This window comes from Allobosea sp. 117 (assembly GCF_000702305.1).
Lineage (GTDB): Bacteria > Pseudomonadota > Alphaproteobacteria > Rhizobiales > Xanthobacteraceae > Ancylobacter.
Map to the genome: position 1 here is coordinate 228,167 of NZ_JNLC01000016.1, position 114,094 is coordinate 342,260.

Consider the following 114,094-nt stretch of genomic DNA (forward strand, 5'->3'; position numbering starts at 1 on the left):
GCCGGAGCCTTGGCGGGCGCCGGAGCGCCATCCGGCGCGCCGGCCGGCGGCGCGGAGGCTGTCGCCCCCTGCCCCGCGCCCTGAGGACGATGTGCCGAAGGAGGAACCGGCGCCGTCGCATGGAGCGGCTTGGCGCCATGGCCGGTAGCGATGGTGAGCTCGCCCTGCGCGTTGATGCGGACGGTGAGTTCGGCACCCACCAGCTCGATACGCCGCGGGCTGATGCTCCACGGCATGGCCCCGCTCTGCAGCGCCACCTCGGCCTGCGGCGCGCTCGCGATCACCTCGCCGTCCGGATCGCGGACGACGATGTCGCTGACGCGCAGGACGGTCTCCCCCGAATCATTGTCGCCAGCATTGGTGATGGCGCCGATCTCGACCGTCTTGCCGCCGCCGATCCTCTCCTCGAGGGCCTGCACGACATAGGGCCGCGCCATGTCGACGGTGAGCATGCCGGTGGTGAAAAGCGTGTAGAGCCCGCCGCCGGCGGCCAGCAGCAGGATCGCGAAGCCGAGCGCCGACCAGCCGCACATGCGCAGCCAGCGAGGCGAGCGCGGCGACGGCGCGCATGGCCGCGCCACGCGACGCAGCCGGGTGCGCCGCACCGGCCGGGCCGGCGCGTTCGCGTCCTTTCGCGTCGGAGCGGCTTTCATGAGCGGCTCGATTCTCCCCGATGTCCGGCATAGTGTGCCTGCGCCGGCGCTGCTGCGACACTCAAAAGCGATCCTTCCGGCGCGCCCAGCCGCATCGCGCAACGGCATTCACATCCATTCGACGCAAATCCTCGAAAAAGCTGACGAAAGGAAGGCAGATGGCGACAATCGCGGTCGGCGCCGAGGCTCCCGACTTCTCGCTTCCCGGAGCCGACGGCCAAACCGTCACCTTGCGTGATTTTCGCGGCCGCAAGCTGGTCCTCTACTTCTATCCTAAAGCCGGTACCGAGGGGTGCACGCTGGAGGCCCACGACTTCAACCGCCTGCGTGATTCGTTCAAGACCGCCGGCGCAGAGGTGATCGGCGTGTCGGCCGAGCCGGTGAAGGCGATCGCCCGCTTCAGGGCCAAGCAGGACCTCGCCATCCCCCTCCTCTCCGACGAGACGCATGCCCTGCTCGATGCCTATGGCGTGTGGGTGGAGAAGAGCATGTATGGCCGACGCTTCATGGGCATCGAACGCACCACCGTGCTGATCGACGCCAAGGGCCGCATCGCCCGCATCTGGCCGAAGGTGAAGGTCGCCGGCCATGCCGAGGAGGTCCTCGCCGCGACCCGCGAGCTGTGAGCGCGCCGCAACGGGACACCTCCGGACGGACCGTCGAAACCAGCCATTAACCTTAACGGAGTGATGATCCCTGTCGTTGTCCGGCAAGGATTCACGACGCGGAAGATGGTTGGGCGGGAAGTGGTCGGTATGGGGCGTCTTGTCATCTCCTCGCGTCTTGCCCGCCACAAATCCGCGCTGATGATCGGTGGAGCGGTGCTGTGCGGTGCCGTGCTGTTCGCCTGGTCGGCTGCCACCACCAGCTACATCCTGTTCCACGACGACGCCTTGCGCCTCATCAATGATCGCGCGAGCGGCCAGGCCGCCGAGGCGGAGCAGCGCATCACGGAGCTCGAGGCCGAGCTCACCGAGGAACGCACGCGGAAGGCGGTCGAGCAGAAGCGTATGGAGGCGCTGGTCGAGCAGATCCGCCAGCGGCAGATCGCCATCGAGGCGCGCCACGGACTGCTGTCGGACCTGCTCGGCACCGGAGGCTCGGGCCGCGGCGCAGCGAGCGGCACTATGCCGCCCCCCTCCCCCATCTCGGACACGGTGATCCTGGCGCCCGCCGACATGCGCGAGGCTCGTCTGGACCGGAGGGCGGCGCAGCCGACGGTGGCGAAGGCCCCCTCTCCCGAGAAGGACGCGGCGGCGGCCAAGCTGGCCGGTGTGATCGGCGAGCTCGATCGGGTCGAGCGCGAGCAGATGGACCTGCTGAACGGCGCCGAGGAGCGCATTGAGCGCCGCAGCCGGCGGGTGCGGTCGGTTCTGGCCGACCTCGGCCTCAAGGTGCCGCTTCGCCCGCGCGGAGCACCGGCGCTGGCGGCGACGGGCGGCCCCTTCGTGCCGGTGAGCGCGATGGACGACGCCTTCGCCGGGCAGGGCTCGCGGGCGCGGCAGATGGCGGCCGATCTGAAATGGATGGAAGAGCGCATCGACGTGGTGCCGCTGCGCCGTCCGGTGAGCGGCGCGGTCGACACCACCAGCGGCTTCGGCGTGCGGCTCGATCCGTTCCTCGGGCGCGCCGCCTTCCACACCGGCATCGATTTCCGCGGCAATACCGGCGATCCGGCCCGCGCCACCGCGGCCGGCAAGGTGACCAGCGCGGGACGCGAAGGCGGCTACGGGCTGATGGTGGAAGTCGACCACGGCAACGGGCTCTCCACGCGCTACGCGCATCTCTCCTCGATCGCCGTCTCGGTCGGCGATCCAATCGCGCGCGGCCAGATGGTCGGCCGGATCGGCTCGACCGGCCGCTCGACCGGGCCGCATCTCCATTACGAGACGCGCATCAACGGCGAGGCGGTCGATCCACAGCGCTTCCTGCGGGCAGGCGTGAGGCTGGCCGAGGGTAGCTGAGCCCTTCCCGTGACACCCCTGTGCACGGGGCGTATGCTCGCACTGCGGTTTCAAAGCGCGCGACGCTGCCTCTGGCAGCGCTGAAAGCGCCCGCATGATCGTGGCAGCCGGTTCTCCGGCGTTGCAGCCGGCGCCGGCTCCCGGAGGGGAGGACGTCATGGCTGAAGTCAATCAGGAACGTCTCGACCGGTTTCTCGGCGCGATGGTGGCCGACATGGGCGCCGCCATGTCGGCGGCCCTCGTCGTGGTCGGGGATCGCCTCGGCCTCTACAAGGCGCTGGCGAAAGGCCCGGCGACCTCCGCCGAGCTGGCCGAGCGGACCGGCACGGCGGAGCGCTACATCCGCGAATGGCTGTCGGCGCAGGCCGCCGCCGGCTATGTCGCCTATCGCCCGGAGGACAAGCGCTTCGCGCTGGAACCGGAGCAGGCCCTCGTCTTCGCCGACGAGGACAGCCCGGCCTTCCTCGCCGGCTTCGGCGACATCGTGGAGGCGGTATTCCACGACGAGCCCAAGGTCACCGCGGCGTTCAAGAGCGGGCACGGCGTCGGCTGGCACGAGCGCGACCGCTGCCTGTTCTGCGGCACCGAGCGCTTCTTCCGCACCAGCTACAAGCACCATCTGGTGCAGGAATGGCTGCCGGCGCTCGATGGCGTCGTCGAGAAGCTCGAACGCGGCGCCAAGGTCGCCGATGTCGGCTGCGGCCACGGCATCTCGACGCTGCTGATGGCGCAGGCCTTCCCGGCCTCGACCTTCCACGGCTTCGACTATCACGAAGGCTCGATCCTGGAGGCACGCAAGCGGGCGGAGGCGGCGGGCGTCGCCGGCAATACCCGCTTCGAGACGGCGAGCGCCAAGGCGTTTCCCGGCGAAGGCTATGACCTGATCTGCTGCTTCGACTGCCTGCACGACATGGGCGACCCGGCGGGCGCCGCGCGCCACATCTACGAGGCACTGGCGCCGGACGGCACATGGATGATCGTCGAGCCGTTCGCCGGCGACCGGCTGGAGGACAACCTCAACCCGATCGGCCGCGTCTATTACGGCGCCTCGACGATGATCTGCACGCCCGCCTCGCTGTCGCAGGAGGTCGGCCTCGCGCTCGGCGCGCAGGCCGGTCCCGCGCGGCTGAGCGAGACCATAAAGGCCGGCGGCTTCACGAGGGTGCGGATCGCGGCCGAGACGCCGTTCAACCTGATATTGGAGGCGCGGCGCTAGTCAGGGGCGAGACCCTAGTCCACGTCGTCGACGCTCGCCGGGCCGCCGCCATAGGCGCGCTGGGCGAGCGCGGCTTCCATGAACGGATCGAGGTCGCCGTCCAGCACCTCCTGCGGCGTGCCGGTCGAGACGCCGGTGCGCAGGTCCTTCACCAGCTGGTAGGGCTGCAGCACATAGGAGCGGATCTGGTGGCCCCAGCCGATATCGGTCTTGGCGGCCTGATCGGCGGCGGCCTGCGCCTCGCGCTTCTTCAGTTCCATCTCGTAGAGCTTGGCGCGCAGCATGTCCCACGCGGTGGCGCGGTTCTTGTGCTGCGAGCGGTCGCCCTGCGAGACCACCGCGATGCCGGTCGGGATGTGGGTGAGGCGCACCGCCGATTCGGTCTTGTTGACGTGCTGGCCGCCGGCGCCGCCGGAACGCATGGTGTCGACGCGCACATCGGCTTCCTTGATGTCGACGACGATGCGGTCGTCGATCACCGGATAGACGTCGATCGAGGCGAAGGAGGTCTGGCGGCGCGCATTCGAATCGAAGGGCGAGATGCGCACGAGCCGGTGCACGCCCGCCTCGGTCTTCAGCCAGCCATAGGCGTTGTGGCCCTTGACCAGGATGGTCGCCGACTTGAGACCCGCGGTTTCACCGGCGGACTCTTCGATCAGCTCGACCTTGAAGCCACGCCGTTCCGCCCAGCGGGTGTACATGCGCAACAGCATGAGCGCCCAGTCCTGGCTGTCGGTGCCGCCGGCGCCGGCATGGACCTCGAGATAGCTGTCATTGGCGTCGGCCTCGCCGGAGAGCAGCGCCTCGAGCTGCCGGCGTGCGACCTCGGCCTTGAGCTTGCCGAGGGAGGCGGCCGCCTCATCGACGATGGACTGGTCGTCCTCGGCCTCGCCCAGCTCGATCAGCTCGACATTGTCGGCGAGCTCGCGCTCGATGCGCTCCAGCGCGCCGAGGCCGTCCTCCAGCGTACCGCGCTCCTGCATCAGCTTCTGGGCGCGCTCGGGGTCGTTCCAGAGATTCGGGTCCTCGGCGAGGGCGTTCAGCTCGGCGAGCCGCGCCTTCGACCGATCGAAATCGATGTGCTGGCGCAGCAGGCCGGCGGCTTCCCGTATCTCGTCGACGCTCGCGGCGAGCTCGGCGCGCATAATGTTTCACTCTCAACTGGTCGGAGGGCGGCGGAAAATAGAAGGCGCAGGCGGGGCTGTAAACCGCCCCACCGCCAAGCACACCCGGAACAAATGCACCAGGTTCAGTAAAGGCCGCCCGTGCCGCTGCCGCCGACCGCGCGGTCGGCTTCCGGGGTCACCGTCGCCGGCGCCGCGTTGTTGCTGGCGCCGATGATCGAGTAGCTGTCCGGCGGCGCGGTGCCCGGCTTGAAGGCCTCGAGGATCGAGCCCTCGCCCGGGCCGGCACGCATGCCGGTCTTGGGATTGATGCGGATCAGCTTGATGCCGGGCGGCACGCGGAAGGGGATCGCCGGGCGGTCGGCCAGCGCCACCTTCATGAAGTCGCGCACCACCGGCGCGGCGATGATGCCGCCGGTGGAGCCCTTGCCCATCGGCTTCGGGGTGTCGTAGCCGAGATAGACGCCGACCACCATCTCCGGCGTGAAGCCGATGAACCAGGCGTCCTTTTCCTCGTTGGTGGTGCCGGTCTTGCCGGCGATCGGCTTGCCCAGCTCCTTCAGCGCCGTGCCGGTACCGCGCTGCACCACGCCTTCCATCATCGAGGTGATCTGGTAGGCGGTCAGCGGATCGAGCACCTGCTCCCGGCGGTCGACAAGGATCGGCTCGTCCTGGTTCGACCATTTGGCGGCGTCGCAGCCGCGGCATTCGCGCTCGTCGTGCTTGTAGATGGTCTTGCCGTAGCGGTCCTGGATGCGGTCGATCAGCGTCGGTTTGATGCGCTTGCCGCCATTGGCGAACATCGAATAGCCGCCGGCCATCCGGAGCACCGTGGTCTCGCCGGAACCGAGCGCCATGGCGAGCACCGGCAGCAGGTTGTCGTAGATGCCGAAGCGCTTGGCGTATTCCACGACGGTTGGCATGCCGATGTCATTGGCGAGCCGCACGGTCATCACGTTGCGCGACTGCTCTATGCCGAAGCGCAGGGTCTGCGGGCCATAGAACTTGCCGGAATAGTTCTCCGGCCGCCACGTCGCCTGCCCGGCCTGCGCCAGCTCGAAGGGCGCGTCGAGCACGACACTGGACGGCGTGTAGCCATTGTCGAGCGCGGCGGCATAGACGAACGGCTTGAAGGAGGAGCCGGGCTGGCGCAGCGCCTGCGTCGCGCGGTTGAACTGGCTCTCGTCGAAGGAGAAGCCGCCGGCGAGCGCCAGTACGCGGCCCGTATAGGGGTCCATCGCCACCAGCGCGCCCTCGACGCGCGGCTGCTGGCGCAAACGCCACTGGCCGTCCTTGCCGTCGATCGGCTCGACATAGACGACGTCGCCCGGCTTCAGCACGCCGGCGACGCTCTTCTTGCCGCGCAGCGCCCATTTCACGCCGTCGGGAGTGACGAGGCCGATCTCGCGCTGGCTCTGCAGCTCGCCCGAGCGCTCGCGCTTCGGCTGGAGGCCGATGCGCGCCGAGTCGTCGCCCGATTCGAGCACGACGGCGAGGCGCCAGGGGATGTCGGTGAAGGTGCGCACGCCGGCGAGGCGTCCGCCCCAGTCGCCGGAGGTCTCGATGCGGGTGACCGGGCCGCGCCAGCCGCGCTGCTCGTCATAGCGCGTCAGTCCGTCGAGCAGCGCCTTCTTGGCGATGATCTGGAGCTTGGGGTTGAGCGTGGTGCGGACGGAGAGGCCGCCGCCATAGAGCTTGTCCTCGCCATAGCGCTCGAAGATCTCGCGGCGCACCTCCTCGGCGAAATATTCGGCCGAGAAGATGTGGGCGCCGGTCGGGCGCACGGTGACGGCGAGGTCGGTCGCCTTGGCCTGTTCGGCCTGCTCGGCGGTGATGTAGCCGTTCTCGGCCATGCGGTCGATCACCCAGTTGCGGCGGGCGATCGCCGCCTCACGCTCGCGGAACGGGTGATAGTTGTTCGGGCCCTTCGGCAGCGCCGCGAGATAGGCGGCCTCGGCGATCGACAGCTCGTTCACCGACTTGTCGAAATAGAGCAGCGAGGCGGCGGCGACGCCATAGGAGCCGATGCCGAGATAGATCTCGTTCAGGTAGAGCTCGAGGATGCGGTCCTTCGAGAAGGCGCGCTCGATGCGCAGGGCAAGCAGCGCTTCCTTGATCTTGCGGTCGATCGACAGCTCGTTGGTGAGCAGGAAGTTCTTCGCCACCTGCTGGGTGATGGTCGAGGCGCCCTGCGGCCGGCGGCCGGAGCCGTAGTTCTGCAGATAGGCGAAGCCGGCGCGACCGATGCCCATGAGGTCGATGCCGCTGTGCGAATAGAAGTTCTTGTCCTCGGCCGCCAGGAAGGCGTCGATCACCAGCTTGGGGATGTTCTGGATCGGCAGATAGAGCCGGCGCTCCTTGGCGTATTCGGCGAGCAGCGAGCCGTCGGTCGCGTGGATGCGCGTCATCACCGGCGGTTCGTAGTTTTGCAACTGGGAATAATCCGGCAGGTCCTTGGAGAACTTCCAGAGGTAATAGCCCGCGCCCGCGCCGACGAGCACGAACACGATCGTGCCGAAGGCAAACAGAAATCCCAAGAAACGCAGAAGCAGCCGCATGCCGCCCCGACCCCGTTCGCTGCGACGCCGGCGCACGGATGAGCGCCGCTCTTCCGCATGACCGATGTCCGTCCTCGCCCTTGCCGCACCGTGTGCGGGGCAACTATGGCCGTATCGCGGCCGGTTCGGCCCTAACGCCCGCACCCGCCACCGACCGGCCGGCCTGAGCCGGCCCCTGCGGCAGGGCCGCCGGCGACCCGTCCGGAGCGCGGGACGCGAAATAGGCGTCGATCGCCGCCACCATGGCGTCGGTCACCTTAGACCGCCAGTCATCCGATGTCATGAGTTCGAGGTCGCGCGTGCTCGACAAATAGCCGAGCTCGAACAGCACGGACGGCACGTCGGGCGCCTTCAACACCTTGAATCCGGCCGATTTCAGCGGCGATTTGTGCATCCGCGCGGCATTGGCGACGCCGCCGGCCAGGGTGCGGGCGAACTGGGCGGAGAAGTTGCGCGTCTCGCGCTGGGCGAGGTCGAGCAGGATGCCGGCGACGTCGTCCGGCTCCTCGGAGAGATCGAGGCCGGCGATCATGTCGGCCTTGTTCTCGTCGTCGGCAAGGCGCTGGGCTTCGGCGTCGGAGGCCCTGTCGGACAGCGTGTAGATGGTGGCGCCGCGCGCGTCACCAGCCCGCGCCGAGAGCGAATCGGCGTGCAGTGAGATGAACAGCCGCGCCCGGTTGTCGCGTGCGATCCGCACCCGCTCGCCGAGCGGCACGAAGGTGTCGGTCTCGCGGGTCATCACCGGCCGGTAGCGCCCGGTGGCGGCGAGCTTGTCGCGCAGCACCATGGCGATATCGAGCACCACCTTCTTCTCGTTGATGCCCGCCACGGCGTTGATGGCGCCCGAATCGATGCCGCCGTGACCCGGATCGAGCACGATGACCGGGCGCGGATCGCCGGAATCGGCAGCGGTCTCGGAGGGCGGGGGCGCCCGCAGCGCGCGCTGGACCGGAGCCGCGACCTCCTTAAGGAAGCTCGCGCGGTCGGTCTTCACGAGATCGACGACGAGACGCGCCGGCTGGCCATCCACCGGATCGAGCACGAAGGCCTTGTCGATCTTCACCGGCCCGGCGGTGTCGATAACCAGGCGCGCCTTGCCGGGTGCGAACAGGCCGAAACGGTAGGCGGAGATGAGGCCCCTGCCCTCGCTGCCGACCGAGGGCGACAGGGTGAAGATCACGTCGGGCATGTCGACGACGACGCGATAGGGGTCGGCAAGGGTGAAGGCGCCGAGCGGCACGCGGCGCGACAGATCGAGGACCAGGCGGGTACGTTCGTCGTCGCCGGCGACGCGCGCATCCGTCGCGACAGCGGGATCGCCGCCGGCCGGGACCGCCTCGGTGGCCGGTCCGGCCGCCGCCGACGGCGCGACGCCATTGGCAAGGAACGCCGCGAGCAGCACAGCCGCGAGCATCCACGCACGCCCGTTCATCTGTCCCATGCCTCCCTGCCTGAGGTCATATCTATCGAAATAGATGGCGCGGGTTAACCGGCTGTTGAGAGGTCGCTCACGCTTGTGTCACGGCGTGTCCCGACGGCAACGCCGGCCACCGCACGACGTTCCGGGCAGTGCACCGGCAGGCTGGATGCGCCGCGGGACATCGAGGCGCGACACGGCCGGCACGGCATCCTTGCCAAATCGACGCGCATGCCGCTATTAAGGGCATGCATTTGGTTCGCATTCCGGATCGCCCCTCGGTGTCCGGCTCTCGCGGTCCGGCGGCGCGGACCCAACCCAGCGATGGTTCAGGTCCGCTTCCCGTCACGACAGGTCCCGGCTTGGGAGCGTGACGGCGTGCAGCGCGGCCCATCTCAGGCGCCGTCTCCGGCCAGACCGTTCCGCCGACAGGACCGCCGAGGTCAGAGCGCGTATTGCCGCCACATGCCGAAGGCCGGATCCCACGCGATCGCGGCCACCATGTTCGGTCGAAGGACAGACGGCAGCAGGCAATGAGGCATTCGCCGGCACGTGCAGATCGAGGAAGGTACCGGGTTTCCCGGCCCGTCCGCGATGGCCGTGTGGCAGCAGCCTCGGATTTGAGCCTGCGCCCCGCTCGCGAGGCGCCCCGTTTCCCTCACCCGTTTTCAGCCACCGCTTATGGGCACCGCCCTTGCGACAGGGCGCCCCGCGCGCCGGCGCGGCCGTGCCCGCATATGAGAGTTCCATGGCCAACAAGATGCTTATCGACGCCACCCACCCGGAGGAGACCCGGGTCGTGGTGGTGCGCGGCAGCCGGGTCGAAGAGTTCGACTTCGAGGCCGCCAACCGCAAGCCGCTGCGCGGCAACATCTATCTCGCGAAGGTAACGCGCGTCGAGCCGTCGCTGCAGGCCGCCTTCGTCGAATATGGTGGCAATCGCCACGGCTTCCTCGCCTTCAGCGAAATCCATCCCGACTACTACCAGATCCCGGTCGCCGACCGGCAGGCGCTGCTTGCCGAGGAGGAGCGCCAGCAGCGCCGGGAAGCCGAGGAGGAGAACGAGGACAAGCCGAAGGGACGCAGCCGGCGCGGCCGCAACGCCAGCGCCAAGCGCACCGAGGGTGACGCTACGGTCTCCGAAGCCCCCGCTGAGGCATCGGCCGATCAGGCCGGCGAGGAGAGTGGCCAGGCCGATGCCGCCGAGGATACCGTCGCCGAGGCGCCGCGTCCCCGCCCCTCCCGCAAGCCGTCCTCCGACGATGAAGGCGGCGGGGTCGAGGAGGTCGCCGAGGAAGAGGTGGTCGAGCAGGTCGGCTCCGACGACGCGATGGAAGAGGTGCCGGAGCGCGCCGCGCCGCGCGGCCGCGCCCGCACCTACAAGATTCAGGAAGTGATCAAGCGCCGGCAGATCATGCTGGTGCAGGTCGTCAAGGAAGAGCGCGGCAACAAGGGCGCGGCGCTCACCACCTATCTCTCGCTCGCCGGCCGCTATTCGGTGCTGATGCCGAACACCGCCCGCGGCGGCGGCATCTCGCGCAAGATCACCTCGGCCGAGGACCGCAAGCGCCTGAAGGAGGTCGCCTCCGACCTCGAGGTGCCGGAGGGGATGGGCGTCATCCTGCGCACTGCCGGTGCCAACCGCACCAAGGCGGAGATCAAGCGCGACTTCGAATATCTGCTGCGGCTGTGGGAGAACGTGCGCGAGCTCACCCTCGCCTCGACCGCGCCCTCGCTGGTCTATGAGGAAGGCTCGCTGGTCAAGCGCTCGATCCGCGACCTCTACAATAAGGACATCGACGAGGTGCTTGTCGCCGGCGACGAGGGCTATCGCGAGGCCAAGGACTTCATGCGCATGCTCATGCCGAGCCATGCGAAGAACGTGAAACCCTACAAGGACCCGCAGCCGGTCTTCGCCCGCTTCGGCGTGGAGAGCCAGCTCGACGCGATGTTCTCGCCGGTGGTGCAGCTCAGGTCCGGCGGCTACATCGTCATCAACCCGACCGAGGCGCTGGTCTCGATCGACGTGAACTCGGGCCGCTCGACCCGCGAGCACAATATCGAGGACACCGCGCTCAAGACCAATCTGGAGGCCGCCGAGGAGGTGGCCCGCCAGCTTCGCCTGCGCGACCTCGCCGGGCTGATCGTCATCGATTTCATCGACATGGACGAGAAGCGCAACAACCGGGCGGTGGAGCGCAAGCTCAAGGACTGCCTGAAGAACGATCGCGCGCGCATCCAGCTCGGCCGCATCTCGCATTTCGGCCTGATGGAGATGAGCCGCCAGCGCATCCGCACCGGCGTGCTGGAGTCCTCCACCGAGGTCTGCCCGCATTGCGGCGGCACCGGCCATGTGCGCTCGTCCTCCTCCGTCGCGCTGCAACTGCTGCGCGCGGTCGAGGACATGCTGCTCAAGTCCAACACCCACGACCTTATCGTGCGCACTCGCGCCGAGAACGCGCTCTATGTGCTGAACCACAAGCGCGCGCATCTGCACGAGTTGGAGGAGCGCTTCGGCGTCGCCATCACCATCAGCGCCGACGCGACGCTCACCGGCCTCATCCCCTTCGCCATCGACAAGGGTGAGCCGGTCGCCAATCCGATCGCGGTGCCGCGTCAGCCGGTCGCCGTAGTCGAGGCGATCGAGGACGAGGTGGTCGAAGAAGAGACCGCCGAGGAGGAGGAAGACGAGGCCAAGCCCGAAGCCGTCTCCGAAGCCCGCACATCCACCCCGCGCGAGGGCGGCCAGCCGCGCAGCGAGGAAGGCGAAGGTGGTCGCCGCCGCCGTCGGCGTCGTCGGCGCCGTCGCGGTGGCGGCAATGGCGAGAACGGACATCGCGATCATCAGCAGGACGGGGTCGAGGCTGGCGCCGCCGAGGATGACGGCGAGGACGACATCTCCGAGACGGAGGCCGATGCCGAGACGACCGATATCGTCGTCGAGCAGGCCGAGGTGACCGCCGAGCCGGCCGCCCCGAGCGAGCCGGCTCCGGCCGAGGCGTCGGAAGCAGCCGAGGAACCCGCGGCCGAGGCGGCGCCCGAAACGCCGGCAAAGCGGACACGCGGGCGCCGCGGCGGTCGCCGCACCCGCGGCGAGACGGCGGAGGGCGAGACCGTCGCCGCCGAGGCTGCCCCGGCCGCCGAACCGGAAGCTCCCGCAACGCCGTCGGCCGCCGAGCCTGAACCCGTTGCCGAGACGCCGGCGCCGCGCCGGCGCCGCTCGACGGTGCGCGAGCGGGCTCCGGTTTCCGCCGCGAGCGAGGACGGCACGGTGGCGAGCGCGCCCGTGCCCGAGGCGCCCCAGCCGGAAGCGCTCCAGCCCGAGGTATCAGTCGAGAGCATGCCGGTTACGGAAACCTCGGCGCCGGCCGAACCGGCGGCGGCTCCCGCTGAGGCGGAGGCCGACAACCGGCCGCGCCGCACCGGCTGGTGGAACCGCAAGCTGTTCGGCGGCTAGGCTGACGCGCTGAAAGGGCGAGTCTATGCAGCGCCTTAGCGGGCAGCGCTGAGAAAGACAATCAATGATGAGCGGCGGGCTTCGGTCCGCCGTTCCTGTTTTGCAGGCCCGCCGCGGCGCCATGCCGGCAACGGCCGGGTCCGCCCCCCGGATCACGTCCGGAGACGGCCATGGCGTCTCCGATAGCCACCTGCAATGAGGCCATCGGCGCGCGGCGACTCGGGGGGCGAATGGCCATCCTTCGAGGCTCGGGCCCTGCCCGAGCGCCTCAGGATGACGTTCATTTGGCCAGAGAGGTTGGCTTGCCGCTCGGGCTCCCGGAGCCTTCACCACTGTTCGGCCGGACCATGAGCGCCGTCATCCTGAGGCGCCCGGCACAGCCGGGCCTCGAAGGATGAGCAACCGGGAACGCACATGGAGATATGCGCCGGTCCTGTCTCCTACCCGCGCCGCAGGAAATCGCCGATCCGCTCCACAGCCTCGTGCATCTCGGCGGCGGAGCCGGCGTAAGACAGGCGCAGGAAGCGGTGGCCGCGCACGGGATCGAAATCGACGCCGGGCGTCGTCGCCACCCCGGCCTCGTCGAGCAGCCGGCGGGCGAAAGCGGCGGAATCGTCGGTGAAGCGGCCGACATCCGCGTAGAGATAGAACGCCCCGTCGACCGGGAGGAATTCCGGCAGCCCGGCCTTGGGCAGCTCGCTGGTGAGGATGCGGCGGTTCTCCTCATAGCCGTGCTTGACCGCCTCCATCTCATCGGCGCCGTCGAATGCCGCCTCGGCGGCGATCTGCGAGAGCGTCGGCACCGAGATGACGAGGTTCTGCTGCAGGCGCTCGACGGCGCGCACGAGGCTCGGCGGCACCACCATCCAGCCGATGCGCCAGCCGGTCATGCAGAAATATTTCGAGAAGGAGTTGATGATCATCGCCTGCTCCGACAGCGCCGCCGCGGTCGCCGCCGGGAAGGCGTAGTCGAGGCCGTGATAGATCTCGTCGGAGATGAAGCGGATGCCGAGGTCCTGCGCGGCGGCGAACAGGCGGGCGAGCGCCTCGGGCGCCATCATGGTGCCGGTCGGATTGGCCGGGCTCGCCACCAGCACGCCCTTGAGCGGGGTGACGGCATGCGCTTCGGCGAGCGCCTCAGGGCTGATGGTCCAGCGCGAGGAAGCATCGGTATCGATCAGCACCGGCTCGCAGCCGAGCGCGGTGAGGACGTGCCGGTACGGCGGATAGCCGGGATTGGCAATGGCGACGCGGTCACCCGGCTCGAACATCGACAGGAAGGCCAGCACGAAGCCGCCCGAGGAACCCGTCGTCACCATTATGCGGGCGGGATCGACCTCGACGCCGTGGGCGTCGCGGTAGTGGCGGGCGATGCGGGCGCGCAGCGACGGCAGGCCCAGCGCCGTGGTGTAGCCGATGCGCCCCTCGTCCAGCGCGCGGCGGGCGGCCTCGCGGGCGCTGCGCGGCGCCGGCGCGGCTGGCTGGCCGACCTCCATGTGCACCACGCGCCCGCCGGCGGCCTCGATCTGTGCGGCGCGCTGCATCACGTCCATGACGATGAACGGGGCGACCTCGCTGCGGCGGGAGGGCGCCGGCACCAGGACGCCCTGCGCCGCCGCCATCCGCGTACGGCACAGCGCCGCCACCTCGGCCATGGGATTGGTCATGCGCCTTGCTCCGTGCTTCGCCCCAACGGTGCCGCATTCTGCGGCTCGTTTGCGGCTTGTGCTTCACCCTCGGATGCGCGATTGGTCGCCGCGCGCCCTCGATCCCGCGATGGATGATGCCTCTGCCACGACTTGACAACCCCCGCCCCCTCGCCGCGCGCGGCATCGGGCGGAGCATGTCCAGATATGCCGCGAGGTGTGCCGCGTGGTGCATGGCCTCGATCGGCGCGCTGGCGCTCGCCGTCCAGCCGGTCGCCGCGCAGCAGGCCAAGCGCACGCCGAACATCATCCGCGACGCCGAGATCGAGAACCTGCTGCGCGACTATATGCGCCCGATCTACCGGGTGGCGGGGCTGACGCAGCAGAACATCGAGGTGGTGCTGATCGGCGACAAGTCGTTCAACGCCTTCGTCGCGGACGGCAAGCGCATCTTCGTCAACATCGGCGCGCTGATGCAGTCGGAGACGCCGAACGAGATCATCGGCGTGCTGGCGCACGAGACCGGCCACATCGCCGGCGGGCACCTGGCGCGCATGCGCCAGCAGCTCGAATCCGCGCAAACCGCCGCGATCGTCGCCATGATCCTCGCCGCCGGCGGCGTGGCGGCGGGTGCGGCCGGCGGCGCCAATATGGGCGGCGCGGCGGCGGGTGCGGTGCTGGGGCCGCAGGAGGCCATCCGCCGCACGCTGCTCGCCTATCAGCGCGGCGAGGAGCAGGCCGCCGACCGGGCCGCCGTCACCTATCTGGCGGCGACCAAGCAGTCGCCGATGGGCATGATGAGGACCTTCGAGCGCTTCCAGAACGACCAGATCTTCATCAGCCAGCGCATCTCGCCCTATGTGCTGAGCCACCCGATGGCGCGCGAGCGCGTCGCCGCGCTCGAGGATCTGGTGGCGAAGAGCCCGTATAAGGACGCCAAGGATTCGCCGCAGCTTCAGGCCCGCCACGACATGATGCGGGCGAAGCTCTACGGCTTCTCCGAGCCGCCGGATTCGGTGGCGCGGCGCTATCCGCTCTCCAACATGTCGCTGCCGGCGCGCTATGCCCGCGCCATCTCGGCCTATCGCTACGGCTCGATCCCGGACGCCATACGCCAGATCGACGGGCTGATCGCCGAGCAGCCGGACAATCCCTATTTCTACGAGATCAAGGGCCAGGCTCTGCTGGAAGCCGGCCGTGCCCGCGAGGCGGTGCCGCCTCTGCGCCGCGCCGCGCAGCTCTCCAATGGCCATCCGCTGATCCGCATGCTGCTCGGCCAGGCGCTGGTCGCCGCTGGCGACAAGGCCTCGCTCGACGAGGCAATCCGCGAGCTGAACTTCAGCCTGCAGCGGGAGAACACCGCCCCAGCCGGCTGGCGCTACCTCGCCATGGCCTATGGCCAGAAGGGTGACATACCGAATGCCGACCTCGCCTCGGCGCAGGCGGCGTTCATGTCCGGCGACTTCCAGCTCGCGCGCGAGCTCGCCGGCCGCGCCCGGCTCAAATTCCCGCTTGGCTCGCCGGGCTGGCTGAAAGCTGACGACATCGTCAATTTCAAGCCACCCGCGCAGGCGATAAGAAAAAAGCCGCAGTAACCGAATCGGGGCGCGACCCCGCAGCCCCTGACCGGAGACGACGATGCCTTTCCTCCGCCTTTCCCGCCTCATCGGCGCGGGCCTGATCGCCTTCGGGCTCGGGACCGCCGTGCCGGCCATGGCGCTCGACGCCAGCCAGAAGAGCGAGTTCGAAGCGCTCATCCGCGACTATCTGATCCGCAACCCGGAGGTCATCCAGGAAGCCATCCTCGAGCTGCAGAAGCGCCAGGACGCCGCCGAGGCCGCCCAGCGCAAGCAGGCGATGGCCGGGCTCAAGCCGGCGATCTTCGATTCGCCGCGCGGCGTGGTGGTCGGCAACCCGAAGGGCGACGTCACGCTGGTCGAGTTCTTCGACTACAATTGCGGCTACTGCAAGCGCGCGCTCGGCGACCTCGTCGAGCTGGTGAAGGGCGACCCCAAGCTCAAGGTCATTCTCAAGGAATTCCCGGTACTTGGCCCGGGCTCGGTGGAGGCGGCGCAGGTCGCGGTGGCGGTGAAGCTGGTCGCGCCGGACAAGTATTTCGCCTTCCACCAGAAGCTGCTCGGCGACCGCGGCCAGGCCAACCGCGCCAAGGCGCTGGAGGCGGCGGGCGCAGTCGGCATCGACACCGCCAAGCTGGAAAAGGCGATGACCGACCCCGAAGTGCGCGCGACGCTCGAGGAGAACCTCAAGATCGCCGACACGCTCGGCATCAACGGCACGCCGAGCTACGTCATCGGCGACGACGTGCTGGTCGGAGCGGTCGGCCACGACAAGCTCGAAGGCGCCATCAAGTCGGTGCGGAGCTGCGGCAAGGCCGAGTGCTGAGCGCCGTCTGTGGGCGGCGGCCCGCGACAGCAATGACGGGGCTTGGCGCGGCGAGCGCCATTGCCTATAACCCCGCGGCCGCACCAGCAGCATGCCGGGCGGCCGCCGGTGTTTGAGGCACGATGGCCGATACCATTCACGTACTGAACGGACCGAATCTCAACCTGCTCGGAACCCGCGAGCCGGAGATCTACGGCCGTACCACGCTTGCCGACATCGAGCGCATGTGCCGCGAGACCGCCGCGGCGCACGGCATCGACATCGTCTTCCGGCAAACCAATTTCGAGGGCGAACTGGTCACGCAGCTTCAGGAGGCACGCGGCTCGCTCGGCGTCGTGCTGAATGCCGGCGCCTACACCCACACCTCGATCGCTCTTGCCGACGCCATCAAGGCGGCCGGCCTCAATGTCGTCGAAGTGCACCTGTCCAACGTCTTCGCGCGCGAAGCCTTCCGCCACCACTCCTTCCTTTCGCCGGTCGCCCGCGGGGTGATCTGCGGCTTCGGAGCCGAGGGCTACAGGCTCGCCATCGCGGCGCTCGCCGCAAGCCGCGCCAAATGAGAGGGGACGGGTCCAGCGACCGTCACGGGATCATGATGAAAACCACCAAGCCCGCCATCGACCCCGCGCTGGTGCGCGAGATCGCCGCTCTCCTATCCGAAAGCGACCTGACCGAGATCGAGGTACAGCACGAGGATCTGCGCATCCGCGTCGTGCGGGCCGCGCCGGTCTATGCCGCGCCGGCGACCATCGCGGTCCCGGCCGCTGCGCCTGCCGCGCTGCCGACCGCCGTACCGGCGGCGGCCACGGCCGCGGCCGAGAGCTCGGCCGACCTCGCCAAGCATCCCGGCGTCGTGCCCTCCCCGATGGTCGGCACCGCCTATCTCGCCCCCGAGCCGGGCGCCAAGAGCTTCATCGATGTCGGCGCGGTGGTGAAGGAAGGCCAGACGCTGCTCATCGTCGAAGCCATGAAGACGATGAACGCCATTCCCTCCCCGCGCGCCGGCAAGGTGACGCGCATCCTCGTCGAGAACGCGCAGCCGGTCGAATATGGCGAGCCGCTCGTGATCATCGAGTGAGGCCGGCGATGTTCGGCAAGATCCTGATCGCCAACCGCGGCGAGATCGCGCTGCGGATCCTGCGGGCCTGCAAGGAGCTCGGCATCGCCACCGTCGCGGTGCACTCCACCGCCGACGCCGAGGCCATGCATGTCAAGCTTGCCGACGAGAGCGTCTGCATCGGCCCGCCCCCCGGCCGCGACAGCTACCTGAACATCCCGGCGCTACTCGCCGCCTGCGAGATCACCGGCGCCGAGGCGGTGCATCCGGGCTACGGCTTCCTCGCCGAGAACGCCCGCTTTGCCGAGATCCTGATCGACCATGGCGTGACGTTCATCGGGCCGAAGCCCGAGCATATCCGCATCATGGGCGACAAGATCGAGGCGAAGAAGACCGCCAAGAAGCTTGGCATTCCCTGCGTCCCCGGCTCGGACGGCGGCATCACCTCCGACGAGGAGGCGATGAAGGTGGCCGACGAGATCGGCTTCCCGGTGCTGGTCAAGGCGGCGGCCGGCGGCGGCGGACGCGGCATGAAGGTCGCGCGCTCGGCCGAGGAGCTGTCGTCGGCGCTGTCGACCGCGCGCTCCGAAGCACGCTCGGCCTTCGGTGACGACGCGGTCTATCTCGAGAAATATCTCGGCACCCCCCGCCACATCGAGGTGCAGGTGCTCGGCGACGGGCACGGCAAGGCGATCCATCTCGGCGAGCGCGACTGCTCGCTGCAGCGCCGGCACCAGAAGGTGTGGGAGGAGGCCCCCTCCCCGGTCATCACGCCCGAGCAGCGCGCGACCATCGGCGAGACGGTGGCGGGCGCCATGCGTGACCTGAAGTATCGCGGCGCCGGCACGGTGGAGTTCCTTTACGAGCAGGGTCATTTCTACTTCATCGAGATGAACACCCGCATCCAGGTGGAGCATCCCGTCACCGAGGCGATCACCGGCGTCGATCTCATCGCCGAGCAGATCCGCATCGCCGCCGGCGAGCCGATGACGCTGACCCAGGACGATATCGTTCTGAAGGGCCACGCCATCGAGTGCCGCGTCAATGCCGAGCACCCTCTCACCTTCCGCCCCTCGCCCGGCAAGGTCACCAACTGGCACGTGCCCGGCGGCCTTGGCGTTCGGGTCGATTCGGCGGTCTATCAGGGCTATGCGATCCCGCCCTATTACGACAGCCTGGTCGGCAAGCTGATCGTGCGCGGCGAGACGCGGGAGGCGTGCCTGATGCGCCTGCGGCGCGCGCTCGACGAGTTCGTGGTCGAGGGCATCGAGACGACGCTGCCGCTGTTCCGCGAGCTCGCCCGCAATGACGATATCGTGCGCGGCGCCTACGACATCCACTGGCTCGAGCACTTCCTTGCCAATGGCGAGCCCGGGAGCTGAGCGCTCCCGCGCTTCGATCACGATCCAGCGCGCGACTTCACAGCGGGAATAGTCTCGGTCATGCTGAGGCCATGTCACGCCCCCGCGAGCATCAGGTCGAGATCACGCCCGAAGTGCTGCTGAAGGCGTATGCCTGCGGCATCTTCCCGATGGCCGAGAGCGCCGACGATCCCGGCCTCTACTGGATCGAGCCGGAGCGGCGCGGCGTCATCCCGCTCGCCGATTTCATGGTGTCGCGCCGGCTGGCGCGCACGGTGCGCTCCGACCGCTTCGAGATTCGCATCGACCATGATTTCGAGGCGGTGATCGACGGTTGCTCGGCGCCGGCGGAAGGCCGCGCCAAGACCTGGATCAACCCGCGCATCCGCAAGCTCTATTGCGACCTCTACGCGCGCGGCTTCTGCCATTCGGTCGAGGCCTGGGCGGACGGCGCGCTCGCCGGAGGGCTCTATGGCGTACGGCTCGGGCGCGCTTTCTTCGGGGAGAGCATGTTCCACCGGGAGCGCGACGCCTCGAAGGTGGCGCTGGTGCATCTGGTAGCGCGGCTGAGACGCGGCGGGTTCACCCTGCTCGACACGCAGTTCGTGACCGACCATCTGCGCAGCTTCGGGGCGATGGAGGTCTCGCGCCGCCAGTATCACCAGATGCTGACGCAGGCGCTGACCGGCGACGCGAATTTCTACTGCTGGCCGCCGGGCGAGGCGATCACCGGCGCGGACTGCTTGCAGTCGATCAGCCAGACGTCATAGATCGGATGCTCGACGCCGTGCAGGCCGGGGCTGGCAGCGAACATCCAGCCGCCGAACAGCGGCTTCACCTCGCCGTCGAGTTCCAGCTCCTGCACCTCAATGAAGCCGGTCGTGTTCTGCGTCTCGGTCGCCGGGCGCGTGTAGCAGGCGCGCGGGGTGATGCGCAGCGCGCCGAACTGCACCGTCTCGTTGATGGCGACGTCGAAGGTGATGATGCGTCCGGTGATCTTGTCGAGGCCGGAGAACACCGCCGTCTTGTTGGTCACCTTCTGCGAGGGAGGCTGCACCACCTCGATGTCGCCGCCCGGACCGACGCTCGCCTGACCCGGCACCTCGGGCGGCGCCGCCGTGGCGGAACCGGGCGCCGGCTGGCCCTGCTGCCCGGCCGGCGCGTTCTGGCGGGCCGGAGGCTGGCCGACGGGAGGCTGGCCGACGGGAGGCTCCATGATCGGCGGAACGCCGGGGCCGCCGGGCGTCGAATCGGGGTCCTGCACCATGCCGTCGGGCACCGCGGCCGGCGGCAGCGGCGCCGCTTCGACGCCGCCCTGCCAGCCCTGCTGCGCCATGGCGGGCGACAGACCGAGGCACAACGCCAGCGCGGCGAGCGCGGTCGGAATGGTCAGGAAACGATAGGCAGCAGGCATCAGGGCGCCTCGGAAAGCCGGCCTCGCGGAACGCGCCGCCGCTACGCTTAACACCGCGCCAATGCGGCGATGTCGGGGCGGCGCGCGCTCTTTACCACCGGGGAGCGCACGTCCGGGGAACCGGCACTCCAGGAAGCGGGGGTCACTCAGGCGTCCAGGCCTTGTAGTCGCCGGTGACGGCCGGACGATGGCCGAGGCCGAGGGTGGAGCCCGGCGGCCGATAGGCCGCGGGCGTGCCAGTCGGGTTCGGACGGTGCGGCTTCTGCCACGGGCGCGGCGTGTAGCTTTCCTCGCTCGGCGGCACGTCGGAGCGCTGATGCATCCAGGCATGCCAGCCGGGCGGGATGGCGCTCGCCTCGGCATAGCCGTTGAAGATCACCCAGCGGCGCTCGAAGCCGAGGGCCGGGTCGATCTTGCCGCCCTTGGTCCGGTAGTAGCGGTTGCCGAACTCGTCCTCGCCAACGAACTCCCCCTTCCGCCAGGTGTGGAAGCGGGTGCCCATGGTCTGGCCGTTCCACCAGGTGAAGCACTCGGTAAGGAAGGAGGAGAAATTCACGCGCGCGTCCTCGGCGGGTCGACAGGTCGAGCCGGAACATGCCACCCCACCCCCGCCCTGTCCAGCGTGCGGAAAGCCGCGCTCAGGCGGTTTTCGCGCGCAGTTCGGTGGCGAAATAGGCGAGCGCCGCGAGCAGCGTGCCGACCGCCGCCGCGCTCACCAGCGACCAGCCGCCATAGGCGTAGAGCGGGCTCGCCACCGCCGAGCCAACCGCGCCGCCGAAGAAGAAGGTGGCGATGTAGAGCGCGTTCAGCCGCGCGCGGATGTCGGAGGCCAGCATGAACAGCGCCCGCTGGCCGAACACCAGATTGGCGGTGACGGCGAGATCGAGCGCGATCGCCCCGGCGATGAGCGTGGCGAGCGAATCCGTCGCCGCCCCGATCGCGGTGACGAGAAAACCGAGAATGGCGAGCAGGAAGGCGCCGGCGGTGGCGCCGCGCGACCAGCCACGATCGGCGATCCAGCCGGCCACCGGCGAGATCACCACGCTTGCCGCTCCTGCCAGGGCGAAGAAGGCGATGCCCTGCTGGTCGAGGCCGAAGCGCGGGCCTTCGAGCAGCAGCGGCACGGCGGTCCAGAACAGGGTGAACACGCCGAACATCGCCGCCTGATAGGCGGCACGCCGGCGCAGCAGCGGGGTGCCGCGCAGCAGCGGCAGCAGCGAGCCGACCACCGAGCGGTAGCTGGCGGCGGTCGAGGGCCGGCGCGCCGGCAAGGCGAGCCGCAGCCCGACGGCCAGCGCCAGCATGAGCAGCGCCGCGAGGCCGAACACGGCGCGCCAGCCGAACCAGTGCGCGACCATGCTGGAGACGGGCCGGGCGAGCAGGATGCCGGTCATCAGGCCGCTGACCACGGTGCCGACCTTCTGCCCGCGATTCTCGGGCGGGGCGAGATGGGCGGCGAAGGGCACGGCTATCTGCGCCACCACCGAGCCGACACCGAAGATGAGCGCCGCGGCGAGGAAATAAGGCGCCGCCGTCGCGGTCGCGGCGAGCGTGAGCCCCGCCGTCGCGCAGATGAGGATGACGGCGATCAGCCCGCGATTCTCGACGATGTCGCCGAGCGGCACCAGCAGCAGCAGGCCCGCTATGTAGCCGAGCTGGCCGAGCGTCACGACGAAGCTTGCCAGCGAGGGCGCGAGATCGATGTCGGCCGCGATCAGCGAGATCAGCGGCTGCGCGTAATAAAGATTCGCCGCCCCCGCGCCGGCGGCGAAGGCGAGCAGGAAGAATGTGAGGCCGCTGGCGCGGCTCGCGGTGTCGGCACAGGCGCTCATGGGAAAATCGCGGGGATCGAGGATCGTTGCCGCTTTAGAACCTGCCGGTCCGGCCCCTGTCCACCCATACATGGGTATGGCTGATGCGCGTGTCGCATCCGGCCGCCGGCGCCCGATCCGGCTCAATCCCCATTGTCCACCGTTGTCCACTGCCAAGCAGCTCCCCTTGCGTCTGGACTCGGGGGGCGAATCCGCGCTCGATAGATGGCTGAAGGACTGGCGTTCCGGCCGATGCCACCCCATCTAGATTTAGCGATCTGTTCATCAGCTCCCACTAGAATTTGTGTCAGCTAGTTGACGGATGCCAGGGAGTCGGCCAGTTTGGAAAACGTCGGACGCGGTGTTCATTCGCGGGCGGCGATCTCCAGCACTGGATGAGTTTCCAACGGCGGTGGCGACACCGACGAACGGGCTTGGCTGTGCCGGAGGCTGGGAAAAGCGGAACCGGACGGCGTGTCATGCCGTTCAAATCCGCGGGATTGGCGGGGTGGCCTCGGACGGAGAATCCGGGCCTGACATGGGCGGCGACACCGGGGGCCGGGGTTCGCCTGCGATACGGGGACGAAGATCATGCGCATCGAGCGCCGTTACACGAAGGCCGGTCGTTCTCCCTATGCGGACATCGCGTTCCGCACGGCGACGAGCGAAATCCGCAACCCGGACGGCTCCATCGTCTTCCGGCTCGAAGGGATCGAGGTGCCGGAGCACTTCTCCCAGGTCGCCACCGACATTCTCGCCCAGAAGTATTTCCGCAAGGCGGGCGTGCCCGCGCGGCTTAAGAAAGTCGAAGAAGAGACCGTTCCCTCCTTCCTGTGGCGCGGCACGGCGGACGACAAGGCGCTCGCCGCCCTTGCCGAGAAGGAGCGCCTCATCGGCGAGATCGATGCCCGTCAGGTGTTCGACCGGCTCGCCGGCACCTGGACCTACTGGGGCTGGAAGGGTGGCTATTTCGACGCCGAGGAGGACGCACAGGCCTTCTATGACGAGCACCGCTACATGCTCGCCATGCAGATGGCTGCGCCGAACTCGCCGCAATGGTTCAACACCGGCCTGCACTGGGCCTATGGCATCGACGGCCCCGGCCAGGGCCATTTCTACGTCGACTACGTCACCGGCAAGCTGACCCGCTCGAAGTCGTCTTACGAGCATCCCCAGCCGCATGCCTGCTTCATCCAGTCGGTCGCCGACGACCTCGTGAACGAGGGCGGCATCATGGACCTGTGGGTGCGCGAGGCGCGCCTGTTCAAATACGGCTCGGGCACCGGCTCCAACTTCTCGGCGCTGCGCGGTGAGGGCGAGAAGCTTTCCGGCGGCGGGCGCTCCTCGGGCCTCATGTCCTTCCTGAAGATCGGCGACCGCGCCGCCGGCGCCATCAAGTCGGGCGGTACCACGCGCCGCGCCGCCAAGATGGTGGTGGTCGACGCCGACCACCCGGACATCGAGACCTATGTCGACTGGAAGGTGAAGGAGGAGCAGAAGGTCGCCGCCCTCGTCACCGGCTCGAAGATCATCGCCAAGCACATGAAGGCGGTGATGAAGGCCTGCGTGAACTGCGAGGGCGAAGGCGACGACTGCTTCGAGCCGGAGAAGAACCCGGCGCTGAAGCGCGAGATCCGCGCCGCCAAAAAGGCGCAGGTGCCGGAGAACTACATCCGCCGCGTCATCCAGTTCGCCAAGCAGGGCTATAAGGACATCGAGTTCCCGATCTACGACACCGACTGGGATTCGGAGGCCTATCTCACGGTCGCCGGCCAGAACTCGAACAATTCGGTGCGCGTCGACGACGCCTTCCTCAATGCCGTGCAGGCGGATGCCGACTGGCAGCTCACCGCCCGCATCACCGGCAAGGTGACGAAGACGCTCAAGGCTGCCGAGCTGTGGGAGAAGATCGGCCACGCCGCCTGGGCCTGCGCCGATCCCGGCATCCAGTTCCACACCACCATCAATGACTGGCACACCAGCCCGGCGGCAGGCCCGATCCGCGCCTCGAACCCGTGCTCGGAATACATGTTCCTCGACGACACGGCGTGCAATCTCGCGTCGCTGAACCTGCTGCAGTTCCGCGAGGCGGACGGCCGGTTCAATGTCGAGAGCTACGAGCATGCCTGCCGGCTGTGGACCGTGGTGCTCGAAATCTCGATCCTGATGGCGCAGTTCCCTTCCAAGGAGATCGCGCGCCTCTCCTACGAGTACCGCACGCTCGGCCTCGGCTACGCCAATATTGGCGGCCTCTTGATGACCTCGGGCATTCCCTACGACTCGCCGGAAGGCCGCGCCTATTGCGGCGCGCTGACCGCGATCATGACCGGCGTCTCCTATGCCACCTCGGCGGAGATGGCGAAGGAGCTCGGCCCCTTCCCCGGCTATGAGCCGAACGCGACGCACATGCTGCGGGTCATCCGCAACCACCGCCGCGCGGCCTATGGCGAGGCGACCGGCTACGAGGCGCTGAACACCAACCCGGTGCCGCTCGACCATGCCGCCTGCCCGCAGGCCGCGCTGGTCGACCATGCCAAGGCGGCGTGGGACAAAGCGCTGGCGCTGGGCGAGGCGCATGGCTACCGCAACGCGCAGACCACGCTGCTCGCGCCGACCGGCACGATCGGCCTCGTCATGGACTGCGATACCACCGGCATCGAGCCCGACTTCGCGCTGGTGAAGTTCAAGAAGCTGGCCGGCGGCGGCTACTTCAAGATCATCAACCGCGCCGTACCGGAGGCGCTGCGCACGCTCGGCTATTCGGAGAGCCAGATCGCCGAGATCGAGGCCTATGCGGTCGGCCACGGCTCGATCGCGCAGGCGCCGAGCATCAACCATTCGACGCTGCGCGCCCGCGGCTTCGACGACGCCGCGCTCGCCAAGATCGATGCCGGTGTGAAGAGCGCCTTCGACATCAAGTTCGTGTTCAACCGCTGGACTCTCGGCGACGAGACGCTGGCCAGGCTGGGCGTCCCCGCCGACAAGCTGGCCGATCCGGCCTTCGAGCTGCTGCCCTTCCTCGGCTTCTCAAAGAAGGACGTCGAGGCCGCGAACATCCATGTCTGCGGCGCCATGACGCTTGAGGGCGCGCCGTTCCTGAAGCTCGAGCACTATCCGGTGTTCGACTGCGCCAATCCCTGCGGGCGCATCGGCAAGCGCTTCCTCTCGGTGGAGAGCCACATCCGCATGATGGCGGCGGCGCAGCCCTTCCTCTCGGGCGCGATCTCCAAGACCATCAACATGCCGAACGAGGCGACCGTCGAGGACTGCAAGGCGGCCTATATCCTCTCCTGGCGGCTCGCACTGAAGGCCAACGCGCTCTACCGCGACGGCTCCAAGCTCTCGCAGCCGCTGAATTCCCAGCTCGTCTCGGACGACGAGGACGAGGAGGACGCGGTGGAGGCGCTGATCGCGCAGCCGGCGGCGGCGCGGGCGGCACAGATCTCGGAGAAGATCGTCGAGAAGATCGTGGAGCGTGTCGTCGCCATCCGCGAGCGCGAGAAGATGCCGGACCGCCGCAAGGGCTACACCCAGAAGGCGGTGGTCGGCGGCCACAAGGTCTATCTGCGCACCGGCGAATATGACGACGGGCGACTGGGCGAGATCTTCATCGACATGCACAAGGAGGGCGCGGCGCTACGCTCCCTCATCAACAACTTCGCCATCTCCATCTCGCTCGGCCTGCAATATGGCGTGCCGCTGGAGGAATATGTCGACGCCTTCACCTTCACCCGCTTCGAGCCGGCGGGCCCGGTGCAGGGCAACGACACCATCAAATACGCGACCTCGATCCTCGACTACATCTTCCGTGAGCTCGCGGTCTCCTATCTCGGCCGCAACGATCTCGGCCATGTCGAGCCGGCGGAGTCGCATTTCGACGCGCTCGGCAAGGGCGTGGACGAGGGCAAGCCCTCCCCGGCGGCGCAGGCCGCGGCGGCGCGCATGGTTTCGAAGGGGCTGACGCGCGGCAAGCCGGTAAACCTCGTAGTGCTGCCGGCGGCCGCCGGCGGCGAGCCGCGCTCGGCTTCAGCGTCCAACGTCACCGCGCTGCGCGGCGGCCTGACCCAGGGCGCGACCGCGCTGAAGCCCTCGGTCGAGGAGGACGAGGACGAGGATGTGGCGAGCACGGAGGCCCTGCCCTGGGGCGCGTCGGCCGCCCCGCCGCAGCCGACCAAGGCGGAGGCGAGAGCCATCGCCAAGGCCAAGGGTTATGAGGGCGAGGCCTGCCCCGAGTGCCAGAACTTCACGCTGGTACGCAACGGCACGTGCCTGAAGTGCGAGACCTGCGGAAGCACGACGGGGTGCTCGTGAGCGCCTCCCCGCGATGAGCTGAAAGGCTCGCCTTCGCAAAGCTCCTTGAAAGGCCGGATCGCGCGATCCGGCCTTTTTTCATTGGCTGCGACAGTCGGCGGTGGTCTGCTCGACATCCCAGGTCGCCTCGTCCACCCTGCCGGCCTTCCGCAGCCGCGCCGACTGGAGAACCGCATGTCCGAAGCTTCCGAAACCGCTCCTCGCCGCCTTTCCGGCGCTTGTCATTGCGGCGCGGTGCAGTTCGAGGCGAGCCTCGACCTGTCGAAGACGATCGCCTGCAACTGCTCCATCTGCTCGGCCAAGGGGCTGATCCTCGCCTTCACGCTCGAGACGGAATTCGAGCTGCGCTCCGGCGCGGACCAACTGCGCGAATACCTCTTCAACCGCCATGTCATCCGTCACAGCTTCTGCACCGTGTGCGGGGCCGAGACCTTCGCGCGGGCGACGGCGCCCGACGGCACGCCGATGGTGGCGGTGAATGTCCGCTCGCTGAAGAATGTCGAGGTCGCCGGCCTCTCCCCTGCCCCGTTCGACGGCCGCTCGATCTGACGGCGGGACTCGACTACCATCGGCCGGCGGACCGACCCGCCGCCGGAACGCACGACCACCCCTGCCCGCCCCGTGTGACTATGCCGATCATCCCCACGCTTGAGACGCCGCGCCTGCGCCTTCGACCCTACCGGCTCGACGAGTTCGACGCCTATGCGGCGATGTGGGCGGAGCCCTCGGTGGTCCGCTTCATCGGCGGCATGCCGCTCTCCCGCGAGGCGGCGTGGGTCCGGTTCCTGCGGCAGGTCGGGCTGTGGCACCATCTCGGCTTCGGGCTCTTCGCCATCGAGGACCGGGCTTCGGGCGCCTTTCTCGGCGAGGCCGGCTTCCACGACCTCAAGCGCACGCTGGCCCCCTCGATCGAGGGCACGATGGAGGCCGGATGGGCGCTCACCGGCTCCGCGCAAGGAAAGGGACTGGCCGAGGAAGCGATGCGCGCGGCCCTCGACTGGGCGGCACTCCACGGATCGGGATCGCGCATCACCTGCATGATCCAGCCCAACCATGCCGCCTCGCTGCACGTCGCGCGCAAGCTCGGTTTCGCGGTGTTCGCCGAGGGCCTCTATAACGGCAAGCCCATGGTGCTGCTGGAGCGTCCGCGCGTGATCTGACCGGAGCGAGCGCCGATTGGCCCTCCGTCCGGCCTCAGCCCGCCAGCGCCGACCAGATGAAGGAGATGCCGCTGAACGCCACCAGCGCCTCTATGATCGCCGTGTGCACATGCACGTGCAGGCGCCGGATGAGCCAGCGCGCGCCATAGGCGCCGGGGATCATGCACAGGCCGATCATCACGCCGGCGAGGAAAAGCTGCATGTCGAGCACGCCGAGGATGACGAACATGCCGACCTTGGCGAGGCTAGCGACGACGCCGATGAAGGCATCGGTGCCGACCAGCCCACCGCCGGTCAGCCCGAGCCCGAGCAGCAGAGGCAGCACGATGACCCCACCCGCCGGCAGCAGGCCGGTGACGGTCCCGAACAGGAAGGCGGTGCCGATGATCGCCGGCAAGCTCGGCGCGATCTTGCGGCGCGTCAGCACCCGGCGCAGCGGGATGGTGAGAATCAGGAACAGGCCCAGCACCAGCGCCAGCGGATCGCGCGGCATCAGGTCGTTCAGCCAGGTACCGAGCGCCACGCCCGGCAGCGCCGCCGCTAGCACCGTCAGCACGATACGGAAATTGATATCCTGCCGGTAGACGGCGACGCGCGAGAGATTGCCGAAGGTCATCGCCACCGCGATCACCGGCACCACCGCCTTGATGCCGACGATCGGCGCCAGGAAGGGCGACAGCAGCAGGCCGGAACCGAAGCTCGACACGCCTCCGATCACCGCCGCCACGAAGGCCACCCCGCCGACGAAGATGAACTGCCAGATGTCGAGGAGCGGCGGCGTCATGGTGGCGGGGATCATGTCGGCCGGCTCCTTTCATGCGTATCGGACGGAGCGGCCGGCATCGCGCCGGCAGGCGATTCTGGCCCCTGCTCCGCTGGTCGATCAGGCCGGCATAGGGTCGACAGCGCCGTGCCCGCGTGGCGCACATACACTAGAGTATTCGTGCGAGGTCAACACATTTCTGGCCGAGGTCAGTCGCGGAGGCGGCATGGCGGATAAAGCGATATTCCATCGCTATATCGCCCGTTTCTGCCATCGGATCTGGAAGCATGCGTGCCACCGCACTGCGCAGGACGACTTGAATACACCATAGTTATCGCTATGTTACGGCACGCATCGCGCCGAGTGCGCGGATGCCTCATCACGGATGCACACAGCATGGGCATGATCGCCGAGGACGGAGCGGATGGCCGTCCGCTCTATCAGCGGATGAAGGACGACCTCGTCCGCCGCATCCTCAGCGGCGAATGGCGCCCCGGCGAACTGGTGCCGAGCGAGGTGGCGCTCGCCGCCGCCTATGAGGTGAGCGTCGGCACGGCGCGCAAGGCGATCGACCAGTTGGCGCAGAGCGGCCTTGTCGACCGGCGGCGCGGGCGCGGCACCACCATCGCCACCAACCGCACGCCGGCCCGCCCCTTCCGCTTCCTGCGCTTCCGCACCGACGACGGCCGCCGCACCGACCAGAGCCTCTATCTCGAATGCACCTCCTCCCGCGCGACAGTGACGGAGGCGCGCCGGCTCGGCGTCAACCGCGGCACCGCGGTGGCGCGGGTGCTGCGCCGGCGCACCGCGCCGGGCGGAGGACCGGCGCTGCTGGAGCGCATCGTGCTGCGCGAGGACCTCTGTCCCGGCGCCGGGCGGCTGATCGCGCAGACCAGCCCGGTCAGCCTGTCGAGCTTCCTCGACCAGAATTTCCACATCCTCATTGTGCGGGTCGACGAGGAGATTCGCGCCGCCGTGGCCGATGCGGCGGATGCCGAGCATCTCGACGTCGCACTCGGCACGCCGGTGCTGGAGGTCGACCGTACGGCGCTCGACCTCGGCGGCAGGGTGATCGAGTTCCGCCGGGTTCACGCCGCGCCCGGTCTGCATTACGCCAACAGCCGAAGCTGAATCGCCCTCCGGCGCCATTGCGGCCACATTGCTGGTCCAAAGGCGCCGGCCCACCCGACCGGAGACGCCTTTCCCATGCTCGCCTGCGGCCTCGATTTCGGCACCTCCAACACGACGCTCGGCCTCGCCATGGCGAACGGGCCGCGCCTTGCCGCGCTCGAGGGCGACAAGGTCACGGTGCCGAGCGCGGTGTTCTATGGGCGCGACGGCGCCGCCGCGATCGGGCGTGCCGCCATGGGCCGCTATGCGGAAGGCGACGACGGGCGGCTCATGCGCTCGCTGAAAGCCGTGCTCGGTAGCCCGCTGATCGACGAGAAGACGCAGATCGGGCGCGCCGCCATCGGGTTCCGCGACGTGATCGGCGATTTCCTGGCTAAGGTGAAGGCGCGCTCGGAGATCGATGCCGGCCGTCCCATCGAGGCGGTGGTGCTCGGCCGGCCGGTGTTCTTCGTCGACAATGACGCGCGCGCCAACGACAAGGCGGAGGCAGTGCTGCGCGAGGTGGCGCACGGCATCGGCTTCGCCGAGGTGTCCTGCCAGTACGAGCCGATCGCCGCCGCCTTCGACTATGAGCAGCAGGTGAGCGGCGAGGAGATCGCGCTGATCGCCGACATCGGCGGCGGCACCTCGGATTTCTCGATCGTCCGGCTCTCCGCCGAGCGCCATCGGCACGCCGACCGCGCCGCCGACATCCTTGCCAATGACGGCGTGCGCATAGGCGGCACCGATTTCGACCGCCTGCTCAGCCTCGGCGAGCTGATGCCGCTGCTCGGCTATCGCAGTCCTATGAAGAAGCCCGGCCGCGACGTGCCGAGCGGCTATTTCCACGAGCTCGCCACCTGGTCGAGCATCAACCGGCTCTACAACAGCCGCACGCTGCGCGAGCTCCAGGAAGTGCGGCGCGAGGCGGCGCGGCCGAAGCTCGTCGATCGGCTGATCCGGGTGATCGCGGAGCAGCGCGGCCACACCCTCGCCATGCAGACGGAAGAGGCGAAGATCGCCCTCTCCTCCGCCGACAGCGTAAGAGTCGATCTCGGCTGGCTGGAGGCCGCGCTCACGACGGAGATCACCGTCGCGGGACTCGTCAGCCATACAGCGGAGCTGGCGCGGCGGATCGCGGCGCGCATCGACATCTGCCTGGAGCAGGCCGGGCTTGACATCGACGACATCGACGCCGTGTTCATGACCGGCGGCTCGACCCGCCTGCCCCATGTCTATCGGGCGATCGTCGCGGCGGCGCCGGGCGCGCGGGTGGTCGACGGCGACACTTTCGGGTCGGTCGGCACCGGCCTCGCCATCGAGGCCGGCCGGCGCTACGGCCACGGCTGATCCGCCCGGCAGGGATTCGAATGAAAAGGCCGCCGCCCCGGAAGGGACGACGGCCTGAAGATGGATGGGGCGGGTGCCCGCCCGATCTTATGCAACGCATGCGGGCCGAAACCCGCGCCGCCTCAGGCGGTGCGCAGGTTGACCGCGGAGGTCTTGCCCGAACGCTGGTCGGTCTGCAGCTCGAAGGAGATCTTCTCGCCATCGCGCAGGCCCTGCAGGCCCGAGCGCTGAACCGCGCTGATGTGAACGAACACGTCCTTGCCGCCGGAGTCCGGCTGGATGAAGCCGTAGCCCTTCTGGTCGTTGAACCACTTAACGGTGCCGGTCAGGGTAGACATAGTCTCAAGTCTCTCAGATTCAGGTTGCGCATTCCGGCCGGCCGCCGCCAAAGCCACCAGCCATCGGTCGATATTGGAAGAGAAGCTGAACGTGCGCCCGCATCATGCTGGCGAAACGCCCCAGTCGTCCGGCCAAAATCTGCGCAGAGACTAGACGGAATGGCGGGCGATGCAAGAGCACCCGCGTCCAATTCGTACGATTGCCAAAAGCGGGAAACCGCCATCACCGAAAGGCAATGGCGGCTCGCGGCTCATGGCAGAACCGGGAACGGTTCAAATGTCACGGGAGAGTATGCCGTAACGGCAGCTCCCGCCGGTCTCAGCCGACGCGCAGATTGACCGCAGACGTCTTGCCCGAGCGCTGGTCGGTCTGCAGCTCGAACGAGACCTTCTCGCCATCGCGCAGGCCGCGCAGGCCGGAACGCTCGACGGCGCTGATGTGGACGAACACGTCCTTACCGCCGCTGTCCGGCTGGATGAAGCCGTAGCCCTTCTGCTCGTTGAACCACTTGACGGTGCCGGTATCAGCCATAGGGAAACCTTCAGAGAGTGTTGCGCGACGAACGAGCTAACGCACAGCCGCCCGTTCTGTTCAGATCGAGTTTTGGAGAAGAATCAGATCGCACGTCCTGAAGGGTTCAGACGGAACGCCCAGTTGTTCGGCCAAAGTCGACGGCGCCACAGCTTGGACGAAATTGTGGCTTTTGCACGACGAGGACGAAAACGCCGTGCGGGGCGGTCAGGCCCGGCACGGCGGACGGGATCGATCAATAGCAGTAGTTGCGATCGACGCGGGCGACGGCGCCGTTCGGGTAGTGATAGAAGCACCGCCCGCCCGACCAGTAGTAATAGCCGGCGCGCCGGCGGTCGCTGGCGGCACCTACCGCGGCGCCGGTCGCGCCGCCGATCACCGCGCCGGCGACCGCGCCGCCCGCGCGGCCGGTCACCGCACCGCCAATGATGGCGCCCGTGACGGCACCGACCGCCGCGCCGGCGGCGGTGTTGTTCTGGGCCGAGGCCGGCGTGGCGGACGCGAAGGCGCCGGCGACAAGAAGGGCGGCGAGAGAGGCACGAGTGAGCATGTTTCGTCTCCGGTGGCGGCATCCGCGCGCGGCGGATACGTCTTTCATGTCACGTATCTAGCCGATCCATTCCGAACGGCGGATGAACGCAACGGAAGGAACCGCAGCTTCAGCAGGCCTGCGCCTCCACCACCGCGAGCGCCGTCATGTTGACGATGCCACGCGCCGTCACCGAGGGGGTGAGGATGTGCGCCGGGCGCGCCGTGCCGAGCAGGATCGGCCCGACGGGCAGCGCGTCGCCGAACACCTTGACCATCTGGTAAGAAATGTTGGCCGCGTCGAGATTCGGCATGACGAGGATGTTCGCCACGCCCTGCAGCCGGCTGCCCGGCAGCACGCGCTCGCGCATCTCCGGCACGAGGGCACTGTCGCCCTCCATCTCGCCGTCCACCATCAGTTCTGGCGCGCGCTGGTGCATCAGCCCGGTGGCGGCGCGCATCTTCTTCGCGCTCTCATCGTCGCGGCTGCCGAAATCGGAATGCGACAGCATGGCGATGCGCGGCTCGATGCCGAAGCGCTTCACGTGGCTGGCGGCGAGGATCGCCATCTCGACCAGGTCCTCGGCGCTCGGGTCCGTCGAAACCTGCGTGTCGCAGAGGAAGAAGGCGCCCTTCTGGGTCAGCAGCATGGACAGCGCGGAGACGTCGCGCACGCCGGGCGCGAGGCCGATGATGGTGCGGATGTGCCGCAGATGGCGGATGAAGCGCCCCTCGACGCCACACAGCATGGTGTCGGCGTCGCCGCGCATGACGGCGAGCGCGGCGATCACCGTCGGCGTGGTGCGCACCAGCGTGCGGGCGAGCTCCGGGGTCACGCCCCGCCGGCCGGCGCGCTCGACATAGGTCTGCACGTAGTCGCGATAGCGCGGATCGTCCTCGGGATTGATCAGCTCGAAGTCCTGCCCCGGCCGGATGGAGAGGCCGAAGCGCTCAAGGCGGGTGTCGATCACCGCCGGGCGGCCGATCAGGATCGGGCGGGCGATACCCTCTTCAACCACCACCTGCGCGGCGCGCAGGATGCGCTCGTCCTCGCCCTCGGCGTAAATGACGCGCTTCGGCGCCTGCCGGGCGGCGGCGAAGACCGGCTTCATCACCAGGCCGGAGCGGAACACGAACCGGTCGAGTTGTTCGAGATAGGCATCGAAATCGGCGATCGGGCGCTTCGCGACGCCGCTGTCCATTGCCGCCTTCGCCACTGCCGGGGCGACGCGCAGGATGAGACGCGGGTCGAAGGGCGAGGGAATGAGCGAGGTGGCGCCGAACACCGGAGTCTCGCCGCCATAGGCGCGGGCGACGACGTCGGAGGGCGTCTCGCGGGCGAGCTCGGCGATGGCGTTCACCGCCGCGATCTTCATCTCCTCGTTGATGGTGGTGGCGCCGGCATCGAGCGCACCGCGGAAGATGAAGGGGAAGCACAGAACGTTGTTGACCTGGTTCGGGAAGTCCGAGCGCCCGGTGCAGATCATTGCGTCGGGCCGCGCGTCGCGCGCGATGTCGGGCATGATCTCCGGCGTCGGGTTGGCGAGCGCCATGATCAGCGGCCGCTCGCCCATCGTCTTCAGCATCTCCGGCTTCAACACGCCACCGGCGGACAGGCCTATGAAGATGTCGGCACCGACGATCACCTCGGCCAGCGTCCGGGCGTCGGTCTTCTGCGCGAAGACGCCCTTATAGGGGTCCATCAGCGCCTGCCGGCCCTCATAGACCACGCCCTCGATGTCGGTGACCCAGATGTTCTCGCGCTTTGCGCCCATCGAGACGAGCAGGTTCAGCGTCGCGATGGCCGCCGCGCCAGCGCCCGAGGTGACGATCTTCACGTCCTCGATCTTCTTGGCGCCGATGTGCAGCGCATTGACGATCGCGGCGGCGACGATGATCGCGGTACCGTGCTGGTCGTCGTGGAAGACCGGGATGTTCATCTTGGCGCGCAGTTGTGCCTCGATCTCGAAGCACTCCGGCGCCTTGATGTCCTCGAGATTGATGCCGCCGAAGGTCGGCTCCAGCGCGGCGACGACGGTCACCACATGGTCGACCTCGAGCGCCTTGATCTCAATGTCGAACACATCGATGCCGGCGAATTTCTTGAACAGGACCGCCTTGCCCTCCATCACCGGCTTGGAGGCCTCGGGGCCGATATTGCCGAGGCCGAGCACGGCGGTGCCGTTGGAGACGACGGCGACGAGGTTCTGCTTGGTGGTCAGCTCGGCGGCAAGCGCGGTGTCGGCGGCGATGGCCTCGCAGACGGCGGCGACGCCGGGGGTGTAGGCGAGCGCGAGATCGCGCTGGTTCGCGAGCGGCTTGGTCGGCTGGATTTCGAGCTTTCCGGGACGCGGCAGCCGGTGATACACCATCGCGCCCGAGCGAAGATCGTCAGAAATATAAGAGGCCATCGCGAAATTTCCTTCCCCGCCGGAACGGCGGCCGGAGAATACGAACTTTGAAATGCCGCACAATGGCTTTTTGGTCGATTGAATTGGCCGCAGTTCGGCGTTCCATTGCGGCACGGGGTTGCGACGCGATCAGGCGCCGCTCCGGGCCGGGTACGTCCAAGTCGGCCAGGTCCACGTCAGCCTCGTTCAGATTCAGCCACGTTCAGGTCAGGCACGCATGCGCAAGATCCTCATCGCCCTCCTCGTGCTGATCGCCGTCGGCGTCGGCGGCTATTTCGGGGTCGACGCCTATGCGAGGGCCGAAGCGACCCGGCAAATCGACGCGGCCTTGGCCAATCTGAAGGGCAGCGGCATCGAGGCGACCCGCGGCGCGGTCGACTTCCGCCTGCTGAGCCGCACGCTCGAAGTGACCGACATCACCCTCACCTATCCGAACCAGGGCGGCGTAACCAGGATCGGCCGCGTCACCGCCGCCGGCCTCGGTGAGCCGGCGCCGGGACGGGTCAAGGCCGACCGCATCGAGATCGTCGACCTCGCCTTCGACGGCCCGATGTTCGCCGGCTCAGACATCGAGGCGAGCTACCGCCTGCCGCTGGCGACGGTCGAACGCTATGAGGGCCCGCAGCAGATTCGCGTGGCCGGTGGCGAGGCGTGGCGGGTGCTGCTCGCCTTCCTAAAGGAAAGCGCGGCGGCGAAGATCACCCTGCCGCGCGTGACCGCCGCGACCCGCAGCGGCTCCGGCGACGCCGCCACCGCGCTCGACGTCGCCTATGGTGCGGTGACCTTCGACGAGATTTCCGGCGGCCGGGTGGCACGCGCGACCTTCGAGCCTGCCACCTTCACGCTCAAGGGCCCGAAGGACCGGCCGAAGGAATCGGGCAGCGGCGAGATCGGGCGGATCACCGCCGAGGCGGTCGACGTCGGCACCGGCCTCAGCCTGCTCGATCCGCAGAACGGCGACCAGGAGTACCGCACCGTCTATGGGCGCATCGCCGTCGAGGGCTACCGCGTCAGCCTCGACAACGGCACCCGGCAGCAGGTCGGCTCGCTGCGCCTCGACGACCTCGCGGTGAAGCCGGCCGGCTTTCCGCTGGCGCAGGTTATCGAGGCCGGGCAGCGCGTCCAGCAATCCGAAGCCGATGGCGGCGACGCCGATCCGGCCGAGCTCGGGCGCATGCTGACGGCGCTGGGTAAGCTCTATGATTCGATGCGCCTTGGCGGTGTCGCCTTCACCGACGTGACCATGATCGATCCCGACGGCCAGCAGGGCACGATGAAGGCCATGCGCATGGGCCCGCTCGCCGACGGCCGGCTGGCGGCTTTCGCGCTCGAAGGCTTCGCCGGCACCGACGACGGCAAGCCGGTGAAGCTCGACCTGTTCGCCATCAACGGGCTGAGGCCGGGCGGGCTGATGGACTATCTCGGCAGGGCAAGCGCGAATCCCGCCGCACTGCATTCCCTGCCCGAGCAGCTCAGGGCGCTGCATCTCGTCGAGGGCGTGGAGATCGCCGGGCTCGAAGCACCGGCGGAGAATGCCGACGACGGCCCGATCCAGGTCGCGAAGCTGAAGCTGGACTGGGGCGATTTCGTCGGCGTGCTGCCGGGCCGCCTCTCCGGCACGCTGCGCGTCGCCGGGCCGATCTCCGCCATGAGCGACGAGGAGCCGTTCTCGCTGATGGCGGCGGCCGGCGCCAGGCGCGCGGATGTGGCGCTCGACATCGGCGCCAGTTGGAACGAAGCGGAGAAGAGCATCTCCGTCGCGCCGCTCGCTGCGCAGGTGAAGGACGCCTTCGCCGTCTCTGGCAAGCTGAATCTCGGCGGCGTGAGCCGCGACGCCTTCGCCGCCGCGCCTGAGAAGCTGGTGGTGGCGGCCGAGACGGCGACGCTGACCTCGGCCGAGCTGACGCTCGCCGATTCCGGCCTCTATCAGCTCAAGCTGAAGCAGATGGCCGAGGAACAGGGCGCCAGTCCCGATGCGGTGCGCGACCTGTTCGCCGGCCTCGCCGAGCTGATGATCGGCCAGCTCGCCGCCGACCGGCCGGACCTCGCCCCGGCCGGCGAGGCGATCGTCGCCTTCCTGCGCCAGCCGGGCAGCACGCTGTCGCTGAAGATCACGCCGAAGCGCAGCCTGCCGCTGGTCGATGCGGTGGCGGCGCTCCAGTCGGACCCGATGGCGCTCATCGACGAGGTGTCGATCGAGGCGACGACGACGCGCTGATCCGATGCCCGGCTTCGAGGAGGTCTTCGGCCGGCCGCCGCCGGATGTGACGCTCACCGGCAGCGCGCCGACGGTGGTCGCCGTCGTGCATGACGAGGCGCTGCGGCTGCCGCATTTCCTCGACCACCACCGCGCCGTCGGCGTCACGCGCTTCCTCGTCATCGACGACCGCTCGACCGACGGTACGGCGGCGCTGCTCGACGCGGCGCCGGACGTGACGCGCATCCCGGCGCGCGGCGCCTTCCGCGATCTCAAGGAGACGTGGATCCAGACGGTCGTCGACAGCTTTCTCGACGGGCGCTGGGCACTGGTGCTCGATGCCGACGAGCTCCTCGTCTATCCCGGCTGGCCGGAGCGGAGCCTTCCCGCGCTGGTCGCCGAGATGGAGCGCCACGGCGAGGAGGCGCTGTTCGCGAGCCTCGTCGACATGTATGGCGACGGCTCCTTGAGCGAACTCGGCTACCGGCCGGGCGAGCCCTTCCTCGCCTCCTGCCCCTATTTCGACGACGAGGGCTACATGCTGCTCTCGCGCGCGCTGATGCACCGGGGCGACCTGACGCCGGAGTTCTACATCGTCGGCGGCACTCGCCAGCGCCTGTTCTTCGAGAAGCGTCCGGCGACCGCGCGCGACAAGGCGCTGATCGCCCGCTTCTTCCCGCTGGAGCGCCGCCCCGAGCCGGGCCTCGCCGGACGCGCCGGCCAGTTCCTCGCCTGGCGGTGGCTGCGCCGCGTCTGGATCTCCTCGCGTCCGGCGATGAGCAAGATCCCGCTGTGGCGGGCGAAGGCCGGCGACCGGCTCTCCTCGGGCCAGCATTCCATCGCCCGCCGCCTCAGGCTCGCGGATGAATGGGGCGCGCTGCTGCACTTCAAATATCTGCAGGACTTCGAGGCGCGCGTCGCCGAGGGCGACGTCGGCGGACAGCACACCTCGCATTACCGGCTCTATCACCGCAAGATCGCCAGCGGCGAGCTGCCGCCGCTGTTCCATGACGGCTCGCGGCGCTTCGAGGGTGTTTCCTCGCTGATCGAGGCCGGGCTGGTGCGAGAGCGAGGCTGAGGGGCGTTGACGCCCCTCACTTCTCCGGCGCGTTGACCCGGATGTGCAGCTCGCGCAGTTGCTTCGGCGTCGCCGGTGCGGGCGCGCCCATCAATATGTCCTGAGCCTGCTGGTTCATCGGGAAGATCGATATCTCACGCAGGTTCGAGGTGCCGCAGAGCAGCATGACGATGCGGTCGACGCCCGCCGCCATGCCGCCATGGGGCGGCGCGCCATACTGGAAGGCGCGGTACATGCCGCCGAAGCGCTCGACCACCGTCGCCTCGTCATAGCCGGCGATCTCGAACGCCTTCACCATCGCCTCGGGGCGGTGGTTGCGGATGCCGCCGGAGGCGATCTCGTAGCCGTTGCAGGCGATGTCGTACTGGAACGCCTTGATCGAGAGCGGATCTTCGTTCTTCAGCGCGTCGAGCCCGCCCTGCGGCATGGAGAAGGGGTTGTGCGAGAAGTCGACCTTCTTCTCGTCCTCCGACCATTCGTAGAACGGGAAGTCGACGATCCAGGCGAGCGCGAACTGGTCGAAGTCGACCAGCTTGAGCTCCTCACCCACCTTGGTGCGAGCGGCGCCGGCGAACTTGACGAACTTTTCCGGGTCGCCGGCGACGAAGAAGGCGGCATCGCCCTCCTTCAGGCCGAGCTGCTCGCGGATAGCGGCGGTGCGTTCAGGGCCGATGTTGTTGGCAATCGGGCCAGCCCCCTCGCCGCCTTCGCGCCACATGATGTAGCCGAGCCCCGGTTGGCCCTCGCCCTGCGCCCATGAATTCATGCGGTCGCAGAAGGCGCGCGATCCGCCGCCCGGACCGGGGATCGCCCAGACCTGGTTCTTCTCGGATTCGAGCATCCGCGCGAACACCTTGAAGCCGGAACCGCGGAAATGCTCGGAGACGTCCTGCATCACCAGCGGGTTGCGCAGGTCCGGCTTATCGGTGCCGTATTTGCGCATCGACTCGGCGTAGGGGATGCGCGGGAAGGACTGCGTCACCGGCTTGCCGTCGGCGAACTCCTCGAACACGCCGCGGATCACCGGCTCGACGGCGGCGAAGACGTCCTCCTGCTCGACGAAGCTCATCTCGAGGTCGAGCTGGTAGAACTCGCCCGGCAGGCGGTCGGCGCGCGGGTCCTCGTCGCGGAAGCAGGGGGCGATCTGGAAGTAGCGGTCGAAGCCGCTCATCATGATGAGCTGCTTGTATTGCTGCGGCGCCTGCGGCAGCGCGTAGAAGGTGCCGGGATGGATGCGGCTCGGCACGAGGAAGTCGCGCGCGCCCTCCGGCGAGGAGGCGGTGAGGATCGGCGTCTGGAACTCGAAGAAGCCCTGATCCTTCATGCGCCGACGCATGGCGTCGATGATGGCGCCGCGCTTCATGATGTTGCGGTGGAGCTTCTCGCGGCGCAGGTCGAGGAAGCGGTAGCGCAGCCGCGTCTCCTCCGGGTACTCGATGTCGCCGAAGACGGGCAGCGGCAGCTCCGCCGCCGGGCCGAGCACTTCGAGCTCGGTCGCATAGACTTCGACCGCGCCGGTCGGCAGGTCGGGGTTCTCGGTGCCGGCCGGGCGGTTGCGCACGCGCCCGTCGACGCGGATCACCCATTCCGAGCGCACGGTCTCGGCGAGCTTGAAGGCCGGGCTGTCGGGATCAACCACGACCTGCGTCAGGCCGTAGTGGTCGCGCAGGTCGATGAACAGCACGCCGCCATGGTCACGGATGCGGTGGCACCAGCCGGAAAGGCGCGCCGTCTGCCCGACATGGTCGAGGCGAAGGGCGCCGCAGGTGTGGGTGCGATAGCGGTGCATGGCGAAATCCCGAAAGGCCGACATCAGAAGAGAAGCTTGTCCTTGCGGGGCGGCACGAAAACACCCCTCCGCGAGGCGGGCGGAGGGGTGCATGCAGTGTCGGTTTTGTCAAGGAATGTCGGCCGACAAGACCGACAAACCGACGGCGTCCGCCGCCTACGGCGCGTAGGTGAGCGTCAGGCCGGCGACACCGAGGGCGAGCGAGGCGCCGACATTGCCTTCCACCGAGACCGGGTTCAGCGCGAAGGAATTGCTGGAGCCGACCAGCACGTTGGCGCCGAGGCCGACGCCGAGCGCGACATTGCCGGAGACGCCGCCATAGGGGCCGGCGAGCGCGCCGGGCGCCACCTCGTTCGTCACCGCCAGCACGCCCCAGGTCATCACCCCGCCGCCGGTCACGCCGAGATCGAGGCCGATGTTCTGGATGCTGCCGAGATAATGCTGCGGGGGCGCGTTGTTGGCGGGGGTGTAGGTGCAGTTCAACTGCTGCTTCGACTCGATGATCATGCCGATGGCGGCACCGGCATTGCAGACCAGAACCCCGACCTTGATCCGTTCGGCCGCCGTCGCCGGAACGGCGGCAAGCGTCGCAAGCACAGCGGAGACGGCAAGCAGCTTCTTCATGGTGATCCCCTCGATGCCGGCGGCGCCGGCAAGAACATTGCGGCTATCTCTCTACCGGGAGTCGGCGCCGCGCGCATGAGGATGCAGGGCGTTTTGCCGTCGATTTTGTTCGTCTCGCGCGGGCGACTCCGCTAAGAACCGTGACGATATGGATATGATTGCGACCACCGAACTTCTTTCCGCCGCCTGCGAGCGGCTCTCGCGCCATCCCTTCGTCACCGTCGACACGGAGTTCCTGCGCGAGACCACCTTCTGGCCGAAGCTCTGCGTGGTCCAGCTCGCGAGCCCGGACGAGGCCGTCGTGGTCGACGCGCTGGCCGAGGGTCTCGACCTCAAGCCCTTCTTCGACCTCATGGCCGACGAGAAGGTGCTGAAGGTGTTCCATGCCGGGCGGCAGGACATCGAAATCGTCTGGCACCTCGCCGGCATCATCCCGCATCCGGTGTTCGACACGCAGGTCGCCGCCATGGTGCTCGGCCACGGCGACTCCATCTCCTACGACCAGCTCGTGCAGCGCCTGACCGGCCACGTGCTCGACAAGTCGCTGCGCTTCACCGACTGGTCGCGCCGGCCGCTCTCGACCGCGCAGATCACCTATGCCGAGGCGGACGTGACGCATCTGCGCGACGTCTACCACAAGCTCGACACCGACCTCGCCAAGCGCGGGCGCCGCGAATGGGTGAGCGAGGAGATGGCCGTGCTCACCTCGCCGGACACCTACCGGCAGGAGCCGCAGCACGCCTGGGAACGGCTGCGCTCGCGCGCCCGCAAGCCTAAGGAACTAGCGGTTCTCATCGAGATCGCCGCCTGGCGCGAGCGCGAGGCGCAGAGCCGCGACATCCCGCGCTCGCGCATCCTCAAGGACGAGGTGATCGGCGAGATCGCCACCCAGCAGCCGACCACGCCGGAACGGCTCGGCCAGTTGCGCTCGATCCCCAAGGGCTTCGAACGGTCGCGGGCCGGCGAGCAGATCATCGAGGTGGTCAAGGCCGGGCTCGCGCGCGACCCCAAGACGCTGCCCCGTATCGAGCGCGACCGCGGCCTGTCGAACGGCGCCTCGGCGACGGTCGAGCTGCTCAAGGTGCTGCTGCGCATGACCTCCGAGCAGTATGGCGTCGCCGCCAAGGTGCTCGGCACGGTGGACGACCTCGAGCGCATCGCCAGCGAGGACGAGGCGGACGTTCCGGCGCTGAAGGGCTGGCGGCGCGAGCTGTTCGGCGAGCGGGCGCTGGCGCTGAAGGCGGGTCGCCTCGCCCTCGCCATGCAGAAGGGCCGCGTGATCGCGGTCGAGCGCCCGGGCGAATAGCCGCCACCGGACCGGCCTCGGGCGCGGCTCGGCCGGCTGCCTCCTGCCTATTCGACGACCACCGCGTCCCGGCCGATCAGCCGGCCGAGCGTCTTCAGGCGTGAGGCGATCCGGTCGCCCGAAAGCTGCGCGAACTCGCCGGGCAAATGCAGGGTCAGCTTGCCGCGCTCGACCGCGAGCGGGGTCAGCGGCAGGGCGCCCGGCATGGCGGCGGAGAGCAGGTAGCCGACGCGCATCGCCGCGCCGAGGATGCGGGCGCGGTCGAGCAGGCGCGTAGTGACCAGTTCGCGGATGCGCGGCGAGAGCTCGTCGTCCACCAGCCCGACATGGCGGTAGAAGATCGACAGCGCGATGAAGGCGCGGCCGGGATGGTCGACGCCGATGAAGGCGGCATGGGCGATGATGTTGAGGCTCTGCTCGCCGCGATAGTCAGGATGCGCCCGCCAGCCGATGTCGGCGAGCAGGCAGGCAGCATGGCGCAGGCGCTTCTCCTCGGCGCTCTCGTCGATGCCGGTCGAATCCATGAAACGGTCGGTCCAGTCGATCAGCTCCTCGCCGTGGCGCGGCGAGCGCGAGCGCAGCCAGTTCAGCTCGGCGGCGGCGGCGATCAGCGGGTCGACGCGTTGCTCCTCCTCGGGGAGCGCCTCGTAGAGCAGGCCCTCGCGCACGCCGAGCGCGGAGACGAAGATGTTGGCCGGCTTGCCCATACGGATGATGTGCTCCAGCACCAGCGCGCCATAGGCGAGCAGCGGGCGGCGCACATCGGGCACCATCTCGATCTTGGACAGCGTGTCGACCGGCACGCGGCGCACCAGCCGGGCGAATTCCAGCGCCTCCTTGGCCGGCAGCACATAGCCGTGCATCACATGCAGCGGATAGCCGCGCTGCCACATGTGTAGGCGGGTCAGCGCGCGCCAGGTGCCGCCGACGGCGTAGAAGGTGCGGCCCTTCAGGTGGTCGAGGTGCGAATCCTTGGCCAGCACGTCGCGGACGATCTTGTCGGCCTTCTTCAGCGAGCGGCCGGAGGTGTCCTGCAGGGCGAGGCCGCCGAGCGGAAAGGTGACGCCGGTGCCGATTCTGTGGCCATGGACGTCGGCGAGCTCCAGCGAGCCGCCGCCGAGGTCGCCGACCATGCCGTTCGGACGGTGCACGCCGGACAGGATGCCGAGCGCGGAGAGCTGGGCCTCGCGCTTGCCGGAGAGCAGCTCGACATCGGCGCGGCAGATGGCGCTGCATTCGGCGACGAAGGCCGGCCCGTTCGAGGCGTCGCGCGCCGCAGCGGTGGCGAGCACGCGCAGCGTGCCGACCCCCATGCGGTCGCACAGGGCGCGGAAACGCCGCAGCGCCGCGAGCGCCTTTTCCACAGCCTCGGGATTCAGCCGCCCGGTGGTCATCACCTCGCGGCCGAGGCCGCAGAGCGCCTTCTCGTTGAAGATCGGCGTCGGCGAGCGCGACAGGCGCTCATAGACGACCAGACGGACGGAGTTCGAGCCGATGTCTATGACGGCGATCGGCTCGCCCTGGACGATGCGCCCCGGGGCATCGCGGGAGACTTCCATCGTCCAGTCACGCGCGGTCGCGGCGACGGACGAGGTTTCGCGGCGACGATTCTTTGAGCGACTTCCCACGTCCAGACAGGCTCGGATTCGTCATGAAGTACTGCTGGGCGTTGAAGGGTTCTTCGCCAGCGGCCGGCACTATGCGTTCGGATGTGCCATCCGGCAACAGGCGCCAGCTCTGCTGGTTATCCTCGAAATTGGCGACCATGATCTGGTCGAGGATCTGCTGGTGAACGGTCGGGTTGGTGATCGGGCACAGTGCCTCGACGCGGCGGTCGAGATTGCGCGGCATCAGGTCGGCCGAGGAGATGTAGAGCGCCGCCTTCGGGTCCGGCAGGCCGTGGCCGTTGCCGAAGCAGTAGATGCGGCCATGTTCGAGGAAGCGGCCGACGATCGACTTCGCGCGGATGTTGTCGGAGAGCCCCGGCACGCCGGGACGCAGGCAGCAGATGCCGCGCACCACGATGTCGGTCTTCACGCCCGCCGCACTGGCGCGGTAGAGCGCGTCGATGATGGTCGGGTCGACCAGCGAGTTCATCTTGAGCCAGATCACCGCCGGCTTGCCGGCCTTGGCGAAACCGATCTCGGCGTCGATGTGGTCGAGGATGCGCTGCTTCAGCGTCAGCGGCGAGACCGCCATCGCCTCCAGCTCGGCCGGCTCGGCATAGCCGGTGATGAAGTTGAAGATGCGCGCCACGTCGCGCCCGATCACCGGATCGGCGGTGAAGAAGGACAGGTCGGTGTAGATGCGCGCGGTGATCGGGTGGTAGTTGCCGGTGCCGACATGGCAGTAGCTGGCGAGCGCCCCGCCCTCGCGGCGCACGACGAGCGAGAGCTTGGCGTGGGTCTTCAGCTCCAGGAAGCCGAACACCACCTGCACGCCGGCGCGCTCCAGGTCGCGCGCCCAGCGGATGTTGGCCTCCTCGTCGAAGCGGGCCTTCAGCTCGACCAGCGCGGTGACCGACTTGCCGGCCTCGGCGGCCTCGGCGAGCGCCTTGACGATCGGGCTGTCGGAAGAGGTGCGGTAGAGCGTCTGCTTGATGGCGACGACGTTGGGGTCGCGCGCCGCCTGGCGCAGGAACTGCACCACCACGTCGAAGGATTCATAAGGGTGGTGGACCACGAGGTCCTTCTCGCGGATCGCCGCGAAGCAGTCGCCCGCATGGTCGCGGATGCGCTCGGGGAAGCGCGGGTTATAGGGCTTGAACTTGAGGTCCGGCCGCTCCAGCGAGACCAACTGGCTGAACTCGTTGAGGGCGAGGACACCGTCGACGCGGAAGATCTCATCATCCGCCACGCCGAGCTCGCGGGCGACGAAGTTGCGCAGCTCCTCCGGCGCGGCGGAGTCGAATTCGAGGCGGATCACCGAGCCGCGGCGCCGGCGCTTCAGCGCCGTCTCGAACTGGCGCACGAGGTCCTCGGCCTCTTCCTCAACTTCGAGGTCGCTGTCGCGGATGATGCGGAAGCCGCCTTGCCCCTTCACCTGATAGCCGGGGAACAGGCGGCCGACGAACAGGCCCATCATCTGTTCGAGGGTGATGAAGCGGGCGATGCCGTTCTCGCCGTCCGGCAGGCGGATGAAGCGGTCGATCTTGGCCGGCACGCGGATCAGCGCGTTCATCGCCCGCCCATCGCTGATGCGCGAGAGTTGGAGTGCCAGCGAGAAACCGAGATTGGGGATGAAGGGGAACGGGTGTGCCGGGTCGATGGCGAGCGGCGTCAGCACCGGGAAGACGTGCTGCAGGAAATGCTCGTCGAGCAGCGCGCGGTCGGCCTTGCGCAGGTCGGCGTTCTCGACGAGCACGATGCCGGCATCGGCGAGCACCACGCGCAGCTCGCGCCAGCGCGTCTGCTGGTCACTCGCCAGCGCAGCGACCTCGGCGGCGATCAGCGGCAGCTGCTCGGCGGGCGACAGGCCGTCCGGGCTCTTGGCGTTGAAGCCCTCGCGCACCTGCTCCTTCAGGCCGGCGACGCGGACCATGTAGAACTCGTCGAGATTGTTCGCCGAGATCGACAGGAAGCGGAGTTGCTCAAGCAGCGGATGCGCCTTGTTGGCGGCCTCCTCCAGCACGCGGCGGTTGAACTGCAGCCAGGAAAGCTCGCGGTTGATGAAGCGTTCCGGCGTGCGCAGAAGGTCGGATTCGGCGACCGAAGCCGCGTCGTCCGGCCTCAGCTCCACCACCGCATGCTGTTCGGTCTGGGTCACTGGCCCGTCTCCCTCGCTGCGCTTCTCGCCGCCCGCTTTCGCACGGCGCCGACCGCTTCCGTTGCGTCGATGGGCGGGAACTTCACCGCGCTTCATGACGGCTCAATGACATTTGGGGTGTGACGATAGGTCAAGTTTCGTCCTCCGTCTCGCCGCCCTCGCCTACCGCCCGGCTGCGCAGCACTTCGGAGGCCAGCGCTCGCGTGACCGGGCGCTTGCGCGCCAGCGCCTCGCGGTCGAGTTCCGCCACCACCTCGCGCAGCGCCGCCACCGAGCGCTCGATGCGCAGCAGGATGAAGCCGACCAGCCCCTCGTCCGGCACGATCTGCCGGTCGGCGAACAGCTTCAGGGCGATGGCGCCGAGCAGCACGTCGTCCGGCGCCGCGATCTCCACCACCGGCACGGCACGCAGCCGCGAGGCGAGATCGCGCGTCGCCAGCCGCGCGGCAAGGGAGGCCGGCGTCTCGCGCGCGGTCAGCAGCACGCTCGCGCCCTGCTCGCGGGCGAGGTTCAGGAGGTGGAACAGCGCCGCCTCGTCGAGCGGCGCGCGGTCGATATCCTCGATGACGGCCAGTCCTCCGGCCAGCGCGCCGGGCACCTGCTCGGCGGTCAGCCCGACGGCCGATACCGGGTTCGCCCCGGCGCGAGCGGCGAGGAGGGCCGCCAGATGGCTCTTGCCGGCGCCGGGCGGCCCGACGAGCGCCATGGCGGGCGCCGGCCAGGCCGGCCAGGCGTCGATCAATGCCAGTGCCTGCCGGTTGGTCTCCCCTTCGAGGAAGTCGGACCGCGCGCGGCTCTCGGTGTGGGGGAGGTCGAGCGGCAATTGACGCGCCGCCATGGTGCTCAACTCACATTGTGCTCGGAAGCTCCCGGCTCCTCGCCGGTGTAGAGCGGACTGTGGAGATATTGCTGGATAGCGAAGCGCACCAGCACGCCCCCCGCCGCCGCCAGCGGCACCGCCAGCAGCAGGCCGAGGAAGCCCATCAGATAGCCGAAGGCGAGCAGGGCGAACATCAGCCAGACCGGATGCAGCCCGACGCTGTCGCCGACCAGCTTGGGCGAGAGGATGTAGCCCTCGACGAACTGGCCGAAGAAGAAGATGGCGACGATGATCGCGATCATCGTCCAGTCCGGGAAGAACTGGACGATGGCGACGCCGGTCGCCAGCACCAGGCCGGTCAGCGAGCCGACATAGGGGATGAAGGTGACGAGGCCGGAGACGAAGCCGATCACCAGTCCGAAATTCAGTCCCGCCAGCGTCAGGCTCACCGCATAGAAGGAGCCGAGCAGCAGGCAGACGACGGACTGGCCGCGCACGAAGCCGGCGATCACGGCGTCCATCTCGCGGGCGAGCTGGCGAATGGTGTCGCGGTTGTTCAGCGGCAGCCATGAATCGACCTTCGCCACCATGCGGTTCCAGTCGTTGAGCATGTAGAAGGCGACGACCGGGGTGATGACGAGCAGCGAGAACAGCGAGATCAGCGCCTGCCCGCCAGTCCAGATCGACTGCAGCAGGCTCAGGAGATAGGCTGCGCCCTGGGTCGCGAGCTGCGACAGGCTGCCCTGGATGTTCGGCAGCCGGTCGCCGATGACGCCGCGCAGCCAGGTGGCGCCCTCGCTGGTGGCAAGGGTCTGCAGCTTGACGATGTATTCCGGCAGGCGCTCCACGAAGGCGGCGAGCTGCGCCCCGAGGATCGGGATGACCAGCAGCAGCAGCAGGATGATCAGCAGCAGCGTGCAGCCGATCATGATCAGCGAGGCGGCCAGCCGGTCGACGCCCCAATGCTCCAGCCTCGTGGTGAGCGGATTGAGGAAATAGGCGAGCGCGAGACCGGCGACGAAGGGCAGCAGCACGCTCGACAGCAGCCAGCAGGCGAAGATGAACACCGCCAGCACGATCAGCCAGAACATCACCTGTCGATGCAGAACCATCTCGGCAGAACCATCCCGGCAGGAACTCTTCGCCGTCCGAATCCGGCCGGCCTTCGGCGTCTCGCCGCACATGGAATCACACTTATCGGACAAATGCATGCGCGGCGACGCCGCCTGCCGGCTTTCGATGCAGCCGCGCCTCACGCCGCCATGTGGCGCGCCCATTCGGCGAGATAGGCGAGCCCGGACAGCACGGTGAAGCCGCCCACCGCGACGAGGCCGAGCTGAAACAGCGGCCCGGGCGCGAAGCCGAAGCCGAGCGAGGCGAGCATGAAGGCGGCGAAGGCGATCTGCGCGGTGGTGTTCAGCTTGGAGACCACGAGCGGCTGGATCAGCACCGGCTTGCCCAGCACCCAGGAGAGCATGACGGCCGAGACGATCATGATGTCGCGGGAGACCACGGCGATGGCGACCCATTGCGGTACGGCGCCGGCGATGGCGAGCGTCACATAGATCGACACCAGCAGCGCCTTGTCGGCCAGCGGGTCGAGATAGGCGCCGAGCTCGCTCTGCAGGCCGAAGCGCTTGGCGATGAAGCCGTCGACCGCATCCGACACGCCGGCGGCGAGGAACAGCCAGAAGGCGATGGCCGGCTCGCCGGCGGTGATCGCCCACACCACCACAGGCACCATGAAAATGCGCGCGATCGTGATCGTGTTGGGCAGGTTCACCGGCGTGACCGCTTTTCGTTGATGCGGGCATTGTTCAGCGGAGCTGGCCCGGCGTTTCCTCCGTCGAGATAATAGCCGCTGTCACAATTGCCAAGCACGGGCGACTACGCAGCCCCGCACCTCGACCATGGGCTTGCGTGACGCGGCCGGCCCGGCGTGGCACAAGGCGTGATCCGCCCGCCCCCGCCGCCCCGCAGTTCCAGCGAATCCGCCGATGCGTTCTTCCGTCGTCATCTCCGCCGTCGTCGCCGCACTGGTCGGCTTCGGCGGCACGCTCGCGCTCATCGTCGCCGCCTCGCAGGCGTTGGGCGCGAGCCCGGCGCAGACCTCCTCCGCCGTGCTCGGGCTGTGCCTGTCCATGGCGGCGACCACGGCGTATCTGAGCATGCGCTACCGCCAGCCGATCATCACCGCCTGGTCGACCCCCGGCGCGGCCCTGATCGCGGCCTCGCACGGCGTGTCAATCGAGCCGGCGGTCGGCGCTTTCCTGATGGTCGGGGCGCTGATCATGATCACCGCGCTCGTACGCCCGCTCGGCATGCTGGTGCAGCGCCTGCCGGTTGCGATCGCGGCGGCGATGCTGGCCGGCGTGCTGTTCCGCTTCGCCACCGCGGTATTCACCTCGGCCGGTGCCGATCCGACGCTGGTGCTGCCGCTGGTCGTGCTGTTCCTGCTGGCGCGGCGCGCCAGCCCGTTCGGCGCGGTGCTGGTCGTGCTGGGCGTCGGCATCGCCTATGCCTTCGCGCTCGGCCGGGTCGGCCCCCTGCCCTCCGGCATCCCGCTGCCGGAGGTGACGCTGATCGCGCCCGTCTTCGATCCGCAGGTGCTGATCGGGGTCGGCCTGCCGCTCTATCTCGTCACAATGGCCTCGCAGAACCTGCCCGGCCTCGCCGTGCTGCAGGCGGCCGGCTACACGCCGCCGACCAACCCGATCCTCGGCGTCACCGGCCTCGCCTCCATCCTCACCGCGCCGCTCGGCTCGCTCACCAGCAACCTCGCGGCGATCACCGCCTCGCTGTGCACCGGGCCGGATACGCATCCCGACCCGTCGAAGCGCTGGATGGCCGGGCCGTTCTACGCCGCGAGCTATGTGGTGCTGGCGATCGGCGGCGCCTCGCTGGTCTCGCTCATCGGCGCGCTGCCCACCTCGCTGGTCGCGACTTTCGCCGGGCTCGCTCTGCTCGGGCCGCTGGTCAATGCGCTCGGCACGGCGCTCCACGACACGGCGCGGCGCTTCCCGGCGGTGCTGACGCTGGCGGTGACCGCCTCGGGCGTCTCGCTGTTCGGCATCGGCTCGGCCTTCTGGGGCCTGGCGGCAGGGCTCGCGGCGCTGGCGGTGGAGCGGATCGGGCGGCGCTGAGCGCCGCCGACCTTGCCCGGCGCCCGAGAAGCGGCTAAGCCGCGTCCATTCTCAAGGGGCACGACATGGCCGGCACGGACAAGGGTCTCAGCTATCGCGATGCAGGTGTCGACATCGATGCCGGCAACCGGCTGGTGGACCTCATCAAGCCGCTGGTGAAGGCGACGCGCCGGCCGGGCGCGGATGCCGAGATCGGCGGCTTCGGCGGCGTGTTCGACCCGAAGGCGGCCGGCTTCAAGGATCCGCTGATCGTCGCCACCACCGACGGCGTCGGCACCAAGCTGAAGATCGCCATCGAGACCGGCCGGCACGACACCATCGGCGTCGACCTCGTCGCCATGTGCGTCAACGATCTCGTGGTGCAGGGCGCCGAGCCGCTGTTCTTCCTCGACTATTTCGCCACCGGCAAGCTCGCCCCGGAGGTCGGCGCCGCGATCGTCGCCGGCATCGCCTATGGCTGCAAGGAATCCGGCTGCGCGCTGATCGGCGGCGAGACGGCCGAGATGCCCGGCATGTATGCCGATGGCGACTACGACCTCGCCGGCTTCTCGGTCGGCGCGGTGGAACGCGGCGAGCTGCTGCCGCGCCCCGACATCGCTCCGGGTGACGTGCTGCTCGGCCTCGCCTCCTCCGGCGTGCATTCCAACGGCTATTCGCTGGTGCGCCGCATCGTCGAGGGCTCCGGCCTCTCGTGGGACGAGCCTGCGCCCTTCGAGCCCTCGCGCACGCTGGGCGAGGCGTTGCTGACCCCGACGCGCCTCTATGTGAAATCCGCCCTCGGTGCGATCCGTTCGACCGGCAAGGTCAAGGCGCTCGCCCACATCACCGGAGGCGGGCTCACCGAGAACCTGCCGCGCGTGCTGCCGAAGGGCACCGTCGGGCGCATCGACCTGTCCGGCCTGCCGGTGCCGCCGGTGTTCCGCTGGCTGGCGCAGACCGGCAATGTGGCCGCCGAGGAGATGCTGCGCGCCTTCAACTGCGGCATCGGCATGGTGGTGGTCTGCGCGCCGCAGGATGCCGAGACGGTGGCCGACGCCTTCGCCGACGGCGGCGAGGAGGTGGTCCATCTCGGCGCCATCGAGCCCGGCGAGGGCGCGGCCCGCACCGTCTATGACGGGGCGCTCGACATCGGCCTGCCCCTGTGAGCAGCCCCGCCTCGCGCAGGACCCGCGTCGCGATCCTGATCTCCGGGCGCGGCTCGAACATGATGTCGTTGATCGAGGCGGCCGCACATCCCGACTATCCGGCCGAGATCGTCACCGTCATCTCGAACCGCCCGGAGGCGCACGGCCTCGCCCGCGCGCAGGCGGCGAACATCCCGGCGCGGGCGATCGACCACAAGGCCTATGCCGACCGGGCGAGCTTCGACGCCGCGCTCGACGCCGCGCTCGGCGCGGAGAAGGTGGACATCGTCTGCCTCGCCGGCTTCATGCGGCTGCTGACCCCCGAATTCACGCAGAAATGGTTCGGGCGGATGATCAACATCCACCCTGCCCTGCTGCCGAGCTTCAAGGGGCTGCACACGCATGAGCGGGCGCTCGAGGCGGGGGTGAAGATCCACGGCTGCACCGTGCACTTCGTCACGCCCGAGATGGATGTCGGGCCGATCATCATGCAGGCCGCCGTGCCGGTCGCCGACGACGACACGCCGGACAGCCTCGGTGCCCGCGTGCTCGCCCAGGAGCACGTCATCTATCCCGCCGCGCTGCGCCTCGTCTGCGAGGGCCGCGCCCGCATCGAGGGCGGGCGTGTGGCGATCGACGAGTTCGGCCTCGTGAACCGCGCATTGGTGGCGCCGCACGCCTGAACCGGAATGCCGGAGCCCCGCAGTCACCACGTCGGGCCTCATCGACATATGGTTGACTAGGAAACTTTATCCCTTTAGTTTCCTAGTCAACTATCGAGGATCGCATGCCCCGCCTGCCCGCCATCTCCGATCTCGACGCGCATGTCGGCTTCTGGCTGCGCTACGTGTCGAACCATGTATCGCACGCCTTCGCCGCGCGCGTGGCCGCCGAGGGCGTGACGGTCGCGGAATGGGTGATGATGCGCGCCCTCTACGACCGGGCCCCGACCGCGCCGAGCCGCGTCGCCGACGACATGGGCATGACGCGCGGCGCCATCACCAAGCTCGCCGACCGCCTTATCGGCAAGGGCCTCGTCCTCCGCAAAAGCGATGCGCGGGACAAGCGGGCCCAGACCTTGGAACTGACGGCGGCAGGAGAGGAAATGGTGCCGCGGCTCGCCGCGCTCGCCGACCGCAACGACGCGGAGTTCTTCGATCACCTCCCGGCATCCGAGCGCGAGATGCTGGTGAAGCTGCTCAGACAGACCGTCGAGCTTCGCAAGCTGACAGCCGTGCCCACCGAATAGCATCACCCGATCCGGAGTCATCTAGATGAACGAGCACCAGCTGACCGTCGCCCGGACCTGCCTCAGCGCAGCCGAAGACAACTCCATGACCTTCCCACAGATCGTCGGTACGCTCATGGCGGAGGGTTTCGAGAGTTATCTGGTCGATTTCCGCCGCGCCACCGCCACCTATTATCTGTCGGGCGGCGACAGCATCGAGCTGCCGATGCACCGGCTCGACGTGCCGGTCGCGCCGGAGTTCGACGCGGCGTCGATCCGCGAGGCCATCGGCGAAGCGCAGCGGCTGGCCCCTGGCTACAGCTACAAGGGCTTCTGCGCCAAGGTCGCCACGGCCGGCTGCGCGGGCTATGTCGTGTCCTTCCCGGGGCGACGGGCGGTTTATCTCGGCCGCACCGCCGAGACCCATGTGGAGCACTTCCCCAACTGAGGTCCGGCAAAGGCGCGGCACGCGGGCGGCGGCGTCAGGCCTTTTCGATTCGCACCCGGTTGTCGTGCAGCGCCGCACCGCCGAAGGGGGCGACCGGATCGGCGCCGGTCAGCGTGTTGATGCCGCGCCCGCCCTCATGCGCGCCGTTCGGCCAGATGGATTCGGCCACCACCACGCCGCGCCGCAGCCCCTCGAACAGGCGGGCATGCAGCAGCACAGAGCCGCGTGCGCTGGACACCGTGACGAGGTCGCCCTCCCCGACGCCGAGCGCGGCCGCGTCGGCGGGGTGGATCATCAGCTCGGGACGCTTCTCGCGGGTGAGCGATCCGGGCGTCTCGGTGAAGCTCGAATTGAGGAAGGAGCGCGCCGGCGAGGTCACGAGGCGGAACGGATAGTCCTGCGTCGCCTCCTCGATCACCGCCCAATGGTCCGGCCATGCCGGCATGTCGTCCGCCGGACCGAAGCGGCCGGGCGCGCTGAAGCGCACGCTCGACCAGTCCGGCTTCAGGCGGAAGCGGCCATCCGGCCAGGCGAAGCCCTTGAGGTAATGCGCCGTCTCGAAATCCGGCTGCACGTCGAGGAAACGTTTCTCCTCCAGCTCGGCCAGCGTGCCGCGATGCGTCGCCTGCAGCGTCCAGTCGATCAGCTCGCGCGGGCTCATGGAAAAGCCGGGGTGGGCGGCGCCGAGCCGCTCGGCGAGATCGCAGATCACCTCGTGGTTGTTGCGGCACTCACCCGGCGGCTCGACCAGCTTCGGGCCAAGGATGACATACTGGTTGCCGCCGCCCTGATAGATGTCGTCATGCTCGGTGAACATGGTCGCCGGCAGCACGATGTCGGCCATGCGGGCGGTCTCGGTCATGAACTGCTCATGCACGGCGAGGAACAGGTCCTCGCGCGCGAATCCGGCCCGCACCCGCTCCTGATCGGGAGCGATGGTCACCGGATTGGTGTTCTGGATCAGCATGGCGGCGACTGGCGGGCCGCCGGCAAGCGCCTCGGCATCGCCGGTCAGGATGGCGCCGATGCGGGACTGGTCGAGCTCGCGTGCCGGGCTGTTCGCGCGGGCCAGCAGGTCGGTGCCCTCGATCATCCGCTTGTTCCAGCGATAGATGGCGCTGTTGGAGTGGAAGACGCCGCCGCCCTCGTGCTTCCAGGCGCCGGTGACGGTCGGGATGCAGGTCACCGCGTGCATCGCCACCGTGCCGTTGCGCGAACGGGTGAAGCCGTAACCGGCGCGGATGAAGGTGCGCGGCGTCTGCCCGATCAGGCGGGCGAAGCCCTCGATCTCCGCCGCCGGCATGCCGGTGATGGCCGCCGCCCATTCGGGTGTGCGGTCGCCGAGATGCGCTTCGAGGCCGGCCGCATCGTCGGCAAACTCCGCGAGATAGGCGCGATCGGCGAGGCCGTCGCGGAACAGCACGTGCATGATCGCGCAGGCGAGCGCGGCATCGGTGCCGGGTCGGATGAGGACCGGGATGTCCGCCTGCTCCATGGTCGGAGAGCGGTACACATCCACGACCGCGATCTTCGCGCCGCGCTCCTTGCGGGCGCGCACGGCGTGGGTCATCACGTTGATCTGGGTGGAGACCGGGTTGGTGCCCCAGATGACGACGAGGTCGGACTTGGCCATCTCGCGCGGATCGGGCCCGGCGAGCCGTCCGGCGCCGGCGAGGAAGCCGCTCCACGCGGGATTGACGCAAATCGTCGAGAAGAAGCGCGAATAGCCCTTCGCATGGGTCAGCCGGTTGATGCCGTCGCGCATCACCAGACCCATGGTGCCGGCATAGTAATACGGCCAGACGGCCTCGGGCCCGTAGCGCCGCTCGGCGTCGAGGAAGCGCTCCGCGATGGTGTCGAGCGCCTCGTCCCACGAGATCGGCGCGAAGTCGCCGGAACCCTTGGGGCCGACGCGGCGCAGCGGTTGCGTCAGCCGGTCCGGGTGATGGGCGCGCTCGGCATATCTTGCCACCTTCGCGCAGATGACACCGGCGGTGAAGCTGTTGGCGCTCGACCCGCGCACCCGGCCGATTCGGCCGCCGGAAATGTCGATCTCCAGCGCGCAGGTCGAGGGGCAGTCATGCGGGCAGGCGGAATAGCCGGTACGTACCGGCTGGACATGCTGGTTCATGAAAAAACGCTCCGCCACCACTGTAGCGGAGCGTTCCTTCCTGTCACCCCAGCCGGATGGCCGGGCATGTGAGGCGCGATCAGTGCGAGCCGCTCTCGACGGTCCGCGCCTGGCGGTTCTTCCAGATCCAGCCGAAGCTGAGCACGAAGGCCGCGCCGATCGCCGCCGCCAGATAATGTGGCAGCGCCGCCGGCTTCAGGCCGACCGGATCCTCGGGATCGGCCACCTTCTCGACCAGCTCCGGCGCCACGCCCTGCATGTATTCCAGCACCACCTTGTCGCTGACCAGCATCTCGCCGGCGATCCAGCCGAGCAGCGCAGCGCCGGCCCAGACCAGGATCGGGAAGCGCGCGATCAGCTTCAGGATGAGCTGCGAGCCGAAGATGATCAGCGGGATGGTGAGCAGCAGGCCGAAGATGAACAGCTCGGCATGGCCGCGCGCGGCTGCGGCGATGGCGACGACGTTGTCGAGACTCATCACCGCGTCGGCGATGGCGATGGTGCGCACCGCCTTCCACAGGCTGTCGGCACTTTCCACGTGATGCTCGCCGCCCTCCTCGTCCAGGATCAGCTTGATGGCGATCCAGAACAGCAGGACGCCGCCGAGCACCTTCAGGAACGGCACGCCGAGGAGATAGGACACGGCTAGGGCGAACACGATGCGCAGGCCGACCGCCGCGGCGGCACCAAGCAGGATACCCCACTTGCGCTGCTTCTCAGGCAGCGAGCGGCAGGCGAGCGCGATGACGACCGCGTTGTCGCCCGAGAGCAGCAGGTCGATCCAGATGATCTGGAGCAGCGCCACCCAGAAAACGGGACTGGTGAAATCCATCATTTCCTCTCTGGTCTTCGAAAAGTATCACTTTGGCTAGGCGACGTCCCGCCGGATCATCCCGAAGTTCTGGCATTCATTATTATTTGTGCCAGCTTCAACCTCCGGAACCGATAGCGCCCGCGACGGTAATCATCGCGGGCGCCACGGCAGGAAAACGCCTGAGGCCGATCAGCGTTCGGCCTCGCCGACATGGGCGCCCTGGCGCGAGCGGGCGATGAACCAACCGATCGCCAGCACCAGCGCCGCGCCGATGGCGGCCGTCGGATACTCGAGCTGGTGCACCAGCACGTCGCCGAGCCACTCGTGGATCTTCGAGTCGGAGATGAACATCTCGCCCGCGACCCAGCCGAGCAGGCCGGCGCCGGCCCAGACCAGCACAGGGAAACGGCTCAGCAGCGACATGATGAGGGCCGCGCCCGCGATGATCATCGGGATCGAGATGATGAGGCCGATAATGATCAGCGTCCAGTTACCATCCGCGACCGCCGCGATCGCCACGACGTTGTCGAGGCTCATCACGAGATCGGCGACGGCGATGGTGCCGACCGCGCGCCACAGATTGTCATGGGCGTGAACGCCACCCTCCCCGCCCTCGTCCTCCGGCAGGACGAGATCAACGGCGATGTACATCAGCGCCAGCGAGCCGACGATCTTCAGCCAGGGCAGGCCGAGCAGCGTCGCCACCACCGCGGTGAACACGACGCGCATGCCGACCGCCACGCCGGCGCCGAGGATCATGCCCCAGCGGCGCAGATTGTCCGGCAGCGAACGGCACGCCATGGCGATGACGACGGCGTTGTCGCCGGAAAGCAGGATGTTGATCCAGATGATCTTGAGAAGGGCGAGCCAGAAAAGCGGCTGCATAAAGTCCATGAGCGTTTCCCTCAGCACCTCACCCCGACAGGATGAGACCGCGATTATAGGTTCATACGGCGTTGGCGCGCCTATGCTGAGTGGAGACGAGAGGAGGTGGCTCCGGCGGGCCCACTCCCGGGCGCTCTCGTGGCGCGCCATCACGGCTTCCCCGCTGCGGGCCACTTATCCGTGGCCGGACCCCCGCAGCGCAATTTCAGGAACATACATAATAATGAATGGCGAGGCCAACCCCCATTTCACATTTCCTTGCGGAAATTCGAACCGTTCGATGCGGATCGGGCCGGCCATTGTCGCAGACACGGAAAGCAAACGCCCCGCCGGTTGCCCGGCGAGGCGCTCATCGTAAGGTCAGGCCGGCCGAATGTCAGCCGACGATCTCGTTGCCCGCGAAGAACTGGGCGATCTCGATCTGCGCATTTTCGAGGCTGTCCGAGCCGTGCGCCGAGTTCTCGCCGACCGACAGGGCGAAGTCCTTGCGGATGGTGCCCTCGGCGGCGTTGGCCGGGTTGGTGGCGCCCATCACTTCGCGGTACTTGGCGACGGCGTTCTCGCCCTCGAGCACCTGCACGACGATCGGGCCGGAGATCATGAACTCGACGAGCTCGCCGAAGAACGGGCGCTCCTTGTGCACGGCATAGAAGGTCTCGGCCTGGGCGCGGGTGAGAAGGATGCGCTTCTGCGCGACGATCCGCAGACCGGCCTTCTCGATATAGGCATTGATGGCGCCGGTCAGGTTCCGCTGGGTGGCGTCCGGCTTGATGATCGAAAAGGTGCGCTCGAGCGCCATGACGTTCGTCCTTTTGAGGCGGGATCGGTGAGGGAGAGGTTCGGCGCGGCTTATAGCGACGCCCTCCAGTCACGGCAAGATGATCGCCCTACCCCGCGACCGTCCTTGGACGGCAAACGTTCGCACCTAGATGAACGGCAGAAAACAGGCGGTTCAGGCGGCGTTCCGGGGCGCCGCGTAAAACGCCGCCACGCTGAGATCGAGGTGACCATGTCCAAACCGTTCCTGATCGGCGCCGCAGGCGTCGTCGCCCTCGCCGCGGTGGCGGCGCTGCCGCAGATGTCCACGGCCGCTGCGACCGGCAGCGCGTCGGCTCCGCCCGCTGTCTTCCAGGCTGATGCCGACGGGTATCGCACCTGTTTCGTGAAGCATCGCGTGGTGTTCAAGACGGACGGCCCCGCCCGCCAGGCCGTGACGACCTGCGTTACCGACCGATAGGGCGCCGATCACGACGAGATGATCGCGCAAATAGTTGCCGACATCTTGGAACCAATTCGAAGCTCCCCACGTTATCGGGGTGAAATGAATGAATGAAAGATGAACGGCGGCGTTCTCGATTGTTCATCGGACTGAACGCCCGACAACGGACGGTTCAGACTTGGTTCGGGCCGAATAGTAGAGATTGCGAGTATGGCGCTTAAATAATCGCCGACGGACCAACCCGTCGGCAGAAAGCCGACAGGGGACGTGACGATGATCAAGACGGTGGTTGTGAGCGCGATTGTTACGGCTGTGTGCGTGACGGCTCTGTTTGCCGGCGCCGCTTCCGCGACCGGGTTCCTCCGTCGCCAGGCGCAAGTGGCCGATGTCGCTGCGCCGCTCGCGGCCGAATTCGCCGGCGATTGCGTGGTGCAGTCGCGCTGGGTGAACAGCGGCGGCCGCATGATCCAGATCGAGCGTCCGGTCTGCTACTGAGTTTCGTGGCGAAGGCCACACAGGAATAGGCTCGCGGCATCCCCACTCCCCCAAGCCCCACGCGAGCCCATAGGCCCCGGCTCCTCCCCCCAAAGGAGCCGGGGCATTTTCTTTGTCGCCCCTCATTTCTACTCGGACGAACATGCGAATACACATGAACGCGGCGCAACGGCGCGTTCAGTTCCGGTTCTGCCGGGCGGAGATAGAAAGAAAGCACGCTTCCCAAAGAAGCCTATCGAAACGCATCTTCGGGTTCGCCGACCCCCGACGCTGCGATGCCCCGGCCGCCGGATGAGGTTCTTCCGGCGCCGGGGTTTTTCGTTTCCGGCGCTCGGAAAGACCTCAGGCGGCCGCAGGCGCTCGGCAGGCGCGCACAACGCTTGCCAGCGCCTCGACATCGGCCCGGCGCGGCGCGGAACGACGCCAGACGAGACCGACCTCCCGCTTCGGGGCGGGGTCCGGAAAGCGCAGCAGCCGCACCCGCGGATCGGCCGCGCCGTCGGCCTCGACGAACAGCTCCGGCAGCAGCGTGACCCCCTGCCCGTTGGCGACCAACTGCACGATGGTGGTGAGGCTGGTCGCGCCATAGCTGCGCAGGCGGCGCGGATCGAGACTGGCGCACACCTTCAGCGCCTGGTCGCGCAGGCAGTGCCCGTCCTCCAGCAGCAGGAGATCGTCGCGGTTCAGCAGTTCTTGGCGGTCCGTCTCAGGAAGGTCGCGCGCGTCGGCGGGCACGGCGAGCAGGAAAGCGTCGTCGAACAGCGGCAGGCTCGCGCAGTCGGCATGCTCTACGGGCAGGCTGAGCATGGCGACATCGAGTTCGCCGGCCATCAGCTCGGCGATCAGCAGATCGGTCTGGGATTCGCGCAGACTGAGCTCGAGTTTGGGATGGCTCCGCCGCAGCGCCGGCAGCAGCCGCGGCAGCAGGAACGGGGCGACCGAGGGGATGATGCCGAGCCGCAGGCGCCCCTCCAGCACGCGGCCATGCGCAGCGGCAGCCGCCTCGATATCCCCGACCGCCAGCAGAATCGCCTTGCCGCGCGCCGCCACCTCCTCGCCGGCAGCAGTGAGCCTGACGCCGTCACGCCGCCGCTCCACAAGGGCCACGCCGAGATGCTCCTCCAGTTCACGAATCTGCATGGAGAGGGCGGGCTGGGTGATGGCGCAAGTTTCCGCCGCCCGGCCGAAATGCCGCGTCCTTTCAAGCGCTTCGAGATAGCGGAGCTGGCGCAGGGAGATCATGCGATAAGAATACCTTATCGATACATGGAAGCAATCTGATTTGCGCTTATGGAAGATGGACCCTCAAATGCCCCTAGCGTGGCCAGGCTGGGGACAGCGGTCGCGCCACGAGGGAGATTCCGCATGACCCGTCCGACGCTGACGACAACCGCCGGCGCGCCGATCGCCGACAACCAGAACTCGATCACCGCCGGGGCGCGCGGCCCGGTGCTGCTGCAGGATTACCAGCTCATCGAGAAGTTGGCGCACCAGAACCGCGAGCGAATCCCGGAGCGCGTGGTGCACGCCAAGGGGTGGGGTGCCTATGGCACGCTGAGCATCACCAGCGACATCACCCGCTACAGCCGCGCCAAGCTGTTTGCGCAGGTCGGCAAGCAGACGCCGCTGCTGCTGCGCTTCTCCACCGTGGCCGGCGAGCTCGGCGCGGCGGATGCCGAGCGGGACGTGCGCGGCTTCGCGCTCAAGTTCTACACCGAGGACGGCAACTGGGATCTCGTCGGCAACAACACGCCGGTGTTCTTCGTCCGCGACCCGCTGAAGTTCCCGGACTTCATCCACACGCAGAAGCGCCACCCGAGGACCAATCTGCGCTCGCCGACGGCGATGTGGGATTTCTGGTCGCTCTCGCCGGAGAGCCTGCATCAGGTGACGATCCTCTTCTCGGACCGCGGCCTGCCGACGGACGTGCGGCACATGAACGGCTACGGCTCGCACACCTATTCCTTCCTGAACGCCGACAACGAGCGCTTCTGGGTGAAGTTCCACTTCAAGACCCAGCAGGGACATCGCTTCTGGACCAACGGGGAAGCCGCCGACGTGGTCGGGCGCACCCGCGAGTCGACGCAGGAGGACCTCTTCTATTCGATCGAGAACGGCGACTTCCCGAAGTGGAACGTCTTCGTGCAGGTGATGCCGGAGACCGATGCGGACAAGACGCCCTACAACCCGTTCGACCTCACCAAGGTCTGGCCGCATGGCGACTACCCGCTGATCGAGGTCGGCGTGCTGGAGCTGAACCGCAACGCGGAGAACTATTTCGCCGAGATCGAACAGGCCGCCTTCTCGCCCTCGAACATCGTGCCAGGCATCGGATTCTCGCCGGACAAGATGCTGCAGGCGCGCGTGTTCTCCTATGCCGACGCCCACCGCTATCGCCTCGGCACGCATTACGAGGCCCTGCCGGTGAACGCGCCGCGCTGTCCCGTGCACCACTACCACAAGGACGGCGCCATGCGGTTCTTCGAGCCGAAGACCGGCACTCCGGATGCCTATTACGAGCCGAACTCGTTCAACGGCCCGGCGCAGAATCCGGCCGTCGCGGAGCCGCCGCTGAAGATTTCCGGCGACGCCGACCGCTACGATCACCGCGTTGGCAATGACGACTACACCCAGCCGGGCAATCTTTTCCGCCTGCTCAGCGAGCCGGAGCGCGAGCGGCTGATGGACAACATCGTCGCGTCGATGGGCGGCGTGCCGGAAGAGATCCTGCGCCGCCAGATCGCGCATTTCTACAAGGCCGATCCGCGCTACGGCGAGGGCGTGGCGGGTCGCCTCGGACTTGCGCTCGACGGCGCGTCGATCGCCGCCGAGTGAAGAATGAACGGCCGTGAGATCGATCGGCCGTTCAATTATGGCGGCCCCGGTTGCAAGCCCCCCCGTGACCGAGCCGACATGGGCGGGCGGCGGCAGACTCCGCCGCCCGTTCCAAGCTCCGGAAGAAACCCGGTGCCGGACCTTACGATTCCAGCACCTTGTTCTTGAACAGCAGGCCGGCGAGGAAAGCGCCGATCGGCGGTACGATAATGAACAGCCAGACCTGCGCCAGCGCCTTGCCGCCCACGAACAGGGCCGGGCCGAAGCTGCGGGCCGGGTTCAGCGAAGCGCCCGAGACCGGCACGAAGGCCAGATGGCAGATGAACAGCGTCAGGCCGATGGCGAGGCCCGCGACCGGGGTGATGCCGGCCTTGCTGGTCGAGCCGAGGATGACCACCAGGAAGATGAAGGTGGCCACCAGTTCGGCGATGAGCGCCGCGCCGAGGCCGAAGCCCCCGCCATAACCCTCGCCCCAGCCGTTCTGGCCGAGACCGGCGGCGGCGATGTCATAGCCGCCGAGCTTGCCGGCGAGAATGACATAGAGGATCAGCGTGCCGGCGATCGCGCCGAGGAACTGCGCAATGATGTAGCCGGGCAGTTCCGAGGTCGGCAGGCGGCCAGCCGCCCAGACGCCGATGGTGACCGCCGGATTGATGTGGCAGCCGGACACGTGCCCGATGCCGTAGGCCATGGCCGTGACGGAGAGGCCGAACGCCAGGCCGATCGGCAGGATGCCAAGCGGCATGGAACCGCCGAAGCCGCCCAGGGCGATCGAGCCGCAGCCGATGAGCACCAATACCGCGGTGCCGATGAACTCAGCGACATATTTCTTCATGGAAGTATCCCCCAACCAGCCGCGACCGAATCGCGACGCTTAACGGCAGCATAGTAGAGCACAAACGATATCGCGCTTGTGATGTCGGCCGCCGTGCGGCACCGGCCTTGCCCCGCGCGCGCCCGCGCGGCAAAAGACGCGCATGATCGTATTTGACGACATTTCGCTGCGCCTCGCCGGGCGGCTGCTAATCGACCACGCCTCGGCCGCGCTGCCGGAAGGCGCGCGCATCGGCCTTGTCGGGCGCAATGGCACCGGCAAGACGACGCTGTTCCGCGCCATCACCGGCGAACTCCCGCTCGAGAGCGGTGAGATCCGCCTGCCCAGCCGCGCGCGCATCGGCCAGGTCGCCCAGGAGGCGCCGGCCGGCCCGGAGAGCCTGATCGAGGTGGTGCTCGCCGCCGACACCGAGCGCGCGGCGCTGATGGGCGAGCGCGAGACCGCGGACGATCCCGCGCGCATCGCCGAGATCGAGCTGCGCCTCGCCGATATCGACGCGCATTCCGCACCGGCCCGCGCCGCGCGCATTCTGGCGGGGCTCGGCTTCAGCGAGGAGGCGCAGCACCGCGCCTGTGCAGAATTCTCCGGCGGCTGGCGCATGCGCGTCGCGCTCGCCGCAATCCTGTTCGCCGAGCCCGACCTGCTGCTGCTCGACGAGCCCACCAACTATCTCGACCTCGAAGGCACGCTGTGGCTGCAGGACTATCTCGCCCACTATCCCCACACCGTGATCATCGTCAGCCATGACCGCGAGCTGCTGAACGAGTCGGTCGGCTTCATCCTGCATCTCGACCGCGGCAAGCTCACGCTGTGGCGCGGCGGCTATGATTCCTTCGAGCGGCAGCGGCGCGAGAAGCTGGTGCTCGACCAGAAGCAGCGCTCGAAGCAGGAAGCCCAGCGCAAGCACATGGAGGCCTTCGTCGCCCGCTTCCGCGCCAAGGCGACCAAGGCGCGGCAGGCGCAGTCCCGCCTCAAGGCGCTGGCGCGGCTGGAGCCCCTCGCGGAGATTCCCGGCGAGGAGGCGGCGGCCATCTCGATCCGCCACCCCGAGCGCATCCCCTCCCCGCCGATCATCGCGCTCGACGGCGTCTCGACCGGCTATGACCCGGCACGGCCGGTGCTGCGCAACCTCAATCTGCGCATCGACCATGACGACCGCATCGCCCTACTGGGGCCGAACGGCAACGGCAAATCGACCTTCGCCAAGCTGATCGCCGACCGGCTGGCGCCGCAGGGCGGGCGCGTCGTGCGCGCCGGCGGGCTCGAGGTCGCCTATCTCGCCCAGCATCAGCTCGACGAGCTGGTCGCTGAGGACAGCGTGGTCCAGCATGTCCGCCGGCTCATGCCCGATGCGCCGGAGGCCAAGGTGCGCAGCCGCGCCGCCGAGATGGGCTTCTCCGGCACCGCCGCCGACACCAGGATCGCCGCATTGTCGGGCGGCGAGAAGGCGCGGCTTCTGCTTGGGCTCGCGGCTTTTCGCGGTCCGCACCTGCTGATCCTCGACGAGCCGACCAACCATCTCGACATCGCGGCGCGGCAGGCGCTGACCGAGGCCATCAACGACTTTCCCGGCGCGGTGATCCTGGTCAGCCACGACCGCACCCTGCTGGATGCCTGCGCGGAGCGGCTCTGGCTGGTCGCCGACGGGACGGTGAAGCCGTTCGAGGGGGACCTCGACGATTATCGCCGGCTGGTCCTCGCGCGGCCTTCCTCGGATCGCGGAAGCAACGGGGCGCGCCCGGATGTCCGCGAACGTGCGCAGGAGCGGCGCAACGCGGCCGACCGCCGGGCGGAGCTGGCGCCGCTGCGCCGCAAGCTGAAGGACGCCGAGACCGCCGTGGAACGGCTGGAACGGCAGATCGCCGAGCTCGACGGAAAGCTGGCCGATGGCGGGCTCTATGGGCGCGATCCGGCGGCGGCGAGCAAGCTCGCGCGCCAGCGCAGCGAAACGGCCGAAGCTCTTGCAAGAGCAGAAGAAAGCTGGCTCACGCTGTCGGCCGAGCTCGACGAGGCCAACGCCGGCTGAGCGTGGCGTTCGGCATCCGGTCAGGCGTCCTATGCGGCTCCGCCCCGATTCATGACAAGCGCTGCGGCGCTACACGCTGCGCGGCCACGAAAGAGCGCACGGGGCGCGCCGGCTCGAGCCCGCGGCGAGCCGGAATGCCGGGTATCCGACCTCGTCAGCCACGATCGGGTGGCGCGGGCGATGAAGCTGCCATAGCACCATCGGCGCATTCGCATGCAGCCGCTTCTTCGGTTGCCGCGCCCGACACGCAAACAAAAAGCCCCGGCTTGCGCCGGGGCTTTCCGTATTCCGATCTCGAAGAGATCAGAACTTGCGGGCGGCTTCAAACATGAAGCGGTCCGAGGTGACCTTGTCGTCCGGGATGTCGAAGCCGTAGTCGAGCTGCTCCTCGATACGGTCGTACTGCAGGACGAGGGTCAGACCCTTGACCGGCTGCCAGCCGATGTTGACCGCGAGGCTGTAGGCCTCGTAGTCGTCGCCGCTGAAGTACACATCGTCAGCCTGACCGTAGCTGCCGACGAACGACGTGAACACGGTGGGGGTCCAGTAGTGACGGATACCACCGCCGACGTACCAGGCGTCGACCGAGTCGCCATAGGCGTTGACGTCATACAGCGAGAACGCAGCGCCGAGGCCGGTGTAGCCGATAGCGCCCTGCGAATACACGCCTTTCAAGTAGAGCGTGGTGGTCTCGGCGAAGTCGAACTTCACGCCGGCCAGAACGGCCCAGCCGAAGTCGTCGCTCGCGTCCTGACCGACCGGCTCCTGGCTGAGGTCGTGCAGCGCGCCGGCCAGCTTGGCAGCGCCCCAGGTGCCTTCATAGGTCAGGTTGGCGACGATATCCGGAACCTGCTGACCGATGTCGTTGTCGTACACGTCGGTGTAGTTGCCCGAACGCTCATAGGCATCTTCCAGCGAGATGGTGGCCGAGAAGCCGTTGCCGAAGTCAGCCGTGTAAGCGATCTGGTTCGGGGTGTAATCCGAGTAGAAGAAGCCCGGATCGATACCCTCGTAGAAGTCGCCGGCCCAGAAGTCGAAGGCCGAGGTCGCCTTACCGAAGGTGAAGCCCGCGAACTGGATGTAGGCGTACTTCAGCTGGACGTTGTTGCCCGAGATGCCGGTGGAATACGGGGCATCATAGGCGCGGGAATAGGTCCAGCGCGCTTCGATGTACGAACGCAGCGTGCCGTACTCGGTCTGCGTGCGGGCGTCGAGCTGGAGCGCCGCGCGGGTCGCGAAGTAGGACTCGGTGTCGCTGTGGTCGTAGTCTTCGGTGCCGTAGTCGAACTTCACGCGCTGAACGTAGAAGTCAGCCTTGATGTAGCCGCCGACCTTCAGGCAGGTGTCGGTACCCGGGATATAGTAGAAGCCGGCGCCGTAGGTGGAGCAGACCTTCACATATTCCGCGGCCTTCGCCTTCACAGGCAGATCGGCCGCCGCAGCAGTCCCGACCATCGCAAGCCCGGCGACCGAGCCGAGCAGCAAGTTCTTCATGACCGTCTTCACTTCATTCTCCCCCAAATTGGACCAATGTTGGGTTTTCAGTTGTCAGGACCCACCGCACGCGAGCACGGCATCCACGGAGGATATTGTTTGAATCGATGGGCCGGCGCAAAGCCAAAGTGGCCCGTAAAGGCTTGGCAGGGCTATTCCGCAGGGAAGTGTTGCGCTCGGGTCACAATCCTGTGCGGCACCCGAGTATATCCGGCAGCACCCGCATGGGGCGCCGCATCCGTGTGTTAAAAATGACCTAATGCGGACCGCAAAACGGCGAAATTTTCGAGCTTCCGCAGCCCTTTGCCGTGATCGGAAGCCGGTCGCCCGCTGACCGGCCCGCCCTCGCCTCACTTCTGCTGGCGCCAGCGGCCATCCTCGCCCTGCTGCCAATAGGCCACGACGTGGCCGGCGCGGGTGGCGGCGCGCCAGTTCTCGCGCGCACGGTCCAACTGGTCGGGATCGGCCCCGTCGAAGAGGTGAATCACCCGCGCATAGGCGCCGGAACCGGGGAGCGGCGATTCATCTATAAGGAATCGCACCTGCGCATCGTTCGGATTGCCCTCACCGGTGGTGAGGAGAATCGGCTGCAGGGCCACGTCCTCGCCACGGTCGGTGCCATGCGGCAGGAAGGACGCGTCGTCATAGGTCCACAGGTGCTGGTCGAGCGCGTCGACACGCTCCGGCGACGAGGCCTGCACCACGCAGCGCCAGCCACGCTCGAGGCATTTCTCCAGAAGCTGCGGCAGCACCCGTTCAAGGGGCTGTCGCTGCAGATGGTAGAAGAAGACCTCGGTCATCGCCCGCCCCAAGCGGCCCTACGCCGTGCCGCCGTCCTCGCGACAGCGGAACGGCGGATCCGGCCTCAGTCCTCGTAGTGCTCCGCCACCATATGGTCGAGCAGGCGCACGCCCCAGCCCGAACCCCAGCTACGGTTGAAGTCGGTGCTCGGCGAGGACATGCCGACGCCGGCGATGTCGAGATGCGCCCACGGCACCTCGCCGACGAATCGCTGCAGGAACTGCGCGGCGGTGATCGAGCCGCCGAATCGGCCGCCGGTATTCTTCATGTCGGCGAACTTCGAATCGACCAGCTTGTCGTATTCGGGCGAGAGCGGCATGCGCCACACCTTCTCCCCGGTCGCGAGGCCGGCCTCGGCAAGCCGCGTCGAGAGCAGATCGTCATTGGAGAACAGGCCGGCATGCTCGGTGCCGAGCGCCACCATGATGGCGCCGGTCAGGGTGGCGAGATCGACCATGAAGCGCGGCTTGAAGCGCTCCTTGGCGTACCAGAGCACGTCGCCGAGCACGAGCCGGCCCTCGGCATCGGTGTTGATGATCTCGATGGTCTGGCCGGACATCGAGGTGACGATGTCGCCGGGGCGCTGCGCGTTGCCGTCCGGCATGTTCTCGACAATGCCGATCAGGCCGACGGCGTTCACCTTCGCCTTGCGCGAGGCGAGAGCATGCATCAGCCCGACGACGCAGGCCGCACCCGCCATGTCGCCCTTCATGTCCTCCATGCCGGCGGCCTGCTTGATCGAGATGCCGCCGGTGTCGAAGACGACGCCCTTGCCGATGAAGGCGACCGGCGCGTCGTCGGACTTCGAGCCGTTCCAGCGCATGACGACGACGCGGCTCTCCTGCTCCGAGCCCTGACCGACGCCGAGCAGGGCGCGCATGCCGAGCTTCCGGAGCTCCTTCTCGCCCAGAACCTCGACATCGACGCCGACCTTCTTCAAGGCTTCGGTGCGATCGGCGAATTCGGGCGGCGTCAACACGTTCGCGGGCTCATTGACGAGATCGCGCGCGAGGACGACGCCCTCGCCGACCCCCTCGCGCTTCTTCCAGGCCCGCTTGGCCGCCGCCTCGTCCGCGACAAAGAGCGTGACCTTCGGCTTGGCGGCCTGCTCGTCCGGCTTCTTCTTCGTCTTGTAGCGATCGAAGGAATAGGCGCGCAGGCGCATGCCGAGGGCGAACTCGGCGGCGGCATCGGCCGACACCTCGATGCCGGGCAGCGCCAGCACCACCGCGACGTCCTTCGCCGCGGAGGGCAGCCGGCCCATCACAGAGCCGCCGAGCTTCAGCCAGTCGAACGCCTTCAGCTCCGCCGCCTTGCCGACCCCGGCGACGATCAGGCGCTGCACGGCCAATCCGGCCGGTGCCAAGAGATCCAGCGCGCTGCCGCTCTTGCCCTCGAAACGCTCGGCCGCCGCCGCCCGCGTCAACAGATCACCGGCAGGCACGAGGAAAGATTCGGCCGCTGCCCCCAAAGTGACGCCTTCAGCCGCGAGAAGGACGACGATGCCGGCCGGCGCGGCCGGAAACTTCGCGAAGCTGAGCTTGATGGAATCGGACATCGTCACGCACCCTAGTGTTTGCCTGCGGCTCGGTTGGCGCATCTTTAGCCGAACGAGGGGACGCCGACGAGAGCATGGCCGCCCTTTCTGCGCATCGTGATGAATTGCGCGCGGCCGCCGGGCCGCCTATTGATCCTCAGCTATGGCGGGCAAGGCAGCGAGGCGGCGGGAAGGCCGGCATAGGACCGTGAGACGCGCTCAATGATCACCCGGCTCGACCGCTACGTATTCCGCACGGCCATCACCGCCTTCATCGGCACGCTCGTCGTGCTCACCGCGATGATCTGGATCACCCAGGCCCTGCGCGAGCTCGACATCATGACCACCCAGGGCCAGACGATCCTCGCTTTCGTGTTCATCACCAGCCTGGCGCTGCCGGCACTGATCATGGCGCTGGCGCCGGCCGCGCTGTTCATGGCGGTCGCCCACACGCTGTTCAAGATGAACGGCGATTCCGAGATCGTGGTGGCGAGCGCGGCGGGCATCTCGACATGGCGCTTCCTGCGCCCGCTGGTCTTCCTCGCGCTGTTCGTCGCGGCGGCGTGCACCCTGCTGTCGCTGGAGGTGGTGCCGGCCGCGATGCGCCAGTTCCGCTATGAGATATCGCGCGTGCGCGCGGACGTGGTCGCCTTCATCGCCCAGCCGGGCCGCTTCACCACCGTCGCCGACGGCATGGTCTTCAACGTGCGCGAGCGCAATGCCAGCGGCGTGCTGGGCGGGATTTTCATCAACGACTCGCGCAGCCCCAACGAGGTCAGCACCTATCTCGCCGATCGCGGCCAGATCGTCGACACCGACGAGGGCACCTTCCTTATTCTTGAGGACGGCGCGATCCACCGCCGCTCGCCAGGCAAGACCGACAGCAACGTGGTCGAGTTCGAGCGCTACGCCTTCGACCTCTCGCCGTTCTCGAACAGCCAGGACGGGCCGACGCTGCGCGCGCCCGAGCTCTCCTTCCGCCAGTTGCTCAACCCGAATGTCGAGGACCCCTCCTACAAGCGCGACCCGGGCCGATTCGCCGAGGAGATTCACCGGCGCCTGTCGCTGCCGCTCTATGTGCTCGCCTTCTTCGGGATCGCCGTGGCGGCGCTGGCCGAGCCGCGCACCACACGCGAGAGCCGCGGCCTTGCGCTCGCCGGCACGATTCCTTGGGTGGTGGCGCTGCAGGTGACGAGCTTCGGCCTCATCAACCAGGTCCGCCACAATGCCGACCTCATTCCGCTCGTCTATGCGATCCCGATCGCCGTGCTGATCGGCAGCGCGATCGTGCTCTCCGGGCGCTTCAAGCCGCGCATGCCGCAGCGGGTGGGACGCTTCTTCGACGACATGGCGCAGCGCGTGGTGCGCGCGACGGTGAACTGAGCCGGTCATGACCCGATTGAGACCTGACGGGGTTCTCCCGTGATCGGACGCACGCTCGGCTGGTACTTCGGACGCCGGTTCCTGTTCTCGGTGCTCGGCATCTTCGTCGGCTGCGCCTTCCTGATCATGCTCGTGGATTTCCTCGAGATGAGCCGGCGCGTCGGCGAGCGCGACGTCGACACCAGTTCGCTGGCGCTGCTGATCGTCTACCGCATCCCCTTCTTCACCGAGCAGCTCCTGCCCTTCGCCGTGCTGATCGGGGCGATCGGCACCTTCCTGACGCTGTCGCGGCGGCTCGAGCTGGTGGTGGCGCGCGCGGCCGGCATATCGGCGTGGCAGTTCATCGCGCCGGCGGCGATCATCGCGCTGATCCTCGGCGCCCTCTCCACCGCCTTCTACAATCCTATCTCCGCCGAGTTCAAAGAGCGGGCGAACCGGATGGAGGCGGAGATCTTCAACCGCCAGACCGGCCTGTTCGCGATGTCGAGCACCGGGTTCTGGATCCGCCAGCAGAGCATCGACGGCCAAGCGATCATCCAGGCCGGCGCCAAGGATGATGGCGGGCGGCGGCTGTCCGGCGTCACCGTCTTCGTGTTCGATCCCAGCGGCAAATTGACCGAGCGCATCGAGGCGCGCAGCGCCCGTCTCATCGAGGGCGCCTGGGAGCTGCAGGACGTGAAGGTGCTGACCCCGACCATCGGCGTCCAGCCCTATGACACCTACATGGTCGCCACCAATCTGACGCCGAATCAGGTCGAGGACACGCTGCAGAGCGAGACTGTGTCCTTTTGGGACCTCCCCGGCGCAATCGACGCCGCGACCCGCGTCGGCTTCGGCGCGGAGCGTTACAAGCTGCAGTATCAGAGTCTTCTCGCAAGACCCTTGCTGCTACTAGCTATGGTACTCATTGCCGCCTCGCTGAGCCTGCGCGTGTTCCGTTTCGGGGGCATCGGCCAGACGATTCTCGGTGGCGTCGCCGCCGGCTTTCTGCTTTATGTGTCGACCAAGCTCGCCGAGGATCTCGGGGAGGCGGGGATTGTTCATCCCTTTATGGCAGCGTGGTTTCCAGCAGTCGTTGGGGCATTGGTGGGGGTGCTCATCCTGCTTCACCGGGAGGACGGATGAAGGTCGGCAGCGTATACGCCGGCCAAGCGAAACGGGGGAAGCCGCGACGCTCCGGCGGTCGTGGTGGTTTCGCTTGTTGGCTGTTCCCGACGGTCCTTTTGACCGCGCTGGGCTCGTGCGTCCTGGCGCCGGATGCCTATGCGCAGGCGGTCGGCGGAACGCCCACCGTTGACAGCGGCATCGGGCATTTCGAGGCCGATAACACGAAGAGCAGCGGCTCGAGCGCGATCGCCAGCGAGATGCTCGGCGCGCGCAAGCCCGACCCCAACGCCAAGATGCTCGTGACCGCCGACGAGCTCGTCTACGACTACCGCAATGACGAGGTCTCGGCCGTCGGCAACGTCCAGATCTATTACGACGGCGCGGTGCTGCAGGCGAACCGCGTGGTCTATGAGCGCGGCAACAAGAAGTTGCGCGCCGAGGGCAATGTCCGGTTGAAGGACCGCGACGGCAAGATCATCACCGCCGACAACCTCAACCTGTCGGAGGATTTCACCACCGGCTTCGTGAATTCCCTGCGCATCGACACGCCAGACAAGATGCATTTCGTGGCGGCGCAGGCCGAACGCTCGGGCGGCGACACCACCACGCTGACCAACGGCGCCTACACGCCGTGCGAACCCTGTAAGGAGAATCCCCAGAGACCGCCGCTCTGGCAGGTCAAGGCGCAGAAGATCATCCACAAAGAAAAGGAGCAGATGATCTACTTCCAGAATGCCACCTTCGAGTTCCTCGGCATTCCGATCGCCTGGGCGCCCTACATGGAGGCGCCCGACCCGAGCGTTAAGCGCAAGTCCGGCTTCCTGATCCCGCAGTTCATCAGCACCAGCGAGATCGGCACCGGGATGACCATCCCGTATTTCTGGAACATCGCGCCCAACATGGACGTGACGTTCTCGCCGCTGATCACCAGCAAGCAGGGCGTGATGTTCGACGCCGAGTTCCGCCACCGGCTGGACACCGGCGTCTACAGCATCCGCGCCGCCGGCATCCGGCAGCAGGACAAGGGCGCGTTCTGGGACACCAACAGCGGCCAGCCGGACCCGACTCCGGGCTATCGCGACGACCGCGGGCTCGTGGAGACGCACGGCCAGTTCAACATCAACAAGCAGTGGTACTGGGGCTGGGACGGCTATCTGATGTCCGACCAGACCTTCATGCAGGACTACGACCTCGTTAATACGAACGTGAAGGACGTCACGTCCCAGATCTATCTCGTCGGCCAGGGCGACCGCAGCTATTTCGACGCGCGGGTCCAGTACTTCCAGGGCCTGACGGAATATGACGATCAGGACCAGATGCCGGTCGTCCACCCGGTGATCGACTACAGCAAGGTGCTGAACCAGTCGGTGTTCGGCGGCCAGTTCAGCTATGATTTCAACCTGATCAGCCTGACCCGCGAGGAAGCCGACCTCCGCGCCACCTCGGCCGCCTTCGTGGTGGGCTGGCCGATCAACGGCGCCACCAACGAGTGCAACCTCGCCCTTGCGACCAACCCGTCCAAGGACTGCCTGATGCGCGGCATGGCGGGCACCTATACCCGCCTGTCGGGCGAGGCGAACTGGAAGCGCACGCTGATCGACGACGCCGGCCAGATGTGGACGCCGTTCGTCAACCTGCGCGTCGACGTCGCCTCGGTGGAGCCGACCCAGGCGGACATCCCCTGGCTCTACGGCAACAATGAGAGCCTGATCCGCGCCATGCCGGCGATGGGCCTGGAATATCGCTACCCGTTCATCTCCGTGCACAATTGGGGCACGCAGACGATCGAGCCGATCGCGCAGATCATCGTCCGGCCGGACGAGACCGACATCGGCAAGTTCCCGAACGAGGACGCGCAGAGCCTCGTGTTCGACGACACCAACCTGTTCTCGATCAGCAAGTACTCGGGCTATGACCGGGTCGAGGGCGGCACCCGCGCCAATGTCGGCGTGCAGTACACGGCCGACCTCAACCGCAGCGGCATCGTGAACGCGCTGTTCGGCCAGTCCTATCACCTCGCCGGCAAGAACTCCTTCGCCTATTACGACATGGCCAATACCGGCGCGGAATCCGGCCTCGAGACGGACACGTCGGACTATGTCGCGCGTCTGTACTACGCGCCGAACAAGGACCTCTCGCTGACCAGCCGCTTCCGCTTCGACAATGACGACATGTCGGTGCAGCGCTTCGAGGTCGAGGGTCGCACGACCATCAACAAGCTGACCCTGAACGCCATCTACGGCATGTACGAGCCGCAGCCCGAGCTCGGCTATTACGACCGCCGCGAGGGCGTCTACGGGTCGGGCACCTACAAGATCAACGATCGCTGGGCGGTGCAGGGCGGCGCGCGCTACAATCTCGAGGCCGACGAGATCGACTACACGATGCTCGGCGTGAGCTATATCGACGATTGCTTCGGCATCTCGCTCGCTTATGTCGCGGACTATACCGAGAGCGGCAACCGCGAGCGGGTCGACAAGTTCCTGCTGACGATCAGCCTGCGCACCCTCGGCCAGGCCGGCTTCTCCACGAAGCTCGACAACAGCGAATAGTGTCCGGCGGCCAGCGCATCGCGTCGCATTGAAGCCACAAGCATCTCCCAAAGGTGCGGGGGATATGCCCGAGGCCTGACGTTGCGTGAGCGGCACCTGCCGCCGCGAGGAGGAGTTGATCACCATGCCTGCTATGGGCGGGATAAGCGCCGCGACATCGGCACGGAAACCCAATGCGACGACGCCGGGCCGCCGGTCCGTCCGCGCCTTCGTGATCGCCTCGGCGCTGGCACTGTCGGCTCTGGCGGTTGCCGGTACGGCGCCGGCTCACGCGCAGCAGATCTTGGTCATGGTCCAGGGTGAGCCCATCACCTCGTTCGACGTCGCCCAGCGCATCAAGATGGTCCAGCTCACCGAGCGGCGCTCGCTCAACCAGAAGCAGGCGCTCGACGAGCTGATCGACGAGCGGCTCAAGATCTTCACCGCCGACCGCTACGGCGTGGCGCTCGACGATGCCGACCTGAACAAGATGTTCGCCACCATGGCGAGCAGGTCCGGCCGCACTTCCGACCAGCTCAGCCAGGCGCTGGCGCAGTCGGGCGTCAGCTCGGCGGCGATGAAGAAGAAGATGCGCGCCGACTATGTATGGAACAATTACGTGCGCGGCCGCTTCGGCTCGGCCACCTCGGTCCGCGACACCGACGTGTTCGCCGCGCTCGGCGCCAAGGGCACCGACACCACCCAGGCGCAGCGCACCACGGAATACACGATCCGCCAGATCGTGCTGGTGGTCTCGCGCACCGCGCCGCCCGCGACCCGCTCGCAGCGCCTCTCGGAGGCCAATGCGCTGCGCGGGCGCTTCAACGACTGCGACAGCGGCATCGAGGCGGCCCGCGCCATGCGCGAGGTCGTGGTGCGCGACCCCGTCATCCGCACCAGCGCCGACATCTCCGCGCCGCTGCGCAAGCTGCTGAACGACACCCCCATCGGACGCACCACGCCGCCGGAAGTGACGCAGGCCGGCGTCGAGCTGGTGGCGATCTGCAACAAGCGCGAGGTGATCGGCGACAGCGCCGAGAAGCGCGAGGTGCGCGACCAGCTCCAGGCCAAGCAGTTCGAGGCGCAGTCCAAGCGCCTGCTCGAGGAAGCCCGCAAGACCGCCCTCATCGAATATCGCCGCTGACGCCATGGCGCCGTCTTCCTGCGCCCTGGCGCTTTCGCTCGGCGAGCCGGCCGGCATCGGCCCCGATATCGCGCTGATGGCCTGGCACCGGCGCGAATCGAACGCCCTCCCCGCCTTCTTCATCACCGGCGACGCCGCCTGCCTGGAGCGCCGCGCCGTCCTGCTTGGTCTCCCGACCCCGATCGCGCCCTGCGCGCCGGAGGAGGCGCCCTCGCTGTTCGGGCGGACCCTGCCGGTCGTCTCCGCCGGGGCGCTCGCGACAGCCGCCCCGGGCAGGCCCGACGCCACCAGCGCCGAGGCCGCGCGGGCGGCCATCGACCACGCCGTCGCCTGCGTGCAGCGAGGCGTCGCGGCGGCGCTCGTCACCAATCCCATCGCCAAGGCGGTGATGTATGGCGGCGGCTTCACCTTTCCCGGCCATACGGAATATCTCGCGCATCTCTCCGGCGACCCGACGCTGCGGCCGGTGATGATGCTGTGGTCGCCGGAGCTTGCCGTGGTGCCGGCGACGATCCACGTCCCGCTCGCCGAGGTGCCGCGCCTGCTCACCCGTGAGCTGCTGGTCGAGACCGGACGGATCACCGCGCGCGACCTCGCGCGGCGCTTCGGCGTCGCCCGGCCCCGCCTCGTCTTCTGCGGCCTCAACCCGCATGCCGGCGAGGACGGCACCATCGGGCGGGAGGACGAGGAAGTGGTCCGCCCGGCCGTCGAGGCGCTATGCGCGGAGGGAACCGACGCGCGCGGGCCGGCGCCGGCGGACACGCTGTTCCATCCGGCGGCGCGCGCGACCTATGACGCGGTGATCGGCGCTTATCACGACCAGGTGCTCGGGCCGATCAAGACCATCGCTTTCGAGAGCGCGGTGAACGTCACGCTCGGCCTGCCTTTCGTGCGCACCTCGCCGGACCACGGCACCGCTTTCGACATCGCCGGCAGCGGCCGCGCCGACCCATCGAGCCTGATCGCCGCCTTGAGGCTGGCGCGGCGCCTCGCCGATGCCGATGCGGAGGGCGCGCGGTGAGCGCGATCGACGACCTGCCGCCCTTGCGCGAGGTCATCCGCACGCATGGCCTCTCCGCCCTCAAGTCGCTCGGCCAGAACTTCCTGCTCGACCTCAACCTGACCTCGCGCATCGCCCGCGCGGCGGGGGGGCTCGAGGGCGTCACGGTGATCGAGGTCGGGCCGGGCCCCGGCGGGCTCACGCGGGCGCTGCTGGCGCTCGGCGCGCGGCGGGTGGTGGCGATCGAGCGCGATTCGCGCTGCATCGCCGCCCTCGGCGAGGTCGCGGCGCATTATCCCGGCCGGCTCGATATCGTCGAGGGCGACGCGCTGGCGACCGACATGGGCGCACTGGTGCCGGAAGGCGGACCGGTGCGGGTTGTCGCCAACCTGCCCTACAATATCGCGACGCCGCTGCTGATCGGCTGGCTCTCCGCCGAGCCCTGGCCGCCCTGGTACGAGAGCCTGACGCTGATGTTCCAGCGCGAGGTCGCGGAACGCATCGTCGCGGCGCCGGGCGACGACGCCTATGGTCGGCTCGGGGTGCTCACCGGCTGGCGGGCGCAGGCGAAGATCGCCTTCGACGTCGCCCCCTCCGCCTTCGTGCCGCCGCCTAAGGTGACCTCATCCGTCGTGCACATCGTGCCGCGCCCCGCTCCCCTGCCCTGCGAAAGGCGGACGCTGGAGCGGGTCACCGAGGCCGCCTTCGGCCAGCGCCGCAAGATGCTGCGCCAGAGCCTCAAGAGCCTCGGCGTTGACACCGCCGCCCTGCTGGAGGCGACGGGCATCACCCCGACCGCGCGGGCGGAGGAGATCCCGGTCGAGGGTTTCGTCGCCCTCGCCAATGCCTGGGTGGCGCTGCGCGCCCGCCCGCCGGCTAGTCCGCCTTCTCCGGCGCGGTGAGCGCGGCGAGCTCCTTGTCCAGCCGGGCGATGATCGGCGGCAGGCCGAGCTGGCGCTCGCGGCGCAGCCGCTCTGCGGCGAGGATGTTCACCAGGGCATGGAAGGTCGTGTCGAGGTCCTGATTGACCAGCACGTAGTCGTATTCCTGCCAGTGCTCGATCTCGATCCGGGCGTTCTTCAGCCGCTTCTCGATCACGCCGGAGGCGTCCTCGGCGCGGCGCTCCAGCCGCGTCTTCAGCTCGCTCGCCGAGGGCGGCAGGATGAACACGCCGACGATGTCGCTGCGCACCTTCTCATAGAGCTGCAGCGTGCCCTGATAGTCGATGTCGAACAGCACGTCCTTGCCGGCCTTGAGCGCCTCGTCGACCGGCTCGCGCGGCGTGCCGTAGAAATTGCCGTGCACCTCGGCCCATTCGAGCAGGTCGCCGGTATCGCGCATGCGCTCGAAGCGCTCGCGGGTCAGGAAGTGATAGTGGATGCCGTCGACCTCGCTCGGGCGCCGCCCGCGCGTCGTCACCGAGACGGAGAGGTGCATCTCGGGATGCTCCTTCAGCAGCAGTTGGGCGAGCGTCGACTTGCCCGCCCCCGAAGGCGAGGACAGCACCAGCATGAGCCCGCGCCGGGCAATGGCGATCTCGGTCTTCGCCGGGCTCTTGGCAGGATTCTTGGCCGCGTTCATGCGCCTCACTCGATGTTCTGGACCTGCTCGCGGAACTGCTCGACGACGCTCTTCAATTCGAGGCCGATGGCGGTGAGCGAGACGTCATTCGCCTTGGAGCACAGCGTGTTGGTCTCCCGATTGAATTCCTGCGAGAGGAAATCCAGCTTGCGGCCGACCGCGCCGCTCTCGGCGATCATCGCCCGGGCGGCCGCCACATGGGCGACCAGCCGGTCGAGCTCCTCGCGCACATCGACCTTGGAGGCGATGAGGATCGCCTCCTGATGCAGCCGGTCGGCATCGAAACTGGCCCCCGTGTCGAGCAGGTTGCGGATCTGGTCGGCGAGCTTTGCTCTGATCGCCTCGGGCTTGCGCGCCGGGCAATGCTCGGCGGCGGCGGTGAGCCGGGCGATCTCGTCGAGCCGGCCGGCGAGCACCGCCGCCAGCGCCTCGCCTTCCGAGCGGCGCATGGCGGCGAGCTGGCCGAGCGCGATCTCGAATCCGGCGACGATGTCCTGCTCGGTCTGCCGGCGCTGCGCCTCGGTGTCCTCGGCCTCCGTCACCTCGATCACGCCCTTGATGCCGATCAGCGCATCCAGCGCCGGCGGCGGCGCGCCGATCTCGCCGGCGACGCGGCCGATCGAGCCGACCAGCGCGCGCAGCACATCTTCGTTCACCTGCACATGGACCGCGGAATCCGCACGGGTCATCGCCAGATTCGCGGTGACATTGCCGCGCGCCAGCTTGCGGGCCGCACCCTGGCGCAGCACCGGCTCGATGCCGTCCCAGCCGGCCGGCAGGCGAAGACGCAGGTCGAGCCCCTTGCCGTTGACCGACTTCAGCTCCCACGTCCAGCTCCATGCGCCGGAGATGCCGTGGCTCCGGGCGAAGCCGGTCATGCTGGTCAAGGCCATTGGAATCTCATCCCCCTGCCCGGTTTGGGCGGGCGGACCATAGCGGCCGGGCCGGACTGCCTCAAGACGCCGGCGGCCTTCGCGGCCGGCTATGTGGACGGCGTCAGTTGACGGTGGGAGGCTTCGGCGCACCGGGCTTGGCATTGGCTCCCGGCTTCGGCGCCGCTGCCGGAGCGGCAGGCGTCTCGGGGGCGACCAGCGCGGGCGTGGCGCCGGTGGTGCCGCTCGTGCCGGCGGCGGCCTGGGAGGGATCGTTCTTCTGATCCTTCTCGATCTGCCGCCAGCGGGTCACGTTCCGGTTGTGCTGGTCCAGCGTCTCGGCGAAGACATGGCCGCCGGTGCCGTCAGCGACGAAATAGAGGTCCTTGGTCTTGGCGGGCCTGGCGACCGCCTCCAGCGAAGCGCGGCCGGGATTGCCGATCGGGCCGGGGGGCAGCCCGTCGATGGCGTAGGTGTTGAACGCCGTCGGCGTGGTGATGTCGGTGCGGGTGATGGGACGTTCCAGACGCCCCTTGCCGAGCACCAGCCCGTAGATGATGGTCGGGTCGGACTGCAGCCGCATCTTCTTGTTGAGGCGGTTGACGAACACCGCGGCGACGCGGTCGCGCTCGCCCGGCACCGCCGTCTCCTTCTCCACGATAGAGGCGAGCACGACCAGTTCCTCGGGCGACTTCAGCGGCAGGTCGGGCGAGCGGGTCTCCCAGACCTCCTTCACGATCTTCTGCTGCTCACGCGCCATGCGGCGCAGCATGTCGTCGCGCGTGGTTCCGCGCGTGACCTTGTAGGTCTCGGGCAGCAGCGAGCCCTCGCGCGGCGGCTGCCGCACCGTGCCGGTGAGCACGTCGGCCTGGGCGAGCCGTTCGACGATCTGCTCGGAGGTCAGCCCTTCGGGGATGGTGACGGTGTATTCGACGACCTTGCCGGAGACGATGGTGTCGAGCACCTGCCGGGTCGAGGCCTCGCGGGCGAAGGTATATTCGCCGGCCTTCAGCTTGGCGGAGGCCCGGTTGCCCAGCGCCGCCGCGACGAACACCCATTTGTCGCGGATCACGCCCTTGTCGACGAGGATGTCCGCGATCTCGAGCGTGCCGGTCTGCTCCGGAATCACCACATTGGTGTCCTGCGCCAGCGGCCCGGGCGCCTCGTAGCGCGCCTTGCCGAGCCACAGCGCACCGCCGCCGATGACGATGGCCGCGAGCAGCAGCGTGAACAAGGCATTCCCGGCAATGATCAGCGGGTGGTGAGCGCGCCGGGAGTGGCGGGCATTTCTGGTACCGTCGTCGGTCATGAAGGGCCTCGCGTGACGAGCGCGGGCAGCGCAACGCGCAGGCAGACTAACGGCGAATGTGGCGAAAGCGGGAGCGACTGCCGCAAGGGGAGAAGGGCGGGCACGCTTCGTCCCGCCCCGTCGTCAGTTCGCGTAACGCCGGAAAACCAGCGAGGCGTTGGTGCCGCCGAAGCCGAAGGAGTTCGAGAGCACCGTATCGATGTTGCGCTCGCGCGGCGTGTGCGGCACCAGATCGATCGGCGTATCGACCGACGGATTGTCGAGATTGATCGTCGCGGGAGCGACCTGATCGCGAATCGCCAGCAGCGAGAAGATCGCCTCCACGGCGCCAGCGGCACCAAGCAGATGGCCGATCGCCGACTTGGTAGAGGACATCGAGACGCGCGCCGCGTTGTTGCCCAGCAGGCGCTGCACCGCCGCGAGCTCGATCGCGTCCGCCATGGTCGAGGTGCCGTGAGCGTTGATGTAGTCGATGTCGGCGGACGTGATGCCGGCGCGCTTCAACGCCGCCTGCATGCAGCGATAGGCGCCGTCGCCGTCCTCAGCCGGAGCGGTGATGTGATAGGCATCGCCCGACATGCCGTAGCCGACGACCTCGCCATAGATCTTGGCGCCGCGCGCGAGCGCGTGGTCGAGCGCCTCCACCACGACCACCCCGGCCCCCTCGCCCATCACGAAGCCGTCGCGGTCCCGGTCATACGGGCGCGAGGCCTTCTCGGGCGTATCGTTGTAGCTCGTCGAGAGTGCGCGGCAGGCGGCGAAGCCGGCCATGGCGAGCCGGTTGATCGGCGATTCTGTGCCGCCGGCGACCATCACGTCGGCATCCCCGAACGCCACCAGGCGCGCAGCGTCACCGATGGCATGTGCACCGGTCGAGCAGGCGGTGACCACCGCATGATTCGGCCCCTTGAGGCCGTGGGCGATGGAGACATAGCCGCCGGCGAGGTTGATCAGCCGGCCGGGAATGAAGAAAGGCGAGACGCGGCGCGGTCCCCGCTCCTGAAGCAGCAGGCTGGTCTCCGCGATGCCCTGCAGGCCGCCGATGCCGGAGCCGATGAGCACGCCGGTGGCGCACTGGTCGTCATAGGAGCTCGGATGCCAGCCGGCGTCGTCGAGCGCCTGCGTCGCCGCCGCCATGGCGTAGACGATGAACTCGTCGACCTTGCGCTGCTCCTTGGGCTCCATCCACTGATCGGGATTGAAGGAGCCGTCCGAACCATCGCCGCGCGGAATCTGGCAGGCGATCTTGGCCGGCAGATCGGAGACCTCGAAATTCTCGACGCGGCCTGCGCCGCTCTCGCCGGCCAGAAGCCGCTTCCACGTGGTCTCGACGCCGCATCCGAGCGGCGTCACCATGCCGAGGCCGGTGACGACGACGCGCCTCATCCGCTATCTCCGGAGCACTGGAACAAAGGGGCCAGCCGCGGCGGGAACCGGCGCCGCGGCGGCCCTGGCAGCCTGTTCAGGCCGCGTTCTTCTCAAGGAACTTGATGGCGTCGCCGACCGTCAGGATGGTCTCGGCGGCGTCGTCGGGGATCTCGCAGTTGAAGGCCTCTTCGAAGGCCATGACCAGCTCGACAGTGTCGAGGCTGTCCGCGCCGAGGTCGTCGATGAAGCTCGCATTCTCGGTGACCTTGTCGGGCTCGACGCCCAGGTGCTCGGCCACAATCTTCTTCACGCGCTCGGCAATATCGCTCATAGGTCCACCCTCGTCCGTATCCGGAGGTTCGCTACTGTTTCAGATGCCCCACCGTGCCGACAAGGCCCGGCGGGAGGCCCTTTTTCCTATCCCGTTTTCTCGGGACTTACCGGATTTGCGGCTCACTGCCGCGACGTCCGACCCCAGTGAGCCGAGGCGGTCGTTAGCACACTTCATCCGGCAAAACCAGCGCTCCACCCGGGCGGGCGGAAGCGCCGGAATCTCTTGACTCCAGCTAGATCATCGCCATTCCGCCGTTGACGTGCAGGGTCTGCCCGGTGACGTAGGCGGCCTCGTCGGAGGCAAGGTAGACCGCTGCCGCCGCGATGTCCTCCGGCGAGCCCAGCCGACCGGCCGGCACGGAGCCCAGAATGACGTCGCGCTGCTTCTCGTTCAGCACGTCGGTCATCGGGGTGGCGATGAAGCCGGGGGCGATGCAGTTCACCGTCACGTTGCGCGCCGCCACTTCCTGGGCGAGCGCCTTCGACATGCCGATCATGCCGGCCTTGGCGGCGGCATAGTTGCCCTGCCCGGCATTGCCGGTGACGCCGACGATCGAGGTGATGCCGATGATGCGGCCGGTGCGCCGGCGCATCATCGAGCGCGCCGCGGCCCGCGACAGGCGGAAGCCGGCGGTGAGGTTCACCGCGATCACGGTGTCCCACGCCTCGTCGGAGATACGCACGAATAGCGCGTCGCGGGTGATGCCGGCATTGTTGACGAGGATATCGAGCGGGCCGAGCGCCTCCTCGGCGGCGGGCACCAGCTTCTCGACCTCCTCGGCCTTCGACAGGTCGCAGGGAAGCACCTTCACCCGCTCGCCAAGCTCGCCGGCGAGCCCGTCCAACACCTCGCGGCGGGTGCCGGAAACGGCGACGGTGGCGCCTTGCCGGTGCAGGGCGACGGCGATGGCGCGGCCGATGCCGCCGGTGGCGCCGGTAACGAGAGCGGTCTTGCCGGTGAGATCGAACATAGGAGCTTTCCTCAGACGCTGGCGCGGGCGGCGGCGAAGGCGGCCACCTCGTCCGGCTGACCGACATTGGAGACGGCGATGTCGCGCGCTATGCGCTTGACGAGGCCGGAGAGCACCTTGCCGGTGCCGACTTCGACCGCGCGGTCGACGCCCTCAGCCGACATAAACAGCACGGATTCGCGCCAGCGCACGGTGCCGGTCACCTGCCGGACCAGCAGGTCGCGAATCTCGGCCGGTGCGGTTACCGGGCGCGCCGTCACATTGGCGACGACCGGCACCACCGGCGCCTTCAGCTCGACTCTGGCGAGCGCCTCGCGCATGGCCTCGCCCGCCGAGGCTATCAGCCGGCAGTGGAATGGCGCGGAAACCGGTAGCAACACGGCGCGCATCGCGCCCTCGCGCTTGGCGATCTCCATGGCGCGGGCCACCGCACCGGCATGACCTGAGACCACCACCTGGCCGGAGCCGTTGTCGTTGGCGATGTCGCAGACCTCATCGCCCGCCGCCTCGGCGGCCACCGCGACGACCTTCTCGTAGTCGAGGCCGAGAATGGCGGCCATGGCACCGACGCCGACCGGAACCGCGCTCTGCATGGCGGTACCGCGCAGGCGCAGCAGTCGCGCCGCGTCGGCAACCGTGAAGGTGCCGGCGGCGGCGAGCGCCGAATATTCCCCGAGCGAATGGCCGGCGACGAAGGCGGCGTCACGCTTCAGATCGAGCCCCGCCTCGTCCTCGAGCGCGCGGATCGCGGCGAGCGAGGTCGCCATCAGTGCCGGCTGGGCGTTGGCGGTCAGCGTCAGCGTCTCGACGGGGCCTTCCCACATGACGCTGGACAGCTTCTCGCCCAGCGCCTCGTCGACTTCCTCGAAGACCGCGCGCGCGACGGCGAAGTTCTCGGCCAGCGCCTTGCCCATGCCGACGGCCTGGCTGCCCTGGCCGGGGAAGATGAAGGCAGTGCTCATGCGGGACGTTTCCGGACCGTTAATGAATTGGGTCCGGGGAGGAACACTGACCGGCGCCCCATGTCAAGCGTGGCCGGCCGACGTCTTGCCAGGCATGTGATCGCGACGGAGGATCGCCGCTGTCCGAGGGGGCGCCATCGGGACGACCTGGACCCGCGCCTTCCCGGCTCCCGGCGCCTCACCACCCCCTCTTGCCTTGCATTCCGGGCGTTTTCGCGTATAAGCGCGCGCATCGTCAGTCCCGGCCGGGGGCTGAACGGACGGTCGTGCTCGTTCGCGCGACAGGCTCTCCCGCAGATCCGCCGTCCCGTGTCCCCGCCTTCGAGATTGTTTCGAGCCTTTCCGCGAGGCTCGAAGGGCTCGCCGCCGGGAGGACGACCCGCAATGGTGCGGAACATTAGGAAAGGCAACGGGACATGGCTCTCTACGAGCATGTTTTCCTCGCGCGCCAGGACGTGACGGCGCAGCAGGTCGAGGAAATGACCGCCCGCTTTAAGGGCGTGATCGAGGCGAATGGCGGTACGGTCGGCAAGGCCGAGTACTGGGGCGTCAAGACGCTCACCTACCGCATCCGCAAGAACCGCAAGGCGCACTTCTCGCTGCTCAACATCGACGCCCCGGCGGCCGCAGTGGCCGAGATGGAGCGCCAGATGGGTATCGACGAGGACGTGCTGCGCTTCCTTACCATCCGCGTCGACGCGCTCGAGGACGGCCCGTCCGTGATGCTGCAGAAGCGCGACCGCGACGATCGCGGCGAGCGCGGCTTCGGTGATCGCGGCTTCGGCGGCGACCGCGGCTTCGGCGGAGGCGGACGCGGCTTCGGCGGCGACCGTGATCGTGGCGACCGTGGTGATCGCGGCCCGCGCCGTGATCGTGATGAAGCTCCTTCGAACGTGGAGGCCGAGTGATGGCTCTGGGTCCTACGGGCGGTTCGTCCGCCGGCGGCGCGCGCCGTCCCTTCTTCCGTCGTCGCAAGACCTGCCCGTTCTCCGGCGCCAATGCGCCGAAGATCGATTACAAGGATGTGCGGCTGCTGCAGCGCTACATCTCCGAGCGCGGCAAGATCGTGCCCTCGCGCATCACGGCGGTCTCCGCCAAGAAGCAGCGCGAGCTCGCCCAGGCGATCAAGCGCGCCCGCTTCCTCGGGCTGCTGCCCTTCGTGATCCGCTGATCGCGAGTCGATTCAGGCACCTCGGCCTGAAAGCTGAGACAGCGCTTTAGAGTTTCGTTCCCGGCCGGGTGCCGGGAACCCTTTGACCGATATCCGACAGGCGCGCGGGAATGGTCCCGTGGGTCTTGGCTGGGGCGGACGCGATCCTCCCCTAACCGCGAAGGCGGGACAGCTGGTCGATGGCACAGCCCTATCTGATAGCACTGGGAGCCGGCGCGGCTTCCGCCCTCCTCGTCGCCACGGTCGCGACGGGAAGCGTGCTGTCCGTCCCCCTGTTCTATCTCGCCCCGCTTCCGGTGCTGATCGCCGGCATCGGCTGGTCGCAGGTCGCCGCGCTCATCGCGGCGTCGACCGCCGCCATCATTGTCAGCCTGTTCTTCGGCGCCGAGCTGCTGCTCGCCTATGTCACCGGCGTCGGCCTGCCGGCCTACGCGCTGTCCTATCTCGCCCTGATGGCGCGCGGCGATGACGACGGGCGCCGGCTCGAATGGTTCCCGGTCGGGCGGCTGGTGATCGCCGCCGCGATCGCCGGCACCCTCGCCGTCGCCGCGCTGATCCCGTTGGTGGCGAGCGACCTCGAAAGCTACCAGGCGGCGCTGAAGAGCCTGTTCCAGACCATGCTGACCGAGCGCGCGGACGGGCTGCCGGCGGATTCCGACCGCTTCCTCGACCTGCTGGTCGCGGTGATGCCGCCGGCCGCCGCCGTGCTGACCATGATGACGCAGCTCGGCAATCTCTGGCTTGCCGGGCGCATCGCTCGCACCTCGCAGCGCCTCATGCGGCCCTGGCCGAGCCTGCCGGACATGCGTCTGCCGCGCGGCAGCGCGGCGCTGCTATTCGGCGCCCTGATCGGCGGCGCGCTGGTATCCGGCTTCATCGGGCTCATCGCCGAGATGCTGGCGGCGACGCTGATCATGGCCTTCGGCCTCGCCGGCCTCGCCGTTCTGCACGCCATAACCCGCGGCGCGGCCGGGCGCACGCTGGTGCTGGCCACCGCCTGGCTGGCGGCGCTGGCGCTCGGCTGGCCGTTCCTGCTGCTGGCGCTGCTCGGCCTCGCCGACAGCTTCCTCGACATCAGAAGCCGCTTCGGCGGCCGGCGAACGGGCGGACCGCCTGCCGCCAATGACGACTGATTCCACTCACGACGAACAGACAGACGAACGAACGGAGAGATCAAGATGGAAGTGATTCTGCTGGAGCGCGTGGCCAAGCTCGGCCAGATGGGCGAGGTGGTGCGCGTGCGCGACGGCTTCGCGCGCAATTTCCTGCTGCCGAACGGCAAGGCGCTGCGCGCCACCAAGGAGAACAAGGCGCGCTACGAGACGATGAAGGCGCAGCTCGAGACGCGCAACCTCGAGCTGAAGAGCGAGGCCACCAAGGTCGGCCAGAAGCTCGACGGCACCGAGGTGGTGCTGGTGCGTCAGGCCGGCGAGACCGGCCAGCTCTACGGCTCGGTGTCGACCCGCGACCTCGCCGAGGCGCTGACCGCCGCCGGCTTCACCGTCGCGCGCAACCAGATCGAGCTCAACCACCCGATCAAGACCATCGGCGTGCACGCCGTGCCGGTCATCCTGCACGCCGATGTCGAGGTCACGATCAAGGCGAACGTCGCCCGCAGCGCCGCCGAGGCCGAGCGTCAGTCGCGCGGCGAGGACCTGACCAGCATCCGTGACGAGGATGAGGACGAGGCCGAGGTCGCCGAGGAGATCGTCGAGGAGGCCGCGGCCGAAGGCGAAGCCACGGACGCCTGAGCCTCTTACCCAGCGTCATACGCCAAAATGCGTAGCCCGGCCGCCTCGCGGCCGGGTTTTTTGCATTTCAGGGCTGCATCCAAAACATTGCGACACGCATTGTATTGTGGTGCAATGTTTTTCATCAAATCAACCGACGCCCATGCTTTGGGCATGGAGAACTCGGGAGCGGGTTCCTTACTGGTGGAGGCGGCCGATGGAGCGGTTGCTTGCGCGCGTATTGTCGCGAGTCGTTTCGAAGGGAAATCTGACCATCACTCTGGCCTCCGGCCGTCTCTACAGCTTCGGCGACGGCACCGGGGCGCCGCTCAGTATCCGCATAACGTCGAGCAAATGGCAGCGTGCCATCGCGCTCGACCCCGAGCTCAAGCTCGGTGAGGCCTATACCGAAGGCGGCCTCGTGATTGAGCAGGGCTCGGTCGCCGACCTGCTCGCCCTGCTGATGAGGCAGGTCGGGCTCACACCGCCGAATGCCAGCGCCAAAGCACTCATGCGCCTGCGCTTCCTCGGCCGGCGGATCGCGCAATTCAACCCGCCGGGGCGCTCCAAGCAGAACGTCGCGCATCATTACGACCTCGACGGGCGACTCTACTCGCTCTTCCTCGATGCCGACCGGCAATATTCCTGCGCCTATTTCGAGCGACCCGGGCAGACGCTGGACGACGCGCAGCTCGCCAAGAAGCGGCACATCGCGGCGAAGCTGCTGTTCGACAGGCCCGACCTCACCGCCCTCGATATCGGCTGCGGATGGGGCGGACTCGGGCTTTATCTCGCGCAGAACGCCGGGGCCCGCGTCACCGGCGTGACGCTCTCGGAGGAGCAGCTCGGCGTCGCCAGGTGCCGCGCCGAGGAGAGCGACCTCGCCGAACGCGTCGAGTTCCGCCTGCAGGACTACCGCGCCACGCCCGGCCCGTTCGACCGCATCGTCTCGGTCGGCATGTTCGAGCATGTCGGCGTGGGCCATTACGAAGAGTATTTCGGGCAGATCGCCAAGCTGCTCAAGGACGACGGCGTGGCGCTGGTCCACTCGATCGGCCGCTCGGAGGGACCGGGCATCACCAATCCCTGGATCGCCAAGTACATCTTCCCTGGTGGCTATATCCCGGCGCTGTCTGAGGTGCTGCCGGCGATCGAGAAGGCGGGGCTCTATGTCACCGACATCGAGATCCTGCGCCTGCACTATGCCGAGACGCTGAAGGCGTGGCGTGAGCGCTTCATGGCCCATCACGAGGAAGCCGAGCGACTCTACGACGCAAAGTTCGTGCGGCTCTGGGAATTCTATCTCGCCGCTTCGGAGATGGCGTTCCGCCACCAGGGCATGATGATCTTCCAGATCCAGCTCGCCAAGCGCGAGGGCGTCGTGCCGATGACGCGGAACTACATCGCCGAGGCTGAGGCCAAGCTCGCCGCCGCCGAGCGGCGCAACCGGCCGGGCCTGCGTTTGGCGGGGGAGTGATAAAGGCTGTCCGTTGCTTGCCCAAGGTCAGAGACCGAGAGGTATGTCGAGTTCCGGTACAATTGTCATCCCGGAGTGGCCGCAGGCCGTATCCAGGATCCAAGTCATATCAGAGGGCGATCCCGGCTCTCGCTCCGCTCAGCCGGAGATGACGGCGATACCAACGTGCGGTCGCGACGCACGCCGTGGGGTAGGCTCCCGGCAATCCCCACACTCCCCACAAGTTCTCCACAGACAAATCTTAAAAGAATCACCGGAGAAATCGCACTGCCGCGGACCCAACAAGTGCGGTAGGGCTACCGCCTTCCTTTCGCGTATCTGGATTCGACATGCTCGACTCCCCTGCCCGCCCCGCGGCGGCGCCCGAACCCGCCTATCGCAGCGCCCCTCACAATGTGGAGGCGGAGCAGGCGCTGCTCGGCGCCATCCTCGTCAACAACGAGGCGTTCTACCGGGTCTCGGACTTCCTCGAGCCGCGGCACTTCTTCGAGCCGGTGCATGTGCGCATCTTCGAGACCGCCGGCTCGCTGATCCGCGCCGGCAAGGTCGCCACCCCGGTGACGCTCAAGACCTTCCTGCCGCCGGAACTCGACCTCGGCGGGCTGACCGGCCCGCAATACCTCGCCCGCCTCGCGGCCGAGGCGACCACCATCATCAATGCCGAGGATTACGGGCGCACCATCTATGACCTGTCGGTGCGGCGCGACCTCATCGCCATCGGCGAGGAGATCGTCAACGAGGCCTATGACGCACCGATCGATTCGACCCCGCAGGGCCAGATCGAGGAGGCCGAGAAGCGGCTCTACGAGCTTGCCGAGACCGGGCGTTACGACGGCGGCTTCCTGCGCTTTACCGACGCGCTGAAGGAAGCGGTCGACATGGCGAGCCGCGCCTTCCAGCGCGACGGGCACCTGTCCGGCCTCGCCTGCGGCCTCGACGATCTCGACGGCATCATGGGCGGGCTGCAGCCCTCCGACCTGATCATCCTCGCCGGCCGCCCCGGCATGGGAAAGACCGCGCTCGCCACCAACATCGCTTACAACGTCGCCGCCGCCTATCGCGGCGAGACGCTGCCGGACGGCTCGGTACGGGCGCTCGACGGCGGGGTGGTCGGCTTCTTTTCGCTGGAAATGTCGGCCGAGCAGCTCGCCACCCGTATCCTCGCCGAGCAGACCGAGATCCCCTCCTACAAGATCCGCCGCGGCGACATCTCCGAGAGCGACTTCGACAAGCTCGCCGCCGGCGCGCAGATCATGCAGACGATTCCCCTCTATATCGACGACACCGGCGGCATCTCCATCGCCCAGTTGCGCGCCCGCGCGCGGCGGCTGAAGCGCCAGCGCGGCCTCGACTTCATGGTGGTCGACTATCTCCAGCTACTCTCCGGTTCGAGCAAGCGCGCCTCCGAGGGTCGCGTACAGGAGATCACCGAGATCACCACCGGCCTGAAGGCGCTGGCCAAGGAACTCTCGGTGCCGATCATGGCGCTGTCCCAGCTCTCGCGTCAGGTCGAGTCGCGCGACGACAAGCGTCCGCAATTGTCCGACCTTCGCGAATCCGGCTCGATCGAGCAGGATGCCGACGTGGTGATGTTCGTGTTCCGCGAGGAGTACTACCTCAAGAGCAAGGAGCCGAAGGAAGGCACCGAGGAATGGTTCAAGTGGGACACCGACTTGAAGTCCGTGCAGAACACGGCTGAGGTCATCATCGGCAAGCAGCGTCACGGGCCGACCGGCACCGTGAAGGTCGCCTTCGAGCCGCAGTTCACGCGCTTCTCCTCGCTCGCCCGCGAAGACCGGCTGCCGCCGCAGGGCGGATTGTGACAGGCGCGATCATGACTACGACCCCATATCCGGCGGTGGCCCCGGAGGAAGCCGGCGGCCATCTCACCATCGACCTCGGCGCGCTCGCCGCCAACTATGCCGACCTCGCCCGCCGCGTCGCGCCGGCGCAATGCGCGGCGGTGGTGAAGGGCGACGCCTACGGGCTCGGCCTCGAACCGGCAGCGCACGCCTTCTGGCGCGCCGGGGCGCGGGTGTTCTTCGTCGCGCTGCTCTCCGAGGCGCGGCGGCTGCGCACGGCGCTTCCCGAGGCGACGATCTATGTGCTGAACGGCCTGTTCGCCGGCACCGAGCCGGTCTATCGCGATCTCGAACTGCGGCCGGCGCTCGGCTCGATGGAGGAAATCGAGCGCTGGGCCGCCTATTGCGGAGAGATCGGCGAGGCGCTGCCGGCCGCCGTTCACGTCGACACCGGCATGAACCGGCTCGGCCTCTCCCCCGCCGAGGCGGTGGGACTGGCGGAGTCCCCGGACCCGCTACCCTTCACCATGGCGCTGCTGATGAGCCATCTCGCCTGCGCGGATGATCCCTCGCATGCGCTGACGGCGCGCCAGCTCGAGGATTTCCAGGCCATCGCCGCGCTGTTCCCCGGCGTTCCAGCCTCGCTCGCCAATTCGGCTGCGACGCTCGGCGACAAGGCGCTGCACTTCGACCTCGTGCGCCCGGGCATCGCGGTTTATGGCGGGCTTTCGCGTGGCGGCACCGCGCCGCTGCAGCCGGTGGTGCGGCTCGACCTGCGCATCATCCAGCTCCGCGACGTGCATGAGGGCGAGGCGGTCGGCTATGGCGCCGCCCAGACCGTCGGGCGTCTCTCGCGCATCGCGATCGTGTCGGCGGGCTATGCGGACGGCATCCCGCGCCTCGCCGGCTCGTCCGACCTCCGGCGCGGGGCGCAGCTCATCGTCGCCGGGCGGCGCTGCCCGCTGGTCGGGCGCATCTCCATGGACCTGATGGCGATCGACGTCACTGAGGTGCCAACGGGCGAGGTGGAGGCTGGCGACTTCGCCACGCTGCTCGGCGAGGGCATCGGCGTCGACGAGCTCGCCCGCCACGCCGAAACCATCGGCTACGAGATCCTGACCTCGCTCGGCCGGCGCTATCACCGCCGCTATATTGGCTGACGCGCCGCCATGGCTAAGCGCGGCGCCTCCTTCGTCTGCCAGGCCTGCGGAGCAACCTATGTGCGCTGGCAGGGCAAGTGCGACGCCTGCGGCGCCTGGAACAGCATCGCCGAGGAAGAGGTCGGCGGCGGCGCGCTGCAGAATTCGCTGCCTTCTGCCCAGCGTGGCGGGCGCAAGGGGCGCGTGCTGACCCTCGAAAGCCTCGCCGGCACGACCGAGGACGCTCCGCGCACCGCCTCCGGCATCGCCGAGTTCGACCGGGTCGCCGGCGGCGGGCTGGTGCCCGGCTCGGTGCTGCTGATCGGCGGCGATCCCGGCATCGGCAAGTCGACGCTGCTGATCCAGGCCTCGGCGGCGCTCGCCCGCGCTGGGCAGCGCGTCGTCTATGTCTCGGGCGAGGAGGCGGTGGCGCAGGTGCGGCTGCGCGCGGCGCGGCTTGGGCTCGCCGAAGCGCCGGTCGAGCTCGCCGCCGAAACCAATGTCGAGGACATCGTCGCGACGCTGGCGGCCGGACGCGCCCCGGCCCTGCTGGTCATCGATTCGATCCAGACCATGTGGACCGACACTGCCGAATCGGCGCCCGGCACGGTGACGCAGGTGCGCTCCTCGGCGCAGATCCTGATCCGCTATGCCAAGCGCTCGGGCGCCGCCGTCATCCTGGTCGGCCATGTGACCAAGGACGGCCAGATCGCCGGGCCGCGCGTGGTCGAGCACATGGTCGACGCGGTGCTGTCCTTCGAAGGCGACGGCGCCCACCAGTTCCGCATCCTGCGCGCGCAGAAGAACCGCTTCGGCCCGACCGACGAGATCGGCGTGTTCGAGATGACCGGGCTCGGTCTCGCCGAGGTCGCCAACCCGTCCGAGCTGTTCCTGTCGAACCGCGATCGCGGCGCGCCGGGCACCGCCGTCTATGCCGGCATGGAGGGCACGCGCCCGCTGCTGGTCGAGATCCAGGCGCTGGTGGTGCCGACCAGCCTCGGCACGCCGCGCCGGGCGGTGGTCGGCTGGGATTCGAGCCGGCTCTCCATGGTGCTGGCGGTGCTGGAGGCGCGCTGCGGGGTGAAGCTCGGCGCGCATGACGTGCATCTGAACGTCGCCGGTGGCCTGCGCATCGGCGAGCCGGCCGCCGACCTCGCGGTCGCCGCCGCTCTCGTCTCCTCGCTGAGCGGCGCGGCGCTGCCGGCGGACGCGGTCTATTTCGGCGAGATCAGCCTCACCGGCGCGGTGCGCCCCGTCGCCTACGGCCCGGCACGGCTGAAGGAGGCGGCCAAGCTCGGCTTCGCCCGCGCGGTGATGCCAGCCGGCGCCAAGGACATCGCGCGCGAGATGGCCGACACATCCATCGCGACCGAGACCGTCTCCTCCCTCGCCGAGCTGGTGGCGGAGATCGCGGCGCGCGGACGTCCCCGTGCGGTGGCGCGATCACAAGACGGGTGACGCGCCCGCCGCGGCACGCTATACGTCGCGCGCGCCCGATTGAGCCCGCTGCGAGATTCGATTCCCACATCGCGCGTCGCGGGAAAACCGCTTCAGCCATGGTGCGTTGGCCTTGACGCTGCTCGACATCCTCCTCCTCGCCGTCATGCTGATCTCCGGCCTGCTCGCCATGGTGCGCGGCTTCGTGCGGGAGGTCTTCGCCATCGCCTCCTGGGTCGCCGCTGCGGTGGTGACGCTCTATGCCTATCCGCACGCGCTGCCGCTGGCGAAGCAGTACATCTCGCAGGACACCATCGCGATGGCGGCGGCGGTCGGCGGCGTGTTCATCGTCACGCTGCTGGTGGTCTCGATCATCACCGTGCGAATCTCGGACGCCATCCTCGACAGCCGCATCGGCGCGCTGGACCGCACGCTCGGCTTCTTGTTCGGGCTCGCGAGAGGATTCCTTATAGTGGTGGTCGCCTTCCTGTTCTTCAACTGGCTGGTCCAGAGCGAACAGGGCCGCCCGGACTGGATTCGCGACGCGCGCTCGCGGGTGGTCTTGCAAAGCGCCGGCGACTGGCTCATCTCCGTGTTGCCGGAGGATCCTGAGAAGCTCATCCGCGAGATGCGCCAGAAGGACACCGACACGGAGCCGACCGAACCGCCGCCGGAGCCTGTTACTCCGCCGCAGCCTTCGCCGCCGGCACAGTAATTGCTGGGAATCGGTGGAACGGACATCGTTCCGCCGATTTGCTCTCTATGAGAAGCCTTCAGAAGCGCGCGGCGCCTCGCGCGGAGCGTTCGGAGATTTCGGACATGCCCATCGGCAATGGTTCGGCCAAACAGTACGGCGAGACTTTCGGCGCCGACGATTTCGATCCCAATGCCGACCGGCTGCGCGAGGAGTGCGGCGTCTTCGGCATATTCGGCCATCCTGACGCCGCGGCGATCACCGCGCTCGGGCTGCACGCCCTGCAGCATCGCGGCCAGGAAGCCGCCGGCATCGTGACCTATGACGGCCAGCGCTTCCATTCGGAACGCCGCCTCGGCCTCGTCGGCGACGCTTTCTCGGACGGCGAGGCGATCAAGCGCCTGCCGGGCCATATCGCGGTCGGCCATGTGCGCTATTCGACCACCGGCGAGACCATCCTTCGCAACGTCCAGCCGCTGTTCTCCGAGCTTGACGGCGGCGGCTTCGCCATCGGCCACAACGGCAACCTCACCAACGGCCTCACCCTGCGCCGCCAGCTCATCCGCGACGGTGCGATCTGCCAGTCGACCTCCGACACCGAGGTGATGCTGCACCTCGTCGCCCGATCGAAGAAGGCGCGCTTCACCGAGCGCTTCGTCGACGCGCTGCGCGAGATCGAGGGCGCCTACGCCTTCGTCGGCCTCACCAACAAGAAGCTGGTCGGCGCGCGCGACCCGCTCGGCATCCGCCCGCTGGTGCTCGGCGAACTCGACGGCCACCCGATCCTGACCTCCGAGACCTGCGCTCTCGACATAATCGGTGCGCGCCACGTGCGGGACGTCGAGCCCGGTGAGGTGATCGTCTTCTCCTCCGACAAGGTCGAGACGCTGCGTCCTTTCCCCATCGTGGCGCCGCGCCCGGACATCTTCGAGTACATCTATTTCGCCCGACCGGACTCGGTCGTTGGCGGGCGCAGCGTCTATCAGGTCCGCAAGACGCTCGGCCAGCAGCTCGCGCTGGAATCGCCTGCGGTGGCCGACGTGGTGGTGCCGGTGCCGGATTCGGGCGTGCCCGCCGCCATCGGCTATGCGCAGGCCTCCGGCATTCCCTACGAGCTCGGCATCATCCGCAACCACTATGTGGGTCGCACCTTCATCCAGCCGACCCAGTCGATCCGCGACCAAGGCGTGCGCATGAAGCACTCGGCCAACCGCTCGGTGGTCGAGGGCAAGAGCATCGTGCTGCTGGACGATAGCCTGGTGCGCGGCACGACGTCGGTCAAAATCGTGCGCATGATGCGCGAGGCCGGGGCGCGCGAGGTGCATTTCCGCATCTCCTCGCCGCCGATCACCCATCCCGACTTCTACGGCATCGATACGCCGGACCGCGACAAGCTGCTGGCCGCCAGCCTCGATGTCGAGGGCATGCGCCGCTACATCGGCGCCGACAGCCTCGCTTTCCTCTCCATCGACGGCGTCTACCGCGCCATGGGCCTGGAAAAGCGCGACCCGCTGCGCCCGCAGTTCACCGACCACTGCTTCACCGGCGAGTACCCGACCCCGCTGACCGACCTCAACGACAAGATGGCGCCGCGCCAGCTCTCGCTGCTGGCGGAGGCGAGCTGACCTGTGGTCGAGCTGAAGGAATGGCATCGGGGTCGGCTGATCGACCACATCCAGCTCGTGGTGCCCGATCTCGAAACCGCCCTCGCCTTCTACAAGGCGATCTTCGCGGTGCTCGACGTGCCGCTCGTCGAGGGTGAGGGCTATTTCTACGCCGATGAGCTGTTCGTCAGCGCCGGCGAACCGCTGACCGGGCGCGCGCATATCGCTTTCCAGGCCCGCGACGAGGACATGGTCCGCCGCTTCCACGCCGCCGCGCTGGCGGCTGGTGCGCGCGACAATGGCGGCCCCGGCCACCGCTCCTATCACCCCGGCTACTACGCGGCCTTCGTGCTCGACCCGGCCGGCAACAACATCGAAGCCGTCTATCACGGCCCGGCGAAGCGTTCCGCACCGTCCGTGGTACTGACGGACGAAAGCGAATAACGGGACGCCTGCCATGACAGAACCGACCGAAGCGCGTCCGCTCGCCGGACGCTATGCGCTGATCACCGGCGCCACCCGCGGCATCGGCCAGGCGACCGCGGTGGCGCTTGCCCGCGCCGGCGCGCATGTCATCGCGCTGGGGCGCACGGCCGGCGCGCTCGAGGAGCTTGACGACGAGATCCGCGCCGCCGGATCGAGCGCCACGCTGGTGCCGCTCGACATCAAGGACGGCGAAGGCATCGACCGTCTCGGCGGCGCGCTCTATGAGCGCTTCGGCCATCTCGACGTGTTCGTCGGCAATGCCGGCGTGCTCGGCCCGATGACCCCGCTCGCGCAGGTCGAGCCGAAGGAATGGGACGAGACGCTGGCGGTGAACCTCACCGCCAACTGGCGGCTCATGCGCTCGCTCGACCCGCTGCTGCGGCTCTCCACCGCCGGGCGCGCGGTGCTGATCTCCTCCGGCGCGGCGCACAAGGCGCGCGCCTATTGGGGGCCCTATGCCATCACCAAGGCGGCGGTCGAGATGCTCGGCCGCACCTGGGCGGCGGAGACCGCCAATCTCTCCAATCTCCGCGTGAACCTGTTCAACCCTGGCCCGGTGCGCACCCGCATGCGGGCCAAGGCGTTCCCCGGCGAGGATCCGGAGACGCTCCCGACGCCGGAACAGGTGGCCGAGGCCATCTTCGCGCTGTGCCTGCCGAGCTTTGAGGAGACCGGCAAGCTCTACGACTTCCCGACCCGCCAGTTGCTGACCTTTCAGATGCCGGCCTGATCGAGCAGGCCGGCTGCTCTGGCCGGCCCGTGACTTCGCTTTCGCCCCTTCGGCTCCCGCTGAAAAAACCGCGTCGAAAGCTCGGGAGTACCCGATCGGCGTCCAGCCGAGCAAATATGGTTAATTTTCCGTAAATAAATTCGCTCGATTTGTTGATTCCGGCCCGCTCTCGGGATGATGATACCGCCAGCAGGTGCCCTCGGAGCGGTGGCGATGGACGACGGGACGATGGAGGGGCTGATCGCGGCCGCGCTCGCTGTCGGCGTGCCTCTCGCCTATCTCTCGCTTCAGGCCCGCGCGCTGTTCGACTGGCGCGGCTGGTGGCACTTGGCGGGCGTGGTGCCGCTGGTCGGCATGGTGCCTCTCTTCTCCTACAGCCTCGGGGCCTATCAGGAGAATTCCGACGTCTGGCAGCTTCTGCTGATGCTCGCGGCGCCGGCGGGCTTCGGCTATCTCGCCGTGCTCGACGCCATCCGCTGGGTGGCCGACGCGCCGGCGGAGGCGCCCCGGCCGGCCGTCGTGCTCCGCATTCCGGCCGCTCGCCGTCTGCATCGGCCTCCGCGCTATGCGCGCCGGCCTCAGTCCTTGTCAGCGTAGGGGTTCGCCTTCTCGCGCAGCGTGAGCCGGATCGGCACGCCGGGCAGGTCAAAGGTCGCGCGCAGCCCGTTGGTCAGATAACGGATGTAGCTCTCCGGCAGCGCGTCGGCGCGCGAGCAGAACAGCACGAAGCTCGGCGGGCGGCTCTTGGGCTGGGTGATGTAGCGCAGCTTGACGCGGCGGCCGGAGACCGCCGGCGGCGGATGCTCGCCGGTGGTCTCGGTGAGCCAGCGGTTGAGCGGGTTGGTCGGCACGCGGCGGTTCCACACCTCGTAGGCGCCCTCGACCGCCTTCACCAGCCGGTCCAACCCCTCGCCGGTGAGGCCCGATACCAGCACGACCGGCATGCCCCTCGCCTGCGGCAGCCAATGATCGGCCTCCGAGCGCATGCGGGCGGCGAAGCCCGGCTCGCCCTTCACGAGGTCGGCCTTCGAGATGGCGAGCACCAGCGCCCTGCCCTCGCGCACGACCAGATCGGCGATGCGCAGGTCCTGCTCCTCGAAGGGGTGGGTGGCGTCGAGCAGCACGACGACGACCTCCGCGAAGCGGGCGGCCCGCAGGCCGTCGGCGACGGAGAGCTTCTCCAGCTTGTCCTCGACGCGCGCGCGCTTGCGCATGCCGGCAGTGTCGAACACCCGGAGCGGCACCCCGGCGCGCTCGACATCGACCGCGATGGAGTCGCGGGTGATGCCGGCCTCCGGGCCGGTCAGCAGCCGCTCCTCGCCGAGCAGTGCGTTGATGAGGGTCGACTTGCCGGCGTTCGGGCGGCCGAGCACGGCGACGCGAATGCGCTTCAGCCCGGCTTCATCCTCCTGATCGTCGGTCTCGTCGTCCTGATCGTCCGGGAAGCAGTCGCGCAGCGCGCGGAACAGCTCGGCCATGCCCTCGCCGTGCTCGGCGGAGATCGCCACCGGATCGCCGAGCCCGAGACCGTAAGCCTCCATGGCCCCCGCCTCGCCGCCGCGTCCCTCGCTCTTGTTGGCGACGAGGATGGTGTGCTTGCCGGAACGGCGGGCGAGATCGGCGAAGGCGCGGTCGGTCGGGGTGAGCCCGCTGCGCGCGTCGATCATGAAGAGCAGCGCGTCCGCTTCCGAAATGGCCGCCTCGGTCTGCGCGCGCATGCGCGCCTCGAGGCTCTCGGCCTTGGCTTCCTCGAGCCCCGCCGTATCGATGACGCGGAAGCTCAAATGGCCGAGCTGGGCATCGCCCTCGCGCCGGTCACGCGTCACGCCGGGCCGGTCGTCGACCAGCGCGAGCTTCTTGCCAACCAGGCGGTTGAACAGCGTCGACTTGCCGACATTCGGACGGCCGACAATGGCGACGGTGAAGGACATGGGACTAAGGCGCCTCCGCGCCGAGGATCAACGGTTTTTCGCCGCGCCGATGCCGCCACCCGGCGCGGTATCGGGGGTGGATGGTTCGATCGTGATGCCGCCAGGGCTCGCCGGCTGCGGCACGGGCGCATTGTAGTCGACGCCCGGCACGCCTTCGGGGAACACCGCCTGGCGCTGGCCGGGAAGAATCTTCTCCTTCTCGGAGAAGGGATTCAGCTTGTCGAAGGACTCGCAGCCGGTGACGGCGAGCGCGAGCCCGAGCGCAGCCGCCGCGACGCCGAGACGGCGCAGGACGATGTAGCGCTTCATGTAGGCCTGCGACATGGCTTCCTCCTATTGCGGCGCAGCCGGCGCCGGTTCAGACGGCGCGGGGGCGGGTTCGACCTGAGGGGCAGGCCCGGGCGCGGCCGGGGCCGGCGCGGCCTGCTGCTCCGGAGCGGGCTCCGCCTGCGGCGCAGGCGCTGGTTCGGCAGGGGCAGGTTCGGCAACGGTGGGCGCGGGTTCCGCGGGAACAGCCGTCGGCGGGGCCGCCAGCTCGGGCACGGTGGGCATCTGCGGCATCGTCGGCGCCGGCATGGCGGCTGGCGCGGCGCTCAGCGGAGCCGGAGCGCCGGCGGCAGCAAGCGCGCGCAGCAGCTCGGCGCGCTGGCGAAGGCCGGGAGGCGCCTCGCTGTCGGCGAGGATGCGCTCGAAGGTGGCAACCGCGGCCGGATAGTCGCCGGCGCGATACTGCGCAAGGCCGACGATCTCGCGCGCCGAGTTACGGAACGGACCCGACGGCGTGTCGAGCGTCTGCATCCGCGCCTGAATGTCGGCCAGCGGCGCGGTATCGACCAACAGCAGGCCGGCGCGCAGGCGCGCGACGTCGCGGGCGAGCGGATCGAGGCCGTTGTCGGCGGCGAGCGTGTCATAGGCCGTCACCGCCGCGGCGCGGTCGGTTCGCGCGAGCTCGGCGGCGGCACGGAAGCGCGCCAGCATGCGGTATCCGCCGGTGCCGTCCTGGGCGATCGCGGCGAAGGCGGCCTCGGCTTCCTTGTGCTTGCCGTCCTCGGCCAGTTGCAGCGCGTCGACGAAGAGCGCGCCGGAGGCTTCCGCCTCCCGGTGCTGCCACCACTCATAGCCACGCCAGGCACCGATGGCGACGACGATCAGCACCGCCAGAGCGATGATGAAGGAGCCGTAGCGATCCCAGATCTTGCCCAGCCGCTCGCGACGAAGATCCTCGTCGATCTCGTTGAAAATATCAGCCATGTCTCGTCCAAAGGCGGCAGGAAATTCGGGCGGCGGCAATGCGGGAGGAAGAGCCTCCCACGGGGCCGCGTAAGTTAGCGATGCGGCCTCTTCAAGGCAAACCGTGCAAACGCGGGTGATTGCAGGGCTATCCGGCCTTCTTTGCGGCGTAGACGTGCTCCGGCCCGGGGAAGGCACGCTTGCGCACATCAGCGGCGTAGTCGGCGACGGCCTGGCCGATCGAAGGGCCGATATCGGCATATTTCTTCACGAAGCGCGGCACCCGGTCGGACAGCCCGAGCATGTCCTCCAGCACGAGGATCTGCCCGTCGCAGGCGACCGAGCCGCCGATGCCGATGGTCGGCGGTGCGACTTCCTCCGTAATCTGCCGGGCGAGCGGCTCCGAGACGGCCTCAACCACGATCGAGAAGGCGCCGGCATCCGCAATGGCGCGGGCATCGTCGAGGATGAGCTTCGCGCTCGCCTCGTCGCGGCCGAGCGCCTTGAACGAGCCGAGCGTGTTGATGGCCTGCGGCGTGAGACCGACATGGCCCATGACCGGCACGCCGCGATCGGCAAGGAAGCGCACGGTCTCGGCCATGCGCCGGCCGCCTTCGAGCTTGATGGCGCCGGCGCCGGTCTCCTTCAACACCCGCGAGGCGGTGGCGAAAGCCTGCTGCGGCGAGCCCTCATAGGAGCCGAAGGGCAGGTCCACCACGACCAGCGCCCGAGCCGAGCCGCGCATCACCGCCTGGCCCTGAAGGATCATCATGTCGACCGTCACCGGCACGGTGGTCTCCATGCCGTGCATCACCATGCCGAGCGAATCGCCGACGAGGATGAAATCGACATGCGGGTCGATCAGCCGGGCCGTATGCGCATGGTAGGAGGTGAGCGAGACGATCGGCTCCCCGCCCTTGCGCGCGCGGATATCCGGGGCGGTCAGCCGACGGACGGCGGACTGGATCGACATGACAGGCGTATCCTCTTGTTCTTATTGGGCCTTTCAGCCCATCACCGGCACCCCGACGACATAGGGGTGGAACAGGAATGCGAGGGCGGCATAAAGCACGAGACCGGCGATCACCGCAATCGCGTCGCCGCCCCAGCCGGCCGGCGCCACCGGCAGCGGCGCGCCGCGCCGCTTGACCGCGATACGGTCGTAGACCGCCCACGCCAGCACCAGGAGGAACAGCGTCATCGAGGCGGCATCGCCATTCGCCAGCAGATGCGCAAGCGCCCAGATCTTCACCGAAACCAGCATCGGGTGCTTGAGCCATGCCCGGATGTGGCTCGGCACGAAGGCGGCGGCCATGGCGATGGAGGCGATGAGCATCAGAAGCAGCGCGATGTGTCGCATGGCCACCGGCGGATCCCAGATCTGCACCGGTCCTTCGGCACGCCAGGCGGCAAAGCCATAGGCGGTCAGCACGAGGCCGAGGGTCGAGACTGCGGCGAAGAGGCCCTTGTAAGGTCCCTCGCCGATCCTGCCTATGAGGGAGGCACGCGCCTCGCGCCGCGTCGTGAAGACATGCGCGCCGAGGAACAGCGCGAGGCCGGCAAGCATCATGATCATCTCAACGCTCCGCGGGTTGGCCGGTTTGGGGGCGAGCGGAAGCTAGATGGATTCCAATCGACGCGCCATGACGCGCGACGCCGCAATTCCGCGAACGTCTCCACCCGCTCTCAACCATATGAATTGACACTTCTTCCCGGTGAATTGTCGGCGTGCAAATATACCGCTGGGGCAGGATTGGCGCGGAGAACTGGGGCTGGGATCATGAAAGCGACGATTGCCGCCTTTGCCGGCGCAGTATTCTGGCTCGCCGCCTGCGGCCCGAGCGCCGCCGACGTCGTGGCCCATATCGATCTGTCGGCGCAACGCATGAACGTTTCGGTCGATGGCTGGCCACGCTACAGCTGGGCCGTCTCGACAGCGCGCAAAGGGTATCGCACGCCGGTCGGCAGCTATCGCCCGCAGCGCATGTACCGCAGCTATTTCTCCCGTAAATACTACAACTCCCCCATGCCGCACTCGATCTTCTTCCGGGGCGGCTATGCGATCCACGGCACCAATTACATGAGCCAGCTCGGCCGGCCGGCCTCGCACGGATGCGTGCGGCTGGCGCCGGGCAACGCCGCGGCGCTCTATTCGCTTGTGCAGACCCACGGAAAGGGCAATACGCGCATCGTGATCACCCGGTAGGCCTCTCCGAGCGGGCGGAATCGCGGGAACGATTCCGCGCCGCAAGCATGGCCTGCGGTGATATGGTATTGTTGCAATGCACTCGCCGGCCGGACGCGCCGAGCGCCTCCGGATCGCATCATGCTACTCGACTACCCCTCGCTTCTCGTATCCATCGGCTTCTCGGCCGTCTGCCTTGGGGTGGTGCTGTTCACCTCGTGGATCACGATGCGGGCGGACAGCTTCCTGCTCGCCTGCGCGATCGCCGCCGGTTTCATCGTCGCCTTCGTCTTCGCCTACAGCTTCTATATCGAGATGCCCCGGCCGCCGATCGCGGCCGCCGCCTTCTCGCTGCTGCTGGCCGCCCTGTCGGTGCTCTATGGTGCCGCCCGGCAGTTCCGCCTTGGCGTCTCGCCCCTACCGCGCGCCGCCACGGCGTTCGCGATCACCTGCGTGCTGACGCTGCCCCCCATCATGATCGGCTATGACGGCGTCGGGATCGCCCTGGTCAATCTCGCCTGCGCGATGCTGCTCTTCCTCACCGCGCTGGAATATTGGCAGGGGCGCGACGAGGCGCCGAGCGCGATCGCCTGCATCTGCGGCCTCTACGTGCTGGTCGGCGTGTCCTTCGCGCTGTGCACGGTGGCGCTCGCGCTGGAAGGCAGGCTGGTGCTCGATGGACCGCCCTCCAACTGGGCGGAGGACATCAACCTGATCGCCGTCATCGCCGGCGTGCCGGGCATCGGCGCCATGTCGCTGGCGCTCAACCAGACCCGCCTCGCCCGCGCGCACCGGCACGAGGCGATGACGGACGGGCTGACGGGACTGCTCAACCGGCGCGCCCTGTTCGACGCGCTCGGCCAGGAGGTGCTACGCAACCACGTGGCGGTGATCCTGTTCGATATCGACCGCTTCAAGGGCGTGAACGACCGCTTCGGCCATGCCGCCGGAGACCGCGTCATCGCCCAGTTCGCGCAGGCCCTGCGCGAGGACGTCGAGATCGAGGGGATCGCCGCGCGCCTCGGCGGCGAGGAATTCGCCCTGGTGTTGCCGCAGGCGTCGGCGGACCTCGCGCTGCGCTGCGCCGAGAGCGTGCGGGCCCGCTTCGCCGCTCTGACGCTCGCAAATGGCGGCTTCGCCTGCACGGTGAGCGCCGGCATCGCCTTCGGCGACCCGCATGGCGCGCGCTTCGAGGCGGTGGTCCGGGCCGCCGATGAGGCGCTCTACCAGGCCAAGCGCGGCGGGCGGGACCGCATCGTCGCCGCCGGGCCGCGGCTGGTCGACATCGGCTCCGTCAGGCCGCAGCCTTCTTCACGTCCTTGATGTCGGCGAAGGCGATGCCGGGCCAACGGTCGCCGGTATAGCCCACCATGAAGGCCGACGAGGCGAGGAACACCGGATCGCCATCGAGGTCCTCGGCGATGGAGGAACGGTTCGCGGTCGCGAAGTCCTCAAGCTTCTTCTTGTCCTCGCTGGAGACCCAGCGGGCGAGTTGGAACTCGCTCATGTCGAAGCCGATATCGAGGCCGTATTCGGCGGAGAGCCGGTTCTTCAGCACGTCGAGCTGCAGCGGACCGACAACGCCGACCAGCGCCGGCGAGCCGTCGGCCGGACGGAACACCTGCACGACGCCCTCCTCCGCCATCTCCTGCAGCGCCTGCTTCAGCTTCTTCGCCTTCATCGCGTCGGCGAGCTTCACGCGGCGCAGTATCTCGGGGGCAAAGCTCGGCACGCCGACGAAATTCAGCTCCTCGCCCTCGGTGAGCGTGTCGCCAATGCGCAGGCTTCCGTGGTTCGGGATGCCCACCACGTCGCCAGCATAGGCCTCCTCGGCCAGCGCACGGTCCTGCGCGAAGAAGAACTGCGGAGTGGCGAGGCTCATCTGCTTGCCGGTGCGCACCAGCTTCGCCTTCATGCCGCGCGTGAGCTTTCCGGAGCAAAGCCTTGCAAAAGCGATGCGATCCCGGTGGTTCGGGTCCATGTTGGCCTGGATCTTAAAGACGAAGGCCGACATGCGCGGCTCCTCGGCCTCCACCCGCCGGCCGGCTGCCTCCTGCGCGCGGGGGCTCGGGGCGTTGGCGCCAAGGCCGTCCAGCAGATCGCCGACACCGAAATTGCGCAGCGCCGAGCCGAAATAGACCGGGGTCAGGTGCCCTTCGCGGAAGGCGTCGAGGTCGAACGGATTGCACGCCTCGCGCACAAGGGAGAGTTCCTCGCTGGTCGCCTGCGCATCGACACCCGGAGCCAGCTTCGCGATGGCGGCCGGATCGGCCGGATCGATCTCGTCGGACAGCGGTGAGTGCTTGCCGTCCGGATCGAGCAGGCGCACGCGGTTGCGCGCGAGGTCGAAGGTGCCGGCGAAATCGCGGCCACGCCCGATCGGCCAGGTCATCGGCGCGGTGTCGAGCGCCAGCGTCTTCTCGATCTCGTCGAGCAGATCGAACGGATCGCGGGTCTCGCGGTCCATCTTGTTGATGAAGGTGAGGATCGGGATGTCGCGCAGCCGGCACACCTCGAACAGCTTTCGGGTACGCGCCTCGATGCCTTTCGCCGCGTCGATCACCATCACGGCGGAGTCGACGGCGGTCAGCGTGCGGTAGGTGTCCTCGGAGAAGTCCTCGTGGCCCGGCGTGTCGAGCAGGTTGTAGACAAGGCCCTCATACTCGAACGTCATCACCGAGGTGACGACGGAGATGCCGCGCTCGCGCTCGATCGCCATCCAGTCCGAGCGGGTGTTGCGCCGCTCCGCCTTGGCCTTGACCTGCCCGGCGAGTTGGATCGCGCCGCCGAACAGCAGCAGCTTCTCGGTCAGCGTGGTCTTGCCGGCGTCCGGGTGCGAGATGATCGCGAAGGTACGCCGCCGCGCCACTTCGCGGGCGAGCGGGGAGGAAGGCGTATCGAGTGCAAGCGGGGCGGTCGCGTCCATGCGGGCGGATGTGGCAGGGATGGCCCGCGAGATCAAGGGCGGCGGCGCATCCGCCACCACCATCTGGCGTGCAATCATATTGACATACACGCATGTGTAGCATCCCCTATTACCTTAGGGGAGGTAGCCCATGCGCATCGCATCCTTCAATGTGGAGAACATGTTCGAACGTGCCCGCGCGCTCAACCAGGAGAGCTGGAGCGAGGGACGCCCGATCCTCGAATTGTTCTCAAAGTTGAACGCCCTGCTCAGCGAGCCGGTCTACACCGACGCCATCAAGCAGAAGATCGCCGCCCTGCTGATCGATGCCGGCCTCGAGAAGAAGGATGACGGCGAATTCGTCATGCTGCGGCAGAACCACGGCAAGCTGCTGAAGCGCCCGCAGACCGGTGGCATCCAGATCGTGGCCGACGGACGGGAGAGCTGGATCGGCTGGATCGAGTTGAAGAAGGAAGCGGTGAATGAGCGCGCGACCCGCAACACCGCGCGTGTCATCGCCGATGTCGCCGCCGACATCCTCGGCGTCATCGAGGCGGAGAACCGCGTCGCGCTCCGTCATTTCAACACCGCCGTGCTGGAGGCACACTGGCACTTCGCCTATCGGCACGTCATGCTGATCGACGGCAATGACGACCGCGGGATCGACGTCGGCGTCATGACGCGGCCCGGCTTTCCCATCGAAATGATGCGCAGCCACGTCGATGCGACGGATGAGGCGGGCGAGCGCATCTTCCGGCGCGACTGCCCGGAGTTCGCCATCCGCCTGCCGGGCGGCCAGCGGCTCTGGCTGCTGGTCAACCACTTCAAGAGCAAGGGCTACGGCTCGCAGAGCTCCTCGAACGAAACACGCCGCAAGGAGGCCGCCGAGGTGGCGGCCATCTATGGCCGGCTACGCGATGCCGGCGAAGACCTGGTCGCGGTCGTCGGCGATCTCAACGACACTCCGCCGGACGAGGAACGCGATCCGTTGACGCCGCTCCTTTCGGCAACGGACCTCAGGGACGTCAGCGCCCACTCCAACTATGTGAATGACGGTCACCCCGGCACCTATGGGGGCGCCACCGCTTCCGGCAAGATCGACTACATCCTGCTGTCTCCGGCTCTGTTCGCGCGGGTGACCGGAGCAGGCGTCTGGCGCAAGGGCGCGTGGCCCGGCGTGCGCCCACGCAAATGGGAGGTCTATGAGGATATCGAGAAGCCGATCCACGCCGCCTCGGACCACGCGGCGATATGGGCCGACATCGACATCTGAACCCGACACTCACCGCCCGGCCGGCAGTTCCGCCTCGTAGATGTCAGGCTTGAAGCCGACAAGGATGCGGTTGCCGAGGTCGAGCACAGGACGCTTGATCATCGAGGGCTGGGCGAGCATCAGGGCGATCGCCTTGTCGGCGTCGATACTGGTCTTGTCCGCCTCGGGCAGCGCGCGGAAGGTGGTGCCGGCGCGGTTCAGCAGCAGCTCCCAGCCGACCTGCTTGGCCCATGCCTTGAGGTGCGCCTTGTCGATGCCCTCGGCCTTGTAGTCGTGGAAGGCGTAGGCGATGCCGCGCCCGTCGAGCCAGGCGCGCGCCTTCTTCATCGTGTCGCAGTTCTTGATGCCGTAGATGGTGATGCTCACGCGACGGTCCCCGGGCGGCTCTTAAGAATCGGCCGGCCGCAGATGATCACAGCCGCTCGATGAGCGCCATGGCCGCCGCCGGGTTGCGGACCTTGAAGCCGCTGATCACGTAGAGAAAGACCTCGTGCTGCTTGCCCTTGTCCTCCGCGGGCAGCGCCACCGCAGGAAGGTCCGGCGGAACCTCCCCCTTCTCCCACGCCTGCGCCCGCTTGACCCAGCCATCGAGCGCCTTCGCGCCATAGCCGAGCGGCTCCTCCTCGCTGGTGCCCATGATCCGCGCATAGACGAAGGGCGCGGTGACGTCAGGGATCAACGGGAATTCGGAATCGCCCGCCGCCACCACGGCGACGCCGTATTCCCGCGCCAGCGCCACGCAATCCGGCGCCTTGAAGCTGTCGTGGCGCACCTCGACCGCATGGCGGATCGGCAGGCCGTCGACCTCCTTCGGCAGCAGCTTGAGGAAGCCCTCGAAATCAGCCGGATCGAATTTCTTGGTCGCCATGAACTGCCAGTTCACCGGGCCGAGCTTCTCCTTCAGCTCGGTGACGCCACTCGCGAAGAAGCGGTCGATCGACTCGCCAGCCTCCGCCAGTACGCGGCGGTTGGTGGCGAAGCGCGGGCCCTTGAGGGTGAAGACGAAGCCGTCCGGCGTCTCCGCGCGCCATTTGGCGAAGCTCTCCGGCTTCTGCGAGCCGTAATAGGTGCCGTTGATCTCGATCGAGGTGAGCTTGCGGCTCATGAATTCGAGCTCGCGCTTCTGCGCGAGCCCGTCGGGGTAGAAGGCGCCGCGCCAGGGCTCGAAGGTCCAGCCGCCGACGCCGATCCTGATGGTCATGGCTTCACCTCGTCCGTTCCGATCCCGGCGCGCACCTTACCGGATCGGACGGGATGAGCCAGCCGCTCACACCTTGGAGGGGTTGCCTCCCATCTTCGCGTGCTCGCCTTCGCTGCGACGGCTGCGGAAGTTCTGCAGCAGCGGCAGCACGAAAACGATCAGGGCGCTGACGAGGCAGAAGGCCGCGATCGGGCTGGTGTAGAACACCGCCGGATCGTCGCCCGACATCACCAGCGCCCGGCGGAAGTTCGATTCCATCATGTAGCCGAGCACGAGGGCGAGCACGATCGGCGCCGGCTCGATCTCCACCTTCGACAGGAGATAGCCGACGATGCCGAAGGCGACCGCGATCGATACCGCAAACATGTCGTTGGACTCGGAGAAGACACCGAGCAGACAGGTCGCGCAGACCATCGCAGTCACCACGCCGGCGGGAATGGTCGTCAGCCGCACCCAGAGCCGCGAGCCGAACAGGCCGAGTGCCACCATGAAGGGCATGCCGACCAGCAGCGCGATGTAGATCGAATAGGGAATCTCGGGGTGCTGGGTGAAGATCAGCGGGCCTGGGCGGACACCTTGGATGGCGAGCGCGCCGACCAGCACCGCCGTGCTCGCCTTGCCGGGAATGCCCAGCGCCAGCATCGGTGCCAGCGCACCCGGCATGCAGGCGTTGTTGGCGGTCTCGGCGGCCACCACGCCCTCCGGATTGCCCTTGCCGAAGGTCTGGGGCGACTTCGACAGGCGCTTCTGCAGCGAATAGGCGGTGATCGAGGCGATGGTGGCGCCGGCGCCCGGAATGACGCCGAGGATGTAGCCGACGAAGGTCGAGCGGATCACGTTGCCGGTATGCGGCTTGAGCAGGCCGAACTGCGCGGAGAGGCCCGGCAGGTCCTTGAGCGGGGTGGTCTGGTCGCCGCGGGTCTCGAGCATCTTCAGCACTTCGGAGAGGCCGAACAGCCCGATCAGCGCCGCGACGAAGGGAATGCCGCCGAGCAGACCGTCGGAGACGACATAGCGCATGATGCCGTCGACCGGATCGGTGCCGATGGTGGTGAGCAGCAGGCCGAACAGCAGCGCGATGATCCCGCGCAGCACCGAATGGCCGGCCAGCGTCGAGATGAGGCTGAGACCGAGCACGGCGAGGGCGAAATACTCCGCCGGGCCGAAGGCGAGCGCGATCTTCGTCATCCACGCCACGGTGAAGATCAGCATGATGGTGGAGAGCACGGAGCCGACCGCTGAGCCGAGGATCGACAGGGTGAGCGCCTGCCCAGCCTCGCCGCGCTCGCGCATCGGGTAGCCGTCGAGCGCGGTGATGGCGGAGGACGGCTCGCCCGGCGTGTTGACGAGGATCGCCGGTATCGCGCCGGAATATTCCGAAGCCATGTAGAGCGAGACCAGCATCACCACCGAGACCACCGGATCGAGGCCGAAGGTGAAGGGGATGAGCAGAGCCATGCCGACGCCGGCGGAAAGGCCTGGCAGCGCGCCGACGACATAGCCGATCACCACGCCGCCGAGCAGCCCGGCCATGACCTGCCAGGACGAGAAGGCGGAAAGACCGGCGAGAAATCCGTCCCACATATCAGAACCTCACGGCAGCGGGATCGACAGGATCATCTCGAAGACGACCTTGCTGAAGACGAGGAAGCCGGCGACATAGGCGACGATGCGCAGCGGGCTGCGGCAGTCGGCGACCCAGAGCAGCGCCGCCATGAACAGGGCCATCGCCGGGTAGTAGCCGATGTGGGACATCGCCGGCGGGAAGGCGATCAGCAGCGCCATCCCCATGGCGACTCGCGCCGGACGGCCGATGCAGAGCATCTCCTGCGTATCGCCGCGCGCCAGACGCAGCACGGCGTTGGCGAAGAGGATCAGGGACGCGACGCCGAGCAGCAGCGCGATGCCGCGCGGAAAATCGGCGGCGCCGACGCCGAAGCCGCCATTGTCGATCTCGCCGCCGAGCACCCAGAACAGGCCCGCAAAGGCGAACAGCGCGGCGCCGGCGACGAGATCGCCGATCTCCATGCGGCATTCGAAGGGTGGGGCGTCATCCGCGGCAACATTGCATCGCGCGGCGGACGGATCGAGGGAGGGACCGGACATGGGAGGCCTCCTGTTTTAGCGAGAGAGGGAGGCAAGGCCGGGCGTGCCCGACCCTGCCGACAAAGCCGTCAGCGCGTGAGTTCGAGCGCTTCCATCCACTGCTTGGTGATCTTGTCCTGCTTCTCCGCGTCGGCGGTGAAGTCCTTGGGACCGAGATAGGCGGGAACCAGGCTCGACTCCGTGATGTAGGCCTTGAGCTCGGGGGTCTCGAGCGCCTTCTTCACGGCATCGGCGAGCTTCGCCTTGACGTCGTCGGGCATGCCCTTCGGGCCGATGATCCCGCGCATCTGCTGCCATGAGGTGTCGGCGTTGTAGCCGAGCTCCTTCAGCGTCGGCGCATTCGGGAACTGCGGCACGCGCTGGTCGGCCATCACCGCGATGACGCGGAGATTGCCGGCGTCGACATGCGTCTTGACGAGATCGACATAGGCGATCGCCGCCTCGGCATGGCCGCCGAGCGTGGCGGTCACCGCGTCACCGACGCTGTCATAGGGCACCCAGCGCACCTTCTTGCTGTCGACGCCGGCGGCCTTGGCCATGATCTCCCAGGCGAAATGGCCGCCCGAGCCGCGCACGAAGCCAGCCATGACCACATTGCCCGGCCGCTCGTTGGAGGCGGCGATGAGATCCTTCATCGACTGGATCTTGCTATCCTTGTTGACGACGATCAGGTACGGCTCGTTCACCAGCCGGGCGATCCAGTCGAAGCTGTCGATCTTGTACTGCTTCAGCGTCTGGTTGAACGCGCCGATATGGGTGCTGGTGACGGCCCCGATGGTGTAGCCGTCGGGCTTCGCCGCGGCGAGGTCGGAAAGCTGCGCGGCACCGCGCCCGCCGGCCTTGTTCTCGACCACCAGCGGCACACCGAGGGTCTTCTCCATGGCGATGGCGAGCTTCCGCGCCATCACGTCGGTCGCGCCGCCCGGCGAGACGTGGAGGATGTAGCGGATCGGCTTGTCCGGATAGTCCGCCTGCGCGGCACCGGCGAAACCCAGCACGGCCGCGGCAAGCGCCGCCGTTCGAAGCAGCCTCGTGATCATTGGTCGTTCTCCCTAGGGTCCGGCCCCGCTCTTCGCGGTGTTCCGTCATTGGCTACGCGATCGTCCGACAACTCCCGACACTCTTCCGAGATGCGCCCCTGGCGTTCGAAGGCGCATGCCGAAATTCCATGGGTCCCTTTTGAAGCCGCACCGTTTGGCGGTTTGGGCGGGTCTTCGAATGCGAGGAACTCAAGCTCGTTGCGGAGCTTATGAGTTTGTAGTAGCAATAGCAACAACTAATCTACGGAGACTGAACTCCGCACCTTTTGCGGCATCAAGAACCGCCACCATCTCAGGGAAAACGCCATGCCCACCTTGCAGCGAATCGTGCTCCGGCGCCTGCGGCTGCCGCTGATCCGCCCCTATCGGCTGTCCTACCGGACTTTCGACGAGTTCGAGCCCTATCTCGTCGAGGTCGAGGACAGCGACGGGCGCTCCGGCTTCGCCGATGCACATATCTCTCCGGGTTCGAGTTCGGAGACACGCGAGGGCGGCTGGACGTTCTGCCTCAGCAAGATGGCGGAGATGATCGGGCGCACGCCGGAAGAGGCGAAGGCGCTCGTCCTGAAGGACTTCGAGACGAGCAAGGTCGCCTCGACCGCCCTTGTGACCGCCATTGAGGTGATGGAGGGCAGCAGCCTGATCGACGTCGAGGACGCCCGGCCGCAACCGCTCCTCACGCCCATCAACTCGACCGATCTCGCCGCCATTCCCGCCGAGGTGGAGGGCTGGCTGAAGGAGGGTTTCCGCACCTTCAAGGTCAAGGTGGGTAAGGATGTCGAGGCCGATCTGGCGCGTGTCGCAGCCGTGCAGAAGGCCGCCGCCGGACGCGCCACGCTCCGGCTCGACGCCAATCGCGCCTATTCGCGCGAACAGGGCATCGCCTTCGCCTCGCGGCTCGATCCGGAAGGCATCGAGCTGTTCGAGCAGCCCTGTGACTCCTATGACTGGGACTCGAACGCGGCGGTGGCCGCCGCTTCTACCGTGCCGCTGATGCTCGACGAGCCGATCTGCACGCTGGAAGACATCGCGCACGCCGCCGACATCGAAGGCGTCGCCTTCTGCAAGCTGAAGCTGAAGCGTTTCGGTGGCCTGCAGCGGCTGGCCGACGGCCTCAATGCGGTGCGCGCCAACGGCATGAGGCCGGTGCTGGGCGACGGTCTCGGCAGCGAGATCCATAGCTGGCTAGAGGCCTGCGTGGCGCTCGACACGGTCGACAATGCCGGCGAGTTCAACGGCTTCCTCAAGCCGCACAAGGGGCTGTTCGAGAACCCCCTACCCTTCGAGGACGGCGCCATCCGCATGCCGGCCGGCTATCGCCCGAAGCTCGACCGCGCCGAGGTCGAGAACGCCACCACGGCGATCCACGAAGTCGCCATCTGAACGGCCCTGCGAACAAGGACGAGAAACGACATGGCCCACGAGGGAATGCTGGCCGAACTTGACGGCCGTCGCAAAGCCGCGCGCCGCATGGGCGGCCCCGACAAGCTCGCCAAGCGTGCCGAGCGCGGCCAGCTCAACGCGCAGGAACGTCTCGACACCCTCCTCGACCCCGGCAGCTTCTTCGAGGTCGGCCTGCTCGGCGCCTCCGGCGTGTTCGAGGCCGATGTCGAGGCGACTCCGCGCGACGGCAAACTGACCGGCTTCGGCAGGATCGAGGGACGTGACGTCGGCGTGGTGGTGAACGACTTCACCACCAAGGGCGCCTCCACCAGCGCCACCAACTCCAAGAAGATGGGCTATATCCGCCGCATCTCGACCGAGCGCGGCATGCCTTTCGTCCATATCGGCGAATCGACCGGCGCCCGCCTGCCCGACGCGATGGGTTCGAAGGGCATGGGTGCGCTGCTCGGCAACGACACCACCCAGTTCCGCCGCATGCGCGACACGCCCTGGGTGGCGGCGGCGCTCGACACCTCCTTCGGCTCCTCCGCCTGGATGTGCTGCTGCGCCGACTTCGCGGTGATGAAGAAGGGCTCGATCATGTCGGTGTCGAGCCCACGCCTCGTCTCCATGGCCATCGGTGAGAAGGTCGATCTCGAGGAGCTCGGGGGCTGGCGCCTGCATGCCGAGCAGACCGGCCTGATCGACCATTTCGTCGACACCGATGCCGAGGCCATGGAAGCGATCCGTCGCTTCCTCTCCTACATGCCGAGCCACAATGGCGAGATGGCGCCGCGACAGCCCGTCACCGAAGGTTCCGGCGACAATCAGGAGCGCATCCTCGACGTGCTGCCGGAGAAGCGCACGCAGGTCTACAGCATGAAGAAGATCATCGAGATCCTCTTCGACGTCGGCAGCTTCTTCGAGATGAAGCCGCGCTTCGGCAAGTCGGCGGTGGTCGGCCTCGCGAGGCTCGACGGGCAGGCGGTCGGCGTTATCGCCAACAATCCGCAGGTCGGCGGCGGCGCGCTCTCGGCCGAGGCCTGCCGCAAGATCATCGACCTGACCGTGCTCTGCGACAGCTTTAACCTGCCGATCATCCGGCTGATGGACACCCCCGGCTTCGTGGTCGGCACCGACGCGGAACGGCGCGGCGCGCCCGGGCAGATCATGAACTTCATGAACGCCACCTGCCTCACCACCGTGCCCTCGATCACCGTGGTGTGCCGCAAGGCCTATGGTCGCGCCTATGTCGCGATGGGCGGCGGCGCCCACAACGACGCGATGATCGCCTGGCCGAACGCCGAGGTGAGCTTCATGGACCCGGTGTTCGCGACCAACATCGTGCACAACCTCTCCGCCGGGCAAGAGGGCTTCGAGGATGCGCTGGCGCATATCCAGAAGGACCTCGAGATCTGGGACATGGCGCGCATCTTCTCCGCGCAGGACGTGGTGAAGCCGCAGGAAACCCGCGCCTGGATCATCCGCATGCTGGACATCCAGCGCCGGCGCCGCTCCGGCGGCATCGGCCAGCACCTGATGCGCACCTGGCCGACGAGCTACTGAGGGGGAACGCCATGACGATCCAGGATGTCCAGACCCTGCGCTCCGTCTCGTCCGCAAGCCTGTTCGCGCAGGCCCGTGCGGAGGGCCGCTCCAGCCTCGACGAGGCGGCCGGCAAGGCGCTGCTGGCCGATTTCGGCATCCGCGTGCCGCGCTCGCGCGTGGCCCGCACGGCCGAGGAGGCCGGCCGGATCGCCGATGAGCTGACCGGCCCCTTCGTGGTCAAGGTCGTTTCGCCGGACATCCTGCACAAATCGGACGCCGGCGGCGTCGCGCTGCGCCTTGCAGATGGCCCTGCGGTGAAGGCGGCGGTCGAGGCGATGGCGGTTAAGCCGAAGATCGCCGGCGCTCTTGTCGAGGGCTGGCTGGTCGAGGAGATGGCGCCCGCAGGGCGCGAGATGGTGATCGGCGGCTATCGCGATCCGCAGTTCGGACCGATGCTGATGGTCGGCCTCGGCGGCATTTTCGTCGAGGTTCTGCACGACGTCGCCTTCCGCATCTGTCCGATCGACGCGGCGCAGGCCGAGGCCATGCTCGGCGAGCTCAAGGGCCGTGCGCTGCTGAGGGGCGCGCGCGGTGAGGCCGCCGTCGACGAGGCGGCGCTGATCGACGTGATGCTGCGCATCGGCGGGCCGGACGGGCTGCTGATGCGCCACGCCGACGAGATCGCCGAGCTGGACCTCAATCCGGTCATCGTCTCGGCGAATGGGGCGGTGGCGGTCGATGCGCGGGTGATCCTCGCCCCGGATTCCGCAGGCGAGGTCGGAAAGGCGCAGTCCGCCTCCCCGCTCGACACGTTCCGCCCCCTGTTCGAGCCGAAGACGGTCGCAGTGCTCGGCGCGTCGACCAAGGACGTCGCCATCGCCAACACCTTCGTCCGCCGCATGAAGGCGTTCGGCTATAGCGGCGCGCTCTATCCGATCCATCCGAACGCGACCGAGATCGAGGGGCTGAAGGCCTATCCCAGCCTCGCTCATACGCCGGAGCCGGTCGACTACGCCTATATCGCGGTGGGAGCGGAGCGCATTCCAGGCATCCTCGCGGGAGCGAATGGCCGCTGCGCCATCGCGCAGGTGATCTCCTCCGGCTTCGGCGAGGTGGAGGAAGGCAAGGCGCTGCAGGAGGCGCTTGTCGAGGGCGCGAAGGCGGGCGGCGTGCGCGTGCTCGGGCCGAACTGCCTCGGCACCTATTCGCCGCGTGGCGGTCTCACCTTCCCGGCCGACGCGCCCAGGGAAGTCGGCAGCATCGGCATAGTCTCGCAGTCGGGCGGGCTCACCACCGACATCATCAAGCGCGGCGAATGGCGGGGCCTGCGCTTCAGCGGCGCGGTGACCATCGGCAACAGCGCCGACGTGAAGCCGCACGAGCTGGTGGCCTATTATCTCGAGGACCCGCAGACCCGCGCGATCGGCCTCTATCTCGAGGACGTCAAGCAGGGGCGCGTGTTCTTCGAGATGCTGCGCGGCGCGAAGAAGCCCATCGTCATCCTCAAGGGCGGACGCTCAAACCTCGGCCGCCTCGCCGCCGCCTCGCATACCGGAGCGCTGGCCGGCGACGAGAAGGGCTGGGACGCGCTTCAGCAGCAGACGCCGGCCTTGCTGGTCTCGACCGTCGACGAGTTCATCGACCTCCTGCTGGCGCTCCAGCATTTCGAGCTGCGGCCCGAGCGGCCGACCCGCGCGGTCACGCTGTTCGGCAATGGCGGCGGATCGAGCGTGCTCGGCACCGACGCCTTCGCGGAGGCGGGGCTCGACGTCGCCCCCTACCCCGACGAGGCCCGGATGCATCTCGAAGCGCTCAAGCTGCCGCCCGGCACCAGCGTCGCCAACCCGATCGACACGCCGGTGCGTACGCTGCAGGAGAAGGAGGGCTTCGTCGCCGGCGAGATCCTCGACATCGTCTACGCCCATGCGCGCCCCGACGCGGTGGCGATGCATCTGAACCTCGCCGCCTTCGTCGGCCGCGGCTCGGTCGATCCGGTCGACAATCTCTTCGCGGTCATCGAGCAGACGCAGGCGCGCTGGCCGGGGCTCGCGCATTTCGCGCTCGCCTTGCGCACGGACGGCTCGCCGGAGCTCGACGACCGGCGCCGGCACTATCGCGAGAAGGCGCGCCAGGTCGGCGTGCCGGTGTTCGAGGAGATCGCGCCGATGGCGCGGGCGCTCGCCGGCGTCGGCCATCTGGAGAGGCGGATGAGCGAGCGGCAGGGCTGAGGAGGCCGGGCCGGAACCGGGCCGGGCGTTCAGCTCAGCCCGGTGCGCTCCTTGAAGGATTTCTGCTGGTCGGGCGAGAAGATGGCGAGCCGCAGATCGCGCAGATGGGGGCCGAAGGCCGCATCGATCTCCGAACCGAAGCGCGCGAAGATCTCGGCCATGTAGAAGTCATGCCGCACCAGAGATTCCGCCATGGTGACGATCGGCCGGTTGCGCGTATAGGCGGCCACGACGTCGCCTTCGATCGCCGCGGTCAGCGTCTCGACATGGTCGATGGCGAGGGTGAAGAGGTTGTCGGTCGTGCCCATGCGCACGCCATTGCCCTCGTGGATATAGACCCGGCAGTTGTCGCTGAAGCGGAACTCCTCGGCGTCCGGTCCGAACAGCACGATGAATACGTCGTTGCCGCGCAGAGCTGCGGCACGCAGCGCCTCCTTGTGGCGGCGCAGAACGACGTCGCTCGCCTTCACCCATACGGACTGGCGGCTGTTGGCGATCAGCGACTCGATCTTGCTGTGCACGGCAACTTCGCCGCGCAGCGTCCAGACATACTGGTCGTCGCCGACGGGCGTGAGGGTCGCGAGCTTCTCCGCGAGATCGACGCAAAGAGCGCGCGTCTGCTGCGACAGCGCCGCCAGGAAATCGTGCGGCTGGGCCGCCACGTAGCGGACCGGATTCTCGCTGACCGGCAGCACGGCGCCGCGCTGCGCCAACGCCTCCAGCGCGTGATAGGTGTTCGGCCGCGGGACATTGGCGCCCTTGGAGATTTCATAGGCCGTCGAAGGCGGCATGCGCAGCAGTTGCACATAGATCTTCGCCTCGTATTCGGTGAAGCCGAGGCGCTTCAGATCGCCGATGAAATCGGGCGAGTCGGTTGCCGCTATGGCGAGCTTGCCGGCCAAATCTTTCTCCTTGCGCAGGCCGGCCGCGTGACCTCACGCGGCGAGCAGCCTCGTACGATGGGCGTCGATGAAGCCCGTATGGACGTCGCCGCGCACGAAGTCGCCATCCTCGAGGCATGCCATGAGGAAGGTACGGTTGTTGCGGATTCCGTC

Annotated in this window: 101 protein-coding genes (2 of these 101 cut by a window edge); 52 read left to right on the forward strand and 49 right to left on the reverse strand. The window is 68.1% G+C overall.

Annotated elements, in window-relative coordinates:
- Positions 1-653: the 5' end (the start) of a YhdP family protein gene (locus U742_RS0117795; protein ID WP_029355449.1), read on the reverse strand. Its footprint begins 2,917 nt before the window's first position; only the first 653 of its 3,570 coding nucleotides appear in the window; it begins with the start codon at positions 651-653; its stop codon lies off the left edge, out of view.
- A 158-nt stretch (positions 654-811) separates the two neighbouring features.
- On the opposite strand from U742_RS0117795, the gene bcp reads away from it, so the two are divergent.
- The 3 genes from bcp (at position 812) to U742_RS0117810 (ending at position 3,833) form a co-directional block, all read left to right on the forward strand.
- Complete coding sequence (gene bcp, locus U742_RS0117800) at positions 812-1,279, forward strand: thioredoxin-dependent thiol peroxidase (RefSeq protein WP_029355451.1); 468 nt, start codon at positions 812-814, stop codon at positions 1,277-1,279.
- A 129-nt stretch (positions 1,280-1,408) separates the two neighbouring features.
- Positions 1,409-2,617 carry a M23 family metallopeptidase gene (locus U742_RS0117805; protein ID WP_051661304.1) on the forward strand — a complete coding sequence of 403 codons (1,209 nt, stop codon included), beginning with the start codon at positions 1,409-1,411 and terminating at the stop codon, positions 2,615-2,617.
- Between the two features lie 157 nt (positions 2,618-2,774).
- Entirely contained in the window at positions 2,775-3,833 is a 1,059-nt protein-coding gene (locus U742_RS0117810) for a methyltransferase domain-containing protein (protein WP_029355456.1), read from the forward strand.
- Between the two features lie 14 nt (positions 3,834-3,847).
- On the opposite strand, the gene prfB is transcribed toward U742_RS0117810, so the two are convergent.
- The 3 genes from prfB to U742_RS0117825 form a co-directional block, all read right to left on the reverse strand.
- Positions 3,848-4,978, reverse strand: a complete 1,131-nt coding sequence (gene prfB / locus U742_RS0117815) for a peptide chain release factor 2 (RefSeq protein WP_051661305.1) — start codon at positions 4,976-4,978, stop codon at positions 3,848-3,850.
- 104 nt (positions 4,979-5,082) lie between these two features.
- On the reverse strand, positions 5,083-7,515 hold the full coding sequence (locus U742_RS0117820; RefSeq protein ID WP_029355458.1) for a penicillin-binding protein 1A: 2,433 nt from the start codon (positions 7,513-7,515) through the stop codon (positions 5,083-5,085).
- 103 nt (positions 7,516-7,618) lie between these two features.
- Positions 7,619-8,947, reverse strand: a complete 1,329-nt coding sequence (locus tag U742_RS0117825; protein WP_029355459.1) for an N-acetylmuramoyl-L-alanine amidase — start codon at positions 8,945-8,947, stop codon at positions 7,619-7,621.
- A 733-nt stretch (positions 8,948-9,680) separates the two neighbouring features.
- On the opposite strand from U742_RS0117825, the gene U742_RS0117830 reads away from it, so the two are divergent.
- Positions 9,681-12,389 (forward strand): Rne/Rng family ribonuclease, encoded by a 2,709-nt coding sequence (locus tag U742_RS0117830; protein ID WP_029355461.1) that lies wholly within the window; start codon positions 9,681-9,683, stop codon positions 12,387-12,389.
- A 440-nt stretch (positions 12,390-12,829) separates the two neighbouring features.
- Here the strand turns inward: U742_RS0117830 and U742_RS0117835 are convergent, their stop codons facing one another.
- Positions 12,830-14,011 (reverse strand): pyridoxal phosphate-dependent aminotransferase, encoded by a 1,182-nt coding sequence (locus U742_RS0117835; protein WP_029355463.1) that lies wholly within the window; start codon positions 14,009-14,011, stop codon positions 12,830-12,832.
- Positions 14,012-14,268: 257 nt separating this feature from the next.
- On the opposite strand from U742_RS0117835, the gene U742_RS0117840 reads away from it, so the two are divergent.
- The 6 genes from U742_RS0117840 (at position 14,269) to aat (ending at position 19,626) form a co-directional block, all read left to right on the forward strand.
- On the forward strand, positions 14,269-15,630 hold the full coding sequence (locus U742_RS0117840; protein ID WP_248310411.1) for a M48 family metalloprotease: 1,362 nt from the start codon (positions 14,269-14,271) through the stop codon (positions 15,628-15,630).
- 43 nt (positions 15,631-15,673) lie between these two features.
- Entirely contained in the window at positions 15,674-16,438 is a 765-nt protein-coding gene (locus U742_RS0117845; protein WP_029355467.1) for a DsbA family protein, read from the forward strand.
- Between the two features lie 122 nt (positions 16,439-16,560).
- On the forward strand, positions 16,561-16,998 hold the full coding sequence (gene aroQ / locus U742_RS0117850; RefSeq protein WP_029355469.1) for a type II 3-dehydroquinate dehydratase: 438 nt from the start codon (positions 16,561-16,563) through the stop codon (positions 16,996-16,998).
- 32 nt (positions 16,999-17,030) lie between these two features.
- Positions 17,031-17,516 (forward strand): acetyl-CoA carboxylase biotin carboxyl carrier protein, encoded by a 486-nt coding sequence (gene accB, locus U742_RS0117855; RefSeq protein WP_038362033.1) that lies wholly within the window; start codon positions 17,031-17,033, stop codon positions 17,514-17,516.
- An 8-nt stretch (positions 17,517-17,524) separates the two neighbouring features.
- On the forward strand, positions 17,525-18,877 hold the full coding sequence (gene accC, locus U742_RS0117860) for an acetyl-CoA carboxylase biotin carboxylase subunit (protein ID WP_029355473.1): 1,353 nt from the start codon (positions 17,525-17,527) through the stop codon (positions 18,875-18,877).
- 71 nt (positions 18,878-18,948) lie between these two features.
- A complete protein-coding gene (gene aat / locus U742_RS0117865) occupies positions 18,949-19,626 on the forward strand; it encodes a leucyl/phenylalanyl-tRNA--protein transferase (protein WP_029355474.1) in 678 nt (225 codons plus the stop codon).
- Here the strand turns inward: aat and U742_RS23790 are convergent.
- From U742_RS23790 to U742_RS0117880, 3 genes are all read right to left on the reverse strand, one after another.
- On the reverse strand, positions 19,557-20,270 hold the full coding sequence (locus tag U742_RS23790) for a DUF2155 domain-containing protein (RefSeq protein ID WP_051661306.1): 714 nt from the start codon (positions 20,268-20,270) through the stop codon (positions 19,557-19,559). The two genes, aat and U742_RS23790, sit on opposite strands and share 70 nt — an antisense overlap.
- Positions 20,271-20,412: 142 nt before the next feature.
- The gene (locus U742_RS0117875) at positions 20,413-20,826 is read right to left on the reverse strand and encodes an NADH:ubiquinone oxidoreductase subunit NDUFA12 (RefSeq protein ID WP_029355479.1); all 414 of its coding nucleotides are present in this window, start codon (positions 20,824-20,826) and stop codon (positions 20,413-20,415) included.
- Positions 20,827-20,908: 82 nt separating this feature from the next.
- Positions 20,909-22,102, reverse strand: a complete 1,194-nt coding sequence (locus U742_RS0117880) for an MFS transporter (protein WP_029355481.1) — start codon at positions 22,100-22,102, stop codon at positions 20,909-20,911.
- Between the two features lie 570 nt (positions 22,103-22,672).
- Here U742_RS0117880 and U742_RS0117885 point away from each other — a divergent pair.
- The 3 genes from U742_RS0117885 (at position 22,673) to U742_RS0117895 (ending at position 27,552) form a co-directional block, all read left to right on the forward strand.
- On the forward strand, positions 22,673-26,392 hold the full coding sequence (locus tag U742_RS0117885; protein ID WP_029355483.1) for a vitamin B12-dependent ribonucleotide reductase: 3,720 nt from the start codon (positions 22,673-22,675) through the stop codon (positions 26,390-26,392).
- 174 nt (positions 26,393-26,566) lie between these two features.
- Entirely contained in the window at positions 26,567-26,941 is a 375-nt protein-coding gene (locus U742_RS0117890; protein WP_029355485.1) for a GFA family protein, read from the forward strand.
- Between the two features lie 80 nt (positions 26,942-27,021).
- Positions 27,022-27,552, forward strand: a complete 531-nt coding sequence (locus tag U742_RS0117895; protein WP_029355487.1) for a GNAT family N-acetyltransferase — start codon at positions 27,022-27,024, stop codon at positions 27,550-27,552.
- Between the two features lie 34 nt (positions 27,553-27,586).
- Here the strand turns inward: U742_RS0117895 and U742_RS0117900 are convergent, their stop codons facing one another.
- Positions 27,587-28,351 carry a sulfite exporter TauE/SafE family protein gene (locus U742_RS0117900; RefSeq protein WP_029355489.1) on the reverse strand — a complete coding sequence of 255 codons (765 nt, stop codon included), beginning with the start codon at positions 28,349-28,351 and terminating at the stop codon, positions 27,587-27,589.
- 360 nt (positions 28,352-28,711) lie between these two features.
- On the opposite strand from U742_RS0117900, the gene U742_RS0117905 reads away from it, so the two are divergent.
- The gene (locus U742_RS0117905) at positions 28,712-29,446 is read left to right on the forward strand and encodes a GntR family transcriptional regulator (RefSeq protein ID WP_051661307.1); all 735 of its coding nucleotides are present in this window, start codon (positions 28,712-28,714) and stop codon (positions 29,444-29,446) included.
- Between the two features lie 75 nt (positions 29,447-29,521).
- Positions 29,522-30,775: an Hsp70 family protein gene (locus tag U742_RS0117910; protein WP_029355493.1), complete on the forward strand. Its 1,254-nt coding sequence runs from the start codon at positions 29,522-29,524 to the stop codon at positions 30,773-30,775.
- A 122-nt stretch (positions 30,776-30,897) separates the two neighbouring features.
- On the opposite strand, the gene U742_RS0117915 is transcribed toward U742_RS0117910, so the two are convergent.
- The 4 genes from U742_RS0117915 to U742_RS0117930 form a co-directional block, all read right to left on the reverse strand.
- Positions 30,898-31,113 carry a cold-shock protein gene (locus U742_RS0117915; protein ID WP_029355496.1) on the reverse strand — a complete coding sequence of 72 codons (216 nt, stop codon included), beginning with the start codon at positions 31,111-31,113 and terminating at the stop codon, positions 30,898-30,900.
- Positions 31,114-31,432: 319 nt separating this feature from the next.
- On the reverse strand, positions 31,433-31,645 hold the full coding sequence (locus U742_RS0117920) for a cold-shock protein (RefSeq protein ID WP_029355498.1): 213 nt from the start codon (positions 31,643-31,645) through the stop codon (positions 31,433-31,435).
- A 235-nt stretch (positions 31,646-31,880) separates the two neighbouring features.
- Positions 31,881-32,195 (reverse strand): glycine zipper domain-containing protein, encoded by a 315-nt coding sequence (locus U742_RS0117925; protein ID WP_029355500.1) that lies wholly within the window; start codon positions 32,193-32,195, stop codon positions 31,881-31,883.
- A gap of 109 nt (positions 32,196-32,304) precedes the next feature.
- A complete protein-coding gene (locus U742_RS0117930; RefSeq protein ID WP_029355502.1) occupies positions 32,305-34,584 on the reverse strand; it encodes an NADP-dependent malic enzyme in 2,280 nt (759 codons plus the stop codon).
- Between the two features lie 217 nt (positions 34,585-34,801).
- Between U742_RS0117930 and U742_RS0117935 the strand changes: the two genes are divergently transcribed.
- Together U742_RS0117935 and U742_RS0117940 are read left to right on the forward strand one after the other, a co-directional pair.
- Positions 34,802-36,802 (forward strand): hypothetical protein, encoded by a 2,001-nt coding sequence (locus tag U742_RS0117935; protein WP_029355504.1) that lies wholly within the window; start codon positions 34,802-34,804, stop codon positions 36,800-36,802.
- Between the two features lie 4 nt (positions 36,803-36,806).
- Positions 36,807-37,859, forward strand: a complete 1,053-nt coding sequence (locus U742_RS0117940) for a glycosyltransferase family 2 protein (protein WP_029355506.1) — start codon at positions 36,807-36,809, stop codon at positions 37,857-37,859.
- Positions 37,860-37,875: 16 nt separating this feature from the next.
- Here U742_RS0117940 and aspS read toward each other — a convergent pair whose 3' ends face one another.
- Both aspS and U742_RS0117950 read right to left on the reverse strand, forming a co-directional pair.
- Positions 37,876-39,648 (reverse strand): aspartate--tRNA ligase, encoded by a 1,773-nt coding sequence (gene aspS, locus U742_RS0117945; protein ID WP_029355508.1) that lies wholly within the window; start codon positions 39,646-39,648, stop codon positions 37,876-37,878.
- 156 nt (positions 39,649-39,804) lie between these two features.
- The gene (locus U742_RS0117950; RefSeq protein ID WP_029355510.1) at positions 39,805-40,272 is read right to left on the reverse strand and encodes a DUF992 domain-containing protein; all 468 of its coding nucleotides are present in this window, start codon (positions 40,270-40,272) and stop codon (positions 39,805-39,807) included.
- 148 nt (positions 40,273-40,420) lie between these two features.
- Between U742_RS0117950 and rnd the strand changes: the two genes are divergently transcribed.
- Positions 40,421-41,578 carry a ribonuclease D gene (gene rnd / locus U742_RS0117955; protein WP_029355512.1) on the forward strand — a complete coding sequence of 386 codons (1,158 nt, stop codon included), beginning with the start codon at positions 40,421-40,423 and terminating at the stop codon, positions 41,576-41,578.
- A 47-nt stretch (positions 41,579-41,625) separates the two neighbouring features.
- On the opposite strand, the gene U742_RS0117960 is transcribed toward rnd, so the two are convergent.
- The 5 genes from U742_RS0117960 to U742_RS0117980 all read right to left on the reverse strand — a co-directional run bounded on the left by U742_RS0117960 (position 41,626) and on the right by U742_RS0117980 (position 47,946).
- Positions 41,626-43,137: a Ppx/GppA family phosphatase gene (locus U742_RS0117960; RefSeq protein WP_029355513.1), complete on the reverse strand. Its 1,512-nt coding sequence runs from the start codon at positions 43,135-43,137 to the stop codon at positions 41,626-41,628.
- A 7-nt stretch (positions 43,138-43,144) separates the two neighbouring features.
- A complete protein-coding gene (locus U742_RS0117965; RefSeq protein ID WP_051661321.1) occupies positions 43,145-45,319 on the reverse strand; it encodes an RNA degradosome polyphosphate kinase in 2,175 nt (724 codons plus the stop codon).
- A 154-nt stretch (positions 45,320-45,473) separates the two neighbouring features.
- Complete coding sequence (locus U742_RS23630; protein ID WP_029355515.1) at positions 45,474-46,181, reverse strand: P-loop NTPase family protein; 708 nt, start codon at positions 46,179-46,181, stop codon at positions 45,474-45,476.
- 5 nt (positions 46,182-46,186) lie between these two features.
- Positions 46,187-47,275, reverse strand: a complete 1,089-nt coding sequence (locus U742_RS23635; protein WP_029355517.1) for an AI-2E family transporter — start codon at positions 47,273-47,275, stop codon at positions 46,187-46,189.
- Between the two features lie 140 nt (positions 47,276-47,415).
- On the reverse strand, positions 47,416-47,946 hold the full coding sequence (locus U742_RS0117980) for a CDP-alcohol phosphatidyltransferase family protein (RefSeq protein WP_029355519.1): 531 nt from the start codon (positions 47,944-47,946) through the stop codon (positions 47,416-47,418).
- A gap of 214 nt (positions 47,947-48,160) precedes the next feature.
- On the opposite strand from U742_RS0117980, the gene U742_RS0117985 reads away from it, so the two are divergent.
- The 5 genes from U742_RS0117985 (at position 48,161) to U742_RS0118005 (ending at position 52,106) form a co-directional block, all read left to right on the forward strand.
- Positions 48,161-49,306 (forward strand): benzoate/H(+) symporter BenE family transporter, encoded by a 1,146-nt coding sequence (locus tag U742_RS0117985; RefSeq protein ID WP_029355522.1) that lies wholly within the window; start codon positions 48,161-48,163, stop codon positions 49,304-49,306.
- Between the two features lie 65 nt (positions 49,307-49,371).
- Positions 49,372-50,451, forward strand: coding sequence for a phosphoribosylformylglycinamidine cyclo-ligase (purM, locus tag U742_RS0117990; protein ID WP_029355524.1), 1,080 nt, complete (start codon positions 49,372-49,374; stop codon positions 50,449-50,451).
- Complete coding sequence (purN, locus tag U742_RS0117995) at positions 50,448-51,113, forward strand: phosphoribosylglycinamide formyltransferase (RefSeq protein WP_029355526.1); 666 nt, start codon at positions 50,448-50,450, stop codon at positions 51,111-51,113. Before purM ends, purN begins: the two co-directional genes overlap by 4 nt.
- Before the next feature lie 104 nt (positions 51,114-51,217).
- Complete coding sequence (locus tag U742_RS0118000) at positions 51,218-51,679, forward strand: MarR family winged helix-turn-helix transcriptional regulator (protein WP_029355529.1); 462 nt, start codon at positions 51,218-51,220, stop codon at positions 51,677-51,679.
- Positions 51,680-51,704: 25 nt separating this feature from the next.
- Positions 51,705-52,106 (forward strand): DUF1398 domain-containing protein, encoded by a 402-nt coding sequence (locus U742_RS0118005; protein WP_029355531.1) that lies wholly within the window; start codon positions 51,705-51,707, stop codon positions 52,104-52,106.
- Positions 52,107-52,140: 34 nt separating this feature from the next.
- Here the strand turns inward: U742_RS0118005 and U742_RS0118010 are convergent, their stop codons facing one another.
- The 4 genes from U742_RS0118010 to ndk all read right to left on the reverse strand — a co-directional run bounded on the left by U742_RS0118010 (position 52,141) and on the right by ndk (position 56,735).
- Entirely contained in the window at positions 52,141-54,237 is a 2,097-nt protein-coding gene (locus U742_RS0118010; RefSeq protein ID WP_029355533.1) for a molybdopterin-containing oxidoreductase family protein, read from the reverse strand.
- 79 nt (positions 54,238-54,316) lie between these two features.
- Positions 54,317-55,069: a TerC family protein gene (locus U742_RS0118015; RefSeq protein ID WP_029355535.1), complete on the reverse strand. Its 753-nt coding sequence runs from the start codon at positions 55,067-55,069 to the stop codon at positions 54,317-54,319.
- Positions 55,070-55,240: 171 nt separating this feature from the next.
- Positions 55,241-55,945 (reverse strand): TerC family protein, encoded by a 705-nt coding sequence (locus tag U742_RS0118020; protein WP_029355537.1) that lies wholly within the window; start codon positions 55,943-55,945, stop codon positions 55,241-55,243.
- A 367-nt stretch (positions 55,946-56,312) separates the two neighbouring features.
- Positions 56,313-56,735, reverse strand: a complete 423-nt coding sequence (ndk, locus tag U742_RS0118025) for a nucleoside-diphosphate kinase (protein ID WP_029355538.1) — start codon at positions 56,733-56,735, stop codon at positions 56,313-56,315.
- Between the two features lie 210 nt (positions 56,736-56,945).
- Between ndk and U742_RS0118030 the strand changes: the two genes are divergently transcribed.
- Positions 56,946-57,173 carry a hypothetical protein gene (locus tag U742_RS0118030; protein ID WP_029355540.1) on the forward strand — a complete coding sequence of 76 codons (228 nt, stop codon included), beginning with the start codon at positions 56,946-56,948 and terminating at the stop codon, positions 57,171-57,173.
- 255 nt (positions 57,174-57,428) lie between these two features.
- Complete coding sequence (locus tag U742_RS0118035) at positions 57,429-57,650, forward strand: hypothetical protein (RefSeq protein WP_029355542.1); 222 nt, start codon at positions 57,429-57,431, stop codon at positions 57,648-57,650.
- A gap of 342 nt (positions 57,651-57,992) precedes the next feature.
- Here the strand turns inward: U742_RS0118035 and U742_RS0118040 are convergent, their stop codons facing one another.
- Positions 57,993-58,892 (reverse strand): LysR substrate-binding domain-containing protein, encoded by a 900-nt coding sequence (locus U742_RS0118040; RefSeq protein ID WP_029355544.1) that lies wholly within the window; start codon positions 58,890-58,892, stop codon positions 57,993-57,995.
- A 123-nt stretch (positions 58,893-59,015) separates the two neighbouring features.
- Here U742_RS0118040 and U742_RS0118045 point away from each other — a divergent pair, with 123 nt between their 5' ends.
- Entirely contained in the window at positions 59,016-60,485 is a 1,470-nt protein-coding gene (locus U742_RS0118045) for a catalase (protein WP_029355546.1), read from the forward strand.
- Positions 60,486-60,627: 142 nt separating this feature from the next.
- Here U742_RS0118045 and U742_RS0118050 read toward each other — a convergent pair whose 3' ends face one another.
- A complete protein-coding gene (locus U742_RS0118050) occupies positions 60,628-61,320 on the reverse strand; it encodes an aquaporin (RefSeq protein ID WP_029355547.1) in 693 nt (230 codons plus the stop codon).
- A 142-nt stretch (positions 61,321-61,462) separates the two neighbouring features.
- Here U742_RS0118050 and U742_RS0118055 point away from each other — a divergent pair, with 142 nt between their 5' ends.
- Positions 61,463-63,346 (forward strand): ABC-F family ATP-binding cassette domain-containing protein, encoded by a 1,884-nt coding sequence (locus U742_RS0118055; RefSeq protein WP_029355548.1) that lies wholly within the window; start codon positions 61,463-61,465, stop codon positions 63,344-63,346.
- 303 nt (positions 63,347-63,649) lie between these two features.
- Here U742_RS0118055 and U742_RS0118060 read toward each other — a convergent pair whose 3' ends face one another.
- From U742_RS0118060 to U742_RS0118070, 3 genes are all read right to left on the reverse strand, one after another.
- Complete coding sequence (locus U742_RS0118060; RefSeq protein WP_051661308.1) at positions 63,650-64,852, reverse strand: porin; 1,203 nt, start codon at positions 64,850-64,852, stop codon at positions 63,650-63,652.
- Positions 64,853-65,190: 338 nt separating this feature from the next.
- Positions 65,191-65,640: a DNA polymerase III subunit chi gene (locus tag U742_RS0118065; protein ID WP_029355553.1), complete on the reverse strand. Its 450-nt coding sequence runs from the start codon at positions 65,638-65,640 to the stop codon at positions 65,191-65,193.
- Between the two features lie 65 nt (positions 65,641-65,705).
- Positions 65,706-67,199, reverse strand: a complete 1,494-nt coding sequence (locus U742_RS0118070) for a leucyl aminopeptidase (RefSeq protein ID WP_029355555.1) — start codon at positions 67,197-67,199, stop codon at positions 65,706-65,708.
- 201 nt (positions 67,200-67,400) lie between these two features.
- Here U742_RS0118070 and lptF point away from each other — a divergent pair, with 201 nt between their 5' ends.
- The 6 genes from lptF to rsmA all read left to right on the forward strand — a co-directional run bounded on the left by lptF (position 67,401) and on the right by rsmA (position 75,245).
- The gene (gene lptF / locus U742_RS0118075) at positions 67,401-68,561 is read left to right on the forward strand and encodes an LPS export ABC transporter permease LptF (RefSeq protein ID WP_248310412.1); all 1,161 of its coding nucleotides are present in this window, start codon (positions 67,401-67,403) and stop codon (positions 68,559-68,561) included.
- A 39-nt stretch (positions 68,562-68,600) separates the two neighbouring features.
- Positions 68,601-69,686 (forward strand): LPS export ABC transporter permease LptG, encoded by a 1,086-nt coding sequence (gene lptG / locus U742_RS0118080; protein ID WP_029355559.1) that lies wholly within the window; start codon positions 68,601-68,603, stop codon positions 69,684-69,686.
- Between the two features lie 98 nt (positions 69,687-69,784).
- Entirely contained in the window at positions 69,785-72,220 is a 2,436-nt protein-coding gene (locus U742_RS0118085) for an LPS-assembly protein LptD (protein WP_248310413.1), read from the forward strand.
- An 85-nt stretch (positions 72,221-72,305) separates the two neighbouring features.
- Positions 72,306-73,343, forward strand: a complete 1,038-nt coding sequence (locus tag U742_RS0118090) for a SurA N-terminal domain-containing protein (RefSeq protein ID WP_248310414.1) — start codon at positions 72,306-72,308, stop codon at positions 73,341-73,343.
- 4 nt (positions 73,344-73,347) lie between these two features.
- Positions 73,348-74,364 (forward strand): 4-hydroxythreonine-4-phosphate dehydrogenase PdxA, encoded by a 1,017-nt coding sequence (pdxA, locus tag U742_RS0118095; RefSeq protein WP_029355566.1) that lies wholly within the window; start codon positions 73,348-73,350, stop codon positions 74,362-74,364.
- The gene (gene rsmA, locus U742_RS0118100) at positions 74,361-75,245 is read left to right on the forward strand and encodes a 16S rRNA (adenine(1518)-N(6)/adenine(1519)-N(6))-dimethyltransferase RsmA (protein ID WP_029355568.1); all 885 of its coding nucleotides are present in this window, start codon (positions 74,361-74,363) and stop codon (positions 75,243-75,245) included. The genes pdxA and rsmA overlap by 4 nt, the downstream gene beginning before the upstream one ends.
- Here rsmA and gmk read toward each other — a convergent pair.
- The 7 genes from gmk to fabD form a co-directional block, all read right to left on the reverse strand.
- Positions 75,220-75,924 carry a guanylate kinase gene (gmk, locus tag U742_RS0118105; RefSeq protein WP_029355569.1) on the reverse strand — a complete coding sequence of 235 codons (705 nt, stop codon included), beginning with the start codon at positions 75,922-75,924 and terminating at the stop codon, positions 75,220-75,222. The genes rsmA and gmk overlap by 26 nt on opposite strands.
- A gap of 5 nt (positions 75,925-75,929) precedes the next feature.
- Positions 75,930-76,817, reverse strand: coding sequence for a YicC/YloC family endoribonuclease (locus U742_RS0118110; protein ID WP_029355571.1), 888 nt, complete (start codon positions 76,815-76,817; stop codon positions 75,930-75,932).
- A 103-nt stretch (positions 76,818-76,920) separates the two neighbouring features.
- Complete coding sequence (gene mltG / locus U742_RS22240; RefSeq protein WP_051661309.1) at positions 76,921-78,105, reverse strand: endolytic transglycosylase MltG; 1,185 nt, start codon at positions 78,103-78,105, stop codon at positions 76,921-76,923.
- A gap of 123 nt (positions 78,106-78,228) precedes the next feature.
- Positions 78,229-79,491, reverse strand: coding sequence for a beta-ketoacyl-ACP synthase II (gene fabF / locus U742_RS0118120; protein ID WP_029355573.1), 1,263 nt, complete (start codon positions 79,489-79,491; stop codon positions 78,229-78,231).
- Positions 79,492-79,567: 76 nt separating this feature from the next.
- The gene (locus tag U742_RS0118125) at positions 79,568-79,804 is read right to left on the reverse strand and encodes an acyl carrier protein (RefSeq protein WP_029355575.1); all 237 of its coding nucleotides are present in this window, start codon (positions 79,802-79,804) and stop codon (positions 79,568-79,570) included.
- Between the two features lie 235 nt (positions 79,805-80,039).
- Positions 80,040-80,777: a 3-oxoacyl-[acyl-carrier-protein] reductase gene (gene fabG / locus U742_RS0118130; protein WP_029355577.1), complete on the reverse strand. Its 738-nt coding sequence runs from the start codon at positions 80,775-80,777 to the stop codon at positions 80,040-80,042.
- An 11-nt stretch (positions 80,778-80,788) separates the two neighbouring features.
- Positions 80,789-81,739, reverse strand: a complete 951-nt coding sequence (gene fabD, locus U742_RS0118135; protein ID WP_029355579.1) for an ACP S-malonyltransferase — start codon at positions 81,737-81,739, stop codon at positions 80,789-80,791.
- A 416-nt stretch (positions 81,740-82,155) separates the two neighbouring features.
- Here fabD and rpsF point away from each other — a divergent pair, with 416 nt between their 5' ends.
- The 13 genes from rpsF to U742_RS0118200 all read left to right on the forward strand — a co-directional run bounded on the left by rpsF (position 82,156) and on the right by U742_RS0118200 (position 94,606).
- Positions 82,156-82,647, forward strand: a complete 492-nt coding sequence (gene rpsF / locus U742_RS0118140) for a 30S ribosomal protein S6 (protein ID WP_029355581.1) — start codon at positions 82,156-82,158, stop codon at positions 82,645-82,647.
- On the forward strand, positions 82,647-82,910 hold the full coding sequence (gene rpsR / locus U742_RS0118145) for a 30S ribosomal protein S18 (protein WP_029355583.1): 264 nt from the start codon (positions 82,647-82,649) through the stop codon (positions 82,908-82,910). Before rpsF ends, rpsR begins: the two co-directional genes overlap by 1 nt.
- Before the next feature lie 179 nt (positions 82,911-83,089).
- The gene (locus tag U742_RS0118150; RefSeq protein WP_029355585.1) at positions 83,090-84,043 is read left to right on the forward strand and encodes a DUF2232 domain-containing protein; all 954 of its coding nucleotides are present in this window, start codon (positions 83,090-83,092) and stop codon (positions 84,041-84,043) included.
- 45 nt (positions 84,044-84,088) lie between these two features.
- Complete coding sequence (rplI, locus tag U742_RS0118155) at positions 84,089-84,661, forward strand: 50S ribosomal protein L9 (protein WP_029355587.1); 573 nt, start codon at positions 84,089-84,091, stop codon at positions 84,659-84,661.
- Between the two features lie 196 nt (positions 84,662-84,857).
- Positions 84,858-86,117, forward strand: coding sequence for an SAM-dependent methyltransferase (locus U742_RS0118160; protein ID WP_029355588.1), 1,260 nt, complete (start codon positions 84,858-84,860; stop codon positions 86,115-86,117).
- 329 nt (positions 86,118-86,446) lie between these two features.
- On the forward strand, positions 86,447-87,940 hold the full coding sequence (locus U742_RS0118165; RefSeq protein WP_029355590.1) for a replicative DNA helicase: 1,494 nt from the start codon (positions 86,447-86,449) through the stop codon (positions 87,938-87,940).
- 11 nt (positions 87,941-87,951) lie between these two features.
- Positions 87,952-89,079, forward strand: coding sequence for an alanine racemase (gene alr / locus U742_RS0118170; protein WP_038362114.1), 1,128 nt, complete (start codon positions 87,952-87,954; stop codon positions 89,077-89,079).
- A 9-nt stretch (positions 89,080-89,088) separates the two neighbouring features.
- Positions 89,089-90,516 (forward strand): DNA repair protein RadA, encoded by a 1,428-nt coding sequence (gene radA / locus U742_RS0118175; protein WP_029355592.1) that lies wholly within the window; start codon positions 89,089-89,091, stop codon positions 90,514-90,516.
- A 106-nt stretch (positions 90,517-90,622) separates the two neighbouring features.
- Positions 90,623-91,210 (forward strand): CvpA family protein, encoded by a 588-nt coding sequence (locus tag U742_RS0118180; protein WP_197028286.1) that lies wholly within the window; start codon positions 90,623-90,625, stop codon positions 91,208-91,210.
- A gap of 104 nt (positions 91,211-91,314) precedes the next feature.
- Positions 91,315-92,814 (forward strand): amidophosphoribosyltransferase, encoded by a 1,500-nt coding sequence (gene purF, locus U742_RS0118185; RefSeq protein WP_156034266.1) that lies wholly within the window; start codon positions 91,315-91,317, stop codon positions 92,812-92,814.
- A 3-nt stretch (positions 92,815-92,817) separates the two neighbouring features.
- Entirely contained in the window at positions 92,818-93,237 is a 420-nt protein-coding gene (locus tag U742_RS0118190; protein ID WP_029355596.1) for a VOC family protein, read from the forward strand.
- A 13-nt stretch (positions 93,238-93,250) separates the two neighbouring features.
- A complete protein-coding gene (locus U742_RS0118195) occupies positions 93,251-94,009 on the forward strand; it encodes an SDR family NAD(P)-dependent oxidoreductase (protein ID WP_029355598.1) in 759 nt (252 codons plus the stop codon).
- A 213-nt stretch (positions 94,010-94,222) separates the two neighbouring features.
- Entirely contained in the window at positions 94,223-94,606 is a 384-nt protein-coding gene (locus U742_RS0118200; protein WP_029355600.1) for a hypothetical protein, read from the forward strand.
- On the opposite strand, the gene der is transcribed toward U742_RS0118200, so the two are convergent.
- The 5 genes from der to U742_RS0118225 form a co-directional block, all read right to left on the reverse strand.
- Positions 94,588-95,940 carry a ribosome biogenesis GTPase Der gene (gene der, locus U742_RS0118205; protein ID WP_029355602.1) on the reverse strand — a complete coding sequence of 451 codons (1,353 nt, stop codon included), beginning with the start codon at positions 95,938-95,940 and terminating at the stop codon, positions 94,588-94,590. The genes U742_RS0118200 and der overlap by 19 nt on opposite strands.
- A gap of 27 nt (positions 95,941-95,967) precedes the next feature.
- Complete coding sequence (locus U742_RS0118210) at positions 95,968-96,264, reverse strand: hypothetical protein (protein WP_051661310.1); 297 nt, start codon at positions 96,262-96,264, stop codon at positions 95,968-95,970.
- Positions 96,265-96,273: 9 nt separating this feature from the next.
- Entirely contained in the window at positions 96,274-97,230 is a 957-nt protein-coding gene (locus U742_RS22245) for a tetratricopeptide repeat protein (protein WP_248310415.1), read from the reverse strand.
- An 88-nt stretch (positions 97,231-97,318) separates the two neighbouring features.
- The gene (gene panB, locus U742_RS0118220; protein WP_029355608.1) at positions 97,319-98,143 is read right to left on the reverse strand and encodes a 3-methyl-2-oxobutanoate hydroxymethyltransferase; all 825 of its coding nucleotides are present in this window, start codon (positions 98,141-98,143) and stop codon (positions 97,319-97,321) included.
- 33 nt (positions 98,144-98,176) lie between these two features.
- Positions 98,177-98,746: an NnrU family protein gene (locus U742_RS0118225; protein ID WP_029355609.1), complete on the reverse strand. Its 570-nt coding sequence runs from the start codon at positions 98,744-98,746 to the stop codon at positions 98,177-98,179.
- Positions 98,747-98,950: 204 nt separating this feature from the next.
- Between U742_RS0118225 and U742_RS23440 the strand changes: the two genes are divergently transcribed.
- Both U742_RS23440 and U742_RS0118235 read left to right on the forward strand, forming a co-directional pair.
- Positions 98,951-99,376, forward strand: coding sequence for a L,D-transpeptidase (locus U742_RS23440; RefSeq protein WP_029355611.1), 426 nt, complete (start codon positions 98,951-98,953; stop codon positions 99,374-99,376).
- Positions 99,377-99,496: 120 nt separating this feature from the next.
- On the forward strand, positions 99,497-100,678 hold the full coding sequence (locus U742_RS0118235; protein ID WP_029355613.1) for a GGDEF domain-containing protein: 1,182 nt from the start codon (positions 99,497-99,499) through the stop codon (positions 100,676-100,678).
- Here the strand turns inward: U742_RS0118235 and U742_RS0118240 are convergent.
- Positions 100,650-102,281: a peptide chain release factor 3 gene (locus U742_RS0118240; protein WP_029355615.1), complete on the reverse strand. Its 1,632-nt coding sequence runs from the start codon at positions 102,279-102,281 to the stop codon at positions 100,650-100,652. The genes U742_RS0118235 and U742_RS0118240 overlap by 29 nt on opposite strands.
- Before the next feature lie 130 nt (positions 102,282-102,411).
- Between U742_RS0118240 and U742_RS0118245 the strand changes: the two genes are divergently transcribed.
- Positions 102,412-103,533, forward strand: coding sequence for an endonuclease/exonuclease/phosphatase family protein (locus U742_RS0118245; RefSeq protein WP_029355619.1), 1,122 nt, complete (start codon positions 102,412-102,414; stop codon positions 103,531-103,533).
- 9 nt (positions 103,534-103,542) lie between these two features.
- Here U742_RS0118245 and U742_RS0118250 read toward each other — a convergent pair whose 3' ends face one another.
- From U742_RS0118250 to U742_RS0118270, 5 genes are all read right to left on the reverse strand, one after another.
- Positions 103,543-103,899, reverse strand: coding sequence for an ArsC family reductase (locus U742_RS0118250; RefSeq protein WP_029355621.1), 357 nt, complete (start codon positions 103,897-103,899; stop codon positions 103,543-103,545).
- A 46-nt stretch (positions 103,900-103,945) separates the two neighbouring features.
- Positions 103,946-104,734, reverse strand: a complete 789-nt coding sequence (locus U742_RS0118255; RefSeq protein WP_029355622.1) for a DUF72 domain-containing protein — start codon at positions 104,732-104,734, stop codon at positions 103,946-103,948.
- A 66-nt stretch (positions 104,735-104,800) separates the two neighbouring features.
- Entirely contained in the window at positions 104,801-106,318 is a 1,518-nt protein-coding gene (locus U742_RS0118260) for a tripartite tricarboxylate transporter permease (RefSeq protein ID WP_051661311.1), read from the reverse strand.
- Positions 106,319-106,327: 9 nt separating this feature from the next.
- Positions 106,328-106,840 carry a tripartite tricarboxylate transporter TctB family protein gene (locus tag U742_RS22665; protein ID WP_081853087.1) on the reverse strand — a complete coding sequence of 171 codons (513 nt, stop codon included), beginning with the start codon at positions 106,838-106,840 and terminating at the stop codon, positions 106,328-106,330.
- Positions 106,841-106,908: 68 nt separating this feature from the next.
- The gene (locus U742_RS0118270) at positions 106,909-107,880 is read right to left on the reverse strand and encodes a tripartite tricarboxylate transporter substrate binding protein (RefSeq protein ID WP_029355629.1); all 972 of its coding nucleotides are present in this window, start codon (positions 107,878-107,880) and stop codon (positions 106,909-106,911) included.
- 306 nt (positions 107,881-108,186) lie between these two features.
- Here U742_RS0118270 and U742_RS0118275 point away from each other — a divergent pair, with 306 nt between their 5' ends.
- From U742_RS0118275 to U742_RS23020, 3 genes are read left to right on the forward strand one after another with little or no spacing between them, the layout of a single operon-like run.
- Entirely contained in the window at positions 108,187-109,263 is a 1,077-nt protein-coding gene (locus U742_RS0118275; RefSeq protein ID WP_051661313.1) for a mandelate racemase/muconate lactonizing enzyme family protein, read from the forward strand.
- A 30-nt stretch (positions 109,264-109,293) separates the two neighbouring features.
- Positions 109,294-110,829: an acyl-CoA carboxylase subunit beta gene (locus U742_RS0118280; RefSeq protein WP_029355633.1), complete on the forward strand. Its 1,536-nt coding sequence runs from the start codon at positions 109,294-109,296 to the stop codon at positions 110,827-110,829.
- 11 nt (positions 110,830-110,840) lie between these two features.
- Complete coding sequence (locus U742_RS23020) at positions 110,841-113,039, forward strand: acetate--CoA ligase family protein (RefSeq protein WP_081853088.1); 2,199 nt, start codon at positions 110,841-110,843, stop codon at positions 113,037-113,039.
- 29 nt (positions 113,040-113,068) lie between these two features.
- Here U742_RS23020 and U742_RS0118290 read toward each other — a convergent pair whose 3' ends face one another.
- Together U742_RS0118290 and U742_RS0118295 are read right to left on the reverse strand one after the other, a co-directional pair.
- Positions 113,069-113,941, reverse strand: coding sequence for a TrmB family transcriptional regulator (locus tag U742_RS0118290; protein ID WP_051661314.1), 873 nt, complete (start codon positions 113,939-113,941; stop codon positions 113,069-113,071).
- A 33-nt stretch (positions 113,942-113,974) separates the two neighbouring features.
- Positions 113,975-114,094, reverse strand: partial view of an acetyl-CoA carboxylase biotin carboxylase subunit gene (locus U742_RS0118295; protein ID WP_029355638.1) — the final stretch only. The gene runs 1,242 nt beyond the window's last position; 120 of the gene's 1,362 nt are visible here — the last part of the coding sequence; its start codon lies beyond the right edge, outside the window; its stop codon occupies positions 113,975-113,977.

Bases quoted from the DNA above. Each gene is read 5' to 3' on its own strand.
- U742_RS0117900 (WP_029355489.1), bottom strand. From the start codon at position 28,351: ATGATCCCCGCCACCATGACGCCGCCGCTCCTCGACATCTGGCAGTTC.
- U742_RS0118065 (WP_029355553.1), bottom strand. From the start codon at position 65,640: ATGACCGAGGTCTTCTTCTACCATCTGCAGCGACAGCCCCTTGAACGG.
- U742_RS0117925 (WP_029355500.1), bottom strand. From the start codon at position 32,195: ATGCTCACTCGTGCCTCTCTCGCCGCCCTTCTTGTCGCCGGCGCCTTC.
- U742_RS0117915 (WP_029355496.1), bottom strand. From the start codon at position 31,113: ATGTCTACCCTGACCGGCACCGTTAAGTGGTTCAACGACCAGAAGGGC.
- U742_RS0118240 (WP_029355615.1), bottom strand. From the start codon at position 102,281: ATGGACGCGACCGCCCCGCTTGCACTCGATACGCCTTCCTCCCCGCTC.
- U742_RS0117820 (WP_029355458.1), bottom strand. From the start codon at position 7,515: ATGCGGCTGCTTCTGCGTTTCTTGGGATTTCTGTTTGCCTTCGGCACG.
- U742_RS0118045 (WP_029355546.1), top strand. From the start codon at position 59,016: ATGACCCGTCCGACGCTGACGACAACCGCCGGCGCGCCGATCGCCGAC.
- U742_RS0118165 (WP_029355590.1), top strand. From the start codon at position 86,447: ATGCTCGACTCCCCTGCCCGCCCCGCGGCGGCGCCCGAACCCGCCTAT.
- U742_RS23440 (WP_029355611.1), top strand. From the start codon at position 98,951: ATGAAAGCGACGATTGCCGCCTTTGCCGGCGCAGTATTCTGGCTCGCC.
- U742_RS0118035 (WP_029355542.1), top strand. From the start codon at position 57,429: ATGATCAAGACGGTGGTTGTGAGCGCGATTGTTACGGCTGTGTGCGTG.
- mltG (WP_051661309.1), bottom strand. From the start codon at position 78,105: ATGACCGACGACGGTACCAGAAATGCCCGCCACTCCCGGCGCGCTCAC.
- aspS (WP_029355508.1), bottom strand. From the start codon at position 39,648: ATGCACCGCTATCGCACCCACACCTGCGGCGCCCTTCGCCTCGACCAT.
- aat (WP_029355474.1), top strand. From the start codon at position 18,949: ATGTCACGCCCCCGCGAGCATCAGGTCGAGATCACGCCCGAAGTGCTG.
- U742_RS0117880 (WP_029355481.1), bottom strand. From the start codon at position 22,102: ATGAGCGCCTGTGCCGACACCGCGAGCCGCGCCAGCGGCCTCACATTC.
- U742_RS0118005 (WP_029355531.1), top strand. From the start codon at position 51,705: ATGAACGAGCACCAGCTGACCGTCGCCCGGACCTGCCTCAGCGCAGCC.
- U742_RS0117930 (WP_029355502.1), bottom strand. From the start codon at position 34,584: ATGGCCTCTTATATTTCTGACGATCTTCGCTCGGGCGCGATGGTGTAT.
- accB (WP_038362033.1), top strand. From the start codon at position 17,031: ATGATGAAAACCACCAAGCCCGCCATCGACCCCGCGCTGGTGCGCGAG.
- U742_RS0117805 (WP_051661304.1), top strand. From the start codon at position 1,409: ATGGGGCGTCTTGTCATCTCCTCGCGTCTTGCCCGCCACAAATCCGCG.
- U742_RS23635 (WP_029355517.1), bottom strand. From the start codon at position 47,275: ATGGTTCTGCATCGACAGGTGATGTTCTGGCTGATCGTGCTGGCGGTG.
- U742_RS0117905 (WP_051661307.1), top strand. From the start codon at position 28,712: ATGGGCATGATCGCCGAGGACGGAGCGGATGGCCGTCCGCTCTATCAG.
- rnd (WP_029355512.1), top strand. From the start codon at position 40,421: ATGGATATGATTGCGACCACCGAACTTCTTTCCGCCGCCTGCGAGCGG.
- ndk (WP_029355538.1), bottom strand. From the start codon at position 56,735: ATGGCGCTCGAGCGCACCTTTTCGATCATCAAGCCGGACGCCACCCAG.
- U742_RS23790 (WP_051661306.1), bottom strand. From the start codon at position 20,270: ATGCCTGCTGCCTATCGTTTCCTGACCATTCCGACCGCGCTCGCCGCG.
- prfB (WP_051661305.1), bottom strand. From the start codon at position 4,978: ATGCGCGCCGAGCTCGCCGCGAGCGTCGACGAGATACGGGAAGCCGCC.
- fabD (WP_029355579.1), bottom strand. From the start codon at position 81,739: ATGAGCACTGCCTTCATCTTCCCCGGCCAGGGCAGCCAGGCCGTCGGC.
- U742_RS0118260 (WP_051661311.1), bottom strand. From the start codon at position 106,318: ATGTGGGACGGATTTCTCGCCGGTCTTTCCGCCTTCTCGTCCTGGCAG.
- U742_RS0118195 (WP_029355598.1), top strand. From the start codon at position 93,251: ATGACAGAACCGACCGAAGCGCGTCCGCTCGCCGGACGCTATGCGCTG.
- U742_RS0118055 (WP_029355548.1), top strand. From the start codon at position 61,463: ATGATCGTATTTGACGACATTTCGCTGCGCCTCGCCGGGCGGCTGCTA.
- U742_RS0117985 (WP_029355522.1), top strand. From the start codon at position 48,161: ATGCGTTCTTCCGTCGTCATCTCCGCCGTCGTCGCCGCACTGGTCGGC.
- U742_RS0117935 (WP_029355504.1), top strand. From the start codon at position 34,802: ATGCGCAAGATCCTCATCGCCCTCCTCGTGCTGATCGCCGTCGGCGTC.
- U742_RS0118245 (WP_029355619.1), top strand. From the start codon at position 102,412: ATGCGCATCGCATCCTTCAATGTGGAGAACATGTTCGAACGTGCCCGC.
- U742_RS23020 (WP_081853088.1), top strand. From the start codon at position 110,841: ATGACGATCCAGGATGTCCAGACCCTGCGCTCCGTCTCGTCCGCAAGC.
- U742_RS0118160 (WP_029355588.1), top strand. From the start codon at position 84,858: ATGGAGCGGTTGCTTGCGCGCGTATTGTCGCGAGTCGTTTCGAAGGGA.
- gmk (WP_029355569.1), bottom strand. From the start codon at position 75,924: ATGAACGCGGCCAAGAATCCTGCCAAGAGCCCGGCGAAGACCGAGATC.
- U742_RS0118125 (WP_029355575.1), bottom strand. From the start codon at position 79,804: ATGAGCGATATTGCCGAGCGCGTGAAGAAGATTGTGGCCGAGCACCTG.
- lptF (WP_248310412.1), top strand. From the start codon at position 67,401: ATGATCACCCGGCTCGACCGCTACGTATTCCGCACGGCCATCACCGCC.
- U742_RS0117840 (WP_248310411.1), top strand. From the start codon at position 14,269: ATGGCCTCGATCGGCGCGCTGGCGCTCGCCGTCCAGCCGGTCGCCGCG.
- U742_RS0118255 (WP_029355622.1), bottom strand. From the start codon at position 104,734: ATGACCATCAGGATCGGCGTCGGCGGCTGGACCTTCGAGCCCTGGCGC.
- U742_RS0117910 (WP_029355493.1), top strand. From the start codon at position 29,522: ATGCTCGCCTGCGGCCTCGATTTCGGCACCTCCAACACGACGCTCGGC.
- rplI (WP_029355587.1), top strand. From the start codon at position 84,089: ATGGAAGTGATTCTGCTGGAGCGCGTGGCCAAGCTCGGCCAGATGGGC.
- rpsR (WP_029355583.1), top strand. From the start codon at position 82,647: ATGGCTCTGGGTCCTACGGGCGGTTCGTCCGCCGGCGGCGCGCGCCGT.
- fabF (WP_029355573.1), bottom strand. From the start codon at position 79,491: ATGAGGCGCGTCGTCGTCACCGGCCTCGGCATGGTGACGCCGCTCGGA.
- U742_RS0117825 (WP_029355459.1), bottom strand. From the start codon at position 8,947: ATGAACGGGCGTGCGTGGATGCTCGCGGCTGTGCTGCTCGCGGCGTTC.
- U742_RS0117885 (WP_029355483.1), top strand. From the start codon at position 22,673: ATGCGCATCGAGCGCCGTTACACGAAGGCCGGTCGTTCTCCCTATGCG.
- U742_RS0118070 (WP_029355555.1), bottom strand. From the start codon at position 67,199: ATGTCCGATTCCATCAAGCTCAGCTTCGCGAAGTTTCCGGCCGCGCCG.
- fabG (WP_029355577.1), bottom strand. From the start codon at position 80,777: ATGTTCGATCTCACCGGCAAGACCGCTCTCGTTACCGGCGCCACCGGC.
- U742_RS0118030 (WP_029355540.1), top strand. From the start codon at position 56,946: ATGTCCAAACCGTTCCTGATCGGCGCCGCAGGCGTCGTCGCCCTCGCC.
- rpsF (WP_029355581.1), top strand. From the start codon at position 82,156: ATGGCTCTCTACGAGCATGTTTTCCTCGCGCGCCAGGACGTGACGGCG.
- U742_RS0118200 (WP_029355600.1), top strand. From the start codon at position 94,223: ATGGACGACGGGACGATGGAGGGGCTGATCGCGGCCGCGCTCGCTGTC.
- radA (WP_029355592.1), top strand. From the start codon at position 89,089: ATGGCTAAGCGCGGCGCCTCCTTCGTCTGCCAGGCCTGCGGAGCAACC.
- U742_RS0118000 (WP_029355529.1), top strand. From the start codon at position 51,218: ATGCCCCGCCTGCCCGCCATCTCCGATCTCGACGCGCATGTCGGCTTC.
- purF (WP_156034266.1), top strand. From the start codon at position 91,315: ATGCCCATCGGCAATGGTTCGGCCAAACAGTACGGCGAGACTTTCGGC.
- U742_RS0118040 (WP_029355544.1), bottom strand. From the start codon at position 58,892: ATGATCTCCCTGCGCCAGCTCCGCTATCTCGAAGCGCTTGAAAGGACG.
- U742_RS0117830 (WP_029355461.1), top strand. From the start codon at position 9,681: ATGGCCAACAAGATGCTTATCGACGCCACCCACCCGGAGGAGACCCGG.
- purM (WP_029355524.1), top strand. From the start codon at position 49,372: ATGGCCGGCACGGACAAGGGTCTCAGCTATCGCGATGCAGGTGTCGAC.
- U742_RS0117940 (WP_029355506.1), top strand. From the start codon at position 36,807: ATGCCCGGCTTCGAGGAGGTCTTCGGCCGGCCGCCGCCGGATGTGACG.
- U742_RS0118275 (WP_051661313.1), top strand. From the start codon at position 108,187: ATGCCCACCTTGCAGCGAATCGTGCTCCGGCGCCTGCGGCTGCCGCTG.
- panB (WP_029355608.1), bottom strand. From the start codon at position 98,143: ATGTCGATCCAGTCCGCCGTCCGTCGGCTGACCGCCCCGGATATCCGC.
- U742_RS0117960 (WP_029355513.1), bottom strand. From the start codon at position 43,137: ATGGAAGTCTCCCGCGATGCCCCGGGGCGCATCGTCCAGGGCGAGCCG.
- U742_RS0118020 (WP_029355537.1), bottom strand. From the start codon at position 55,945: ATGGACTTTATGCAGCCGCTTTTCTGGCTCGCCCTTCTCAAGATCATC.
- U742_RS0117835 (WP_029355463.1), bottom strand. From the start codon at position 14,011: ATGGCGGCGGCGCAGGGCGTCCTGGTGCCGGCGCCCTCCCGCCGCAGC.
- der (WP_029355602.1), bottom strand. From the start codon at position 95,940: ATGTCCTTCACCGTCGCCATTGTCGGCCGTCCGAATGTCGGCAAGTCG.
- U742_RS0118015 (WP_029355535.1), bottom strand. From the start codon at position 55,069: ATGGATTTCACCAGTCCCGTTTTCTGGGTGGCGCTGCTCCAGATCATC.
- alr (WP_038362114.1), top strand. From the start codon at position 87,952: ATGACTACGACCCCATATCCGGCGGTGGCCCCGGAGGAAGCCGGCGGC.
- aroQ (WP_029355469.1), top strand. From the start codon at position 16,561: ATGGCCGATACCATTCACGTACTGAACGGACCGAATCTCAACCTGCTC.
- U742_RS0117810 (WP_029355456.1), top strand. From the start codon at position 2,775: ATGGCTGAAGTCAATCAGGAACGTCTCGACCGGTTTCTCGGCGCGATG.
- U742_RS0117890 (WP_029355485.1), top strand. From the start codon at position 26,567: ATGTCCGAAGCTTCCGAAACCGCTCCTCGCCGCCTTTCCGGCGCTTGT.
- U742_RS0117845 (WP_029355467.1), top strand. From the start codon at position 15,674: ATGCCTTTCCTCCGCCTTTCCCGCCTCATCGGCGCGGGCCTGATCGCC.
- pdxA (WP_029355566.1), top strand. From the start codon at position 73,348: ATGGCGCCGTCTTCCTGCGCCCTGGCGCTTTCGCTCGGCGAGCCGGCC.
- U742_RS0118050 (WP_029355547.1), bottom strand. From the start codon at position 61,320: ATGAAGAAATATGTCGCTGAGTTCATCGGCACCGCGGTATTGGTGCTC.
- U742_RS0118210 (WP_051661310.1), bottom strand. From the start codon at position 96,264: ATGTCGCAGGCCTACATGAAGCGCTACATCGTCCTGCGCCGTCTCGGC.
- U742_RS0118150 (WP_029355585.1), top strand. From the start codon at position 83,090: ATGGCACAGCCCTATCTGATAGCACTGGGAGCCGGCGCGGCTTCCGCC.
- U742_RS0118010 (WP_029355533.1), bottom strand. From the start codon at position 54,237: ATGAACCAGCATGTCCAGCCGGTACGTACCGGCTATTCCGCCTGCCCG.
- U742_RS0118235 (WP_029355613.1), top strand. From the start codon at position 99,497: ATGCTACTCGACTACCCCTCGCTTCTCGTATCCATCGGCTTCTCGGCC.
- accC (WP_029355473.1), top strand. From the start codon at position 17,525: ATGTTCGGCAAGATCCTGATCGCCAACCGCGGCGAGATCGCGCTGCGG.
- U742_RS0117895 (WP_029355487.1), top strand. From the start codon at position 27,022: ATGCCGATCATCCCCACGCTTGAGACGCCGCGCCTGCGCCTTCGACCC.
- U742_RS0117950 (WP_029355510.1), bottom strand. From the start codon at position 40,272: ATGAAGAAGCTGCTTGCCGTCTCCGCTGTGCTTGCGACGCTTGCCGCC.
- U742_RS0118225 (WP_029355609.1), bottom strand. From the start codon at position 98,746: ATGATCATGATGCTTGCCGGCCTCGCGCTGTTCCTCGGCGCGCATGTC.
- U742_RS0118110 (WP_029355571.1), bottom strand. From the start codon at position 76,817: ATGGCCTTGACCAGCATGACCGGCTTCGCCCGGAGCCACGGCATCTCC.
- U742_RS23630 (WP_029355515.1), bottom strand. From the start codon at position 46,181: ATGGCGGCGCGTCAATTGCCGCTCGACCTCCCCCACACCGAGAGCCGC.
- bcp (WP_029355451.1), top strand. From the start codon at position 812: ATGGCGACAATCGCGGTCGGCGCCGAGGCTCCCGACTTCTCGCTTCCC.
- U742_RS0118280 (WP_029355633.1), top strand. From the start codon at position 109,294: ATGGCCCACGAGGGAATGCTGGCCGAACTTGACGGCCGTCGCAAAGCC.
- U742_RS22665 (WP_081853087.1), bottom strand. From the start codon at position 106,840: ATGTCCGGTCCCTCCCTCGATCCGTCCGCCGCGCGATGCAATGTTGCC.
- U742_RS0117920 (WP_029355498.1), bottom strand. From the start codon at position 31,645: ATGGCTGATACCGGCACCGTCAAGTGGTTCAACGAGCAGAAGGGCTAC.
- U742_RS0118270 (WP_029355629.1), bottom strand. From the start codon at position 107,880: ATGATCACGAGGCTGCTTCGAACGGCGGCGCTTGCCGCGGCCGTGCTG.